General features: G+C 57.2%; 117 protein-coding genes and 4 tRNA genes (2 of these 121 running past the window's edge). 41 read left to right on the forward strand and 80 right to left on the reverse strand.

Annotated features, from left to right (window positions below; all coding sequences use genetic code 11):
* Positions 1–897, forward strand: the 3' portion of a protein-coding gene (gene pepT / locus V6582_RS02770) for a peptidase T (RefSeq protein WP_156633469.1). It extends 339 nt beyond the left edge of the window; only the last 897 of its 1236 coding nucleotides appear in the window; its start codon lies beyond the left edge, outside the window; the stop codon is at positions 895–897.
* Positions 898–1214: 317 nt separating this feature from the next.
* On the opposite strand, the gene V6582_RS02775 is transcribed toward pepT, so the two are convergent.
* The 4 genes from V6582_RS02775 to V6582_RS02790 all read right to left on the reverse strand — a co-directional run bounded on the left by V6582_RS02775 (position 1215) and on the right by V6582_RS02790 (position 5664).
* A complete protein-coding gene (locus V6582_RS02775) occupies positions 1215–2177 on the reverse strand; it encodes an alpha/beta hydrolase (protein WP_156633470.1) in 963 nt (320 codons plus the stop codon).
* 76 nt (positions 2178–2253) lie between these two features.
* Entirely contained in the window at positions 2254–3768 is a 1515-nt protein-coding gene (locus tag V6582_RS02780; protein ID WP_337739348.1) for an ATP-binding protein, read from the reverse strand.
* Between the two features lie 141 nt (positions 3769–3909).
* The gene (locus V6582_RS02785; RefSeq protein WP_156633471.1) at positions 3910–5202 is read right to left on the reverse strand and encodes a hemolysin family protein; all 1293 of its coding nucleotides are present in this window, start codon (positions 5200–5202) and stop codon (positions 3910–3912) included.
* A 93-nt stretch (positions 5203–5295) separates the two neighbouring features.
* Entirely contained in the window at positions 5296–5664 is a 369-nt protein-coding gene (locus V6582_RS02790) for a hypothetical protein (RefSeq protein ID WP_156633472.1), read from the reverse strand.
* A 291-nt stretch (positions 5665–5955) separates the two neighbouring features.
* Here V6582_RS02790 and V6582_RS02795 point away from each other — a divergent pair, with 291 nt between their 5' ends.
* Entirely contained in the window at positions 5956–6417 is a 462-nt protein-coding gene (locus V6582_RS02795) for an SRPBCC family protein (protein ID WP_156633473.1), read from the forward strand.
* A gap of 179 nt (positions 6418–6596) precedes the next feature.
* On the opposite strand, the gene murI is transcribed toward V6582_RS02795, so the two are convergent.
* Together murI and V6582_RS02805 are read right to left on the reverse strand one after the other, a co-directional pair.
* Positions 6597–7418 (reverse strand): glutamate racemase, encoded by an 822-nt coding sequence (gene murI / locus V6582_RS02800; RefSeq protein ID WP_156633474.1) that lies wholly within the window; start codon positions 7416–7418, stop codon positions 6597–6599.
* Positions 7387–8247: an RNA methyltransferase gene (locus tag V6582_RS02805; RefSeq protein ID WP_156540509.1), complete on the reverse strand. Its 861-nt coding sequence runs from the start codon at positions 8245–8247 to the stop codon at positions 7387–7389. Before V6582_RS02805 ends, murI begins: the two co-directional genes overlap by 32 nt.
* Before the next feature lie 222 nt (positions 8248–8469).
* On the opposite strand from V6582_RS02805, the gene V6582_RS02810 reads away from it, so the two are divergent.
* On the forward strand, positions 8470–9684 hold the full coding sequence (locus V6582_RS02810) for an NADP-dependent isocitrate dehydrogenase (RefSeq protein ID WP_156633475.1): 1215 nt from the start codon (positions 8470–8472) through the stop codon (positions 9682–9684).
* Positions 9685–9933: 249 nt separating this feature from the next.
* Positions 9934–10557 (forward strand): glutathione S-transferase family protein, encoded by a 624-nt coding sequence (locus V6582_RS02815; protein ID WP_156633476.1) that lies wholly within the window; start codon positions 9934–9936, stop codon positions 10555–10557.
* Between the two features lie 166 nt (positions 10558–10723).
* On the opposite strand, the gene V6582_RS02820 is transcribed toward V6582_RS02815, so the two are convergent.
* Together V6582_RS02820 and V6582_RS02825 are read right to left on the reverse strand one after the other, a co-directional pair.
* The gene (locus V6582_RS02820; RefSeq protein ID WP_197434451.1) at positions 10724–11806 is read right to left on the reverse strand and encodes a GGDEF domain-containing protein; all 1083 of its coding nucleotides are present in this window, start codon (positions 11804–11806) and stop codon (positions 10724–10726) included.
* Between the two features lie 640 nt (positions 11807–12446).
* Positions 12447–14117, reverse strand: a complete 1671-nt coding sequence (locus tag V6582_RS02825; protein ID WP_156633478.1) for a tannase/feruloyl esterase family alpha/beta hydrolase — start codon at positions 14115–14117, stop codon at positions 12447–12449.
* A 76-nt stretch (positions 14118–14193) separates the two neighbouring features.
* Here V6582_RS02825 and V6582_RS02830 point away from each other — a divergent pair, with 76 nt between their 5' ends.
* The 6 genes from V6582_RS02830 (at position 14194) to V6582_RS02855 (ending at position 18279) form a co-directional block, all read left to right on the forward strand.
* Positions 14194–14820 (forward strand): RBBP9/YdeN family alpha/beta hydrolase, encoded by a 627-nt coding sequence (locus tag V6582_RS02830; RefSeq protein ID WP_337739352.1) that lies wholly within the window; start codon positions 14194–14196, stop codon positions 14818–14820.
* A gap of 295 nt (positions 14821–15115) precedes the next feature.
* The gene (gene purC, locus V6582_RS02835; protein ID WP_015915788.1) at positions 15116–15880 is read left to right on the forward strand and encodes a phosphoribosylaminoimidazolesuccinocarboxamide synthase; all 765 of its coding nucleotides are present in this window, start codon (positions 15116–15118) and stop codon (positions 15878–15880) included.
* Between the two features lie 135 nt (positions 15881–16015).
* Entirely contained in the window at positions 16016–16258 is a 243-nt protein-coding gene (gene purS, locus V6582_RS02840; RefSeq protein ID WP_337739349.1) for a phosphoribosylformylglycinamidine synthase subunit PurS, read from the forward strand.
* Positions 16259–16464: 206 nt separating this feature from the next.
* Entirely contained in the window at positions 16465–17139 is a 675-nt protein-coding gene (purQ, locus tag V6582_RS02845; RefSeq protein ID WP_156633480.1) for a phosphoribosylformylglycinamidine synthase subunit PurQ, read from the forward strand.
* A gap of 44 nt (positions 17140–17183) precedes the next feature.
* The gene (locus V6582_RS02850; RefSeq protein ID WP_234889794.1) at positions 17184–17570 is read left to right on the forward strand and encodes a hypothetical protein; all 387 of its coding nucleotides are present in this window, start codon (positions 17184–17186) and stop codon (positions 17568–17570) included.
* Between the two features lie 151 nt (positions 17571–17721).
* On the forward strand, positions 17722–18279 hold the full coding sequence (locus V6582_RS02855; RefSeq protein WP_156633481.1) for an acyloxyacyl hydrolase: 558 nt from the start codon (positions 17722–17724) through the stop codon (positions 18277–18279).
* Between the two features lie 25 nt (positions 18280–18304).
* Here V6582_RS02855 and V6582_RS02860 read toward each other — a convergent pair whose 3' ends face one another.
* Positions 18305–18646, reverse strand: a complete 342-nt coding sequence (locus V6582_RS02860; RefSeq protein ID WP_197434452.1) for a DUF1127 domain-containing protein — start codon at positions 18644–18646, stop codon at positions 18305–18307.
* Positions 18647–18742: 96 nt separating this feature from the next.
* On the opposite strand from V6582_RS02860, the gene V6582_RS02865 reads away from it, so the two are divergent.
* The gene (locus tag V6582_RS02865) at positions 18743–20167 is read left to right on the forward strand and encodes a PLP-dependent aminotransferase family protein (RefSeq protein WP_156633482.1); all 1425 of its coding nucleotides are present in this window, start codon (positions 18743–18745) and stop codon (positions 20165–20167) included.
* Between the two features lie 18 nt (positions 20168–20185).
* Here the strand turns inward: V6582_RS02865 and V6582_RS02870 are convergent, their stop codons facing one another.
* From V6582_RS02870 to V6582_RS02890, 5 genes are all read right to left on the reverse strand, one after another.
* Positions 20186–20800, reverse strand: a complete 615-nt coding sequence (locus V6582_RS02870) for an ABC-type transport auxiliary lipoprotein family protein (RefSeq protein WP_197434454.1) — start codon at positions 20798–20800, stop codon at positions 20186–20188.
* Positions 20801–20829: 29 nt separating this feature from the next.
* Positions 20830–22197, reverse strand: coding sequence for an MlaD family protein (locus V6582_RS02875; RefSeq protein WP_156633483.1), 1368 nt, complete (start codon positions 22195–22197; stop codon positions 20830–20832).
* A 6-nt stretch (positions 22198–22203) separates the two neighbouring features.
* Positions 22204–23025 (reverse strand): ABC transporter ATP-binding protein, encoded by an 822-nt coding sequence (locus V6582_RS02880; RefSeq protein ID WP_337739353.1) that lies wholly within the window; start codon positions 23023–23025, stop codon positions 22204–22206.
* A 63-nt stretch (positions 23026–23088) separates the two neighbouring features.
* On the reverse strand, positions 23089–24219 hold the full coding sequence (locus V6582_RS02885; RefSeq protein WP_156633484.1) for an ABC transporter permease: 1131 nt from the start codon (positions 24217–24219) through the stop codon (positions 23089–23091).
* Between the two features lie 187 nt (positions 24220–24406).
* A complete protein-coding gene (locus V6582_RS02890) occupies positions 24407–25267 on the reverse strand; it encodes a UDP-2,3-diacylglucosamine diphosphatase (protein ID WP_337739350.1) in 861 nt (286 codons plus the stop codon).
* A 181-nt stretch (positions 25268–25448) separates the two neighbouring features.
* On the opposite strand from V6582_RS02890, the gene V6582_RS02895 reads away from it, so the two are divergent.
* From V6582_RS02895 to V6582_RS02910, 4 genes are all read left to right on the forward strand, one after another.
* Entirely contained in the window at positions 25449–27755 is a 2307-nt protein-coding gene (locus V6582_RS02895; RefSeq protein ID WP_156633510.1) for an NADP-dependent malic enzyme, read from the forward strand.
* Between the two features lie 362 nt (positions 27756–28117).
* Positions 28118–28858: a helix-turn-helix transcriptional regulator gene (locus tag V6582_RS02900; RefSeq protein ID WP_156633485.1), complete on the forward strand. Its 741-nt coding sequence runs from the start codon at positions 28118–28120 to the stop codon at positions 28856–28858.
* A 299-nt stretch (positions 28859–29157) separates the two neighbouring features.
* Complete coding sequence (locus V6582_RS02905; RefSeq protein ID WP_156633486.1) at positions 29158–29802, forward strand: acyl-homoserine-lactone synthase; 645 nt, start codon at positions 29158–29160, stop codon at positions 29800–29802.
* Between the two features lie 231 nt (positions 29803–30033).
* A complete protein-coding gene (locus V6582_RS02910) occupies positions 30034–31206 on the forward strand; it encodes a DUF2865 domain-containing protein (RefSeq protein WP_156633487.1) in 1173 nt (390 codons plus the stop codon).
* Positions 31207–31370: 164 nt separating this feature from the next.
* On the opposite strand, the gene V6582_RS02915 is transcribed toward V6582_RS02910, so the two are convergent.
* Positions 31371–34796 (reverse strand): DUF3971 domain-containing protein, encoded by a 3426-nt coding sequence (locus tag V6582_RS02915; protein WP_197434453.1) that lies wholly within the window; start codon positions 34794–34796, stop codon positions 31371–31373.
* Positions 34797–35016: 220 nt separating this feature from the next.
* Between V6582_RS02915 and bcp the strand changes: the two genes are divergently transcribed.
* The 9 genes from bcp to V6582_RS02960 all read left to right on the forward strand — a co-directional run bounded on the left by bcp (position 35017) and on the right by V6582_RS02960 (position 44081).
* The gene (bcp, locus tag V6582_RS02920) at positions 35017–35490 is read left to right on the forward strand and encodes a thioredoxin-dependent thiol peroxidase (RefSeq protein ID WP_156633489.1); all 474 of its coding nucleotides are present in this window, start codon (positions 35017–35019) and stop codon (positions 35488–35490) included.
* A gap of 147 nt (positions 35491–35637) precedes the next feature.
* On the forward strand, positions 35638–36420 hold the full coding sequence (locus tag V6582_RS02925; protein WP_420360218.1) for a ferritin-like domain-containing protein: 783 nt from the start codon (positions 35638–35640) through the stop codon (positions 36418–36420).
* A 143-nt stretch (positions 36421–36563) separates the two neighbouring features.
* On the forward strand, positions 36564–37853 hold the full coding sequence (locus V6582_RS02930; protein ID WP_420360219.1) for a M23 family metallopeptidase: 1290 nt from the start codon (positions 36564–36566) through the stop codon (positions 37851–37853).
* Between the two features lie 167 nt (positions 37854–38020).
* The gene (locus V6582_RS02935) at positions 38021–38245 is read left to right on the forward strand and encodes a hypothetical protein (RefSeq protein ID WP_156633492.1); all 225 of its coding nucleotides are present in this window, start codon (positions 38021–38023) and stop codon (positions 38243–38245) included.
* 118 nt (positions 38246–38363) lie between these two features.
* Positions 38364–39815, forward strand: a complete 1452-nt coding sequence (locus V6582_RS02940; protein WP_156633493.1) for a cryptochrome/photolyase family protein — start codon at positions 38364–38366, stop codon at positions 39813–39815.
* A 144-nt stretch (positions 39816–39959) separates the two neighbouring features.
* The gene (locus tag V6582_RS02945) at positions 39960–40997 is read left to right on the forward strand and encodes a cysteine synthase A (protein WP_156633494.1); all 1038 of its coding nucleotides are present in this window, start codon (positions 39960–39962) and stop codon (positions 40995–40997) included.
* Between the two features lie 6 nt (positions 40998–41003).
* A complete protein-coding gene (locus tag V6582_RS02950) occupies positions 41004–41741 on the forward strand; it encodes an alanyl-tRNA editing protein (RefSeq protein WP_156633495.1) in 738 nt (245 codons plus the stop codon).
* A gap of 17 nt (positions 41742–41758) precedes the next feature.
* Entirely contained in the window at positions 41759–43195 is a 1437-nt protein-coding gene (gene sseA / locus V6582_RS02955) for a 3-mercaptopyruvate sulfurtransferase (protein WP_156633496.1), read from the forward strand.
* 256 nt (positions 43196–43451) lie between these two features.
* The gene (locus V6582_RS02960; protein WP_272950798.1) at positions 43452–44081 is read left to right on the forward strand and encodes a calcium-binding protein; all 630 of its coding nucleotides are present in this window, start codon (positions 43452–43454) and stop codon (positions 44079–44081) included.
* 58 nt (positions 44082–44139) lie between these two features.
* Here the strand turns inward: V6582_RS02960 and V6582_RS02965 are convergent, their stop codons facing one another.
* From V6582_RS02965 to rpsL, 32 genes are all read right to left on the reverse strand, one after another.
* Positions 44140–45198 carry a purine-nucleoside phosphorylase gene (locus V6582_RS02965; protein ID WP_234889795.1) on the reverse strand — a complete coding sequence of 353 codons (1059 nt, stop codon included), beginning with the start codon at positions 45196–45198 and terminating at the stop codon, positions 44140–44142.
* A 248-nt stretch (positions 45199–45446) separates the two neighbouring features.
* Positions 45447–45872 (reverse strand): 50S ribosomal protein L17, encoded by a 426-nt coding sequence (rplQ, locus tag V6582_RS02970; RefSeq protein WP_060715698.1) that lies wholly within the window; start codon positions 45870–45872, stop codon positions 45447–45449.
* Positions 45873–45991: 119 nt separating this feature from the next.
* Complete coding sequence (locus V6582_RS02975) at positions 45992–47002, reverse strand: DNA-directed RNA polymerase subunit alpha (protein WP_060715699.1); 1011 nt, start codon at positions 47000–47002, stop codon at positions 45992–45994.
* 99 nt (positions 47003–47101) lie between these two features.
* Complete coding sequence (rpsK, locus tag V6582_RS02980; protein ID WP_015915761.1) at positions 47102–47491, reverse strand: 30S ribosomal protein S11; 390 nt, start codon at positions 47489–47491, stop codon at positions 47102–47104.
* 132 nt (positions 47492–47623) lie between these two features.
* A complete protein-coding gene (gene rpsM, locus V6582_RS02985; RefSeq protein ID WP_060715700.1) occupies positions 47624–47992 on the reverse strand; it encodes a 30S ribosomal protein S13 in 369 nt (122 codons plus the stop codon).
* Positions 47993–48221: 229 nt separating this feature from the next.
* Positions 48222–48872 (reverse strand): adenylate kinase, encoded by a 651-nt coding sequence (locus tag V6582_RS02990; RefSeq protein ID WP_156633499.1) that lies wholly within the window; start codon positions 48870–48872, stop codon positions 48222–48224.
* Complete coding sequence (secY, locus tag V6582_RS02995; protein ID WP_015915758.1) at positions 48869–50209, reverse strand: preprotein translocase subunit SecY; 1341 nt, start codon at positions 50207–50209, stop codon at positions 48869–48871. The genes V6582_RS02990 and secY overlap by 4 nt, the downstream gene beginning before the upstream one ends.
* A 341-nt stretch (positions 50210–50550) precedes the next feature.
* Positions 50551–51030 (reverse strand): 50S ribosomal protein L15, encoded by a 480-nt coding sequence (gene rplO / locus V6582_RS03000; protein ID WP_070167170.1) that lies wholly within the window; start codon positions 51028–51030, stop codon positions 50551–50553.
* Positions 51031–51046: 16 nt separating this feature from the next.
* A complete protein-coding gene (gene rpmD / locus V6582_RS03005) occupies positions 51047–51250 on the reverse strand; it encodes a 50S ribosomal protein L30 (protein ID WP_015915756.1) in 204 nt (67 codons plus the stop codon).
* Positions 51251–51261: 11 nt separating this feature from the next.
* Positions 51262–51831, reverse strand: a complete 570-nt coding sequence (rpsE, locus tag V6582_RS03010) for a 30S ribosomal protein S5 (RefSeq protein ID WP_015915755.1) — start codon at positions 51829–51831, stop codon at positions 51262–51264.
* 145 nt (positions 51832–51976) lie between these two features.
* Positions 51977–52339 (reverse strand): 50S ribosomal protein L18, encoded by a 363-nt coding sequence (rplR, locus tag V6582_RS03015; protein WP_015915754.1) that lies wholly within the window; start codon positions 52337–52339, stop codon positions 51977–51979.
* 12 nt (positions 52340–52351) lie between these two features.
* Positions 52352–52885 (reverse strand): 50S ribosomal protein L6, encoded by a 534-nt coding sequence (gene rplF / locus V6582_RS03020; protein WP_015915753.1) that lies wholly within the window; start codon positions 52883–52885, stop codon positions 52352–52354.
* Between the two features lie 42 nt (positions 52886–52927).
* Positions 52928–53326, reverse strand: a complete 399-nt coding sequence (rpsH, locus tag V6582_RS03025; protein ID WP_015915752.1) for a 30S ribosomal protein S8 — start codon at positions 53324–53326, stop codon at positions 52928–52930.
* A 12-nt stretch (positions 53327–53338) separates the two neighbouring features.
* Positions 53339–53644 (reverse strand): 30S ribosomal protein S14, encoded by a 306-nt coding sequence (gene rpsN, locus V6582_RS03030; RefSeq protein WP_060715702.1) that lies wholly within the window; start codon positions 53642–53644, stop codon positions 53339–53341.
* A 33-nt stretch (positions 53645–53677) separates the two neighbouring features.
* On the reverse strand, positions 53678–54235 hold the full coding sequence (gene rplE / locus V6582_RS03035) for a 50S ribosomal protein L5 (RefSeq protein WP_156633500.1): 558 nt from the start codon (positions 54233–54235) through the stop codon (positions 53678–53680).
* Positions 54228–54536: a 50S ribosomal protein L24 gene (gene rplX, locus V6582_RS03040; RefSeq protein WP_156633501.1), complete on the reverse strand. Its 309-nt coding sequence runs from the start codon at positions 54534–54536 to the stop codon at positions 54228–54230. Before rplX ends, rplE begins: the two co-directional genes overlap by 8 nt.
* Positions 54537–54551: 15 nt before the next feature.
* Positions 54552–54920, reverse strand: a complete 369-nt coding sequence (gene rplN / locus V6582_RS03045; RefSeq protein WP_015915748.1) for a 50S ribosomal protein L14 — start codon at positions 54918–54920, stop codon at positions 54552–54554.
* A gap of 233 nt (positions 54921–55153) precedes the next feature.
* Complete coding sequence (rpsQ, locus tag V6582_RS03050) at positions 55154–55390, reverse strand: 30S ribosomal protein S17 (RefSeq protein ID WP_015915747.1); 237 nt, start codon at positions 55388–55390, stop codon at positions 55154–55156.
* Positions 55391–55405: 15 nt separating this feature from the next.
* Complete coding sequence (gene rpmC / locus V6582_RS03055; RefSeq protein ID WP_015915746.1) at positions 55406–55606, reverse strand: 50S ribosomal protein L29; 201 nt, start codon at positions 55604–55606, stop codon at positions 55406–55408.
* Positions 55607–55616: 10 nt separating this feature from the next.
* On the reverse strand, positions 55617–56030 hold the full coding sequence (gene rplP, locus V6582_RS03060; RefSeq protein ID WP_015915745.1) for a 50S ribosomal protein L16: 414 nt from the start codon (positions 56028–56030) through the stop codon (positions 55617–55619).
* A gap of 37 nt (positions 56031–56067) precedes the next feature.
* Entirely contained in the window at positions 56068–56781 is a 714-nt protein-coding gene (rpsC, locus tag V6582_RS03065) for a 30S ribosomal protein S3 (protein WP_041696471.1), read from the reverse strand.
* Positions 56781–57170: a 50S ribosomal protein L22 gene (gene rplV / locus V6582_RS03070; protein WP_015915743.1), complete on the reverse strand. Its 390-nt coding sequence runs from the start codon at positions 57168–57170 to the stop codon at positions 56781–56783. Before rplV ends, rpsC begins: the two co-directional genes overlap by 1 nt.
* Positions 57171–57172: 2 nt before the next feature.
* Positions 57173–57451: a 30S ribosomal protein S19 gene (gene rpsS / locus V6582_RS03075; RefSeq protein ID WP_015915742.1), complete on the reverse strand. Its 279-nt coding sequence runs from the start codon at positions 57449–57451 to the stop codon at positions 57173–57175.
* A gap of 15 nt (positions 57452–57466) precedes the next feature.
* Entirely contained in the window at positions 57467–58303 is an 837-nt protein-coding gene (rplB, locus tag V6582_RS03080; protein ID WP_015915741.1) for a 50S ribosomal protein L2, read from the reverse strand.
* A gap of 11 nt (positions 58304–58314) precedes the next feature.
* A complete protein-coding gene (locus V6582_RS03085) occupies positions 58315–58608 on the reverse strand; it encodes a 50S ribosomal protein L23 (RefSeq protein WP_015915740.1) in 294 nt (97 codons plus the stop codon).
* A complete protein-coding gene (gene rplD / locus V6582_RS03090; RefSeq protein ID WP_060715703.1) occupies positions 58605–59225 on the reverse strand; it encodes a 50S ribosomal protein L4 in 621 nt (206 codons plus the stop codon). The genes V6582_RS03085 and rplD overlap by 4 nt, the downstream gene beginning before the upstream one ends.
* A 12-nt stretch (positions 59226–59237) precedes the next feature.
* A complete protein-coding gene (gene rplC, locus V6582_RS03095; RefSeq protein ID WP_070167171.1) occupies positions 59238–59879 on the reverse strand; it encodes a 50S ribosomal protein L3 in 642 nt (213 codons plus the stop codon).
* A 171-nt stretch (positions 59880–60050) separates the two neighbouring features.
* Positions 60051–60359, reverse strand: a complete 309-nt coding sequence (gene rpsJ, locus V6582_RS03100; protein ID WP_006728688.1) for a 30S ribosomal protein S10 — start codon at positions 60357–60359, stop codon at positions 60051–60053.
* A gap of 321 nt (positions 60360–60680) precedes the next feature.
* Entirely contained in the window at positions 60681–61856 is a 1176-nt protein-coding gene (tuf, locus tag V6582_RS03105) for an elongation factor Tu (RefSeq protein ID WP_060715705.1), read from the reverse strand.
* Between the two features lie 71 nt (positions 61857–61927).
* Positions 61928–64027 (reverse strand): elongation factor G, encoded by a 2100-nt coding sequence (gene fusA, locus V6582_RS03110; protein WP_156634711.1) that lies wholly within the window; start codon positions 64025–64027, stop codon positions 61928–61930.
* A gap of 34 nt (positions 64028–64061) precedes the next feature.
* Positions 64062–64532 carry a 30S ribosomal protein S7 gene (rpsG, locus tag V6582_RS03115; RefSeq protein WP_015915736.1) on the reverse strand — a complete coding sequence of 157 codons (471 nt, stop codon included), beginning with the start codon at positions 64530–64532 and terminating at the stop codon, positions 64062–64064.
* Positions 64533–64614: 82 nt separating this feature from the next.
* Positions 64615–64986, reverse strand: a complete 372-nt coding sequence (gene rpsL / locus V6582_RS03120; RefSeq protein ID WP_003507760.1) for a 30S ribosomal protein S12 — start codon at positions 64984–64986, stop codon at positions 64615–64617.
* Positions 64987–65666: 680 nt separating this feature from the next.
* Between rpsL and V6582_RS03125 the strand changes: the two genes are divergently transcribed.
* The gene (locus tag V6582_RS03125) at positions 65667–65960 is read left to right on the forward strand and encodes a hypothetical protein (RefSeq protein WP_015915734.1); all 294 of its coding nucleotides are present in this window, start codon (positions 65667–65669) and stop codon (positions 65958–65960) included.
* 11 nt (positions 65961–65971) lie between these two features.
* Positions 65972–66406 (forward strand): NUDIX hydrolase, encoded by a 435-nt coding sequence (locus tag V6582_RS03130; protein ID WP_156634712.1) that lies wholly within the window; start codon positions 65972–65974, stop codon positions 66404–66406.
* A gap of 251 nt (positions 66407–66657) precedes the next feature.
* Here the strand turns inward: V6582_RS03130 and rpoC are convergent, their stop codons facing one another.
* The 15 genes from rpoC to V6582_RS03205 all read right to left on the reverse strand — a co-directional run bounded on the left by rpoC (position 66658) and on the right by V6582_RS03205 (position 83458).
* Positions 66658–70869 (reverse strand): DNA-directed RNA polymerase subunit beta', encoded by a 4212-nt coding sequence (gene rpoC, locus V6582_RS03135; protein WP_156634713.1) that lies wholly within the window; start codon positions 70867–70869, stop codon positions 66658–66660.
* Positions 70870–71053: 184 nt separating this feature from the next.
* Positions 71054–75193 (reverse strand): DNA-directed RNA polymerase subunit beta, encoded by a 4140-nt coding sequence (gene rpoB / locus V6582_RS03140; RefSeq protein ID WP_156634714.1) that lies wholly within the window; start codon positions 75191–75193, stop codon positions 71054–71056.
* A gap of 253 nt (positions 75194–75446) precedes the next feature.
* Complete coding sequence (gene rplL / locus V6582_RS03145; RefSeq protein WP_070150352.1) at positions 75447–75821, reverse strand: 50S ribosomal protein L7/L12; 375 nt, start codon at positions 75819–75821, stop codon at positions 75447–75449.
* 69 nt (positions 75822–75890) lie between these two features.
* Complete coding sequence (rplJ, locus tag V6582_RS03150) at positions 75891–76409, reverse strand: 50S ribosomal protein L10 (RefSeq protein ID WP_015915729.1); 519 nt, start codon at positions 76407–76409, stop codon at positions 75891–75893.
* A 344-nt stretch (positions 76410–76753) separates the two neighbouring features.
* Complete coding sequence (rplA, locus tag V6582_RS03155) at positions 76754–77449, reverse strand: 50S ribosomal protein L1 (protein WP_015915728.1); 696 nt, start codon at positions 77447–77449, stop codon at positions 76754–76756.
* A 2-nt stretch (positions 77450–77451) separates the two neighbouring features.
* Entirely contained in the window at positions 77452–77883 is a 432-nt protein-coding gene (gene rplK, locus V6582_RS03160; RefSeq protein ID WP_070167176.1) for a 50S ribosomal protein L11, read from the reverse strand.
* A gap of 146 nt (positions 77884–78029) precedes the next feature.
* On the reverse strand, positions 78030–78560 hold the full coding sequence (nusG, locus tag V6582_RS03165) for a transcription termination/antitermination protein NusG (RefSeq protein WP_060715712.1): 531 nt from the start codon (positions 78558–78560) through the stop codon (positions 78030–78032).
* 16 nt (positions 78561–78576) lie between these two features.
* Positions 78577–78777: a preprotein translocase subunit SecE gene (gene secE / locus V6582_RS03170; protein WP_015915725.1), complete on the reverse strand. Its 201-nt coding sequence runs from the start codon at positions 78775–78777 to the stop codon at positions 78577–78579.
* Between the two features lie 182 nt (positions 78778–78959).
* Positions 78960–79035 (reverse strand) — tRNA-Trp (locus V6582_RS03175).
* A 121-nt stretch (positions 79036–79156) separates the two neighbouring features.
* Positions 79157–79810 carry a hypothetical protein gene (locus V6582_RS03180; protein ID WP_156634715.1) on the reverse strand — a complete coding sequence of 218 codons (654 nt, stop codon included), beginning with the start codon at positions 79808–79810 and terminating at the stop codon, positions 79157–79159.
* A 137-nt stretch (positions 79811–79947) separates the two neighbouring features.
* Positions 79948–80805, reverse strand: a complete 858-nt coding sequence (locus V6582_RS03185; RefSeq protein ID WP_234889884.1) for a 3-deoxy-manno-octulosonate cytidylyltransferase — start codon at positions 80803–80805, stop codon at positions 79948–79950.
* Positions 80806–80807: 2 nt separating this feature from the next.
* Entirely contained in the window at positions 80808–81497 is a 690-nt protein-coding gene (locus V6582_RS03190; protein ID WP_337739406.1) for a glycosyltransferase, read from the reverse strand.
* Positions 81498–81875: 378 nt separating this feature from the next.
* Complete coding sequence (gene tuf, locus V6582_RS03195; protein WP_060715705.1) at positions 81876–83051, reverse strand: elongation factor Tu; 1176 nt, start codon at positions 83049–83051, stop codon at positions 81876–81878.
* A 222-nt stretch (positions 83052–83273) separates the two neighbouring features.
* A tRNA-Gly gene (locus tag V6582_RS03200) sits at positions 83274–83347 on the reverse strand.
* A gap of 26 nt (positions 83348–83373) precedes the next feature.
* Positions 83374–83458 (reverse strand) — tRNA-Tyr (locus V6582_RS03205).
* 218 nt (positions 83459–83676) lie between these two features.
* Here V6582_RS03205 and V6582_RS03210 point away from each other — a divergent pair.
* The 3 genes from V6582_RS03210 (at position 83677) to V6582_RS03220 (ending at position 85365) form a co-directional block, all read left to right on the forward strand.
* Positions 83677–84558, forward strand: coding sequence for a TrmH family RNA methyltransferase (locus V6582_RS03210; RefSeq protein ID WP_156633455.1), 882 nt, complete (start codon positions 83677–83679; stop codon positions 84556–84558).
* Positions 84559–84797: 239 nt separating this feature from the next.
* Complete coding sequence (locus V6582_RS03215) at positions 84798–84989, forward strand: hypothetical protein (RefSeq protein ID WP_060715716.1); 192 nt, start codon at positions 84798–84800, stop codon at positions 84987–84989.
* Between the two features lie 226 nt (positions 84990–85215).
* Positions 85216–85365: a hypothetical protein gene (locus V6582_RS03220; protein WP_197434450.1), complete on the forward strand. Its 150-nt coding sequence runs from the start codon at positions 85216–85218 to the stop codon at positions 85363–85365.
* 63 nt (positions 85366–85428) lie between these two features.
* On the opposite strand, the gene V6582_RS03225 is transcribed toward V6582_RS03220, so the two are convergent.
* Positions 85429–85504: transfer RNA gene (locus V6582_RS03225), tRNA-Thr, on the reverse strand.
* 229 nt (positions 85505–85733) lie between these two features.
* Between V6582_RS03225 and V6582_RS03230 the strand changes: the two genes are divergently transcribed.
* Positions 85734–86507, forward strand: a complete 774-nt coding sequence (locus V6582_RS03230) for an NAD kinase (protein ID WP_156633454.1) — start codon at positions 85734–85736, stop codon at positions 86505–86507.
* 42 nt (positions 86508–86549) lie between these two features.
* Positions 86550–87095 (forward strand): hypothetical protein, encoded by a 546-nt coding sequence (locus tag V6582_RS03235; RefSeq protein WP_234889790.1) that lies wholly within the window; start codon positions 86550–86552, stop codon positions 87093–87095.
* Positions 87096–87101: 6 nt separating this feature from the next.
* Here the strand turns inward: V6582_RS03235 and pyrF are convergent, their stop codons facing one another.
* The 5 genes from pyrF to V6582_RS03260 form a co-directional block, all read right to left on the reverse strand.
* Positions 87102–88001 carry an orotidine-5'-phosphate decarboxylase gene (pyrF, locus tag V6582_RS03240; protein WP_156633453.1) on the reverse strand — a complete coding sequence of 300 codons (900 nt, stop codon included), beginning with the start codon at positions 87999–88001 and terminating at the stop codon, positions 87102–87104.
* Positions 88002–88132: 131 nt separating this feature from the next.
* Positions 88133–89261, reverse strand: a protein-coding gene (gene prfB, locus V6582_RS03245) for a peptide chain release factor 2 (RefSeq protein ID WP_156633452.1) whose coding sequence is annotated in 2 segments (ribosomal slippage) — positions 88133–89191 and positions 89193–89261 — 1128 coding nt in all. Because the reading frame shifts where the segments join, the coding sequence is not laid out codon by codon here.
* A 104-nt stretch (positions 89262–89365) separates the two neighbouring features.
* Entirely contained in the window at positions 89366–91822 is a 2457-nt protein-coding gene (locus tag V6582_RS03250) for a penicillin-binding protein 1A (protein ID WP_156633451.1), read from the reverse strand.
* A gap of 325 nt (positions 91823–92147) precedes the next feature.
* Positions 92148–93428 carry an N-acetylmuramoyl-L-alanine amidase gene (locus V6582_RS03255; RefSeq protein WP_420360217.1) on the reverse strand — a complete coding sequence of 427 codons (1281 nt, stop codon included), beginning with the start codon at positions 93426–93428 and terminating at the stop codon, positions 92148–92150.
* A 187-nt stretch (positions 93429–93615) separates the two neighbouring features.
* Positions 93616–93918, reverse strand: a complete 303-nt coding sequence (locus V6582_RS03260) for a hypothetical protein (protein ID WP_156633449.1) — start codon at positions 93916–93918, stop codon at positions 93616–93618.
* 250 nt (positions 93919–94168) lie between these two features.
* Here V6582_RS03260 and V6582_RS03265 point away from each other — a divergent pair, with 250 nt between their 5' ends.
* Entirely contained in the window at positions 94169–97258 is a 3090-nt protein-coding gene (locus tag V6582_RS03265) for a ribonuclease E/G (protein WP_156633448.1), read from the forward strand.
* A 114-nt stretch (positions 97259–97372) separates the two neighbouring features.
* Here V6582_RS03265 and V6582_RS03270 read toward each other — a convergent pair whose 3' ends face one another.
* On the reverse strand, positions 97373–97945 hold the full coding sequence (locus tag V6582_RS03270; protein WP_156633447.1) for a GNAT family N-acetyltransferase: 573 nt from the start codon (positions 97943–97945) through the stop codon (positions 97373–97375).
* 122 nt (positions 97946–98067) lie between these two features.
* On the reverse strand, positions 98068–99225 hold the full coding sequence (locus V6582_RS03275; RefSeq protein WP_156633446.1) for a pyridoxal phosphate-dependent aminotransferase: 1158 nt from the start codon (positions 99223–99225) through the stop codon (positions 98068–98070).
* Between the two features lie 306 nt (positions 99226–99531).
* Here V6582_RS03275 and V6582_RS03280 point away from each other — a divergent pair, with 306 nt between their 5' ends.
* The 5 genes from V6582_RS03280 to aat all read left to right on the forward strand — a co-directional run bounded on the left by V6582_RS03280 (position 99532) and on the right by aat (position 103375).
* On the forward strand, positions 99532–100293 hold the full coding sequence (locus V6582_RS03280; protein ID WP_156633445.1) for a DsbA family protein: 762 nt from the start codon (positions 99532–99534) through the stop codon (positions 100291–100293).
* Positions 100294–100418: 125 nt separating this feature from the next.
* Positions 100419–100856 (forward strand): type II 3-dehydroquinate dehydratase, encoded by a 438-nt coding sequence (gene aroQ / locus V6582_RS03285; RefSeq protein WP_156633444.1) that lies wholly within the window; start codon positions 100419–100421, stop codon positions 100854–100856.
* 25 nt (positions 100857–100881) lie between these two features.
* The gene (gene accB, locus V6582_RS03290; RefSeq protein WP_015915707.1) at positions 100882–101370 is read left to right on the forward strand and encodes an acetyl-CoA carboxylase biotin carboxyl carrier protein; all 489 of its coding nucleotides are present in this window, start codon (positions 100882–100884) and stop codon (positions 101368–101370) included.
* Positions 101371–101374: 4 nt separating this feature from the next.
* Positions 101375–102727, forward strand: a complete 1353-nt coding sequence (gene accC, locus V6582_RS03295; protein WP_015915706.1) for an acetyl-CoA carboxylase biotin carboxylase subunit — start codon at positions 101375–101377, stop codon at positions 102725–102727.
* A 9-nt stretch (positions 102728–102736) separates the two neighbouring features.
* Positions 102737–103375, forward strand: a complete 639-nt coding sequence (gene aat / locus V6582_RS03300) for a leucyl/phenylalanyl-tRNA--protein transferase (protein WP_156633443.1) — start codon at positions 102737–102739, stop codon at positions 103373–103375.
* A gap of 27 nt (positions 103376–103402) precedes the next feature.
* Here the strand turns inward: aat and V6582_RS03305 are convergent, their stop codons facing one another.
* From V6582_RS03305 to gatB, 5 genes are all read right to left on the reverse strand, one after another.
* Positions 103403–103795: a DUF2155 domain-containing protein gene (locus V6582_RS03305; RefSeq protein WP_234889792.1), complete on the reverse strand. Its 393-nt coding sequence runs from the start codon at positions 103793–103795 to the stop codon at positions 103403–103405.
* A 251-nt stretch (positions 103796–104046) separates the two neighbouring features.
* Positions 104047–104445 carry an NADH:ubiquinone oxidoreductase subunit NDUFA12 gene (locus tag V6582_RS03310; protein ID WP_156633442.1) on the reverse strand — a complete coding sequence of 133 codons (399 nt, stop codon included), beginning with the start codon at positions 104443–104445 and terminating at the stop codon, positions 104047–104049.
* A 100-nt stretch (positions 104446–104545) separates the two neighbouring features.
* Positions 104546–105007, reverse strand: a complete 462-nt coding sequence (locus tag V6582_RS03315; protein WP_156633441.1) for a GNAT family N-acetyltransferase — start codon at positions 105005–105007, stop codon at positions 104546–104548.
* Between the two features lie 39 nt (positions 105008–105046).
* Positions 105047–105565: a GNAT family N-acetyltransferase gene (locus V6582_RS03320; RefSeq protein ID WP_156633440.1), complete on the reverse strand. Its 519-nt coding sequence runs from the start codon at positions 105563–105565 to the stop codon at positions 105047–105049.
* Positions 105566–105571: 6 nt separating this feature from the next.
* Positions 105572–107074, reverse strand: coding sequence for an Asp-tRNA(Asn)/Glu-tRNA(Gln) amidotransferase subunit GatB (gene gatB, locus V6582_RS03325; protein ID WP_015915700.1), 1503 nt, complete (start codon positions 107072–107074; stop codon positions 105572–105574).
* Between the two features lie 3 nt (positions 107075–107077).
* Between gatB and V6582_RS03330 the strand changes: the two genes are divergently transcribed.
* The 4 genes from V6582_RS03330 to V6582_RS03345 all read left to right on the forward strand — a co-directional run bounded on the left by V6582_RS03330 (position 107078) and on the right by V6582_RS03345 (position 109946).
* A complete protein-coding gene (locus tag V6582_RS03330; protein WP_156633439.1) occupies positions 107078–107299 on the forward strand; it encodes a hypothetical protein in 222 nt (73 codons plus the stop codon).
* Between the two features lie 125 nt (positions 107300–107424).
* On the forward strand, positions 107425–108174 hold the full coding sequence (locus V6582_RS03335) for a glycosyltransferase family 2 protein (RefSeq protein ID WP_156633438.1): 750 nt from the start codon (positions 107425–107427) through the stop codon (positions 108172–108174).
* Positions 108167–108490, forward strand: a complete 324-nt coding sequence (locus tag V6582_RS03340; protein ID WP_060715729.1) for a lipid-A-disaccharide synthase N-terminal domain-containing protein — start codon at positions 108167–108169, stop codon at positions 108488–108490. The genes V6582_RS03335 and V6582_RS03340 overlap by 8 nt, the downstream gene beginning before the upstream one ends.
* Before the next feature lie 13 nt (positions 108491–108503).
* Positions 108504–109946 carry an ArnT family glycosyltransferase gene (locus V6582_RS03345; protein ID WP_156633437.1) on the forward strand — a complete coding sequence of 481 codons (1443 nt, stop codon included), beginning with the start codon at positions 108504–108506 and terminating at the stop codon, positions 109944–109946.
* A gap of 11 nt (positions 109947–109957) precedes the next feature.
* On the opposite strand, the gene V6582_RS03350 is transcribed toward V6582_RS03345, so the two are convergent.
* From V6582_RS03350 to V6582_RS03370, 5 genes are all read right to left on the reverse strand, one after another.
* Complete coding sequence (locus V6582_RS03350; protein ID WP_015915696.1) at positions 109958–110476, reverse strand: GNAT family N-acetyltransferase; 519 nt, start codon at positions 110474–110476, stop codon at positions 109958–109960.
* A gap of 96 nt (positions 110477–110572) precedes the next feature.
* Positions 110573–111106 (reverse strand): GNAT family N-acetyltransferase, encoded by a 534-nt coding sequence (locus V6582_RS03355; RefSeq protein WP_156633436.1) that lies wholly within the window; start codon positions 111104–111106, stop codon positions 110573–110575.
* A complete protein-coding gene (gene gatA / locus V6582_RS03360; protein WP_156633435.1) occupies positions 111057–112538 on the reverse strand; it encodes an Asp-tRNA(Asn)/Glu-tRNA(Gln) amidotransferase subunit GatA in 1482 nt (493 codons plus the stop codon). The genes V6582_RS03355 and gatA overlap by 50 nt, the downstream gene beginning before the upstream one ends.
* Positions 112539–112609: 71 nt before the next feature.
* Complete coding sequence (gene gatC / locus V6582_RS03365) at positions 112610–112897, reverse strand: Asp-tRNA(Asn)/Glu-tRNA(Gln) amidotransferase subunit GatC (protein WP_060715734.1); 288 nt, start codon at positions 112895–112897, stop codon at positions 112610–112612.
* A 161-nt stretch (positions 112898–113058) separates the two neighbouring features.
* Positions 113059–113184, reverse strand: partial view of a metal-dependent hydrolase gene (locus tag V6582_RS03370; protein ID WP_156633434.1) — the final stretch only. 579 nt of this gene lie beyond the right edge of the window; 126 of the gene's 705 nt are visible here — the last part of the coding sequence; the start codon falls outside the window, past its right edge; it ends in the stop codon at positions 113059–113061.

A 113184-nucleotide genomic window follows, 5' to 3' on the forward strand; every position in this document is an offset into this window, starting at 1 on the left:
ATCCGGGTCAGCGACAATCCGCAACTCACCACGCAAATCGGCCATGACATTGTCACCACCGACGGCACCACGCTGCTGGGTGCCGACGACAAGGCCGGTATTGCCGAAATCATGACGGCGGCGCAGTTCATCATCGACAATCCGCATATCCGGCATGGCGCCATCAAGATCCTCTTCACCACCGACGAAGAGATTGGCCGTGGGGCCGACAAGGTGGATCTGAAAAAACTGGGCGCAGCCTTTGGCTACACCATGGATGGCAGCACGGTCGGCGAGATCGAGAACGAGACATTTTCGGCGGACGGCGTGGATATCACCATTACCGGCGTTGCCATCCATCCCGGCACGGCCAAGGGCCGGATGGAAAACGCCATCAAGATCGCCAGCGCCATCATTGCCCGCCTGCCGAAGGACCAGACCCCCGAAACCACCGAGGGCCGCCAGGGCTTCATTCACCCCACCGACATCAGCGGCTCCATGGATGAAGCTCATCTGAAATTCATCATCCGCGATTTTGTGGATGAAGGCTTAGCTCAGAAAGAAGCGCTACTGGAAGAGATTACCCGCGATGTGATGCGCGACTACCCCGGATCGACCTACACATTCGAGGTCAAGCAGCAGTATCGCAATATGAAAGTGGTGCTAGACCAAGTTCCGATGGTGATGGACAATCTTGAGGAAGCGGTGCGCCGCGTTGGCCTCACCCCCGTGCTGCATAGCATTCGCGGCGGAACCGATGGCTCGCGCCTGTCCTTCATGGGTCTACCCTGCCCCAATATCTATACTGGTGGTCACGCCTATCACTCGCCACTTGAGTGGATAAGCGTTCAGGACATGGAAGTCGCAGTGAAAACCATTGTGGAACTGACAAAGGTCTGGGAAGAGCGGGCAGACTGACGCGCTATCGCGTCGTGCCGAAAACCGGTTTCCAGAGTACACGACGCAGACGCTTCCATCCGAGGCTACCCCCTCTGCCTTGCCAGGCATCTCCCCCTCAAGGGGGGGAGATCGATATGTGGAAACCATTCAACCGATCGAAACCTTTTCGTTTTCGACATCGTATGAGGTTCAATGACGTATACGTTGCTGACCTCTTGTCGATCTCCCCCCTTGAGGGGGAGGTGTCCGGCAGGACAGAGGGGGGGTAAACGGCACATTAAAACGTTTGCGTCGTTTACTCGAAATCGGTCTCCACTTTTCGGTACGATGCTGGATCAAACCAGATTGCGGCCCCGCATCCATGCTTCAAGCGCCGGTGTCCAGAGCACCGGCGGGTTTGGCGTTTTCGCCATGCTCCCCTCGCCCATGGCAAAGCCGTGACCGCCCTGCTCAAGTTCGACCAGATCGGCGGAAACACCGGCTTTGCGGCAAGCCGCCTGCATCAGTCGGGAGTGTTCAATATTGGCAACCGGATCGTCCTTGGCATGGGCCAGAAAGACCGGCGGGCAAGTGGAACTGACATGCGTTTCCACCGACCAGGCAGCAACATCGGCATCGCTTGGATGTTTGCCGACCATCTCGACCCGGGTCCAGGTATGGTTATAGGGAGCCTTCAAGGTGATGACCGGATAGGCCAGCAGGGTGAAATCCGGCCTTGCCGATAGCGTATCGGCAGCATCCACCGGCGAGTAGACCGGCTCGGCAAACCGGGTCGATAGCATGCCCATCAAATGCCCACCGGCGGAAAATCCCATGCTGCCAATTTTCTGAGGGTCGAGGCCAAGCGCATCACCCTGCGCCCGGATCAGCCGCAAGGCACGCTGGGCATCCTGCAATGGCGCACGCGGGCCGACAAACCAGCCTTCGCCCGGAAGACGGTAGGTGAGAATGAAAGCGGTAACGCCACGGGCGGCCAGCCATTGCGCAGCGGCCTCGCCCTCCTTGCGTTCCTCAACGAAATGATAGCCGCCGCCGGGTGCAATCAGTACGGCTGTACCATTAGGGGTTTGCGGACGGACCATCCGCAGGGTTGGCGTGGCGATCCGCAGCAATGCCGCCTTGTGAATGGTCCGCCTGCCAAGCCGAGGACCGCCACCGCCCGGAGCCCGGCCCGGCCAAAGCGGCACCTCACCGGGCGCCAGGGATGCGGCTTGCCCTGATGTCACGAGACCCAGGAAACTGAAAGAAGCAAGGCTCAGGACATGCCTGCGTCGGAGGGCTAAGGGACACTTGGTCATCAGCCATCATGGGCAGCCATTGCGGCACAACTTGGCCAGTCAGCAAGGCTCCAGGTTCAAAACCGTGGCATAAGCTCTATTCCGCAGCAGTGCGGCTATCCGGCATATCGGCCGCATTCGGATCACCCGGCTTGGTTTCTGATTCCAGATCGGGGAAGGCAACGATGCGCTTTCCGGAGAAGTCCGTATGCACCACGACCATGCCCTGCTCCTCGAAATAGCCAAGCAACCGACGGGCACGGCGGGCGGAATGCGTGCCATAGGCTCGGGCGATCCGCAAATCGGACGGGCAAGGCTCGGACCGGATGGCTGCCTTGGCAATCAGCAGGAAAACGCCCTGCAAGTCATCTGAAACCCGCGTTGATAAAGATAGCGCCTCCTGCCAGCGATCAGAGGATGCGGTTTCTTCATCGACATCAGCCCGTGCCACGGCGACACGGCGACGAAATTCACCCATCGCCATCGGTGGGCCGCCGACGCGGCGCATGCGGGCTCGAACCAGGAATTCCTGATAGAGAACGGAATCGGTGCGATAGGCAGCCTGTGGATCGTCGAGAATTTCTGCCAGCACCGCCGCCATCCGCTCCTCGCGTTCCTCGGCGGTGATTTCCGGCTGTGAGGATCTTTGTGGGGTGACATCCTCGACGCTCACCGGCGTTGCACGGGCCAGTTCGGCCAGAATATCGGTGGTCGGACGCGGGGCTGGCGGCGCACGGCGAACGAGCGGGCGGGTAAATTCTTCAGGATCCGGCGTGAAGATCAGATCTTCCACATCCTGCGGCGCATCGGGCAAGGGCATCAGCTTCGGACTGGAGGAGCGCGCCGATGTCTCCACATCACCGATGACGATCGGCAAGGGACGGCGTGACAGCGCCGGGCCAAGCGCGACGAAATTACCGCGCTTCAGGTCGCGGAACATTTCCGCCTGGCGGCGATCCATACCGAGAAGATCGGCGGCACGCGCCATATCGATATCGAGAAAGGTACGACCCATCAGAAAGTTGGAGGCTTCAGCCGCGACATTCTTGGCAAGCTTTGCCAGACGCTGCGTAGCGATCACACCGGCCAGGCCACGCTTTCGGCCACGGCACATCAGATTGGTCATCGCGCCCAGCGACAGTTTGCGGGCGTCTTCGGAGACATCGCCGCCAACCGAGGGTGCAAACATCTGCGCCTCGTCGACCACGACCAGCACCGGATACCAATACTCGCGCTCGGCATCGAACAAGCCGTTCAGGAACACACCGGCTGCGCGCATCTGCTGCTCGATATCCAACCCTTCCAGCGTCAGTACGCAGGAAACGCGGTGCTGGCGGATGCGGTTGGCAATCCCGATCAATTCGGCGTCACTGCGCTCCCCGTCTACGACCAGATGGCCGTATTTTTCCGAGAGCGTCACGAAATCCCCTTCGGGATCGATGATGACCTGCTGCACCCACTGGGCGGATTGTTCAAGCAGACGCCGCAGAAGATGCGATTTGCCGGAGCCGGAATTGCCCTGAACAAGAAGACGGGTTGCCAACAGCTCCTCGATATCGAGCCTGGCAGGTTGGCCACCCGCCACTGTTCCCATATCGATCCCGACCTGCACCTTTATAAACCCTCATGATGGAATGGTGGCGCATTCCTGGACCAGGAAGCAGCCACGTTGTTCAATCCGTGTTTCCTAACAGAAAGTAAAAGAAGATGCCTGTGTCTTCTCGTTGAAACCCACAGGCAATCGCGGATGAAATCAATCTGGATCGTCTGCCAGGACCGGCGAGACCAGCAGCTTGTCGATGCGCCGGCCATCCAGGTCGACGACTTCGAATTTCCAGCCATTCTTGACGAAGCTTTCGCCCAGCGCCGGAATGCGTTTCAACTCATCCAGCACATAGCCAGCGACGGTGGTGAAATCCGGATCGTCATCCACAGGCACACGGATATGCTCGATAAACTCGTCGATCGGTGTCCAGCCGGCCACCAGATAGGAACCGTCCTCACGCATCAGCAGGGCAGGCTCTTCCTCGCCCTCTTCCTGATAGGCACCGGTTATCGCCTCCAGAATATCGCCTGACGTGATAATGCCTTCGAAATGGCCGTATTCGTCATAGACCAGCACCATGTGCAGGACCGTCTTGCGGATTGACTGGATGATGTCGATGGCGCCGGCCAGATCGGATACGATCGGCACGTCGCTGATAATCGAGCGGATATCGACGGTGCCGCCATTGGCCAAGGCATCGTAAAAGTTTTTCACCAGCATGACCCCGACGATTTCGTCGGAATTGCCGTTGCGCACCGGCAACCGGGAATGCTGGCTTTTGCGCAATGTCTCGCGAATTTCTTCGATCGTGTCATCGACGCTGATCAGTTCGACATCGCGGCGCGGTGTCATCAGGCCACGGGCCGTGCGATCCGCCAGACGCATGACGCCGGAAATCATCTGTGATTCTTCCGATTCGATGACGCCGGCACTTTGTGCTTCGGCCAGAACCGTCTTGATTTCCTCATCGGTTACCGTGCCTGAGGATGCGCCCTTCTGGCCGAGCAGCGACAGCACAGCCCGCCCCGAGCCATCCAGCAGCCAGACCAGCGGCAGCGAGACCTTGGACAGGATCAGCATGGCGCCCGCCATGCGTGAGGCGATCAATTCGGGATTGCGCAACGCGATCTGCTTGGGCACCAATTCACCGACGATCAGCGACAGATAGGTGATGCCAACCACGACGCAGCCGACGCCAAGCGTACTGGCAAGTGCCTCAGACATCCCTTGCAGCAGGAGCCACTGGGTCAATCGAGCACCGAGAGTAGCCCCTGAAAACGCGCCGGATAGAACGCCGACAAGGGTAATACCGATCTGCACGGTCGACAAAAATCGGCCAGGATTTTCGGCCAACCGGATGGCGACGGCAGAACCGCGATGGCCGGCTTCGGCCAGAACTCTCAGACGCGCCGGACGGGCGGAGACGACCGCCAGTTCGGACATTGCCAATACGCCGTTCAAGATGGTGAGCAGGACAACAATGACGATTTCGGCAAACAAGCTGTTTCAAATCTCTTAGGAGCCGCATGGATGGCGGCGGGATAAAATCTGTAGCACAAGTCGCCGCCGCATTCCAAATGGCTCGCAACAATTTCAATGGATGGAACGTGGTTGTGAATATGCGGCCGCAAGTTTTGCTGAAAAAGCCAGATCACGCGAGAAGACAGAGCATATCGAGGCCTGAAAATGTTGACCCCTCAAGGGTTTGAGGGATTTTGTGCCATCAAAAGCCAATCTCCGCAGACATTCATAGCGGGTTTGCGTGCACAACTGACATTTATCAAGAAAAACAACCGCCGGGCGACCCCCGTAAAGACCATATTGACCAAGACTGCTTGAAAAACGATCAAGCATTTTTGGTATTTTTCCCCACCATGCCACGGCGCTTTCCGTATTATTGTAGGGCTGTTTATTTTCCAGATAATGGTGTTCTTCAAGCAGGCCAGATTTTATCGAATCCACAACAACACGTTGAATGTTCGGTAGTTTTTATCTGGAGCATTAAAATCCACTTCCGACCAATTCTACTTTAGCGACTTGGTCGCGGCATCACATTTCGGGTGAAGCGAAATAACAAAAAAAGATAGTTTGAAATCTTTAGATAGTTGACCCCCGCATGGCGTCCTATAAATATCGCCTCAATACAGGACGGGTACGGTTTAAAGTGTATCCACTTCTAAAATGATGAAACAACCTTGAATATCTACTGTTTTTACGAACACCTATAGCCCTTTGGGCGAGAAAGGTCTCGGAATGGCATTTTCCATTCGCGTTGATAAACTCATCCAGGCTCCGATCAGTCGCGTCTATAAAGCGTTTCTTGACGAGCAGGCTGTCGTGCAATGGATGCAAAGGAAGGACTTTACCTGCCAGCCGCTTCATTTCGATGCACGTGAGGGTGGCAGTTACAAGATTCGTTTTAGCAGCACCGCGTCAGATTTAAGCTACGTGATGATCGCCGAATTCGACGAATTGGTCCTCAACGAGCGCATCCGCTACACGGAAAGAATGGACGATCCGTTCTGGACTGCGCGAGTCGAGACCATCATCCAGCTGAAACCGGCTACAATCGGAACCGACCTGACAATCACCCAGTCCGGCATCCCGGACACGGTATCGCAAGAAGGCGTAAAACAGGCTTGGGACGAATGTCTGGGGCAGCTTGCCAGCCTGGTCGAACGGCTGGCTGAGAGCCTGCAAGCGCGAACGCGCTAGAGTCTTCCAGGCTCAGATTGAACCACAGTACACGCCGCAAAGGTTTTGATCCGGGTTCACCCCCTCTGTCCTGCCGGACAGAGGGGGGTAAGCGGCACATAAAAACCTTTGCGTCGTGTACTGTGATATTAAAAAAGCAGGATCTAAAATATTCATCTGGCCACTGGCAGTGACAAATGTCAGGCTGCCGCGACACGCAGGCCAAAACCCTGCATCAGCCGGTGGGTGGAAAAGACCGGTTGGCCGGAGGTAAAGACCGCGAAATCGTAGTCGTCCGAATGCGCACCCTCGTCCACATCAGGCACCAGACGCCGCGCCTGGCGGGCGATGGCTTCCGCAGGATCAAGCCAATCTACCGGCCAGGGAGCCAGCTTGCGGAAGACATTGGCAAGAAACGGATAATGGGTACAGGCGAGCACGACGATATCGGTCTTCGCGCCTTGTTTTTCGATGAAGCAGGGCGCGATCTCAGCATTCAGCGCCGCGTCTTCTACCGGCTCACCGCGAATATAGGCTTCAGCCAGCCGGGCCAGATGTTGAGAGCCAACGAGGTTGACCTCGCACTGGCTGGCAAAGGACTGGATCAGATCGCGGGTATAGGCGCGCTTGACGGTGCCGGGCGTGGCCAGCACGGAAATCAGCCCGGAACGGCTGCGCTCTGCGGCTGGCTTAATGGCGGGCACCGTGCCAATGAAGCGCATGCCGGGAAAGGCTTCGCGCAACGCGGCACCGGCCAGCGTGAAGGCCGTATTACAGGCAACGATCACCGCCTCGGGATCATATTGCGCCAGAAGCGATGCAAACAAGGAGACGATCCGCGTTTTGAGCGGCTCCTCCTCCCAATTGCCATAGGGAAAACCAGCATCGTCGGCGATATAGATAAAGCCGCGCTCCGGCATCAGCACCCGCGCTTCACGCAGGACGGTCAAGCCGCCAATACCGGAATCAAAGACCAGGATCGGTTTTAGTTTAGTCCTGGTCTCGTTCATGCCCGCTACCATCCGCTTCGTCCCTCTCAATGCCATCCACTGCGTCGCCCTCCAAAGGCGCTCCAGCGCCGCGCGGATTGCGGCGGGAGAAGCGGTCGAGTGACGAGACCACGCCACGCATGACATTGATTTCTGGCGAGGTGAAACCACGTCGCGTCAGCACGGCGCGCAGATTGTCGATCATTCGTGCCTTTTTGTGGATTGGGCGGAAATATCCCCTGGCATCGAGCGCATCCTCCATATGCTCGAACAGACCGATGACCTCCTCCTTGCTGGCAGGCAATTGGTCGACCCCCTGAAACGGCGTCTGGGTAACGTCCTCCATGGTGGATTTCATCCACTCATAAGACATCAGCAGCACGGCCTGAGCGATGTTCAGCGACGCGAAAGCGGGATTGACCGGAAACGTGACGATTTCATCGGCCAGAGCCACATCCTCATTCTTCAGACCGGATTTTTCACGTCCGAAAAGAATTCCGGTTTTTTCACCGGCCAGAAACCGGGTTCGCAAGGTTGCGGCCGCGGTCACCGGCGAGGCCACGGGTTTGAAATTGTCCCGTTGGCGCGCCGTGGTCGCATAGACGAAATTCAGATCGGCCAGTGCTTCTTCCAGCGTATCGTAAAGCTTGGCGCCATCGATGACATGATCGGCCTTGGATGCGGCGGACCGGGCTTTTTCCGAGGGCCAGCCGTCACGCGGATTGACCAGACGCAGCTCCGCCAGCCCGAAATTCGCCATGGCACGGGCCACCATGCCGATATTCTCACCCAATTGCGGTTCCACCAGAATAATCGCCGGTCCCTCGGCGATAAGCTCACGCTCGCTGTTCGTGCCTGCCATAGCGCCTTTCCTGCAATAATTCACTTAACCCTGCAAATTTACGCCTGCATGGGCATAAACAGCCCAAAATGCAAGAGGCGGAGGGCAACGCACGCTCAAGCTAAAATGAAGTCCACACGCGGCTTCCTGTTTGCCTTGGCTTGCGAGAATGCTATAGGCAACTCCGGTCATATGGACAGAGACGCGGTCGAATTGAAGCCGCCCTATCGATGAGGAAGACTTATGCAAAAGATCAAGGTTGCCAACCCGGTCGTCGATCTCGACGGCGATGAAATGCCCCGTATCATCTGGCAGTTCATCAAGGAAAAGCTGATCCTTCCCTATCTCGATCTCGAGATTGAATACTACGACCTCTCGGTAGAAAACCGCGATGCAACCAATGACCAGGTAACGATCGATTCCGCCCACGCCATCAAGAAGCACGGCGTCGGCATCAAATGCGCCACCATCACGCCCGACGAAGCCCGCGTGAAGGAATTCAACCTGAAGGAAATGTGGAAAAGCCCGAACGGCACGATCCGCAACATCCTCGGCGGCGTTATTTTCCGCGAGCCAATCATCTGCAAGAACGTGCCGCGCCTCGTTCCCGGCTGGACCCAGCCGATCGTTGTCGGCCGTCATGCCTTCGGCGACCAGTATAAGGCAACCGATTTCAAATTCCCCGGCAAGGGCAAGCTGACCATCAAGTTCGTCGGCGAAGACGGCCAGGTCATCGAGAAGGACGTGTTCGATGCACCGTCCGCCGGTGTGGCCATGGCCATGTACAACCTGGATGATTCGATCCGCGATTTTGCCCGCGCTTCGATGAACTACGGCCTGATGCGCAAATGGCCCGTGTACCTGTCCACCAAGAACACCATTTTGAAGGCCTATGACGGTCGCTTCAAGGATATTTTCGAGGAAGTCTACCAGGCCGAATTCAAGGCTCAGTTCGACGCCGCCGGCATTACCTACGAGCATCGCCTGATCGACGACATGGTTGCCTCCGCGCTGAAATGGTCCGGCGGCTATATCTGGGCCTGCAAGAACTATGACGGCGACGTCCAGTCGGATACGGTTGCCCAGGGCTTCGGCTCGCTCGGTCTGATGACCTCGGTTCTGCTGTCGCCGGATGGCCGCACGGTGGAAGCCGAAGCCGCCCACGGCACCGTGACCCGTCACTATCGCCAGCATCAGAAGGGCCAGGAAACCTCGACCAATTCCATCGCCTCGATCTTTGCCTGGACACGTGGCCTCGCGCACCGCGCCAAGCTGGATGACAATGCAGAACTGGCCAAGTTCGCCCTCACCCTTGAAAAGGTTTGCGTGGACACGGTTGAAGCCGGCTACATGACCAAGGATCTGGCGCTCTTGATCGGTCCCGACCAGCCGTGGCTGTCGACCACCGCCTTCCTCGACAAGGTGGATGAAAACCTTCGGGCTGCAATGGCTGCCTGAGCCATCTCACGTTTTGCAAAACCCGGCCATCGCGCCGGGTTTTCGCGTTATTGGGAGAGCCACTGAAAATGGCCGTCCGTCTGCTGCATAATTCCATAAATCGGAGTCGCTTTAAGGATAAAATTATGCAGCGGATTTAAAGTGTTACAGGGCCGTGCGTTTTATAAAGCGCACGGCCCTGTAATGTCAGGCGATGCCTGCGCATCGCCAAACCTTCGTATTCTATGCATTTTTGGGGAAGAGAACACCATGACCGAGCAAGTCGTTTTATACACCAATCCCATGTCCAGAGGGCGCATCGTTCGCTGGATGCTGGAGGAGATCGGCCAACCCTATCAGACCGAATTCGTCGCCTATGGTCCCGCGATGAAGGCGGCGGATTATACTGCCATCAACCCGCTGGGCAAAGTCCCGGCTATCCGCCACGGCAAAACTGTTGTGACAGAAACGCCCGCCATTCTCGCCTATCTGGCCGATGCCGTTCCTGAGGCGGGCCTTGCTCCTGCCCTTGACAAGCGCGGCAGCTATTATCGCTGGCTGTTCTTCACCGCCGGTCCGGTGGAAGCCGCCGTCATTGGCCAGGCCTGTGGCTTTGCCGTCCCCGATGAGCGCCGCGGCATGGTCGGCTATGGCAATATTGACACCATGATGGATGTGGTTGCTTCTGCAATTTCCGCAAGCCCGTATATCGCTGGCGAAAGCTTTAGCGCCGCCGATCTCTATCTGGCCTCGCATCTGTCGTTCTCATTGAGAGTCAACAGCGTGCCATCCCGTCCGGTGTTTACCGATTACATCGCCCGGATGACTGACCGCGATGCCTACCGCCGTGCAAACGAAATCGACGCCGAAGCCCAGGCCGCAGCGACCGCATGACCTTGAGTTTCATATCCGATTGAACACATCGGGCCTCTGATTAAACACAACGTGCCAAGCGCCATCCAAGATGACGCTTGGCATTTTCCTTATCAATACGAGCCATCGATCATCAGCAGATGAATTTTAGCGCCTTACGATTCTCAATCGCGCATTTTTCAACCCGTCACGATAGTTCAGCTGCCGCCGCTGGTTTTGGACCGACAAGCGCGATGACAGCCGCCATCCCCTCCTCCGGTCTCTGCGCCACGACATCCTCCGCAGCGCTTAAAACACATCGATCCCGTCCCTGACCTTTTGCCAGGTAAAGCGCAGCATCCGCCCGAAGAGACACGGCATCGAGATCCGCGCCAGCTTTGGCCGCCTCATGCATGCCGATACTGATGGTCATGGTGATCGTTGTGTCACGCCAGGGAGTGGTGAGCCGGGCAACGGATTGCCGCAGCCCATCGCAAAAGGCCAGCGCTTCATCACCTGTCATTTGCGGCATGAACAAAGCAAACTCTTCCCCGCCAAGCCGGCCAAACACCATGTTCGCATCGAGTTGCTCGATCATCGTTTTTCCAAAGGCACACAAGGCTGCGTCGCCACCGGCATGTCCATGGGCATCGTTGATGTATTTGAAATGATCGAGATCGATCAGCGCCAGCACACCGGCGCTCTTGAGCATGTGTGACTGGGCGCGCTCATAGAAAGCGCGGCGATTGAGAACGCCGGTCAGCATGTCGATTTCGGAGGCGCGCTTATACTGCATGAGGCTTCGATGGCTGCTGAGCGCGAAGATGCCGATCCCCAGCCCAAGGCTGTTGACGTATAAAATAAAGGTAACAACCGACACCCATGGTGTTTGGGCTACGCCACCAATCTCAGTGACCGGCCAGATCATCACCAGCGGAATACGCATCAACATGACGAAGCAGTAGGACAGCAGCATGAAGATAAGGACAAGGCGGACTGGAAAATGATCACTCTTCCAGCCGGACCAAATCGAGGCGGCCAAAGCGCCAATCTGCGTCACGGTCAAAATTGTGTAGAGGACGATTCTGCTATCCGGATTGGTGGAAAAGATATTCACCCCAAAATAGCAGAGGAGCCAAATCGCGGTTATCGCGACCACAAACCAACCACAACGGGAAAATCCATCGAAGATCCGAAACCCAACCCACACCAGTCCGGACCCCAGAAGCACCAGTGCTCCACCAATGCCGATACCGAGGGATTCAGGAACGATCCCGCGCAAAGCCTGCAAGCATGTACCGATTGAAATACACCAAAAACCAATACTCCAAATGCCCAACTGGTTGGATTTACGGTCAAAAAACCAACTGATGCTCATCAGGACAGAATTCAAAGTCCATCCGACCAGAAGGCAAATCATCAGCGTTGGAATATTGAACAGTAAAACCAAGAGATGTTAATCCAAAATACGGTTGCCTTGTCACGCCCAACCCCTGCGGAGAAGAAATATTTCTGCACCCAGCGATCTTAAATAATATTTACAATTATCGCCTGTCGCTCACTAAAAATCCATCGGCAAATGATACTCGGTCCATTTTCTCCGAAAGAGGAAAAGGCGGCCTGAAAATCGGAAATACAATCATAAAATAACAAACTAATGCATGCATCATGCATTCTATTTATTAGTTTATTCCATCATTTATCAATCATAGGTTTATTTTCATTACTCAGTAGACGGCATAAATCACACCAAGAAGAACCACTCATACGTGTGAATACAGCCACGCAAAGCATCGGCCAGAGCGGACGACTGCATGGCTTAAAAGCATGAAGGCATCGCGCATTTGGAAATGCGCGATGCCTTCATGACAAAACCACTATCGGCCAGAAAAGGGAAAAACTGGCTCCTGGTCCGATGCTGCCAATTTATCTTAGCGGCATTTGAAGTGGGGGGAATCCGAGCCAGCAGCGGCTTTATCGTAATCCGCAACCAGGGGATAAGGGCAATAAAGATAGCGCCCGGGCGTAAGTGCTGCCCCCTCCTTATTATCCTTGGTGATCCCTGCTGACACCGGACCGGGCGCCGCACCCTTTTCTACCCAGGCGACGAGCGGTGTGAAGAAATCGAAATCGTCATACGAGGGACCACCCGCCCCGTGCGGCATCCCAGGGATACGGTAGAATTTGACGAAATCACCCGCCTTGCGACCGTTATTGCTGTCGAGTTTGCGGTACCACTTGACCGTATCGAGTACTGAAAATACCGGATCGGCATTGCCATGAAAAACAATCATCTTATGGCCAGCGGCTTTAAATGCCTTCAAATGCGGATTAGCGCTATCGGGCGGGATCATGAAATCCGCGGCGGATTCCGTGAATGGCCCTGATTTTGCAAAAATCTTCGGCGCGTCCCGGTCGAAATCGAAGCCGAGCAAAAACTTTTGCAGGTCCTCCGGCGTTCCGTTGACCGGCACGGGCGGCGTGGTGAAGATTTGAGCCAGCGAACCCGCCCCCATGACAGCAATGATCGGTTTTCCGCCCCAGGCTGCAACAGGGCTCTGCAATTTCCACAGTCGCCAATTGGCAGACCCCATGCCTGGGTCCCAATCCCAATTGCTGTACAGCGCATGGCCCTTGCTGTTTCTCGGGCCGGCGTGACTGGCGCGAAGGGCAGCAATCTGGTCCTGGCGAAGACAATCCGGCTGCTTTTCTGCTTTACAGGCCAGGGAGGCGATATTGAACCGGCTCTGGCAGGCATCCGCATTGCCGACAATGCCATCGACCCGGCCGTCCAAGGCATCGCAGGCGGAAAGAATGCCCTTGGCCAGAACCGCCATATCGGCAGGAGAAAAGGCTTTGGCGATATCCTGATCGACCTTGGCCCAGGATTGTACGTCCCAGGCATGTTGAAGAGCAGCCTTCGGCAGATTGAAGCCGGGATAGCCGACCAGCAGACCATCGAATTGCTCCGGCAACCGCGTGGCGGCCATCAACGCATGGCGACCACCATTCGAGCCACCGATGCCATAGCGAAAGGCAATCTTTTGTCCGTAATACTGCTCCACCAGCCGCATGGCCAACGGGTTGAGCTTGGCAACGGCACTGTAGCCATAATCCTGGCGAGCGACCGGGTCTAAGCCAAAGGCAGCTGAACCGGCAAGCCCCTTGTCGGAAAATGCCGCCTCGTCATGGCCGGCATCGCTGGAGACCACCGCATAGCCACGGCTGAGCGCATTGTCCGCCTTGTTGCCGCCAAGCAACGGGCCGGTGGCAGCCAGGACCTTGCCGTCATTGCCTCCGTTGAACTGATGTACGAAACGGCCATTCCAATCGTCCGGAAGCCGCATTTCGAAGTGGATGGCATAGGCTCTGCCGTCAATGCCCTGATGAGCCGCCAACTCCCCCTGGATCAGGCAATGGCTGCGCGGCATCTCGGCATTACCAGGGATGGATTTTGCCTCAGCTATCGTCAATTCGGGCGGATGCCCGCCGCTATTGCTGATATCGCCGCATGTGCCGGCGGCGTAAGCGCTAGATACATACATAAATGACGGAAACAGCAGAGCCGTAACCACGGCACTCCGCAAAGCAAATATTGACATGAATTCCTCCCAGAATATGCCGGGCAAGGTAATCCCGTCAGCGGCCCGTCGTCAATATTGGTAGGCAAGACAAACCATTTTCTTTTATCCTTGCCGCGCTCACACTCTTGACGCAAGGCACTACGGATCGCAGATAAGCGGCATGAAGGCATCGCAAGCAGAAATTTTGATCGTTCCCGGCTATACCAATTCCGGGCCGGACCATTGGCAAAGCCGTTGGGAGGGCAAATTGTCGACCGCGCGCCGCGTTGAGCAGGCGGAATGGGCAAAGCCTGTCCGGGAGGATTGGGTGAAGCGGCTGGTGGAAGAGGTCAACCGCGCCGAAAAACCGGTCGTGCTGGTGGGCCACTCGCTGGGTGTGCCAACAATCGTTCACGCCGTGCCGCATTTTCAGCGTAAGGTGGCTGGCGCCTTCCTGGTGGCGCCCCCGGACGTGGCAAATTCGGCAATCCGGCCCCGCCACCTGATGACCTTCGGGCCTTACCCCCGCATGCCCCTGCCGTTTCCCACGTTGATGGTCGCGAGCCGCAACGATCCGTTCGGCACCTATGATCACGCCGAGGACATTGCAAAGGCCTGGGGCGCGCTTCTCGTCGACGCGGGCGAAGCTGGCCATCTCAATGCCGAATCCGGCCATGGTCCCTGGCCGGAAGGCACCATGGTTTTTGCCCAGTTTCTCAGCAAGCTTTCCGCCGAGGACTGACTTATCCATGGCTTTCTCTGGCCATGGATTTCGTGGTTCGGCACCGCTGTGCTAAAGGTAATATCCTGGGCTGCTGTGACGGATCGCGATTCTCCCTGGTCGATAATGTCTGCGTTAGGGATTGTTCGGGAGGAAGCAGGCAGCCTGTAGGGACGCACCCGAACAAGGGCGCGACCAGAAAAACAAGGAAGGGGCAAGAGCCGGATTGTGAAAAGCCGCGTTTTCCTTTATGGACCGCCTCAACCAGTGACACAGAGCGTCCCTTGTGCGACGCCAACAATAGAGACAAACCGTCATGAACCGTCGCCGCCGTATTTACGAAGGCAAGGCCAAGATCCTGTATGAGGGTCCTGAGCCGGGCACGCTGATCCAGTTTTTCAAGGATGATGCAACAGCCTTCAACAAGAAAAAGCATGATGTCATCGACGGCAAAGGCGTGTTGAACAATCGCATCTGCGAATATGTCTACACGCACCTGAACAAGATCGGCATTCCCACCCACTTCATCCGCCGCCTCAACATGCGTGAGCAGTTGATCAAGGAAGTGGAAATCATCCCGCTGGAAATCGTCGTGCGCAATGTCGCCGCCGGTTCCCTGTCCAAGCGCCTTGGCATCGAGGAAGGCGTGGTTCTGCCGCGCTCCATCATCGAATTCTATTATAAATCCGATGCGCTGGAAGATCCGATCGTCTCGGAAGAGCATATCACCGCGTTTGGCTGGGCCAATCCGGCTGAGCTGGACGATATCATGGCGCTGGCTATTCGCGTCAATGACTTCCTCTCGGGGCTTTTCCTCGGCATCGGCATTCAACTGGTCGATTTTAAGATCGAATGCGGTCGCCTCTACGAAGGTGACATGATGCGCATCGTGTTGGCCGACGAGATTTCGCCCGACAGCTGCCGTCTTTGGGACGTCGAAACCCACGAAAAACTGGACAAGGACCGCTTCCGCCACGATATGGGCGGGCTGCTGGAAGCCTATCAGGAAGTGGCACGCCGTCTCGGCATCATCAATGAAAATGAACCCGTTCGCGGCACCGGCCCGGTTCTGGTCAAGTAATTCCGGTCTGGTGCACGGACGCATTCACGTCGTTCATGCTTTCGTGCACTGGTCTTTTGTTTACGCATCGATTTTTCCAAACCCGGCTGGGGCCTCCGTTTGGATCGATGCCCTAGCAGTTCTGGAGACACCATCGTGATTAAGGCTCGCGTCACCGTAACATTGAAAAACGGCGTTCTGGACCCGCAAGGCAAGGCTATCGAAGGAGCGCTTGGTGCGCTCGGCTTCGATGGCGTCAACCATGTCCGCCAGGGCAAGGTTTTCGACCTGTCGCTCGATACCGCCGACAAGGCCGCAGCAGAAGCGGAATTGAAAGCCATGTGCGAAAAGCTGCTGGCCAATACCGTGATCGAAAATTACGCGATCTCGATCGATTAAGCGGACTGTTCCCGGTGACGGGGACGGCAAAGCCGGAATGCGTTTGATCAAACGCCCCGAGCTTTAGAGACCGTGTTTTAGAGTTTGTCAGGGAAACGTGGAACCCGGTTTTCCCGACCAAACGACACCAAGAAGATCTGGAAGCCGCTAGGTTGAACATCAACCCGGCAATGTCTGGAACAGACAGTCAAGTGGGAGCCGACGCCATGAAATCCGCCGTTGTTCAACTGCCCGGCCTGAACCGTGACCGCGATATGATCGCGGCTCTGACCAAGATTTCCGGCACACCACCCGTGACCATCTGGCAGACGGAAACCGAAATCCCGGATGTCGACCTGATCGTCATTCCCGGCGGTTTTTCCTATGGCGACTACCTGCGCTGCGGCGCCATTGCCGCGCGCATGCCCGTCATGCAGGCCATCAAGACCAAGGCGGATCAGGGCGTCAAGGTTCTCGGCGTGTGCAACGGTTTCCAGATTCTGCTGGAAGCCGGCATGTTGCCGGGCGCGCTGATGCGCAATGCATCGTTGAAATTTGTCTGCCGCGAAGTGAAGCTGGAAGTCGCCAATGACGAAACGGATTTCACCCGCGCCTATGGCAAGGGCCAGATCATCCGCTGCCCGGTCGCCCATCACGACGGCAACTATTTTGCTGACGCCGACACGCTGCAATCCATCGAAGGCAATGGCCAGGTGGTGTTTCGCTACGCCGAAGGCACCAATCCGAACGGCTCTCTCAACAATATTGCTGGCCTTATCAACGCCAAGGGCAATGTGCTGGGCATGATGCCGCATCCGGAAAACCTGATCGAAGCCGCCCATGGCGGCAATGATGGGCGGGGTCTGTTTGCGTCCGCTCTCGACGTCGTCGCCGCAGCCTGAGACCGGTTGTTGACCTGAATTACAAATCGGACTCGGATTCACTGATGCGCAAGCCACTTATTATGATCGCCCTTGCGGGTCTCGCCATGCTGAGTGCTTGCAAGCCGACGCCGCCTGCTGCCGTAAAGCCGCAAAGCGCCCTCGACGTGATGGAGCGGGTGATGGTTAGCGCCTCCTCCTGCTGGTTCAAATCCGGGGATCCGGCTTTCAAATCCTATCGCATGGATGCCGAGCTGACCTCCTATTCGGGCCAGCCTCGCATTCTCTTGGTGCGCAAGGGCAGTGGCGATATCCGTCCCCTGCTGGTGGTCATGGCGCAAGGCACGCCCGCCAGGCTTCAGGCCTTCGGCCCTGTCATGAATGAGCCCCTGTCCGGTCGTATTTCCGCCGACGTCAAGCGCTGGGCAAACGGATCTTCAGCCTGCCATTAATGTTTCGATGGAAACACTGAATGCGCTACAGCGCCTTGCCACGCTGCGATAAATGCCCAGCGTGGCGATTTTGACACTGCGTTTGCTTGGAAAAATTGGCAAATTGAACCTCGGCGAATCATCGGGATTCGAACGAGGAATTTGAATAACAATGATAGCGCTGTCTTCGATAAAAACATCGGCCTTGGCCGGCCTTTTACTATTTACCATCACCACCCAATCCGCATTTGCTGACGACACTATTTTTGACGAGTTGCGTTTCGGGGCCGTCACCTCAATCCAGGGCCATGAACATGGCGGTGCCGGTGAAGTCACCATGTTGTTCGACCCATTCTCCCGCGATTCTGCCTCTGGTTTCCTGGACAGCCTTGCGCGGCCAAGGGTGCATGTCGGCGGAGAAATCGGTGGCGATAGCCTCAACAATCAAATCTATGCCGGCTTCAGCTGGACGACCGACATCTTCTCCTCCAAAGCCTTTATCGAAGCAGGCTTTGGCGGCGTCATCCATGATGGTGCCATTGACGAGCAGCACCGCAACGGCCCGGATCTCGGCTGCCGCGTGCTGTTTCGTGAATATGCGGCGCTCGGCTACCGCATCAACAAGACCTGGAGCGTCATGGGGCAGATCGAGCACGCTTCCAATGCCGATCTCTGCGATCCGAATGATGGCATGACCCGGGCGGGCGTGATGGTGGGTTATAAATTCTGACGACTGCGCTCAACGATCCCTTGGACTACAGCAATGGGAATTTGATAGGCGCATAATGCTGGTGTGCCGAATGTGATGGCAATAGCTCAGCCGTCCAGTGCGGGTAAATGGACTTGCGCATTTCCACGCGGACTTCATCACGCGATATGCCGATATCGCGCAACAGACGCGCATCCAGATCCGTTAGGTCCCTTCGGGTCCGGCGCGTCACCTGCCACCGCTTCAGCCGTGCCCTTACCGTCCCGATGCCTATCAGAAGCCGCCATGCGGGACCGCGTAAAACACTGCCGTAATCATCGTTTGGCTGGGCACTGCCAGCAGCCTCTGTTTCCCGCGGGATAATTGTATCTATTGTCACCATCACCATCGTTCTGAAATCCAGTAATCTTCGATTGCATCACTTGTTATCTGTATATTTATAGATACAATCGCGCCAACGAAGGTGACAATAAGGATAATTGTCATGGTAACACATTGGCTCCCCGACCTCTCGGCAGCAGAGGGCCCGCTTTATATCAGGATTGCGGACCGGGCAGAGGCGGACATCAAGACCGGCAGGTTGTCGTCCGGCGCCAAGCTGCCGCCGCAGCGGGATCTTGCTTTTGATTTGAAGGTAACAATCGGGACAATTACCCGTGCCTATGCACTATTGCGGGAACGTGGACTGGTGACGGGAGAAGTCGGACGCGGCACTTACGTCCAGGCAAGCCTGGCCGAGAGCGAAATCGATATTCATCGCGACCCGGTTACCCTCACCTATGGCGGCACCCGAACCCTGTCGCCACCGCCAGGCAAGCTGCGCTTTGACACCACCGCCGCCATCGATGTAGGCCAGGCGGATATTATCGGCCGGCTGATGACCGACATCGCCCGCGATCAGCCGGACGAGATCGCCAGCTACACGCGGACCCTGCTGCCGGATTGGCTGGAGGCAGGCCGCCGCTGGCTGTCGAATGGCGACTGGAGCCCGGAGGCTGCCAATATCGTGCCGCAGATGGGCGTACATGCCGGGGTCAATGCGGTGATCGCCGCCATCAGCGGCACCGGAGACCGGATCGTTTGCGAACACCTGACCTATTCGCAGATTGCCCGCAGCGCCTCGCTGATGGGCCGCCAGATTGCGTTGGTGGATTCCGACCATGACGGCATCATGCCTGAGGACTTTGAACGGGTCTGCGCACGCGAGCACCCAAAGGCAGCCTTCATCATGTCGTCAGGCCAGAACCCGACGCTGTCTTGCCTGCCCCTGTCACGGAGGCTGGAGATCGTAGACATCGCCCGCCGTTATAATGTCTGGCTGATCGAGGATTACATTTATGGGGCGCTGGTCGGCGATGGCATTCCGCTGCTGGCCCAACTGGCGCCAGACCGGACATTTCTGCTCAACAGCCTGTCTAAATCCGTCGCAGCCGGAGTGCGCGGCGGCTGGGTCGCCTGCCCCGATCATATGAGCCAGCGCGTCCGCGTCACCCAGAAAATGGTCTGCGGCGGCCTGCCCTTCCTGCTGGCGGAGCTGTCGGCGCGCCTGGTTCTGTCGGGGGCTGCGGATGATATTCGCGGGCGGGTGCTGGAAGAGCTTTCGGCCCGGGAACAGATCGTCCGACAGCTGTTTGAGGGCTACGAATTCCGCTCGCATCCACGCCTGCCGTATTTCTGGCTGAAACTGCCGGAACCATGGCTGTCCGGCACATTCAAGCAGGCCGCGCTGGACCAGGGCGTATTGATCGATGATGAAGACGAGTTCAAACCGGCCCGTTCATCCCGGGTGTTTCACCATATCCGCGCTGGTTTCAGCGAAGGGCGGGATAGAAGCATCGCAGAAGGTGGCCTGATCACGCTCAGGCGGATTCTCGACCAGATTCCGGTCGGCAGCAACGCCGTCATGTGACGGCGTTGCCTCCAAGGATCAGATCGTCGTCAGCGTCCAGTTGACGATATCGCCGCTCACCTGTGCGAAAGCCTGCGACAGAGCGTTGACAAGCGCCTGATTGTCGCCGCCACGGGCGGGAACGCTGGCAGAAAACACCTTCTGGGAAATCACACTGCCATTGCGATCATTGAGCAGCTTGACGGAAATCTCGACATTGGCCCGGCGAATACCGCCAGCCTCAACTTCGAACGTCCTGATATCGGACAGCAATTGATAATCGATTGCCAGGCCCTGCCCCGGCTTGCCGACGCCGCCGAGCTTACCGGTATTTTCGAAAGCCTCGACCAGTTTCGACTGCACCATACGTGGCAGCTTGTCGCTCCATTGCGACTTGGCCAGATATTGCATTTCCGTGCCGGAAACCCGCACCACGATCATGTCGCTGTCGAGCACTTTCAGCGCGGTCGGATCGGCAACCAGAACCTGCCGCTTCTGGGCCGATTGGGTCGTGGTGGCGGCACGGATACTGGCCAGATCGTATGTGTCGTTTGGCGTTGTGCCGCAGCCCGCCAGCATCACGCCGAGAATGGACAGGGTACAAGCGGCGCGCAACACCGCCTTTGGACGCAGAACCGCTAAAGAATACCCCATCATCTGTCCCTTTTTCACGGAAAAACCTGTCACCGTCTTGTCCGCCCATCATATTGCTTGACGTTGTCGCCACCGAAGATCAGCCGTTGGGGATCACGATCAAAATTGCTGATCGTGTCATCCAGGTTCTTCACGGTGCTGCGCGTATCGTTGACCAGCGTCTGAATGTCCTTCAGGCCGGAAGACGAGAACTTCGACAGATTGTCGGCAATCGGGCCGATCTTCTGGTTGAGATTATCAGCCACGGCGCGAATGGACTGGAGGGTACGCTTGGCCTCGGCCGAGAGCGAATTGGTATCGTCGGAACCCAGCAACGCATCGACCTTGGCCAGAATGCCATCCACCCTTGTCGAAGCATTGTTCAGCCGGTTGGAAAGCTGGGTAAAGTCGCTGATTGCCTGGTCGATATCCGGTTTACGATCCTTGAAGGTCTCGGTGACCGATTGGACATTGGCTGCTGCACTGCGGGCGTCGGTCACGGCCACGGAAACGTCATCCACGACACGCGAGACCTTCTGCGTATCGATCGCGGCGATCAGCGCGTTGACCTGCCCAAGCGTTCCCTCGGCCTTCACGCCGAAATCATTGAAGGTTTTGGCGGTTGCCGAAAAATTGTCGACGGCAACGCCGACCTTGTCGGAGGCATCGGCAATCTTGCCGGTGAAGGTTTCGGCATTGGTGAGGATCTGGTTGACCTTGTTGCGGTCTACCGCTTTCAGCAGGTCTTCGGCTGCGGCAAGCGTTGAATCAAGCCGTCCGGATAGGCCGGTGATCGTATCGGAAAGCGCGCTGACGCTCTTCAGGAAGGTGTCGATGCCATCGGCATTGTCGGCCAGAGCCTTGGAAAAGGTTTCAGCGTTGCGCATCGTATTGGTCAACGGTCCGCGCGCATCGGCGACGAAACCCTGGACATTGGCGATCGCGTCATCGGCGCGCTTCATGATCTTGTCAGCGGTCGCCAGAAGATTGGTCAGGCTGGACTGATCGGCCACCAGAACCGCCGTCTTGCCGGTGTCCTGGGCTTTCTTCAGCAAATCGTCGCCACCGACGCCACCCGACATTTCGACATAGGCCGCACCGGTCAGGCCCTGGACCTCAAGTGCCGCCTTGGTATTGGAGCGAATGGGCGCATCCTGCTGGACCTGCGTCTCCGCGATGGAAAAGGCCGGATCGTCACGGTCAATGCTCAAGGAAACGACCGAGCCGATCTGGATGCCATTGAAGCGCACCGGCGAGCCGACGCTCAAACCATTGGCGGAGCCAGGAATGCGGATGGTCAGCGGTGACATGGGACCGCCCCGGCCATATTCGGCCATCCAGTAGACAAAACCAAATGCCGCAAGGATCACAAGAAGCGTGAACAGGCCGACGATGGTGTAATTCGCTTTGGTTTCCATAGGATCTCAATCAATCGTGCGGGCAATCGCGCGGGAGCTGCGCATTTCCTGATGTTTGGGAATGGAGCGCGCCCGCTTGCCCCGGAAATAGGATTTTACCCAGTCATCGTCGCAGGCGAGCATATCCGTTAACGGTCCCTCAACCAAGACTCGTTTCTGTCCGAGCACGGCGATGCGGTCGCAGACGGAAAACAGGCTGTCGAGATCGTGTGTGACCATATACACCGTCAGCCCCAGCGTATCGCGCAGGCGGGCAATCAAATCGTCAAACTCGGCAGCGCCAATCGGATCGAGGCCGGAGGTCGGTTCATCGAGAAACACCAGGTCCGGATCGAGCGCCAGCGCACGCGCCAAAGCCGCCCGCTTGATCATGCCGCCGGACAATTCGGAAGGGTATTTGTCCCCGGCATCCGCAGACAGGCCGACCATCTGGATTTTCAGATAGGCCAGCTCATCCATCAACACTTGCGGAAGCTTCAGATATTCCCGCATCGGCAATTGGATGTTTTCCTTGACCGTCAGCGCCGAAAACAAGGCGCCGTGCTGGAAAAGCACGCCGAGGCGTGTATCGAGATTGGAGCGTTCGGCAGCGCTGACCGAATCGTAGTCTGCGCCCAGAATGTGGATCTGACCGGCCTGACGCGGCAAAAGCCGCAGCACTGTGCGCATCAGCACCGATTTGCCTGCACCCGAAGCCCCGACAAAACCAAGAATTTCGCCGCGATAGACATCGAGATCGAGATTGTCCAGCACCAGCTTGTCACCGAAACCGACCGTCAGACCACGAACGGACAGCACCGCTTCGCGCCCTTCCTGAAGCGGCGGCACCTCTTGTGTCGGATGATTGTCTCTGTCTTGATTGTTCAGGTCTTGCTGTTCCACGGCGGCCCCTTAAAAATTGATCGCTGCGTAGAAGACGGCAAACAGCCCATCCATGAGGATGACGACGAAGATCGACTTCACCACCGAGGCCGTGACGTGCTGGCCGAGCGATTCGGCGCTGCCACCAACCTTCATACCTTCCACCGCCGCGACGATGCCGATCACCACGGCCATGAACGGCGCCTTGATCAGTCCGGCAGCGAAGGTGGCGTAATCCACGGCGTCATGCAGACGGGTAACAAAGACCTGAAAGGTAATGCCGGAATAGGCAAAAGAAACGACCGCAGCACCGTAAAGTGCCGCAAAATTGGCGATAACCGTCAGAAGCGGTAGCGCAATGACCAGCGCGACGATACGCGGGAGCACGAGAACGCCGATCGGATTGAGACCGATAACCTTCAGCGCATCCACTTCCTCGCGCATCTTCATCGAGCCGATTTCAGCGGTGATGGCGCTGCCCGAACGGCCAGCGATCATGATGGCGGTCAAGAGAACGCCGATCTCGCGCAATTGCAGAATGCCGACCAGGTCGACCACAAAGACTTCGGCGCCAAAATAGCGCAGCTGGAAAGCGCCCTGCTGGGCGATAATTGCCCCGATCAGAAAGGACATCAGCAGGATGATCGGTACCGCCCGCAGACCCATATGGTCCAGCTGATTGACGATGGAAGCGATGGACGCCCGCCCGCCACGTCTTTCCTTGGATTGCGTGCCACGCACCGCCGAGCCGAGCACATAGCTCATGGCCAGGACGTCTTCGAACAGGCTGACGCTCATCTTGCCAACCGGCTCTAACACCCGCTGGTAGAAGGGACGGTGATCCACGACCTTTTCTGGCAAAGGCGGCTGCTCCGGCAGCGCGGAAATCAGCTCCCGCATCGCGTCGCTGCCACCGACAATCTGCACATCGCCCTGCCTGGCGGCGGCCAGTTCCATGCGGCGGATAATCCATGCGCCCGATGTATCGAGACTTGAAATGCCGGTAATGTCGATCTCGACATGGCCGTTCAGCGTTTCGCGCATTTCCAGCAGTTTTGGAATCACGGTATCGACCGTGGTATTGCGCCACGGACCGCTCAGGCGAAGCCGCTGCCCGGCCTCCCCTTCCAGCTGTTCGGCATCGACCGTGGCATTGTCCATCTGACCGGAACTCAAAACGTATACACTTTCAAAGCCATCACTCAGAGAGTGGGCAAGCCGCCATCGGCTTGATGCTGGCGACTATATATCGTTCCCTCGCGACAATTCCACTGATCTTTACGTGAAAAGTGTCGATCAACCCATGGGTAACACTTCGGTCCACAGGCTTTTGTCACCTATAACCATTTTATGCGTTGCAGCGCGCCGCCTGTGTTTCTGTTCCAGCGGGGTTTTCCACCGGAAAGATGCGAATCGGCTCCGGTGGCCCCAGCAGATGCGGTTGCGTGGCGGCGTTATAGCGCGTGCCCCATTCGATCAGTTCGAAATGCCCATCGAAATGTTCGGCCACCGCGGTGCAGCTTTCCACCCAATCGCCGGTATTGATGTAATGGATGCCGCCGACATCCTCCATCACGGCGTGATGGATGTGGCCACAGATCACCCCATGCACGTCGTTGCGGCGCGCTTCGTCGGCGACGACTTTCTGGAATTCGCCAATAAAATTGACTGCATGCTTGACCTGTAGCTTGGCCCAGGCGGAAAAGGACCAATAGGGCATGCCCATCCGGCGGCGGACGGCCGCAAGAACCACGTTGATGGCAATCGCCATATCGTAAGCCCAGTCCCCCATATAGGCGAGCAGGCGCGCATTGCGCACCACCACATCGAACTGGTCGCCATGCAGAACCAGATAGCGCTTGTTATCCGCCGTCTCATGAATCATCTGGTCCAGCACTTCGATTCCACCGAAATGGGTACCGGGAAAACCCCGGAGGAACTCGTCGTGATTTCCGGGGATATAGACAATTCTTGTGCCCTTGCGCGCCTTGCGCAGCAATTTCTGCACCACATCATTACAGCCCTGCGGCCAGTACCAGCTGCGTTTCAACCGCCAGCCATCGACGATATCGCCAACCAGAACGATCGTGTCGGCATCGTAAACACGCAGGAAATCCAGCAAAAAATCAGTTTTTGCGGCCTTGGAGCCGAGATGCACATCCGAAATGAAGAGGGTTCTCACATGCCGCGTTTCGGTTTCGTCGCTCACGGGAATGGTCCTTTACGATCAGCTTTGGCATGCTCTCAAAATCAGACTCGTGTTTCAGGATGATGACACGGGCGGTACACCGATGGGCTGCAATTGCCATGCCCACGAGAAATATGTTCTGGTCCGTGGAACGATTTGTTGTATGAGGGGGGAAGAGATGAACGATGAACCGGCAAGAAGCATGACCGACGACAAAACAAAGACAAATGCGCCCGCATCTGGTGATCTGGACGAACAGGCGCTGTTTTACCATCTGCATCCCCGTCCCGGCAAACTGGAGATCCAGGCCACCAAGCCGCTGGGCAACCAGCGCGATCTGGCGCTGGCCTACTCTCCCGGCGTTGCGGCTCCCTGCCTTGCCATTCGCGACAATCCACAGGCCGCTGACGATTACACGGCGCGCGCCAATCTGGTCGCGGTGATTTCCAACGGCACCGCCGTGCTCGGCCTCGGCAATATCGGCCCGCTGGCCTCCAAGCCTGTCATGGAAGGCAAGGCCGTCCTGTTCAAGAAATTCGCCGGCATCGATGTATTTGACATCGAAGTCGACGCCATGACCGTCGATGCCATGGTCTCCACCGTCGCCTCGCTGGAGCCGACCTTCGGCGGCATTAACCTTGAAGATATCAAGGCGCCGGAATGCTTCGAGATCGAGCAGCAATTGCGTGACCGGATGAATATTCCGGTGTTTCACGATGACCAGCACGGCACCGCGATCATCGTCGCCGCCGCTATTCTGAACGGCCTGGAACTGGCCGGTAAAACCATTGGCGACGTCAAGATCGTCGCGTCAGGCGCAGGAGCTGCGGCTCTGGCCTGCCTCAACCTTCTGGTTGCGCTCGGCGCGAAACGCGAAAATATCTGGGTTCACGACATTGAGGGCCTGGTCTACAAGGGCCGCAACGAGCTGATGGACCCCTGGAAAGAGGTCTATGCCCAGGAGAGCGACAAGCGGGTGCTTGCCGAAAGCATTGGCGGCGCCGATGTATTCCTCGGCCTGTCCGCCGCGGGCGTCCTGAAGCCGGAACTGCTGGAACAGATGGCGCCAAGCCCGCTGATCATGGCTCTGGCCAATCCAAAGCCGGAAATCATGCCGGAACTGGCGCGCACCGCCCGTCCCGACGCAATGATCTGCACCGGTCGTTCGGACTATCCCAACCAGGTCAATAACGTTCTCTGCTTCCCTTATATCTTCCGGGGTGCGCTGGATTGCGGCGCGACCACGATCAACGAAGAGATGAAGATGGCCGCCGTCAAGGCCATCGCCGCGCTGGCGCGCGAAGAAGTCTCAGAAGTGGCAGCCAGGGCCTATACCGGCGACTCGCCGACTTTCGGACCTGAATACCTGATCCCCTCGCCCTTCGACCCACGCCTTATCCTGCGCATCGCGCCCGCCGTGGCAAAAGCCGCTGAAGAGAGTGGCGTCGCCCGCAGGCCGATTGCCGATTACGACAGCTATCTCGATACCCTGAGCCGTTTCGTCTTCCGCTCCGGCTTCATCATGAAGCCGATCTTTGCCAATGCAAAAACGGCTGTGAAAAAGCGGGTGATCTTTGCCGAAGGCGAGGATGAACGCGTGCTGCGTGCCGCCCAGGTGCTGCTGGAAGACGGGATCGGCGAGCCGATCCTGATCGGTCGTCCGCAGATCATCGAAACGCGTCTGAAACGCTTCGGCCTTCGTATCCGGCCCGGCACCGATTTCGCCATCGTCAATCCAGAGGACGATCCGCGCTACCGTGACTATGTCGACGATTACGTGGCGCTGGTTGGACGGTCGGGCATCAATCCCGAAGCGGCAAGAACCATCGTGCGCACCAATACGACCGTGATTGGCGCACTGTCGCTGAAGCGCGGCGAAGCCGATGCGCTGATCTGCGGCGTCGAAGGCCGGTTTGACAGACATGTCCACGATGTCAGCCAGATTCTCGGCAAGAAGCCGAATGTCCGGGACTTTTCCGGTCTCAGCCTGCTGATTTCCCAACGCGGTGCGGTTTTCATGACCGATACATTCGTAACGGAAAATCCAACGGCGGAAGAAGTGGCGGAAATGACCATTCTGGCCGCCCAGACAATTCGCCAATTCGGCATCACGCCGAAAGCAGCGCTTCTGTCTCACTCCAATTTCGGCTCGCGCAATTGCGAAAGCGCCCGCAAGATGCGCGCAGCACTTGAGATCCTGCGCAAGGAAGCGCCTGACCTGGAAGTTGATGGCGAAATGCAGGGCGGTTCGGCCCTGTCGGAAACCTTGCGTCGGCGCGCCATGCCCAACAGCACGCTGTCGGGCGATGCAAACCTGCTGGTCTTCCCCAATCTGGATTCCGCCAACATCTCGCTGGGTATCGTTCGTACCTTGACCGATGCGCTGCATGTTGGCCCGATCCTTCTGGGAGCGGCCCAGCCAGCGCACGTTCTGTCGACGTCCGTCACCTCACGTGGCGTTGTCAATATGGCCGCTCTTGCCGTGGTGGAAGCCAACCAGCAGGACTGACCCCCACTTTCGATCTTTCGCATTCTGTCATCACTCAGGTTCATTCCGAACCTGAGTGATTTTTTTTGCCTGCTTGCGTTTCCGTTCAGAAAAACGGGGTCCGCTTTTCCTGGCAAATGCGACGCCGGGCCCGATGAGGATGCCGGTCTCGGGCACCATCTATTTATGATGCTCTCAATTGCTCTGGTTCTCTTACGCTCTGTTTCCCTTGCTCTGTTTCTTCCAGAAACGGAGCTTTCGGTGTTCGAGCCGGGCACCGTCGTCTTCGCAAGACATAAAATCGCAGACCTGAAACCTTATTCGACACATGGACATTTGCCCTCAAAGGTAGAAAATAAACCCTTAAAAATTGCGGGGCTTTCATGTTTGACGATGACATTTATTTCAATTTGCTCGATTGGCTGGAGACCGCCACCAGCGCGAAATGGACCGATTTCCTGAAGCGTCTGCAAACCAGCTACAACCTGTCGGGCTGTCTCTACATGGACGCTTCCATCACCTCGGCAGGCGCCCAGGTATATCGATACGGGCATACATTCGATCAGCAGGCAAAAGACCCTATCCTCATGCTCGATGCGCCTGTTTTGCGTAACGTCTTGTCACAGCTCAGCCGGGCCATGGAACCGGTGGATATGCATGACCTGGCGCAATTGAGCGAAGAGGGCCTGCTGTTGCGCAGCAAGCTGCGCGATCTGCCCTTGCCGAGGCAGGCGGTCAGTTATCCGCTGCTTTCGGTCGATGGGCGCGGCGCAATTCTCGCTATTGCAAGCAATGCGTGTGAGGAAGAGTGGCGACGCTTTCGCCGCTGCCATGACCGCGACGTTCATCTTCTGGCAGGAAAATTTCACGCAGGCCTGATCAAACGCTGCGATGGTGCCCGGATTGAAGCGTTGCCCACCCTCACCCGACGGGAACAGGAAACCCTGCGCTGGACGGCTGCTGGCAAAAGCTACTGGGAAACTGCGGTTATCCTTGGAATCTCGGAACGGACCGTGCGGTATTTCATGGCCAATGCCCGCATCAAGCTCGACGCCGTCTCCAACACTCAAGCGGTGGCAAAAGCACTGCAACGCGGCCTGATTCCACCTGAAGCGCCATTATAACGGGCCGCCACCCTCCACAACTTATCTTAACCAAACATCTCCGCAGTTGAGTGATACGAACTATCATTGACGATGGCAGTGCGTATTGTTTTTACAAAAATTTCAGGCCGGTGATGTGTTTTAGATATCTGCAAGGCCTTCAAGACCGGATGTGGGTCACATCTTCGATGCCTTGGTATGAAATGGTGAATCGGAACAGTTTAACGGTCAATTCTTGTCATTTAAACTGTCACTACCGTCAGTTTTATTGGAATTTTTTTACACCCATATTGTGTCACCTTCCAATCAAGGAGACACGCATGCTCAAAATTCTGAACAGCCGACATAAGCAGACCCAACAGGCGGCATTGGCAGATATGTTTCGCCTGCGAAAAAAAGTATTTCATGATCTTTTGAAATGGGATGTCGTTGTACAAGGCGATTTCGAGATGGATCATTATGACGATGCCAATCCGATTTACGTTTTATCTTATGACGACCGGACAGGCCGGTTGCGCGGCTCGCTCCGGCTGCTGCCGACGCTTGGCCCGAATATGCTGGATGATACTTTTCCCGTTCTATTGGACGGAAAACCGGCCATTCGTGACATTGCCATGTGGGAATCGAGCCGGTTCTGCATCGACCCGGACATTTCCCTGGATCGCTCCTCCAACCAGGTCAGCATTGCCGCAGCCGAGCTGATGTGTGGTGTTGGTGAACTGGGCCTTGCATCGGGGCTTACGCATATCGTCACCGTGACAGATGTGTTTTTGGAGCGGATGTTTCGCCGCATGGGCTGCCCCGGCGAACGGATCGGTGCGCCGCATAAGATCGGCTCGGTTCATGCCGTGGCAATTGCCTGGGAGATCAATGGCGGCATGCTCGATGCCATGAAAAACACTGCCGCCATCACCGGACGCCTGCTCGACACTCCCATGTCACTGGAACAGGCACGCGCCGCCTGACGCGGGATCTCTTATACGAAGAGATCCCACAATGGCTCTTCGTATTGTCAGCCTCTTGGGCCCGGCAGAGGGGATTGCTAAAACAGGATTACGGGTTGGCGTTTGCGACGCCCTGCCCTATGTTCCCTATCACTTGGCTTTATGTCGCATGACTTAAAGTCACTTGGCTTGTTTAGTTTCCCGTCAACCGGCCCAATAGCATGGCCCCAATAGCATGGCTTATGGATCCGCATGCGCGCTATCGCTCTCATCGTTGTCGCGTCCTGTTGTTTCATTGCCCTCGGGCCAGCCGGTTCGGCATGGGCCGCCCCAAGCTGCGAGGCCATTCGGGCCGAGCTTGCCCAGACACCTGTCGTGATTGGCAATTCTCAGGACGTACGCGCCTATTCGGGAGCTGTGACCCGACAGGATTTTGAGATCCGCAAATTGCAACGCACCATGCAACAGGCCGGATGTTCCTCCAGTATCGCCGTTCTCGACGGCCATGGACAGGATCTCTGCGCACCGATGCAGGAGAGCCTTGCCGTCATGCAGGAAAACAAGCGTCAGCTTCTGATCGAACGCAACGCAGCGGGCATGAAGGGCGGCGTCAATCCCCGTCACGAGGAGCTGACGGCTGCCTTGCAATCGAATGGCTGCGATGTCACCGAACCGGGCTCGGCACTCCAGGACGCGGATGACAGCCAGGACACGGTCAGGCCCTATGAGGCCCCTGTTTATCCCGATTATCCATTGCGCAACGAGGCGCAGATCTCATCATCGAGCGATGGACTTATGCTGCCTTCGGGACAGGGCGGATACAGAACTCTTTGCGTCCGCACCTGCGATGGTAGCTTTTTCCCGATCTCTCCCAGCACGCCCGCCCGTGATTTCGGCCGCGATGCCGAAACATGCAACCGGCTTTGTCCTGGGACAGAAGCCGAACTCTATTATTCCCGGCTCACCGACGAGGCCAAGGATATGGTTTCAACCGTGACCGGCCAGCCTTATCGCGATATGCCCCATGCCTTCGCCTATCTCAGCCGCGCGCCCGGACAGCCTGGACAATGCAGTTGCAACAGAAGCGGTTCTGACGGCTTGCAGACCAATGCTCCAAAGCCTGGTTTAGGGACTGATTCTGGCGGGTCCTCAGTCATTTCCATCACATCCAATGGATCGGCCGCCGGGACGAGACAGTTGGAGGCTCCATCTGGAGCGCAGGACAAACCATCGAAAGATCAAAAGGCGACAAATGGCATGGAAGCCACGAATAAGCCGCTGCCTGAGCCAGAGGCGGTGAGCCGACCCTATGATCCCGGACGGCAATCCGTGCGCCGCGTCGGCCCGACCTTCCTGCCGTCCAATACCAGCCAGATCGACCTCATCCATCCAGCGCTTCCGGGCGCTCAACCGGTTCAGGAATAGGCACTGCTTGAAGCATCATGCCCATTCCGGTTTTCTGCCCGATCTATGGAGCGGATAACAGGGCTAGAGTTTGTCAGGGAAAGTGGAACCCAATTTTCCCGAACAGACAAACGAAAACAAAAGAAAATAGAGTCTTGTCTGGTTCAATCTGAACCTGACAGACTCTATTGGAATTCGAAGATCTGGCGGAACATGCCGGGGGCGATGATCGATAGCGGGTTCACCACCAGATGCGGGGCATCAACCGGGCCTTTCAGCTTGAAGGTAATGCCCAAAAGGCCACGGTCCCGGCCATTGCCAAGAATGGCGCCGATAATCGGAACTTCCGCGAACAGACGATTGAGACCATAGGCGGGCATGAATGTGCCGGTCATCTCCATCTGGCCCCTGGTATCCTTGATGGTACCCTGGAACGATGCGCCGACCTGTTCGCCACGGACGATGCCATTATCGGTCCTGAGCACGCCGTCCTGATAGACCAGCCGGGCGAAGGCCCGCTGGAATTTTTCCGAACTCACATCCAGATCACGCTTGACCGCCGTATTCAGGCTACGGCCATCATCGGTTGCCGGCGTCGTGACAATTTTCTGCAACCGATCCTCATTCTCGACCCGGAAATTGCGCAGATCAACATTGCCCATCCAGTTCTTGTTCAGATCACCACGGATTTTCACGTCCAGCATGCCACCGCGCATATGGCTGTAGAGATCGACAAACCGCACCAAAGTGCCTGCATCGCTGGAAATCAACGATATGTCATTGCCATTTCCAGCCTTGGCCGACTGAACGACAACCGCCTGGCCGGTATCGGTCACGGCACTCATTTTCAGCGCGGTTATTGCACCCGACCGGGAACCATAAACCAGCCTGACGCCGGAAAGGGATTCGTCATTGAAACCAATCAGTTTGTCGATATCGACATTTATATCGACATCGGTCGAATTGCTTGACGAGCGACCGTCGCCAGTCGCGCCATTAGAAGAGCTACCGGATTTCAGCTTTTTCAGGAAAGCACGGCCATCAACGCTGCTGCCGCTGACCTTTGCGTTGATGACACCCTTGTTGACCTGAACCGAAAGGCCGAAATCATCGGCGGATGCCAGTTTGACATGGTCGAGATCCGCACCAACCAGTCCATTGGATTTGGATACCACAAGCTTGCCGGTCGCCCCGAACCCGTCGCCATCGAGATTGAACTTGTCGAGCATCAGCATGCCGGACTTGTCCTGCAACTCCATCGACACCCTGGCGGGAATACCGGAGCCCTTGGTCCAGCCGATAACCGGGATGTTCAAAGTCGCGCGCGACAGGTCGCTTTTCACCAACTGGCGGTTATCATCGAGGCGCGACACTTCCAGATCGATCGTACCACCGACAATGTCGCCAAGGCCTGGAACGAGCTTGGCGCGCTGGCTGTCATTCAGCTGTCCTTTCACCGTCCAGCTTGGCGCTCTATTGGAACCGCGGTCGACCGGCTGGGAGAAGTCGATCTCAACCGGCACGCCATCGATCTGTGCGCCCCCCTGCAAGACGGCATTTTGCGGATCGACTACCAGCGTGCCATCGAAGCCCGTGATCTTCTTGTCCATATAGGGCCGCTTGAGATCGACTCCCTTCAAATCCAGCGATGCCTTCCACACTTCCGGCGGAGGTTTCTGATCGGCAATAATGCCACCATAGAGCTGGACATCGGCCTTGATCTCGCCGGCAAAATCCTCTGGCACGAATTCCGTGCGTTGCAGGGCTTGCATGGGCTTGAAGGTTGCAAGTTCCGCCATGGCATCAGCCGGGCCGCTGACGGAAACGGCGATATTGGCCATCAGAGGCTTCTTGTAGGTATTGGCGATGGCAAATGTGCCTTTGTCCAACTTGACCTTGCGCCCTGAGGGAAAATAGGAGGTGCCGCCATCGATACGCACCTGCAAATCCGGCCCCGTCAGGTCGAAATGCCCGGCAAGATCACGAATCGGCGGCAAGTCACCGGTGACGTTCATCCGCGCACCGCTGATATCGAAAGCGATTTTCAGCTCGTCAGGCCCCAGATCCAGAGGCTGCGGTATAGGCTTCATTCGTCCGGCAGGAATGAGCACATCGATAGAGGCATTGCTGATTGTACCGCCGAACAGATTGGCCTGCACCCAGGTCCGTGGCTTCATGGCCATCCAATAAGGCCAGAGCTGCTTGACCATGGCGGTGCGCATCTCAAACAGTTTACCGCTGAAACGGATTTCCGGCGACGCACTGCCGAACTGCACATTCAGCGTGGATTGCATGCTGCCATGCGGCGTCGACACCGCCAACTCGCTGAATGTCAAATGACGCTGGCTGGGAATGAATTGTCCAAAGGCCTTCAAAGAAAACGGAAACGGTTGCTCTCCCGATGATTCCACCGAGGCCGTGCCCTGATCGACCAGCAGATCGATACCGATACCCTGGGCATCACCCGGTACGGATTGCAACCGGTCGAGATCGATGAAGCCGCCGGAAAACGGCACATGGGTCGGGCCGAAATCCACCTCAGAGGGTCGGATTTCCGCCGTCAGCTTATCGAAATCATAGGCGAGATTGATGTCGGCCCGCGTCAGGTCCTGCTTGTCGCCATCGACATAGAGTATGCCGTTTTCTGTCCGCAACCGCGCCGATAGCGCCGGTCTCTGGCTTTGTGACTGCCGCAAGGCGTAGAAATCGATATTGATGCTGGTATCGGCCCCGTCCCGCCAGACCCCGGTAGGGGTGCGCTTGATCAGGAAGGGCGTGGCGATCAGATCCGTCACCGTGGCTGTCAGAGAGGTGGTGCGGGTTCCGTCAGTCACCGCCTCGGCGGAGATCATGCTGACCTTGCCGTTGATGGATGCCTCGCCCTCGATGGCGAGCGAATCGTTCTTCCTGCGGGTCAATGTCAGGTCTTCGACCTGCACATCCACCGGCTGGCCAATTCCGTTCTTGGCAGGCAAGGTGATGCCACCCAGGCGCAACCGGTCCAGACCGCCCCGAACGATAAAGCCACGCACATTGTCCAGATTGCCGAACATCGTTTCCATGAACGCCGGAAACTTGTCGATCCGCAGCGTGGCAAGATCCAGATCGCCGCCCTGAAACAGCCGTGAACTGTCGAAATCGATGCCGGTCACGTCGATTTCGGTCACGGAAACCCGCCCCATCAGCAGCGAGATCGGATCGATGACCAGTTTGACGTCGCCGGCTTTGGAGACCACCTGCTGGGTTTTCGGATCGGTCAGGGTGACATTCTGCGCGGCGACCGCCAGATGCAAATTCTTGGAAAGACGAATGGAGGTCTGGTCGATATCGGCTTTCAGGTCGTCGCCAATCGCGGATTGAAAAGCGGCGCGTGCACCGGTCGACAGGGCCTGGTCCAGCGTGCCGGTTTCAATCGCGATTGCCGCCGCCCCCAGCATGGCCATCAGCGACAGGACGATATAGGCGCCAAACCGCATCAATCTGGTAAGTGGCCCACGCCGGCGCGGGCAATGCACGATCAAGGGATCATCGACCTGCGCCGACGGCAAGGTCTCGAGGGCAACAATGTCGCCTTTGCGAAAACGGATTTTCTCGCCCCGGATTTCTCCCATGCCCTGGCCTGTATCTCCGATATTTCCTGAAGTTCGACGGGCTGTTAGCGCACCGGCAACCTTATGATTCCAATGAATGACCGAATTCGACATGTGCCTTGACTGCGCGCAGCAAACAGAATTCTGATGGCAAATTCATTACACTGGACGCGCGTCATCTGCGCTATATATCCGTCCCGGCCTTATATTTCCACAAACCGGGCAAAAGAAAGGTATCAGCATGGCGGAATTGTCGATTGGGGACATGGCTCCGGATTTTACGCTACCACGCGATGGCGGCGGCACCGTGAACCTCTCCTCCTTCAAGGGCAAGCAAGTGGTCGTCTATTTCTATCCCAAGGACGATACCAGCGGCTGCACCGTAGAAGCTACATCCTTCACTTCCCTGATACCGGAATTCGAGAGTTCCGGTGCTGTTATCATCGGCATTTCCCCAGACACGGTGAAAAGCCACGATAAATTCGTCGCCAAACACGGCCTTGCCGTCATGCTCGGCTCGGACGAAGAGAAGACCACGCTGGAAGCCTACGGCGTGTGGAAGGAAAAAAGCATGTATGGCAAGACCTATATGGGGGTCGAGCGCAGCACCTTCCTGATCGATGCCGATGGCCGGATCGCAGGCGTCTGGCGCAAGGTGAAAGTGCCTGGTCACGCTGAGGCGGTGCTGCAAGCCGTAAAAGACAAGGCCACTTAGAGCATCGTACTGAAAACCGGTTCCCACTTTTCGGTCCGATGCTCTAGCTGGATATTTCGCCTGGAATCGATGGCGATTTCGGGAATTATGCAGTAAATGCCATGCATGTCTCATAGCATGATAAAATCCCTGAGAGCGGGTGCGACGATGGCAATCGCCGCAACCGACCTTGATGAAAAGACCGGCCTTGCGCAGGAAACCGCCCGCCGCTGGCATGGCCGGACCCTGTCGCTGCGCTCGCCGCTCGACCCACCGCTGCCGGACCGTCCGGGGCGTCCGGCCAATCCGGTTCTGGTACCGCCAAAGGCGACGGAAAAACGGTCGCTGCACACGCTGAAGGGCCGGATCGCCATGCTGCATTCGCTGGCCCATATCGAGTTGAATGCCGTGGATCTGGCGCTGGATATCGTTGCCCGCTTTGCCAGCGAACCTGTGCCACATTCGTTTTTCGACGGCTGGATGCAGGTGGCCTTTGAAGAGGCCAAGCATTTCGGCCTGGTGCGCGACCGGCTCCGGGCGCTCGGGGCTGATTACGGCGACATGCCAGCCCATGACGGCCTTTGGCAGGCCGCCCATAGCACCCGCACCGACCTGACAGCCCGACTTGCCGTCGTGCCGCTGATTCTTGAGGCGCGCGGCCTGGACGTAACCCCGTCCCTTCAGGAAAAGATGCGCGAGACCGGCGACATCGACAGCGCCGATGTGTTGAAGATCATCTATGACGACGAAAAAGGCCATGTGGCTGTTGGCGCCAAATGGTTTCGCTTTCTTTGCGCCCGCGAAAAACGCGACCCGGCCAAAACCTTCCAGCAATTGGTTCGCGCCAACTTTCGTGGGACGCTGAAAGCACCGTTCAACGACATTGCCAGGGCCGAAGCCGGGCTGACACCTTCCTTTTACCGGGTGCTCTCCTCCATCAGCCACGCCTGAAGCATCTCGGGCACAAGCAACATTTTGTTAACCTTAACAGGATGTAATCACCTCGACAGAATCGGGTCTGCAATCTGGATCAGAAGTTACGGATTGGCCATGCGTCACGCGCAGCGGCTGTAACGATGCGCGAGGTCGGCATGATGAAGACACGCAGCCGCAAAGGCTTCAGCAAGCGTCAGCGCCAACAGCATGTGCTTATCCTCGCGTCCGGGGAAACCATTCGCCATATGACCCTGCGCCCGTGGATGGCAGGTGCAGGTCTTTGCCTGGTGGTGGCCGGTGTGGTCGGCTATCTCGGTGCGACCTCCTATCTCATCATGCGCGACAATCTGATCGGAGCCTCCATGGCCCGCCAGGCGCATTTGCAGCACGATTACGAAGACCGGATTTCCGCCTTGCGCGCCCAGGTCGATCGAGTCACGTCCCGGCAATTGCTGGACCAGCAGGTGGTGGAGGAAAAGCTTCAAACCCTGCTCGAAAAGCAGATGGCGCTTTCTGCGCGATCCGGCAAGCTTGGATCGCTTCTGGACCGTGCCGAGGAATCCGGCCTGACGCCGAATGAGCCTTCAGCGCCTGTGACGCCGGATAAATCCGCGTCTGTCGCACCTGTGGCCAAGGGCAATGCACTGGCCGCCCTCAATCGGATGCTCCATACCGACCCCACAGACACACAGGAAAGCGATGGTCCGGCACTGGGCTTTATGCCCGCCCGTGAAAGCGGCGCCGACCGGGCCGACCGGGTTTTCCGCAACGTGACCCTGTCGCTGAAATCCATCGAACAACAGCAGAAATCAAGCATCCATGCACTGACCGCCGAGGCAAGCGACAAGGCCGGTGCTATAGAGCAGGTCTTGACCGACAACGGCATCCACATCGACAAGCCTGAGGCTGGCAAGGATGGAATGGGTGGCCCCCTGGTCGATGCCGACCCGAAACTCGGGATCGATACCAGTCTCGATGGGTTGGACAGCGCCCTCAATCGCCTGGATGCCGCACGCGATACGGCAAAGGACATGCCTTTTTCCAACCCTGCCGCTACCCGCGAAATCACCAGCCCGTTCGGCAACCGCCCTGACCCGCTGCTTGGACGGCTAGCCATGCATACCGGCATAGATTTCCGCGCAACGAATGGCTCTCCTGTCAAAAGTGCCGGTGCTGGAACGGTGGTCACGGCTGGGCCGACGGGCGGCTATGGAAATATGGTGGAAATCGACCATGGTCAGGGACTTTCCACCCGTTACGGCCATATGTCGAAAATCCTGGTTCGTCCGGGCGAAAAGATCGAGGTCGGTCAGTTGATCGGCCTTTCCGGGTCAACCGGGCGTTCCACCGGGCCGCATCTGCATTATGAAATTCGCAAGAACGGCAACCCGATCAATCCGATGAGCTTTCTGGCATCAGGAATGACATTGAAGCCCTTTATTCAGTAGGCGCTCCCATCGGGAGAAATCGCTCGGTTGGAGATGAGATTGGCGGCACTTACCAACGCAACCCGTTATTCATAAATGTCTGTTAATGCATATCCGCAGATACAAGGATATGTCAGGGGACCTGAGTTGCAAACAAAGCAGCTCAACACACAAAGCGGAACGGTACTATGTGGCTTGAACTGCATGACGGCGACGGGTTTCCCTTCTTCGTCAATATGGACAATGTCGTTGATTTTCGTTGGTATGAACGAGAAAAATATACCAGCTTGCTGACCACGGCGCCGGTCGCGGAAAAACTGCATATGCTTTACGTGCGCGAAAGCGCGACCCAGATCATGCAGATGATCCGCCAGGAGCAAAACCGCCAGGCTGGTAAAGTGGGCGGCGCCTAAAGCATCGGCCCGGATGTGGAACCGGGTTTCTGCACGATGCTCTAAGCACGGCAGAGATTGATCCAACCCCTTTCGCCTCGCGTAATGGTATAGGTTACTCCTGAATCAGCGAGCCGCCATGCCAAATGCCAGCCCTAGTCCGACCATCCTTTGGTTCCGCAAGGATCTGCGTCTCGACGACAACAGAGCACTGCACGCGGCCTTCGAGACCGGAAGCCCGGTCATCCCCCTCTATATCCTTGAGCCCGAAGAGATGGGAACCGGCCCGCTCGGCCCGGCGCAGGCCTGGTGGCTGCATCACTCCCTCGTCAGCCTCGGCCAGTCGCTTCAATCCTACGGCAGCCGATTGGTTCTTCGCCACGGCCCACCGAGTGACGTCCTGCGCCATCTGATCGAGCAGACCGGCGCCAAAGCCGTGCATTGGAATCGCCGTTACGATCCGTCCGGCATGGCCACGGATACGGAGCTGAAAGCTGCTCTGCGCAGCGACGGCCTTGAAGCCACCAGCCATGCTGGCTTCCTGCTGCATGAACCGTCGAAGGTGAAAACCGGGAGCGGCGGGCCTTTCCGTGTCTACACACCCTTCTGGCGCGCTCTTGAAAAGCAGGGCGATCCACCAGCGCCCATCGAGAAACCCAAGACCCTGCATAACCCTGCCGATTGGCCGGATAGCGACCGGTTGGAAGACTGGCAACTGCTGCCGACCGCGCCGGATTGGGCAAAGGAGTTTTCGGAAGTTTGGACCCCGGGAGAAACCGGCGCTCAGGACAAACTGAGCCTGTTTATCGATCACGGCCTAAAGGGTTACCGCACCCAGCGGGATTTTCCCGCCCTGCCCCATACATCCGGCCTGTCACCGCATCTGGCATTGGGGGAAATTTCTCCGGCGCGAATCTGGCACGCAACCATCGGCCTCAGCGATAATGTTTCCAGCGAAGACTATGTGCATTTTCGAAAAGAGTTGGTCTGGCGGGAATTTTCTTACCACCTGCTGTTCCACTTTGCCGATCTGGCCAGCCAGAACTGGAACGACCGCTTCAATGACTTCCCCTGGGAAAAGAACGCGGCATTTCTATCCGCCTGGCAACGGGGCCAGACCGGCTATCCGATTGTCGATGCAGGCATGCGCCAACTCTGGCGGCACGGTGTCATGCACAATCGTGTGCGGATGATCGTCGCTTCCTTCCTGATCAAGGATCTGATGATCGACTGGCGCGAAGGCGAAGCCTGGTTTCGTTACACATTGGTTGATGCCGACCCGGCTTCCAACGCCGCCAGCTGGCAATGGGTGGCTGGCTCCGGAGCCGATGCCTCACCATTTTTCCGGATTTTCAACCCGGTCACCCAAAGTGAGAAATTCGACCCTGACGGCGACTATATCCGCCAATTCGTTCCAGAGCTGGCAAAGCTGCCCAACAACCTGATCCATCGCCCATTCGAAGCCCCCGCAGCCCTGTTGGAAAAGGCCGGTGTTACGCTTGGCAAAACCTATCCGGCGCCTTTGGTGGATCACAAAAAGGCACGAGCTGTGGCACTTGAGGCTTATAAATCAACCGGCGCGCCGGAATGAATAACAGCCTCGAGGGCATTTTCTCCACATGCTGAGGCAAGGTTTTCCGGGTTGGTGCCACAGCAAGAAATTGCATTTCTTGTCATGCAGGGCTTGTAGACCGAAAACACACTTTCTATTGTTCGGAAAACAGAAAGTGCGCTCATGGCATTCCACCCCTCCGTTCTAGAAGCCATCGGCAACACGCCGCTGATCCGGCTGAAAGCCGCTTCGCAGGCAACCGGCTGCACCATTCTGGGCAAGGCCGAGTTTCTCAATCCCGGTCAGTCCGTCAAGGACCGAGCCGCGCTCTACATTATCCGCGATGCCGAACGGCGCGGATTGCTGCGGCCTGGCGGCGTGATCGTTGAGGGTACAGCCGGTAATACCGGCATAGGCCTGACCCTGGTCGCAAAGGCTCTTGGCTACCGCACCGTGATCGTCATTCCGGAAACCCAGAGCCAGGAAAAGAAGGACGCGCTGCGGCTGCTTGGCGCCGAACTGGTCGAGGTTCCCGCTGTTCCCTACAAGAATCCGAATAATTACGTGAAGCTTTCGGGACGGCTTGCGGCCCAGCTGGCGAAAACCGAACCGAACGGCGCGATCTGGGCCAATCAATTTGATAATACCGCCAATCGCGACGCTCATATCGAGACAACGGCCCGAGAGATTTTCGAGGATACCGGCGGTGCTGTCGATGGTTTCATCTGCGCGGTTGGCTCCGGTGGTACGCTGGCCGGCACGGGGATCGGACTTCGAAATCTGAAGCCCGGCGTCAAGATCGGCCTTGCCGATCCCGAAGGAGCCGCGCTCTATGAATTCTATCAGAATGGCGAATTGAAATCCTCTGGTTCCTCAATCAGCGAAGGCATCGGCCAAGGCCGGATTACCGCCAATCTGGAAGGATTTACGCCCGATTTCTCTTACCTGATCCCCGACAGCGAAGCCCTGCCGATCATTTTCGATCTGGTCGAACAGGAAGGCCTTTGCCTTGGCGGCTCTTCCGGCATCAATATTGCCGGTGCCATCCGGCTGGCGCGTGAGCTTGGGCCGGGTCATACCATCGTGACCATCCTGTGCGATTATGGCAATCGCTACCAGTCAAAGCTCTATAATCCGGCCTTCCTCAAAGAAAAGGGCCTGCCGCAGCCGACATGGCTGGGCGGCAAAACTGACATTTCCATTCCCTTCGAACCTGTCTGAGCCCCCATGCCAACATTGCCTCTGTTTCGTGACGACTTTTACCTTTCGACGGCAGAGGCGGTGGTGACAGCCGTGCATGAAGACGGCTCAATCGAGCTTGACCAGACCTGCTTCTACGCCACATCCGGCGGCCAGCCAGGCGATACGGGCTTTCTCGAACGCGCCGATGGCTCGACCATCCAGCTCGGGGCAACCCGCCACGGGGCAGACAAGAGCATCATTCTGCACCAGCCGCTGGAGGGCCAGCCAAGTCCCGATCTTGGCGAAAAACTGGTGCTGCATGTCGATTGGCAGCGGCGCTACAAATTGATGCGGATGCATACCGCTTGTCATCTGCTGTCGGTGGTCTGCCCGTTTCCCATTACCGGTGCCGCCGTGGGCGAGGATGAAAGCCGGGTGGATTTCGACATGAGCGAAGCCATCGACCGCGAAACGGTGACCGCCGATCTGATGCGACTGGTGGAGGAAAACCATCCGGTTTACCTGGAATGGATCACCGACGCGCAACTGGCAGCCAATCCGGATATCGTCAAATCCAAGAATGTGCGTCCGCCGGTGGGTTTGGGGCGCGTTAGCCTTGTTTGCATCGGAGAGAATTCATCCGTTGACAGCCAGCCCTGCGGCGGCACACATGTTTCCGAGACCCAGGAGGTCGGCGCGATTCATATCGCCAAGATCGAGAAAAAGGGCAAGGAGAACCGGCGCTTCCGTATTCGCTTCGGTACGCTGGAACCCTCTGCCTGACAAGCATGGAGAGAAGCATGTCTGCGGAGAAAAGCCGTTTCGTCGTATCGGCCGAGTGGGTACAGAAGCAACTGGGCGCACCTCAATTCAAGGTGGTCGATGCATCCTGGTATTTGCCGGCTCATAACCGCAATGGCGCGGAAGAATATGCTGCCGGTCACATTTCCGGTGCAGTGTTTTTCGATCAAGACCAGATCGCCGACCGCTCCACCTCTTTGCCCCACACAGTACCCTCCCCGGAATCCTTTGCCGAAGCAGTCGGCAAGCTTGGCATTTCAGACACCGACACGATTGTCGTATATGATGGCCCCGGCCTGTTTTCCGCGCCGCGTGTCTGGTGGATGTTCCGGGTAATGGGCGCGCCGAATGTGTTCCTGCTGGATGGCGGGTTGGACGGTTGGAAACAGGAAGGACGGTCGCTTGAGACCGACCTGCCTGAACCGGCGCCTGCGACTTTTTCCACCAATTTCAAGGAAAGCCTGATCACCCCGTTCCAGGATATGCAGGACATTGTCGAGAGCGCCAGTCGCCAGATCGCCGATGCGCGCCCTGTCGGCCGCTTCACGGGTGAAGAACAGGAGCCTCGGGCTGGAATGCGCTCCGGCCATATGCCCGGTGCTCGTTCTGTTCCTGCCTCTATCCTTGGCGAGAATGGCCGGTTGAAAGACCTCTCGACATTGCGAAAGATTTTCACCGAGGCGGGCATCGACCTGACCCGTCCGATCGTTACCAGCTGCGGCTCCGGCGTTACAGCTGCGGCGGTGACGCTGGCGCTGCAATCGCTCGGCCATCACGATAATACGCTCTATGACGGCTCCTGGTCTGAATGGGGCTCCCGCAAGGACACTCCTGTCGTGACCGGACCGGCAGACGCGATTGAGGGCAAGTTACCTACACTTCTGACCGCCCATGTCACCAAGCTGGAAATGACCGCGCCCCCGAAGTCCAGCTTGCCAGTGCCGATCAATATCCAGACGGCGATCATCCGCGCCACTGAAATGCCCCTGCCCTATTACCGCTTCCTCTATCGCCAGGTCGGCTCCCGCTGGCACTGGTACAAGCGCCTGCAGATGACCGATACCGAGCTGAAGGCGGCCATCCATAGCCCGGATGTGTCAATCTGTGTGCTCTATGTCAACGGCGCGCCAGCGGGCTTTTTCGAGCTGACCCAGCAACAGGACAATACCGTCGAGCTTTCCTATTTCGGCCTGTTTGAACATGCACTGGGACTTGGTATCGGCAAATGGTTCCTGCTCCAGGCGCTCTATGCCGCCTGGTCGACCGCACCAACCAAAATTTCGGTGATGACAAATACACTCGACCATCCCCGTGCCCTGCAACTCTACCAGCAGTTTGGCTTTTCCCCGGTTGAGACCTGGCAGGAATTGGTGGAGCCTCTATCCGAACAAGACCACATAGAATTGATAGGTCGAGATTACGGAATAGGAAGGTAATTTCCGTTTTTATCTAAAATAATTATACAGAATAGCAGGAATACTTATGCCGCGCTTTATCTCTAAAGCGCGGTTTTTTATAAAACAATTTTTTAGCGCATTTGTTTTTATTACAATTTAAAGTTATTCCGAGGAATTATCAGCACGCCAAAGACGCGACTGTTGAGATCAACACACTTTTCAGGGTGTTCCCATTCCAATGGGGCGGCTTTGTCAAAACTGTCATTTCCAAATGGATATTAAGGAGGAAACTACTATGGCTGTTAAAGATGGCACAGAGGCAAACGACGTTATCGACCTGCGTGGCTGGTCGGCGCCCGTCTTACCGGAAACGGCGCACGGCTCCTCAGGACTGGGCGGCAATGATACGATTTATGGCAGCGCCTATTATGACCTCCTCCAAGGCGGGAACGGAGACGACTTCCTATACGGATTTAATGGCGATGACGGCTTGATCGGCCAGAATGGGAATGACACCCTATACGGCGGAAACGGGGAGGACTTCCTTAGCGGAGGGGCTGGGAACGACCGCCTTTATGGCAACGCGGGGGATGACACTTTATGGGGCAAAGACGGTAATGATCATTATTATCACGGCTCAGGAGACGGTGTAGACACAATCAACGATGATCTAAGCGAAGCGGGAAATTCCGGCTACGGAGGCGGAAACGACGCCGTTCACCTCACCGCTTTCAAACTGGCCGACCTCGTATACTACAACATCGACAATGATCTCTATCTCTTGACCGCTGCCGATGCCGCCGACAACTACATCAATGATGGTATCGTCATCGAGGATTTCTTCCTGGGCGGCAACAATATTGTCGAAACACTGTATACGAATAACGATACAGAAATCTTCAATCTCACCAGCCTCTTGGCATAAATTCATGGCGGCGGACTGGAAACCGGTTTCCGGTTCTCAGTCCCCCCACTTGACTACGTTATCTCGTCCCTTCCCAACCCTTCCATGTCTTCCAGTCCGCTATAATCGCATCGGCAAAACGATTCCCCACGCGATAGGCATTGGTCACGGACGGCATGAAGCCACCAGACTTCGAAGTCAGCGATTCAATAGCGGTACGGCCAAACGGCTCGCGGTCGAAATTGGACGCTGTGCGCAATACCAGAATACGGTTGAAATCGAGGCGCCCGGCCTCCGAGGCCCGCTTCAAAGCTGTCAGCGTCGCATTATCCTCCATTTGGGTGGTGCAGTAACGGGCCTTTCCATCGGTAACCAAGGCCGCAAATCGTTCCGTGGCTTCAGCGTCCTTGACCCCGTGCCAGTAAGTATCGCCAGAAACCGTATCGCAAATCTTCACTGAAGGAGACGCCTTGGCTGCCGGCGCGGCATAGGCGGCGCGATAGGTCTTGGCGGCATCGCTGTCCATCAGTTCAACGGAGCCGGTCAGCGCCATGGCCTTCTGGACCAGCGCCTCGTTCAGCGCGTAAACCTCCGTCCCCGCCGCCCAGGTCGGTTTGGCGGTCGGACTTGGCGCACCCAGCGGCACCTGCCCGTCTGGCCAGTCCTTGTCGATCTGGCGGGCATCGATATCATGGCGCAATCCGCCATCCACCACATATCTAGCCCAGAGTGCGGACCCCAGAGTTGCTTCCTTCGGATTGACGCCGGCAATGCCTGCGATCAACACATAGGTGTTGCGCAGGTCGAACCGACGGTCGAACGCGACCGCCATGGTCGAGCTCGCCGCATTGGCATAGCCCATTGCCGTGGTCATCACGCAGAGGCCCTGACGATCGCAAGCGACCTCTGGATACTCTCTCGACAGGCCTGGCACTTTAACCTTCGTCGTCAGTTTGCGCCCTGCCAGCCACGGCTTGGTCTCTTCGCCAAACATGGTGATAACGAGAACCTTCGGAGCAATTGTTTTCACTCCCCGGCTGGAAGCCGAGGACGCGGCATGACTGACAATGGCGCTCGACGCCACCGTCAACGCAGTGACAATCATCGCTGTAGCGAATGCAGGCAAACTTGGCATCATGGGATAGGTCTCTTTGTCGAAGGGCAATGGCAGCATTGCAGGGAGGAGATCTCCTTCTTAGCTTGAACAGAATTTCAGGTCAAAACCATAGACCAGCGGCATAGGCGATCCTGAAGATTAACCAACAACGGCGCGACGCCTGAACACAACTCTCCCGGCAAGACTTGGAGCAGCGAGCCAGAAAAAGGAAAAGGGCCGGATGGTTTCCCATCCGGCCCTGAAACAAACGACATAACGTCGCTTATGGCTTATGCTGCTTCAGCGGTTTCTGCTTCAGCGGCAACGCGAGCCTTGTCAGCTGCACCCTTGGCGTCGACATCGCGTTCAACGAACTCGATAACGGCCAGAGGAGCATTGTCGCCCTGACGGAAGCCAGCCTTCATGATGCGGAGGTAGCCGCCGTTACGGCTGGCGTAACGGGTAGCAATCGCATCGAACAGCTTGCGAACAGCATCCTGATCCTTGATCTGCGAAATGGCCTGACGACGAGCGTGCAGGTCGCCACGCTTGCCGAGTGTGACAAGCCGTTCGACGATCGGGCGAATTTCCTTCGCCTTGGGCAGGGTGGTGACAATTTGCTCATGGGTGATGAGCGAAGCCGCCATATTGGCAAACATTGCCTTACGGTGGCTTGCGGTACGGTTCAGCTTGCGGCCGGCTTTCTGATGGCGCATGGCTATTCTCCTTCAATGCAGGTTCCCGCGCTTGTTGCGGCCCTGCCGTTTCCTGACACATACGGATCAAGATCCGCAGTTTGACTGGAAAGGCAGAGTTCAACCTGCCTTATCTAAGATTAATATTGGTCTTCGTAGCGCTTGGCGAGATCTTCGATGTTTTCCGGCGGCCAGGCAGGAACTTCCATACCCAGATGCAGGCCCATAGAAGCCAAAACTTCCTTGATCTCGTTCAGCGACTTGCGACCAAAGTTCGGCGTGCGCAGCATTTCGGCTTCGGTCTTCTGGATCAGATCGCCAATATATACGATATTGTCGTTCTTCAGGCAGTTGGCCGAACGGACCGAAAGCTCGAGTTCGTCGACCTTCTTCAACAGAGCCGGGTTGAAAGCCAGTTCGGTAACGGCTTCTTCTTCAGCTTCACGCTGCGGCTCATCGAAGTTGACGAAGACAGACAGCTGGTCCTGGAGAATACGGGCAGCGAAAGCCACCGCATCTTCACCTGAAACAGACCCATCGGTCTCGATCGTCATGGTCAGCTTGTCGTAGTCAAGAACCTGGCCTTCGCGGGTGTTTTCCACCTTGTAGGACACTTTCTTGACCGGCGAATAGAGGCTGTCGACTGGGATAAGCCCAATCGGTGCATCTTCTGCGCGGTTACGATCGGCGGGGACATAGCCCTTGCCGTTGTTGACCGTGAATTCCATCCGGATTTCCGCACCTTCATCCAGCGTGCAGATGACGTGGTTCGGATTGAGGATCTCGATATCGCCAACCGTCTGGATATCTCCAGCGGTCACGACGCCTGGACCCTGCTTGCGGACGACCATGCGCTTGGCATCGTCGCCGTCCATCTTGATGGCAATTTCCTTGATGTTCAAAACGATGTCGGTGACATCTTCGCGAACACCCGGGATCGACGAGAATTCATGCAGAACACCGTCGATCTGGACAGCCGTAACGGCAGCACCGCGCAGCGACGACAGCAGAACGCGACGAAGCGCGTTGCCGAGCGTCAGACCGAAGCCCCGCTCAAGCGGTTCGGCAACCAGGGTTGCCTTGGTGCGACCGCTGGAGGAGAACTCAACCTTGTTCGGCTTGATCAGTTCCTGCCAATTCTTCTGAATCATATGTTTACCTTCCGTTCGTCGCCACTATTCAATCGTGACGACCGAGCATGAGAAGAACCGGGACCGCATCTGCGCATATCCCGGCCGGACGAAGAATGATCAGACGCGGCGCTTCTTGCGAGGACGGCAGCCATTGTGCGGGATCGGGGTCACATCGCGGATCGAGGTGATCATGAAGCCCGCAGCCTGCAAAGCGCGCAGAGCCGATTCACGGCCAGAACCCGGACCGCAAACTTCGACTTCAAGCGACTTCATGCCGTGTTCCTGAGCCTTCTTGGCGCAATCTTCAGCAGCGATCTGAGCGGCAAACGGGGTCGACTTACGCGAACCCTTGAAGCCCTTGGCACCAGCCGACGACCAGGCAATTGCATTGCCCTGCGCATCGGTGATGGTGATCATCGTGTTGTTGAATGTCGAGTTGACATGCGCAACACCCGACGAAATATTTTTGCGCTCTCTACGGCGAACGCGTGTGGCTTCCTTGGCCATTCAATTCCCTTTCATTGATCTCGACACCGCCGTAACACCAGCGGCTCCACCGGAAAGGACAACGTGCCCTTTCCAAAACTGCAACAAGGCCGGCACTGACGTGCCAGCCTCAAGCTCGCCATACAGCGAAACTTACTTCTTCTTACCAGCGATAGCCTTTGCCGGACCCTTGCGAGTACGAGCATTGGTATGGGTACGCTGACCGCGAACAGGCAGACCGCGACGATGGCGCAGACCGCGGTAGCAGCCCAGATCCATCAAGCGCTTGATGTTCATTGCGGTGTCGCGACGCAGGTCACCTTCGACCTGGTAATCGCGGTCGATGGTTTCACGGATAGCCAGAACTTCAGCATCTGTCAGCTGATGAACGCGGCGGTCGGCGGCAAGACCAACCTTTTCCATGATTTCCTGTGCGAACTTCGGACCAATCCCATGAATATAGGTCAGCGCGATAACTACGCGCTTTGCCGTTGGGATGTTGACGCCAGCGATACGTGCCACGCCTATTCTCCTTGCGTTCCAGTTGCCATCCGGCAAGTGGTGTGTCGTTTGACAGCCGTGACAAGGCCGCCGATTGATTTTTGGGTTCTCAACAAGTCAAAACGACCGAACCCGTCTTCCTCCGTAGGAAGAACGCGCCGACCGTTGATCTTTAGCGAGTTGGCGCGCTATCTAGCGGAATCAGTAACGAAAAGCAACTGTTCCGCTAAAGAAATTCATGGATATCCGGTCAGAGACCGGACAACACAGCCTCGATTTCCGCCGTAACCTGGTCGATTTCGGCCATACCGTCGACAGAATGGAGTTTTCCCTTGGCATAGTAATAGCCGATCAAGGGAGAAGTCTCCTTATAATAGGCCTGTAGACGGGTTTTTACCGTATCGCGATTGTCATCGGGACGGCGCTTGAAGTGAGTCGATCCGCATTTATCGCAGACCCCCTCCACTTTCGGCTTGAGATTCTCGTCGTGATAGCCCGTCCCGCAATTGGCACAGGTATAACGACCAGCGATTCGATCCGCCAGAATTTCATCCTCGACCCTGATTTCAACCACCGCGGACAGATCAAGCCCCTTAACTGCAAGCATCTTTTCCGTAGCATCCGCCTGGATCAACGTCCGCGGAAACCCATCGAGAATAAAGCCATTGCTGCAATCATCCTGATCGATCCGCTCGGAAACGATGGCGATGACGATATCGTCCGAAACCAGTTTTCCGGCATCCATCACCGCCTTGGCGCGCTTACCGACCTCAGTCTGCGCCGACACAGCGGCCCGCAGCATATCCCCCGTCGACAATTGCGGAATACCGTACTTGTCGACGATCCTCTGGGCCTGAGTGCCTTTACCCGCACCCGGAGGCCCCAATAGAATTAACCTCATCGTCCCCTCTTTCCTCCACGCAACTTCGATTTCTTGATCAGCCCCTCATATTGCTGAGCAATCAGGTGACCCTGTACCTGTGCTACCGTATCCAGGGTAACGCTGACAACAATCAAAAGCGACGTACCACCAAGGGATAAGGGCACCCCGGTCTGAGAAACCAAAATTTCGGGAAGGATACAGACGAAGACAAGGTAGATGGCGCCAACGACTGTGATTCGCGTCAGCACATAATCGATATATTCAGCGGTTCGCTCACCGGGACGAATCCCTGGAATGAAGCCGCCATGCTTTTTCAGATTGTCGGCCGTGTCCTTGGGATTGAAAACGATGGCCGTATAGAAGAATGCAAAGAAGCCGATCAGCAGAGCATAGAGCACCATATACGCCGGTTGACCATGGCCAAGCGCGCTGATGATGGTGGTCGCCCAGGCGGGCAGCGTTGAGCCACCAGTGAAGCCAGCAGCTGTCGCTGGAAGCAGCAAGAGCGACGATGCGAAAATCGCGGGGATAACACCTGAGGTGTTCAGCTTTAGCGGCAGATGCGAGGTATCACCCTGGAACATCCGGTTGCCGACCTGGCGCTTCGGATACTGGATCAGCAAGCGGCGCTGGGCGCGCTCAAAGAACACGATCAGCGCAATCACGCCGATTGCCACCAGGATCACCGTCAGGATCAAGGCTGTGGACAAAGCCCCTGTGCGGCCTAGCTCCAAAGTACCGGCAAGTGCAGTCGGGAGACCTGCGGCAATACCCGCGAAGATAATCAGCGAAATACCGTTACCAATACCGCGCGACGTAATCTGCTCGCCAAGCCACATCAGGAACATCGTACCGCCAAGCAGCGTCACGACGGTCGACAGCCGGAAGAACAAGCCAGGATCGGTCACCAAGCCGTTGCCGTGCTCCAGACCCACCGCAATACCATAGGCTTGCAGCGTCCCGAGCAGAACCGTGCCGTAGCGCGTATATTGATTGATGATCTTGCGCCCCTGCTCGCCTTCCTTCTTGAGGTTCTCAAGCGATGGAACGACCGAGGTCATCAGCTGGACGATAATCGAAGCGGAAATATAGGGCATGATGCCGAGGGCGAAAATCGCCATGCGCTGAACCGCGCCACCGGAAAACATGTTGAATAGCCCGAGAATACCACCGGACTGGCCTTTAAAGGCAGCCGCATAGGCCTCGGGGTTGAGGCCAGGCAGCGGAATGTGGGTACCTAGACGATAGACAAGAAGGGCGGCCAGCGTGAACCAGATGCGCTTTTTCAGATCCTCTGCCTTTGCAAAGGTTGAAAAGTTCAGGTTCGAGGCCAATTGTTCCGCTGCAGAAGCCATAAAATTCTCCGCGTCACCATATACGGCGGCTTGATGATGGTCAGCCTGCCGAAGGTAAAGTTCGTTCTCTCTCGCAGAAAACCGGGGGCGGAGCGATTGCATTGCAACCAGATGCCTCTCCCTCTGTTTCCGAAATTCCCGGAAGACGGAACATAAAGCGCCGTGCATTTTTTCAAACACACGAAAGCTGCTTTATCACTCAAAAAGTGCCATGTCGTTTTCTCCTCAAACCAAGATGATTTGGAGAGAAAACGACACAGGGGCCGCCCATGGGTCGCGAGGCACACATATGGTAGAAAAATCGCCCGGTGTGAAGCACCCCGGGCGATAATATTAATCGATTATTCCGACTTTTCCGCAGCTGCTGAGAGCTGCTTGATCGAGCCACCCGCCTTTTCGATCTTTTCGACCGCAGGCTTGGAAGCACCGGCAACTTCAATCGTCACCTTCGTCGTCAATTCACCGTCACCGAGGACGCGAACGCCGTCTTTGAGGCGGCGAATCACGCCAGCAGCCTTGAGAGCTGCTGCATCGATCGTGGCGGAAGCGTCGAGCTTGCCAGCATCAATCGCTGTCTGAATCCGGCCGAGCGAAACGGTCGTGAATTCGGAAGCGAAGATGTTGTTGAAGCCACGCTTCGGCAGGCGACGATAGATCGGCATCTGGCCGCCTTCGAAGCCATTGACGGCTACGCCGGAACGAGCCTTCTGACCCTTGACGCCACGGCCACCGGTCTTGCCTTTGCCGGAACCAATACCGCGACCTACGCGGATACGGTCCTTGCTGGAGCCTTCGTTGTCTTTGATTTCATTCAGTTTCATGACAGTTTCCTCCGTCTCACTTCTCGTCGACGACGCGAACGAGATGCTGGACAGCACGGATCATGCCACGAACCGAAGGCGTATCTTCCAACGTGCGGACCCGATGCATCTTGTTGAGACCCAGGCCGATAAGCGTCTGGCGCTGTACAGCCGGGCGGCGAATAGGCGAACCGATCTGCTCGACCGTGATCGTCTTCTGGGCTTCAGTGTTCTTGGCCATTGTCCAGCTCCTTATTCTTCAGAACCGTTGCCGGACGCGGCACGACGAGCCTGCAAGGTCGCATACTTCAGACCACGCTGTGCAGCAACGTCCTTCGGATGAACCTGGTGCTTCAGCGCGTCAAACGTTGCACGAACCATGTTGTAAGGGTTCGACGAACCGGTCGACTTGGCAACAACGTCATGCATGCCGAGCGTTTCGAAAACGGCGCGCATTGGACCACCGGCAATGATACCAGTACCAGCCTTGGCAGACCGCAGCAGCACCTTGCCGGCGCCGTGACGGCCATGAACGTCATGATGCAGCGTACGGCCATCACGCAGCGGTACGAAAATCAGGTCGCGCTTGGCGGATTCGGTTGCCTTGCGGATGGCTTCCGGCACTTCACGTGCCTTGCCATGACCGAAGCCAACGCGACCCTTCTGGTCGCCGACGACGACGAGAGCAGCGAAACCAAAACGACGGCCGCCCTTGACGACCTTAGCGACGCGATTGATGGCGACCAGCTTGTCGACAAATTCGCTATCGCGCTCTTCACGGTTCTGACGGTCGTCCCGCGAACCACGCTTTTCTTGTGCCATTGTCCTTTTCCTTTTTTCTTTTCCGGGTGCAATCGGCAGATTACAATCTTGAATTCGGCCCTCCCCTTATAGGTTTGGGCTCCTCCGGCATATGCGGCAAAGCCGCGAAACCGCCCGGATACACGCGCATCCGGGCGGCTATTCCTTAGAAGGACAGACCACCTTCGCGGGCGGCTTCTGCCAGTGCCTTGATGCGGCCATGATAGATGAAGGCGCCGCGATCGAACACGACTTCCTTCACACCGGCGGCAACAGCACGCTCGGCGACCAGCTTGCCAACAGCAGCTGCTGCTGCTGTGTCGGCGCCGGTCTTCAGCGAAGAGCGCAGGCTGCCGTCGAGGGTCGATGCAGCAGCCAGCGTGCGGCCGGCCACGTCGTCGATAACCTGGACGTAGATGTTCTTCGAAGAGCGATGTACCGACAGACGCGGACGGCCATTGGCCACCGCCTTGATCTGACGCCGTACGCGGTTGGCACGACGTACAAGTGCTTCTTTTCTGCTTGCCATTTCGCGCGTTCCTTACTTCTTCTTGCCTTCTTTGCGGACGATCCGCTCTTCGGCATACTTGACGCCCTTGCCCTTGTAGGGCTCGGGGCCGCGATATTCGCGGATCTCGGCAGCGACCTGACCGACCTGCTGCTTGTTGATCCCGGAAACCACGATTTCCGTCGGCTTCGGAACGGCGATAGTGATGCCCTGCGGCGGCTCATACACAACGTCGTGGCTGAAACCGAGCGCCAGTTGCAGGTTCTTGCCCTGCAGAGATGCGCGGTAACCAACGCCGTTGATTTCGAGCTTGCGCTCGTAGCCGTCCTTGACACCCTTCAGGATGTTTTCGATCATCGTGCGGGACATGCCCCACTTTGAGCGTGCATCCTTGGAGTCGTTGACTGGCTTGACGACAATTGCATTGTCTTCAAGCGCAACCGAAATTTCGTCATTTGCGACGAAGAAGAGTTCGCCCTTCGGGCCCTTGGCAGTTACTTTCTGGCCATCAACCGAGGCCGTGATCCCTGCAGGAACCTGAACGGGCTTTTTACCGATACGAGACATGTGATTATCCTGTCTGTTCGCTAGGGAGATCTCTGCGCTGTCTTAGAAGACAGAGCAGAGAACCTCGCCACCAACATTCTGTTCGCGAGCCTGGTGATCGGCCATTACGCCCTTCGGAGTCGAAAGGATGGTAATGCCGAGGCCGTTCGCGACCTGCGGAATGGACTTAACCGAGACATAGACTCGGCGGCCCGGCTTGGACACGCGGCCGATCTCACGGATCACCGACGCGCCTTCATAATATTTCAGTTCGATCGTGATCTCGGCCTTGCCGTTACCATGGTCGATTTCAGAATAGCCACGAATGTAGCCTTCAGCCTGAAGAACATCCAGAACGCGCGCACGCAGCTTGGAAGCCGGAGTAACCACCGAAGCCTTGCGGCGGGCAGCACCATTCCGGATACGGGTGAGCATATCGCCCAACGGATCAGTCATCGTCATTTGCCCGTCTCCTTACCAGCTCGACTTTACAATACCCGGCACCTTGCCGGAATTGCCAAGCTCACGAAGTGCGATACGCGACATCTTGAGCTTGCGATAAAATGCACGCGGACGACCGGTGACTTCGCAACGGTTACGGATGCGGGTCTTGGAGCCATCACGCGGCATTTCTGCCAGCTTCAGGGTTGCCTTGAAACGGTCCTCGATCGACAGGGACTGGTTCATGATGATTGCCTTCAGCTCGGCGCGCTTGCCGGATTGCTGGGCAACTGTCTTGCGGCGGCGCTTGTTCTTTTCAACTGCGCTTGTCTTCGCCATATTGAAGTTCCTCTTCTACGCTCGTCGTTACGGTTATTGACGGAAGGGGAAGTTGAACTCTTTTAGAAGAGCCCGTGCTTCGTCATCCGTGGGAGCCGTCGTGCAAACGATGATGTCCATGCCCCACATCTGATCAACCTTATCGTAGTTGATCTCTGGGAACACAATGTGTTCCTTGATGCCCATGGCGAAGTTGCCACGGCCGTCAAAGCTCTTCGGGTTCAAACCCCGGAAGTCGCGAACGCGCGGGAGCGCGATGTTGATCAGACGGTCCATGAACTCATACATGCGAGCGCCGCGCAGGGTAACCTTTGCGCCAATCGGCATGTCTTCGCGGACCTTGAAACCAGCGATAGAGTTACGGGCCCGAGTAATGACCGGCTTCTGACCAGCAATAGCCGCCAGATCCGCAGCAGCAACCGTGGGCTTCTTGGAATCGGCAGTTGCCTCACCCACGCCCATGTTGATGACGATCTTGTCAAGCTTCGGGATCTGCATTTCGTTGGCGTAGGAGAACTGCTCCCGAAGTGCCTGACGAATGCGGCTTACATATTCTGTCTTGAGCCGTGGCTCATACTTGGTCTCAGCCATCGATCACTTCCCCCGAACGCTTGGCAACGCGAACCTTCTTGCCATCAACAACGGAGAAACCAACGCGAGTCGGCCTGCCGTCCTTGTCTGCAATAGCAAGGTTGGAAAGGTGCACAGAGGCTTCCTTGTTGATGATACCGGCTTCCTGGGTCTGCGTCTGGCGCTGGTGGCGCTTTACGACGTTGATCCCCTGAACGACCGCACGGTCTTCCTTCGGCATCACTTGAATGACTTCACCAGAACGACCCTTGTCCTTGCCGGTGAGTACGACGACTTTGTCGCCCTTACGAATCTTTTGCATCGTCAATGGCTCCCCTTAAAGAACTTCAGGAGCCAGCGAGATGATCTTCATGTGGTTCTTGGCGCGAAGTTCGCGCGGAACCGGTCCGAAGATACGGCTGCCGATTGGCTCTTTCTTGTTGTCGATAAGAACGGCTGCGTTGTTATCGAAGCGGATGACGCTGCCGTCGGCGCGACGGATGTCCTTGGCGGTGCGAACCACCACGGCTTTCATCACATCACCCTTTTTCACGCGGCCGCGCGGAATAGCTTCCTTGATCGAAACGACGATAATATCGCCGACCGAAGCGTATTTGCGCTTAGAACCGCCCAGCACTTTGATGCACATGACACGACGCGCGCCGGAATTATCGGCAACGTCGAGGTTAGTCTGCATCTGAATCATGTCAGGTCGCCTTCTCGTTATACCGGAACGGTTGGGCGATGCCCCCTATTCCGGCTTATGGATCTTTATGTCTTTTCGAGCGGAGGAGGATCTTGCCAAGGTGGTTTCCTTAAAAAGGACCTTCCCTGCGCTCAAAGCAAAAGAACGCTCTCGATGGAGCGTTCTTGCGCCGTTGCGGTGCTTCTACAGATTTTTGGGAAAGGCGCAAGTGGCCTCCCCCATTTCTCTGCAAATTAAGCCTGGGCGGAAACGACCGTCCAGCACTTGTCCTTGGAAATCGGTGCGCATTCCTCGATGGAAACCACGTCACCAATCTTATACTGATTGCTCTCGTCGTGAGCCTTGTATTTCTTCGAGCGACGAACGGTTTTCTGAAGCAGTGGGTGAGCGAATCGACGCTCAACCCGGACTACAACGGTCTTCTCGTTCTTGTCGCTGACCACGACGCCCTGCAGAATGCGTTTCGGCATTGTTCTTCTGGTCCTTTAGGCCTTGGCTTCTGCCGCCTTCTGGCGGGCAATGGTTTTCACGCGGGCGATGTCCTTACGGACCTCGTTGATGCGCGAGGACTTTTCAAGCTGGCCAGTTGCCTTCTGGAAGCGCAGGTTGAACTGCTCCTTCTTCAGGTTGCCCAACTCATCCTTCAACTGATCAGCGCTCATGGCGCGTGCGTCTGCGGCTTTCATGGCTTGATCCTTACTCTGCAATGCGCTGTACGAAGCGCGTTTTCACCGAGAGCTTGGCCGAACCGAGACGCAGCGCCTCGCGGGCGATTTCCTCGGACACACCGTCGATCTCGAACATCATACGGCCGGGCTTGACCTTGCATGCCCAGTATTCGACAGAGCCCTTACCCTTACCCATACGGACTTCGGTAGGCTTTGCCGTGACTGGCACATCGGGGAACACCCGGATCCACACGCGACCTGCGCGCTTCATGTAACGCGTGATCGCGCGGCGAGCCGCTTCGATCTCGCGTGCATTGACGCGGTTAGGCTCAAGAGCCTTCAGGCCGAATTCACCGAACGCCAGGTCGAAACCGCCCTTGGCAACGCCCTTGATGCGTCCCTTGAACTGCTTGCGGTACTTGGTACGCTTTGGCTGCAACATTTATCTATTCTCCGAACTTTTCTCCGGGCGCGCCTAATCAGGCGTTCTCGCGACGACGGTTGTTGTTGTTGCCGCCTTGGGCGTCGCTTTCCAGCGCCCGGCGCTCGGAGGCCATTGGATCGTGCTCAAGGATTTCGCCCTTGAAGATCCAGACCTTGATGCCGCAAATACCATAAGCGGTCGTAGCTTCAGCTACACCGTAATCGATATCGGCACGCAGCGTATGAAGCGGCACGCGACCTTCGCGGTACCATTCCGTACGAGCGATTTCGGCACCACCGAGACGGCCAGCGCAAGTGATCTTGATGCCTTCGGCACCCAGACGCATGGCGGACTGTACGGCGCGCTTCATGGCACGACGGAACGCGATACGGCGCTCGAGCTGCTGGGCGATCGACTGAGCGACCAGCGTTGCATCGACTTCCGGCTTGCGCACTTCAACAATGTTGAGGTGCGTTTCGGAATTGGTCATTTCGGAAAGCTTCTTGCGAAGCTTTTCGATGTCTGCACCCTTCTTGCCGATGATCAAACCCGGACGAGCCGAGTGGATCGTAACGCGGCACTTCTTGTGCGGACGCTCGATAACCACCTTGGCGATACCGGCCTGCTTCAGCTCATCCATCAAATAGGCGCGGATCTTCAGGTCTTCATGAAGAAGTTTGCCATATTCGGCGTTGTCGGCGAACCAACGGCTATCCCAGGTCCTGTTAATGCCCAGGCGGAAACCGATTGGATTGATTTTCTGACCCATTATGCGGCCTCCCCTTTGGCTTCGACTTCGCGCACGACAATCGTCAGATGCGAGAATGGCTTTTCAATGCGCGATGCGCGGCCACGGCCACGAGCGTGGAAACGCTTCATGGTGATCGATTTACCAACATAGGCTTCGGCGACGATCAACTGATCGACGTCGAGGTCGTGGTTGTTCTCGGCGTTTGCAATGGCCGATTCCAGTGTCTTCTTCACTGTATCTGCAATGCGCTTGCGCGAGAATGTCAGGTCGGCCAGAGCGCGGTCGACCTTCTTGCCACGGATCAAAGCTGCAACCAGGTTGAGCTTCTGAGGGCTTACGCGGAGCGTGCGCGCAACGGCCTGCGCCTCGTTATCCTTCAGCCGGCGTTCGGCTTTTGCCTTGCCCATCGTTACTTCCTCTTCGCTTTCTTGTCCGCACCGTGACCGTAATAGGTCCGGGTCGGAGCGAATTCACCGAATTTATGGCCAACCATGTCTTCGTTGACGCTGACCGGGATATGCTTGCTGCCGTTATAGACGCCGAACGTCAAACCGACAAACTGGGGCAAGATCGTAGACCGACGGGTCCACATCTTGATCACTTCGCTACGACCGCTCTCGCGAACTTTTTCAGCCTTCTTAAGAAGGTAGCCGTCAACGAAGGGGCCTTTCCATACTGAACGAGCCATCTCTGACTACCTCTCTTACTTCTTCTTCTGGTGGCGGGAACGCATGATGAACTTGTCCGTTGACTTGTTCGACCGCGTACGCTTGCCCTTGGTCGGCTTGCCCCAAGGGGAAACCGGATGACGGCCACCGGAGGTGCGGCCTTCACCACCGCCGTGCGGGTGGTCGACTGGGTTCATGACGACGCCGCGAACGTGCGGACGCTTGCCGCGCCAACGCGAACGACCAGCCTTGCCGTCATTGATGTTGCCGTGGTCGGAGTTCGACACGGCGCCGACCGTTGCAAGGCAAGTGCCATGCACCAGGCGCTGTTCGCCAGAGCTGAGGCGCAGGATAGCCATGCCGGCATCGCGGCCAACCAACTGAACGTACGCACCAGCAGAACGGGCAACCTGACCGCCCTTGCCGGGCTTCAGTTCGACATTGTGAACGATGGAGCCGACCGGGACGTATTGCAGCGGCATAGCGTTGCCGGGCTTTACGTCGACAGCCTTGTCCGATGCGATCACCTTGTCACCGGCTGCCAAACGCTGCGGAGCCAGGATATAGGCCTGCTCGCCATCGGCATAGGTGATAAGCGCAATGAACGCCGTACGGTTGGGGTCGTATTCCAGACGCTCGACAGTGCCTTCTACGTCGAACTTACGACGCTTGAAATCCACCAGACGATAGGTGCGCTTGTGACCGCCGCCCTGAAAGCGAACGGTGATGCGACCGAGATTGTTGCGACCGCCCTTCGAAGACAGACCCTCGGTCAGCGACTTGACAGGCTTGCCCTTGTAAAGGCCCGACCGGTCAACGATGACCAGCTGACGCTGGCTCGGGGTTGTCGGATTGAAATTTTTCAATGCCATTTTTCTGTTCCTCAGAGACCGGTGGAGACGTCGATGGACTGACCCTCGGCGAGCGTAACGATCGCCTTCTTCACATCCTTCTGCTTACCGGCGAAGCCGCGGAAACGCTTAGTCTTGCCCTTGCGGAGCAGCGTATTCACAGCTGTGACCTTGACACCGAACAGTGCTTCGACGGCAGCCTTGATTTCAGGCTTGGAAGCAGTCCGGGCGACGTTGAAGACCACCTGGTTAAAATCGGAAACCAGCGTGGACTTTTCAGTGATCGATGGAGATACGATCACGTCGTAGTGGCGAAGATCAGTCATTTGAACCGCTCCTCCAGAGCTTCAACCGCAGCCTTGGAAAGCACGAGCTTACCGCGACGCAGAATGTCATAAACGTTGATGCCCTGAACCGGCAGAACATCGATATTCGGGATGTTCGCGGCAGCGAGCTTGAAATTGACGTCGAGTTCGACGCCGCCAATCACCAGTGCGTTCTTCAGCCCGAGAGCCTCGAACACGCCAACGGCGGCCTTGGTCTTGGCATCGGCAGCAACCAGCTGATCGACGATGATCAGTTCATCAGCCTTGAACTTGGCAGACAGAGCGTGACGCAGGGCGAGAGCGCGAACCTTCTTGGGAAGATCATGCTCGTGGCTGCGAACGACCGGGCCGTGGGCCTTGCCGCCGCCGCGGAACTGCGGAGCGCGAGCAGAATGGTGACGAGCGCGGCCCGTACCCTTCTGCTTGTACATCTTGGCACCGGTGCGCGATACTTCGGCACGGGTCTTGGTCTTGTGCGTGCCCTGCTGCTTCTTGGCAAGCTGCCAACGCACCATGCGCGCAATGATATCTTCACGGGGTTCGAGGCCGAAAATGGCGTCGGACAGGGAAACCGTACCGGCATCCTTCCCCTCGAGGGTCTTGACGTTGAGTTCCATGGTTTGGCTCCCTTACTTCGCTGCCGACTTGACGGCGTCGCGCACGATGATCCAGGAACCCTTGGAACCGGGCACAGCGCCCTTCACAAGGATAAGACCGCGATCTTCATCGGTCGAAACGACTTCCAGATTCTGGGTGGTGACGCGGGTCTGACCCATGTGACCGGCCATACGCTTGCCCTTCCAGACCTTGCCCGGATCCTGATTGGAACCAGTCGAGCCATGCGAACGGTGCGAAACGGACACGCCGTGGGTTGCACGAAGACCGCCGAAATTGTGGCGCTTCATCGCACCGGCAAAACCCTTACCGATCGTGGTGCCGGTAACGTCAACCAGCTGGCCAGCAGCAAAGTGACCAGCCTTCAACTCAGCACCGATCTCGATGAGGTTGTCTTCGGAAACGCGAAATTCGACGAGCTTGGCCTTCGGCTCGACGTTTGCAGCGGCAAAATTGCCGCGCATTGCCTTGGATGTATTCTTGACCTTGGCCTGACCGGCGCCGAGTTGAACGGCAGTGTAGCCGTGCTTATCGACAGTCCGCTGAGCCAGGACCTGGCAGTTATCCAAGCGTAGTACTGTTACCGGGACATGCTCGCCGGCGTCATTATAGACCCGGGTCATTCCCACTTTCTGTGCAATCACACCTGAACGCATCGGTTCATTCCTCTTGAGAGTAAAACAAGCGCCTTACGGCTCTTGCCCGCCTCTTTGTTTAAGGATTCCATTCCAGTCCTTCCAGACTTTCAGGTTTCCCGTTTCGAGAAGTCGTTGGCAGGTCTTGCCACGTACCTTCCTTGTTATTTCGGCTCTCGCCGGAATTGGTTTTTAAAGCTTGATTTCGACGTCTACGCCGGCAGCCAGGTCGAGCTTCATCAAAGCGTCGACGGTCTGCGGAGTCGGATCAACAATGTCCAGCAGACGCTTATGCGTGCGCATTTCAAACTGTTCGCGGCTCTTCTTGTCGACGTGGGGCGAACGGTTGACGGTGAATTTTTCAATACGGGTCGGAAGCGGAACCGGGCCGCGGACGCTTGCACCGGTGCGCTTGGCGGTAGAAACGATCTCCCGCGTAGAGGCATCGAGAACCCGGTGATCAAACGCCTTCAGGCGGATACGGATATTCTGGCCGTTCATTCGACGTGTCCTTATTCGTTTTTCTTAAACGTCTCCGCTCACGCAAAGACAGTGAATTACCAATTTCTGGCCGGCCCCGTATTGTCAAAAATCACAAGGACGGTTCGACGTCCATGTCACCTTACTGCATCAGGGACCCTACCAGTGCAACCCAAGACCGGGTCGCGAAACTTAGCAGAGCCAGAGGAAAGAGGAGCGATACGCCGCTCTTCCTTGTTCGTGGCGGGGGCATACAACGTCCCCGTCAATTCGTCAACTGATTCCCGGAAATAAAGAAGCGCGGCATTGAATGCCGCGCTTCTTCGTCTGTATTAAGACGACTTATTCGATGATCGAAGCGACGATGCCGGCGCCGACGGTACGGCCGCCTTCGCGGATCGCGAAGCGCAGCTTTTCTTCCATCGCGATCGGAACGATCAGTTCAACCTGAACCGTCACGTTGTCACCAGGCATAACCATTTCCGTGCCTTCAGGCAGAGAAACAATACCGGTCACATCCGTCGTGCGGAAGTAGAACTGCGGACGGTAGTTGGTGAAGAACGGTGTATGACGACCGCCTTCTTCCTTCGTCAGGATGTAGGCTTCTGCCATGAACTTCTTGTGCGGCTTGACCGAACCGGGCTTGCACAGGATCTGACCACGCTCAACGCCGTCACGGTTCACACCGCGAACCAAGGCGCCGATGTTGTCGCCAGCCTGGCCCTGATCGAGCAGCTTGCGGAACATTTCAACGCCGGTAACCGTCGTCTTCGAGGTCGCGCGGATGCCGACGATTTCGACTTCTTCGCCAACCTTGACGATACCACGCTCAACGCGGCCCGTCACAACCGTACCACGGCCAGAGATCGAGAACACGTCTTCGATTGGCATCAGGAACGGCTGGTCGATCGGACGCTCAGGCGTCGGGATGTAGGCATCAACAGCCGCCATCAGTTCGCGGATCGCGTCTTCGCCGATCTTCTTGTCCGAATCTTCAAGAGCGGCCAAAGCCGAACCCTTGACAACCGGAATGTCGTCGCCCGGGAAGTCGTAGGACGACAGAAGTTCGCGCACTTCCAGTTCGACCAGTTCCAGAAGCTCGGCGTCGTCAACCTGGTCAACCTTGTTCAGGAACACGACGATCGCGGGAACGCCAACCTGACGGGCCAGCAGGATGTGCTCGCGGGTCTGCGGCATCGGGCCATCGGCAGCCGAGCAAACCAGGATCGCGCCGTCCATCTGCGCTGCACCGGTGATCATGTTCTTGACGTAGTCGGCGTGGCCGGGGCAGTCAACGTGAGCGTAGTGACGAGCAGGTGTTTCATATTCAACGTGGGCCGTCGAAATGGTGATACCACGTGCCTTTTCTTCCGGAGCGGCGTCGATTTGGTCATACGCCTTGAACTCGCCGAAATACTTCGTGATTGCTGCCGTCAGCGATGTCTTGCCGTGGTCAACGTGGCCGATCGTGCCGATGTTAACGTGCGGCTTGTTGCGCTCAAACTTACTCTTTGCCATTTTCGGCTCTCCATTATCTCATCCCCATGAAGGGGGAAATTCCTGTTATCTGTTCCGGCTGACTACCCCGATCATTTCTGACCGGAGTACTTTGCCTGAATTTCGGCAGCGACATTGCTCGGAACGGGCGAATAGTGATCGAACACCATCGAGTACTGAGCGCGACCCTGGCTCATGGAGCGCAGGTTGTCGACATATTTGAACATGTTGGCCAGCGGCACATGCGCGTTGATGACAACGGCGATACCACGGCTTTCCTGACCTTGGATCTGACCACGGCGGGAGTTCAGGTCGCCGATCACGTCACCGACGTAATCTTCCGGCGTCACGACTTCCACCTTCATCATCGGCTCGAGCAACTGAGCGCCAGCCTTCTTGGCTGCTTCACGGAAGCAGGCACGCGAGGCGATTTCGAAGGCCAGAACCGACGAGTCGACATCGTGGTATGCACCGTCGACCAGCGTCGCCTTGACGCCGAGCATCGGGAAGCCAGCCAGCGGACCAGAAGACAGAACGCTTTCGATGCCCTTTTGAACGCCGGGGATGTATTCCTTGGGAACCGAACCACCGACGATCTTCGAATCAAACTTGAAGTCATCGCCTTCAGGATTGGGTTCGAAGATGATCTTGACGCGGGCGAACTGACCCGTACCACCAGACTGCTTCTTGTGGGTGTAGTCTTCTTCATGCTGACGCGTAATGGTTTCGCGATAGGCAACCTGCGGCGCACCTACGGTTGCTTCTACCTTGAACTCACGACGCATACGGTCGACGATGATGTCCAGGTGAAGTTCACCCATGCCGGCGATGATCGTCTGGCCGGATTCCTGGTCGGTCTTGACGCGGAAGGACGGATCCTCAGCAGCCAGACGATTGAGCGCAAGGCCCATCTTTTCCTGGTCGCCCTTGGTCTTCGGCTCAATGGCGATCTGAATGACCGGCTCGGGGAATTCCATGCGCTCCAGAATAACCTGGTTCAGGGGATCGCAGAGCGTATCGCCCGTGGTGCTTTCCTTCAGGCCAGCCAGAGCAACGATGTCGCCTGCAAAGGCTTCTTCGATGTCTTCACGGCTGTTGGAATGCATCTGAAGCATACGGCCAACGCGTTCGCGCTTTTCCTTCACCGTGTTCATGACCGACGCGCCCTTTTCGAGCTTGCCAGAATAGATACGGCAGAATGTCAGCGAACCAACAAAGGGGTCGTTCATGATCTTGAACGCCAGCATCGACAAAGGCTCTGCATCATCAGGATGACGTTCGATTTCAGCGTCGGTCTTGACGTCGATACCCTTGATGGCAGGGATATCGAGCGGCGAAGGCAGATATTCGCAAACAGCGTCGAGCAAAGGCTGAACGCCCTTGTTCTTAAAGGCCGTACCGCAGAACATCGGATGGAACTTGACTTCAATCGTGCCCTGACGAACGAGAGCGCGAATCTTGTCATTATCAGGCATGATGCCGTTCAGGTAGTCTTCCATCGCCTGTTCGTCGATCTCGACAACGGTCTCGATCAGCTTTTCGCGATATTCAACGGCCTTTTCCTTCAGGTCGTCGGGGATTTCCACAACGTCCCAGGCAGCACCCAGCGATTCATCACGCCAGACGAGAGCGTTCATCTCAATCAGGTCAACAACGCCCTTGAACTCTGTTTCAGCGCCGATTGGCAGCTGCATGACAACAGCGGTGGCGCCGAGACGGGTCTTGATCATTTCTACCGAACGGTAGAAGTCAGCACCGGTCTTGTCCATCTTGTTGCAGAAGATCATCCGCGGAACGTTGTACTTCTCAGCCTGACGCCAGACGGTTTCGGTCTGCGGTTCAACACCAGCGTTGGCATCGAGAAGTGCGATAGCACCGTCGAGCACGCGGAGCGAACGTTCGACTTCAATCGTGAAATCGACGTGGCCGGGGGTGTCGATGATGTTGAAACGGCGCATCTTGCCATCGCGACCCTTCCAGTAGGTCGTGGTCGCAGCAGAGGTGATGGTGATACCACGCTCCTGCTCCTGCTCCATCCAGTCCATCGTGGCTGCGCCATCATGAACTTCGCCGATCTTGTGCGACTTGCCGGTGTAGTAGAGAATCCGCTCAGTCGTCGTGGTCTTGCCGGCGTCGATATGCGCCATGATCCCGAAATTGCGGTAGTCTTCGATTTTATATTCGCGAGCCATAGTGGACTGCCTTTCGATATTCGATCGTCTAAGATTACCAGCGGTAATGCGAGAAGGCGCGGTTGGCGTCGGCCATCTTATGCGTGTCTTCACGCTTCTTGACAGCGCTGCCGCGATTGTTGGAAGCGTCAAGCAATTCGCCGGACAGGCGATCGACCATGGTGGTCTCGTTGCGCTTGCGGGCGGCGATGATCAGCCAGCGAATGGCGAGCGCCTGGCGGCGCTCCGGACGGACGTCGACGGGAACCTGGTATGTTGCACCACCAACGCGGCGCGAACGAACTTCAACATGCGGGGCGACATTTTCAAGCGCCTGATGGAAGATTGCGATCGGCTCTGCCTTGGACTTTGCTTCAACGACATCGAAGGCACCGTAGACGATGCTTTCAGCAACGGACTTCTTGCCGTGCAACATGATGGCGTTCATGAACTTGGTGACGACCAGATCGCCGAACTTTGGGTCCGGGTTGATCTCACGCTTTTCGGCTTTATGGCGACGGGACATTTTACTTCGTCTCTCAACGGTTAGAACGCTTTATCACGCGGAGAACCTCGCGCAGCGCTGAATTTCAAAGAAGGCTTCCGACTTACTTCGGACGCTTTGCACCATACTTGGAACGGCGCTGCTTACGGTTCTTGACACCCTGGGTATCGAGAACACCACGGATGATGTGGTAACGAACGCCCGGCAAGTCCTTTACGCGGCCGCCACGGATCATGACGACAGAGTGTTCCTGCAGGTTGTGGCCTTCACCCGGAATGTAGCCGATGACTTCGAAGCCATTGGTCAAACGGATCTTGGCAACCTTACGCAGAGCCGAGTTCGGCTTCTTCGGGGTCGTGGTATAAACGCGGGTGCAAACGCCGCGCTTCTGTGGATTTTCCTGCAAGGCAGGAACCTTGTTGCGCTTTACCTGCGCCTGACGCGGCTTGCGGATCAGCTGATTTACGGTAGGCATAGAACCATCCCTTATAATTCTTGTCACTTGAGCCTTTTCAGGCCCGTTTGTGCCGTTTCCGGCGGCGCTCGCACAATTTTCGCCATGCGCGAAATGTGGCCCGATCCGGGCTTCCGGATGGACCACAAAAAGCAGAGGACGCATGCGAATGCGTCATGCGTGCAGCATTCATGTCTTCAAAGTGCGTTTGGATCCTAAGCCTGGGGCAAACTTCAGAACAATATGTCCTGAAAATCATAACCGTGCATTGGCTCCGATGCGGGGCGTACTACTGTTTTCACCCCGTTCCGTCAAGCCATGGCGCAAAATTAATAGCTCTCCAAAGCCCTGTGGCCGCTTTGGTCCCGGCCTATTTGCCTTTATGACGGGTTTCGATGGATTATGCAATTGTCATCGGCCAATTCCGACCTTGCTCATACCGATTTTCAGCCTGCGATAGAAGAATCGTTTTCATGCCTGCCAAACGGAGGGTTTTGCACATGAAGCTGAGCGATTTGGAATTTGCAACCAGCCTTCAGCTTGACGACGGCGGATGGCTCTATAACGATGAAATTATCGATTAGGTTATTGTGCCGAGGCGATTCCCGTCTACAAGACTTTCTAACCGTTGCTATCGCGGTCACCTGGCGGCTCGCTTGTCTCGAGCTATAAGAAAGGCGACCCGTCATAAGGACCGACTGATGATTTCGACCCCTGACAATGACAATAATTCGGACGGACCAATGGTCTTCATCATCATTGCCAAGGCCTATGAAGAAACGGGTACAGAAGGGATCGACCTGCATATTTTGCTGAGTGCGCCCGATGACGACTCCGCCGTGCGCGAGGCTTTGAATGCACTGGCCGAGGAAGGTTTCCTGGAAGCCGACCTGGACCAGATCGGCATGGTGACCGAACCACCTTCCGACGAGCCGCATGCCTCAGCTTATCAGGGCGCACTCGAAGGTGAAGTGGCGATCATCCGATTCAACTGAGCGAGCCATGAATGACAGGACATGTCATTGAAAAGGTCCTTGTCTATGCTACGCACCGCGACCGGCTCCTGGTTTTCGATGAGCCGGATTTTCCGCACATTCTACCGCAGGTGCCTGGCGGCACTGTTGAGCACGGTGAAAGCCCCGGCGCTGCGGCTTGTCGGGAATTTGAAGAGGAGACGGGCATTGCCTGTCCCTCGTCTCCCCGCGTTCTGACGTGTGTCTGTTATCGAGATGTTAGAGATGGAGTTTCCATCCACCACAGGCGTCACTTCTTCCACCTACCTTTACGTCACACTCTCTATCCGCAGGGCTGGATTCACAGCGAAACAAAACCCCACGGCGGAGGTGCTCCAGTGCGTTTTTCCTTCTTCTGGATAACCCTGGATGAGGCAAGCCAGCGGCTAGGCTACGAGCATGGCGCCGCCCTGCCCCTCCTCCCTTAGATATCCGTCAGGTTGTTACTGAGCCAAGCACCGGAATGCGTATTCCACGGATCACCTCGAAAAACTCCGACCTTCGTTGTTGCATATTCTTTAAACCGAAATCAGCTTAAAGAATTATGCAACAGATATAGAGAGCTGTAGCGAAGCTTTGTGCGCCGCATATGGCGCACAGCGCTGCAGGCAACATCATAAAACGGAAAAGCCGCCCGGATCGCTCCGGACGGCTTTTTATTTCGATTGCTCTGCACCGATTACTCGGCGGCAGGAGCACCCTCGCCTGCCATGTCGCGCAGCATCGGGGTTGCGAGATCCGCACCGGTTCCCTTGCGGCGTTCCTCGAGAATGAGGTCGTCGCGCGAGGTGGCGATACGGCGGATCTGCGTCATCGTACCACCGGTACCGGCCGGGATCAGACGACCGACGATGACGTTTTCCTTCAGGCCTTGCAGTGTATCGGTCTTGCCGGCAATTGCCGCTTCCGTGAGAACCTTGGTGGTTTCCTGGAAGGACGCAGCCGAGATGAAGGACGGCGTCTGCAGCGAGGCCTTGGTGATACCGAGCAATACCGGATCGCCAAAGGCAGGCTTCTTGCCTTCTTCAACCAGACGTTCGTTGGCTTCATCCAGCTCGATACGGTCGACATTGTCGCCAACGATATACTGGCTGTCGCCGCTGTCGGTGATCTCAACCTTCTGCAGCATCTGGCGAACGATCACCTCGATGTGCTTGTCGTTGATCACAACGCCCTGCAAGCGATAGACTTCCTGGATTTCGTTGACCAGGTAGCTTGCCAGCGCTTCGACACCCTTGATCGCCAGAATATCGTGCGGAGCCGGATTACCGTCGAGGATATAGTCACCCTTTTCGATATAGTCGCCTTCCTGAAGATGGAAGGGCTTGCCCTTCGGGATCAGGTATTCGACAGGCTCGACACCGTCTTCCGCCGGCTCGATGATAACGCGACGCTTGTTCTTGTAGTCGCGGCCCAGCCGGATCGTACCATCGATTTCAGCGATGATGGCGTGATCCTTCGGACGACGGGCTTCGAACAATTCGGCAACACGCGGCAGACCACCGGTGATGTCCTTGGTCTTGGCGCTTTCCATTGGCGAACGAGCAAGAACGTCACCCTGGGAGACGCGCTGGCCGGGTTCAACCGACAGGATCGCATCGACCGACAGCTGGAACCGGGCTTCACCACCACGCGGAACCTTGAGCACATTGCCCTGGGTGTCCTTGATGACGATTGCCGGCTTCAGATCGGCACCACGTGGCGTGGAACGCCAGTCGATAACCTGACGCTTGGTGATACCGGTGGACTCGTCGGTGGCTTCCAGAACAGAGATGCCGTCGACCAGATCCTCGAAATGGACGATACCTTCCACTTCAGTCATCATTGGGCGTGTGTATGGGTCCCACTCAGCCAAACGCTGACCGCGCTTGACCTTGTCGCCGTCGTCAACGAACAGCTTCGAACCATAAGCGACACGTTGCGAGGAGCGCTCGACACCGCGTTCGTCCAAAATCGTCAACGCGATGCTACGGCCCATGGCGACATAAATGCCGTCCGAGTTGCGCAACATGTTGCGGTTCTTGATCAGGATCGTGCCTTCATACGATGCTTCCAGGAACGATTGGTCAACCACGTTGGCCGTACCGCCCAAGTGGAACGTACGCATGGTCAGCTGGGTACCAGGCTCACCGATGGACTGGGCTGCGATAACACCCACTGCTTCACCCATGTTCACAGGTGTACCCCGGGCAAGGTCACGACCGTAGCAGATCGAGCAGACACCGGTCTGAACTTCGCAGGTCAGAGCCGAACGAATCCGGATCGACTGAATGCCAGCCTTTTCGATTTCGATGACATCGGCTTCAAGGATCATCCGGCCTGCATCAACGATGCGCTCACCCGTGACCGGATGATCGATGTCGTCGAGAGCCGTACGACCGAGAACCCGTACACCAATCGAAGCCACAACCTGACCGGCGTCAACAATCGCCGTCATGGTCAGGCCCTTGTCGGTACCGCAATCGACCAGATTGACGATGCAATCCTGCGCAACGTCAACCAGACGACGGGTCAGGTAACCGGAGTTCGCGGTCTTCAAGGCCGTGTCTGCCAGACCCTTACGGGCACCGTGGGTCGAGTTGAAGTACTCGTTAACGGTCAGACCTTCCTTAAAGTTCGAAATGATCGGCGTTTCAATGATTTCGCCCGATGGCTTGGCCATAAGACCACGCATACCACCCAGCTGACGCATCTGGTTCGGAGAACCACGCGCACCGGAGTGAGACATCATGTAAATCGCGTTCATCGGCTTTTGACGGCCAGTTTCCGGATCGAACTCAACAGCCTTAATACGGGCCATCATGTCTTCCGCAACCTTGTCAGTCGCCTTGCCCCAAGCGTCAACGACCTTGTTATACTTCTCACCCTGGGTGATCAGACCGTCGTTATACTGCTGTTCGTATTCCTTCACCAAGGATTCGGTGTCGCCGACGATCTTTACCTTGGAGTCCGGAATGACCATGTCATCCTTACCGAAGGAAATACCTGCCTTACATGCATGGCGGAAACCAAGCTGCATGATCCGGTCGCAGAAAATCACCGTGTCCTTCTGGCCGCAATGACGGTAGACCGTGTCGATCATCTTGGAGATGTTCTTCTTGGTCATTTCCTGGTTGCAGATGTCGAAGGGAACATTGACATTCTTCGGCAACAGTTCGCCGATCAGCATACGGCCAGGAGTGGTTTCGAAAATCTTCGAAACAGGCTTGCCTTCAGCATCCACGGTCTTGAACCGGCCACGGATCTTCGAATGCAGCGTCACGACCTTGTTTTCAAGCGCGTGATGCAGTTCGCCGATGTCCGAGAACACCATGCCTTCACCAGGCTCGTTCTGGTTCATGATCGACAGATAGTACAGTCCGAGAACCATGTCCTGTGACGGAACGATGATTGGTGCGCCGTTTGCCGGATGCAGGATGTTGTTGGTCGACATCATCAGCACGCGGGCTTCAAGCTGGGCTTCAAGCGACAGCGGCACGTGCACAGCCATCTGGTCGCCGTCAAAGTCGGCGTTGAAGGCGGTGCAGACCAGCGGATGCAGCTGGATAGCCTTGCCTTCGACCAGGATAGGCTCAAACGCCTGAATGCCAAGGCGGTGAAGCGTCGGAGCGCGGTTCAGAAGAACCGGATGCTCGCGGATAACCTCGTCCAGGATATCCCAGACTTCCGGCTTTTCCTTTTCAACCAGCTTCTTGGCCTGCTTGACGGTCGAGGAATATCCCTTGGCGTCGAGACGGGCATAGATGAACGGCTTGAAAAGCTCGAGCGCCATCTTCTTCGGCAGACCGCACTGGTGCAGCTTCAGTTCCGGGCCAGTCACGATAACCGAACGACCGGAATAGTCGACGCGCTTGCCGAGCAGGTTTTGACGGAAACGGCCCTGCTTGCCCTTGAGCATGTCGGACAGCGACTTCAGCGGACGCTTGTTGGCACCGGTGATGACGCGGCCACGGCGACCGTTGTCGAACAGCGCATCGACAGATTCCTGCAACATGCGCTTTTCGTTACGGATGATGATGCCCGGCGCGCGCAGCTCGATCAACCGCTTCAAACGGTTGTTACGGTTGATCACGCGGCGGTACAGATCGTTCAGGTCGGAGGTCGCAAAGCGGCCACCATCCAGCGGCACCAGCGGACGCAGGTCCGGCGGGATCACGGGAACAACCTTCATGATCATCCATTCAGGACGATTGCCGGATTCCATGAAGTTCTCAACGATCTTCAGGCGCTTCATCAGCTTCTTCTGCTTCAGGTCCGACGTGGTGTCGGCAAGATCCTGACGCAATTCGCCAGCGATGCGCTCGAGATTCATCGAGGCCAGCATTTCAAAGATGGCTTCCGCGCCGATCATGGCGGTGAACTGGTCTTCACCATATTCATCAACCGCCATCATGTATTCTTCTTCGGACAGAAGCTGGTTCTGCTTCAGGGCGGTGAGGCCCGGCTCCGTGACAATGTAGTTTTCGAAGTAGAGAACGCGCTCTACATCCTTCAACGTCATGTCGAGCAGGGTAGAAATGCGCGACGGCAGCGACTTCAGGAACCAGATATGGGCAACGGGAGCGGCCAGCTCGATATGGCCCATGCGCTCACGGCGAACACGCGACAGCGTCACTTCGACGCCGCACTTTTCGCAGATGATGCCCTTGTACTTCATGCGCTTGTACTTGCCGCACAGGCATTCGTAATCTTTGATCGGGCCAAAGATACGGGCGCAGAACAGACCGTCGCGCTCCGGCTTGAAAGTGCGGTAGTTGATGGTTTCAGGCTTTTTGATTTCGCCATACGACCAGGACAGGATCTTCTCCGGCGAGGCAATCGAAATCCGGATGGAATCGAAATGCTGCGCAGGGACCTGCGGGTTGAAAAGGTTCATGACCTCTTGGTTCATGCCTATCTCCTTGTGGGGCCTGAGGCCCTCAGCTTGGCGACGAATGTGGCCCTTCCCGGGAAGCCACACCGCGCCTTAAAACGACAATAACCGCTGAATGCGGCAAAAGTCCCCGCGCCGGTTGAAGTTTACAACTGGCAGAGGACGGCGCGCGCATCGAAACGCGCGCGCCCCACTGTCACTGTTATTCCGCAGCGTCCGGCAATGGGTTGACGGTATCGGTCGTTTCGAGCTTGGAATTCTCCAGCTCGACCGACAGACCAAGCGACCGCATTTCCTTGACGAGAACGTTGAAGCTTTCCGGAATACCGGCTTCGAACGTATCGTCGCCACGCACGATCGCCTCGTAGACCTTGGTACGACCGGCCACGTCGTCCGACTTCACCGTCAGCATTTCCTGCAGGGTATAGGCGGCGCCGTAAGCTTCCAGAGCCCAGACTTCCATTTCCCCGAAGCGCTGACCGCCGAACTGGGCCTTGCCGCCCAAAGGCTGCTGGGTGACGAGCGAGTAAGGGCCGATGGAGCGTGCATGGATCTTGTCGTCAACCAAGTGGTTGAGCTTGATCATGTACATGTAACCAACGGTGACCTTACGGTCGAAGGTTTCACCCGTACGTCCGTCATAGAGAACCGACTGGCCAGACGTGTGCAGACCGGCGCGGGTCAACATTTCCGAAACGTCGCTTTCATGCGCACCGTCGAAAACCGGCGTTGCGATGGAAAGTCCGCTCTTTGCCTGATCGGCCAACCGCAGAAGCGATTCGTCATCGAATCTGGCCACTTCGTCATGCGACTCGCTGGCGTAGAGATCGACCAGTTCGGTCCTGAGCTCGGTAATGTCGAGATGCTTCTGGTAATCCTCAAGCATCTGCCCGATCTTGCGACCCATGCCGGCGCAAGCCCAGGCAAGGTGGGTTTCAAGAATCTGGCCGACATTCATACGCGATGGCACGCCCAGCGGGTTCAGAACGATATCGACATGCGTACCGTCTTCCAGGAACGGCATGTCTTCGACCGGAACGATCCGCGACACGACACCCTTGTTACCGTGACGGCCAGCCATCTTGTCGCCTGGCTGGATCTTGCGCTTCACAGCGACAAAGACCTTGACCATCTTCATGACGCCCGGAGGCATTTCATCGCCGCGCTGGACCTTTTCGACCTTGTCCATGAAGCGCTGTTCAAGGCGCGACTTGGATTCGTCGTACTGGCCGCGAAGCGCTTCCAGCTCGCTTTGGACCTTCTCGTCTTCGACGGCAAACATCCACCATTGCGAACGCGGATATTCAGAAATGACGGCGTTGTTCAGCTCGACGCCCTTCTTGAAGCCCTTCGGACCGGCAATAGAAACCTGACCGCGCAGCGTGTCGAGCAAACGACCATAGACGTTGCGGTCCAGAATTGCCTGCTCATCGTCACGGTCCTTGGCGAGACGTTCGATTTCTTCGCGCTCGATGGCCATGGCGCGCTCGTCCTTTTCAACGCCGTGGCGGTTGAAAACACGAACTTCGACAATGGTCCCGAACGTGCCCGGAGGCATGCGCATCGAGGTATCGCGGACGTCAGAAGCCTTTTCACCGAAGATGGCGCGCAGAAGCTTTTCTTCCGGCGTCATCGGGCTTTCGCCCTTCGGAGTGATCTTGCCGACCAGGATATCGCCCGGCTGCACTTCCGCACCGATGTAGACGATACCGGCTTCATCGAGGTTACGCAGCGCTTCTTCCGAAACGTTCGGAATATCGCGGGTGATTTCTTCGGGTCCAAGCTTGGTGTCACGGGCCATGACTTCAAATTCCTCGATATGGATCGAGGTGAAGACGTCTTCCGAAACGATACGCTCCGACATGAGGATCGAGTCCTCATAGTTATAGCCGTTCCAGGGCATGAACGCGACAAGCGCGTTGCGGCCAAGCGCCAGGTCGCCGAGGTCGGTCGACGGACCGTCCGCGATGATATCGCCCTTGTTCAGAATATCGCCGACGGCGACCAGCGGGCGCTGGTTGACGCAGGTGTTCTGGTTGGAACGCTGGAACTTCTGCAGACGGTAGATATCAACACCGGACTTGCCGGCATCGAGATCTTCCGTGGCACGGATAACGATACGGGTCGCATCCACCTGGTCGACCACGCCGCCACGGCGAGCGCCGATCGCCGCACCGGAGTCACGCGCCACGATCGGCTCCATGCCGGTCCCAACGAACGGAGCTTCGGCTCGCAGCAACGGAACAGCCTGACGCTGCATGTTGGAGCCCATCAGCGCGCGGTTGGCGTCGTCGTTTTCCAGGAACGGAATAAGAGCGGCGGCAACGGACACGAGCTGCTTCGGCGAAACGTCCATCAGGTTGATGGTGTCGCGCGGCGACAGCATCACTTCCCCAGCGTGACGGCAAACGACGAATTCTTCGACGAATTGGCCTTCCGCGTTCAGCTCGGCATTGGCCTGCGCGACGTAATACTTGGCCTCTTCCATGGCGGAGAGGTAGATTACGTCCTTGGTCACAACACCGTCGATGATCTTACGATACGGGCTTTCGATGAAGCCGTATTTGTTGACCCGTGCGAAGGTGGCAAGCGAGTTGATCAGACCGATATTCGGGCCTTCAGGCGTCTCAATCGGGCAGATACGGCCGTAATGGGTGGGATGCACGTCGCGCACTTCAAAGCCGGCGCGCTCGCGGGTCAGACCACCCGGTCCAAGAGCCGAAAGACGGCGCTTGTGGGTGATTTCCGACAGCGGATTGACCTGGTCCATGAACTGGCTGAGCTGGGACGAACCGAAGAATTCGCGCACAGCAGCAGCAGCAGGCTTGGCATTGATCAGATCCTGCGGCATGACCGTGTCGATTTCGATCGACGACATGCGTTCCTTGATGGCGCGCTCCATGCGCAGCAGACCCAGACGATACTGGTTCTCCATCAATTCACCGACGGAACGAACACGGCGGTTGCCGAGGTTGTCGATGTCGTCGATTTCGCCCTTGCCGTCGCGCAGTTCGACCAGCATCTTGACCACGGCCAGGATGTCTTCCTTGCGCAGAACGCGCACGGTGTCGGCTACATCGAGGTCGAGGCGCATGTTCATCTTGACGCGGCCAACGGCCGACAGATCATAGCGCTCGCTGTCGAAGAACAGCGAGTTGAACATGGCTTCAGCCGAATCCATGGTTGGCGGTTCACCCGGACGCATGACGCGGTAGATATCGAACAGCGCGTCCTGACGGTTTTCGTTTTTATCGGCAGCCAGCGTGTTGCGGATATAGGCGCCGACATTGATATGGTCGATGCCCAGAACCGGGATTTCTTCGAAGCCTGCGTCCAGAATGATCGGCAGGGTCTTTTCGTCGATTTCGTCACCAGCTTCGAGATAGATCTCGCCGGTTGCGAAATTGACGATGTCTTCGGCCAGATAATTACCGTAGAGGTCTTCGTCGGTCGCCTTAAGGGCCTTCAGACCCTTGTCCTGCAACTGGCGCAGAAGACGCGGGGTGAGCTTCTTGCCGGCTTCGACAACGACTTCGCCGCTATCGGCGTCGACCATGTCGACGAGCGTCTTGGAGCCCTTCAGCGTTTCCGCCTGGAACGGCACGCGCCAGCCCTTGCCATCGCGCTTGTAGTCGGACTTCGAATAGAAGGTCGACAGGATCTCTTCGCCGTCCATGCCAAGCGCCATCAGCAGCGAGGTCACGGGGATCTTGCGGCGGCGGTCGATACGGGCGTGGACGATGTCCTTCGCGTCGAATTCGATATCGAGCCAGGAACCGCGATAAGGAATGACGCGGGCTGCAAACAGCAGCTTGCCCGAGGAATGGCTCTTGCCCTTGTCGTGGTCGAAGAACACGCCCGGCGAACGATGCATCTGCGAGACGATAACGCGCTCGGTGCCGTTGACGATAAACGTGCCGTTATTGGTCATCAGGGGCATGTCGCCCATGTAGACCGACTGTTCCTTGATGTCCTTGATCGAGCGGGCGCCCGTATCTTCATCAATATCGAACACGATCAGGCGCAACGTAACCTTCAGCGGTGCTGCATAGGTCAGATCGCGCTGGCGGCATTCATCAACATCGAACTTCGGCGGCTCGAATTCGTAGGACACGAATTCCAGCATCGAGGCACCGGAAAAATCGGTGATCGGGAAGACGGACTTGAAAACGGTTTGAAGTCCCTCGTCGGGACGACCGCCTTCAGGCTCGTCAACCATGAGGAACTGATCGTAAGATGCCTTCTGAACCTCGATGAGGTTCGGCATTTCTGCGACTTCTGGAATTTTTCCGAAAAACTTGCGTACGCGCCTGCGACCGTTAAAGGAAAGGGTCTGAGCCATCGTCGCTCCTTGTCAGTTTGCACCCGGGCCTGCAACAGACGAACACCGCTGGCCAGGCGGCTCCGTCAATCATGGATTATCAATCTCGTTCCAGTTCAGACGGAAAGGCCGGTTTGCCTTGAACGCCTGATCGGAACCATCCTCTTGAGAACCCATTACCCAAAAGCCGTTTTACCGGCTTTTGGGTAATAATTTCCGTCAGGAGAACGGCTCCGGAGAGAGTTTGCACCCTCGCCGGAGCCGAAAGTTTGAATTACTTGACGTCAACCTTGGCGCCAGCGTCTTCAAGCTTCTTCTTCAGGTCTGCAGCTTCAGCCTTGGAAACGGCTTCCTTGACAGCCTTAGGAGCGCCTTCAACGAGGTCCTTGGCTTCCTTCAGGCCGAGGCCTGTGATCGCGCGAACTTCCTTGATGACGTTGATCTTGTTTGCGCCGGCATCCGTCAGGATAACGTCGAATTCGGTCTTTTCTTCTTCAACAACTGCAGCAGCAGCGCCACCAGCAGCAGCAACAGCCACAGGAGCAGCTGCAGATACGCCCCACTTTTCTTCGAGCAGCTTGGAAAGCTCAGCAGCTTCCAGAACGGTCAAAGAGGAGAGGTCTTCTACGATCTTAGCGAGATCAGCCATTTTACTAGTCCTTTGTCAGTGTTCGGTTCGAAACGAACTGGTTTTGGGTATGAACAGCGAAAAACCGCCTTACGCGGCTTCGTCCTTCTTGGCATAAGCCGCAAACACGCGAGCAAGCTGAGCTGCCGGTGCCTGAACAACGCCTGCGATGCGAGTAGCCGGGGTCTGAATCATGCCGACCAGCTTTGCACGCAGCTCGTCCAGCGAAGGCAGGGTCGCAAGCGACTTGACTGCATCCACGGAGAGCGTGGTTGTTCCCATGGAACCACCGAGAACAACGAGCTTGTCGTTGGTCTTGGCAAAATCCATGACGACTTTCGGAGCCGTGATCGGGTCGACGCTGTAAGCAATCAGCGTCTGGCCCTTGAAGAGATCTGTCATCCCTTCCGACTCCGTGCCCTGAAGAGCGATCTTGGCCAGACGGTTCTTCGCGACTTTGACGGTGCCGCCAGCAGCACGCATTTTTGAACGGAAGTCGTTCATCTGCGCAACCGTGACACCAGCATAGTGGGCCACAACAACCGAACCAGAAGCCTTGAAGACTTCGTTCAGTTCTGTGACGAATTCGCGTTTTTCCGCTCTTTCCACTGTCTGTCTCCAGTAGACGGGACCGCAATCCTGCAGGCCCCATCGGGTTTGCCTTTGCCTCAAGGGATCTAAACTCGTCAGATCCCAAGCGACGCTTGAGGATCCTGTCCCCCCGCACTGTCACCCGAAGGCGTCAGGCACAAGGCACACAAGGCTCGAACCGACACTTCCGTAACGCCTTGGCGTCCGTGAAGAATTTCGGGTCTTACCCGTCTCATGCAGGCAGATATTAAGGCCGCAAGGCCGCCCACAATCTCGGACAGGAAATCCGGTGATAAAACCGGACATTCCCGGTCCCGAAGGACCGGGAATTCTTGGATACGGGGCAAAACGCCCCGAGAAATTTAAGCTGTGACCGACGAAGGGTCGATCTTGACGCCAGGACCCATGGTCGAGGAGATCGCTACGCGCTTGACGTAGTTACCCTTGGCGCCAGCTGGCTTTGCCTTGATGACGGCGTCAGCGAAAGCCTTGATGTTTTCTTCAAGAGCCTTGGCTTCAAACGAGGCCTTGCCGATACCGGCATGGATAATACCAGCCTTTTCGACGCGGAACTCAACGGCGCCACCCTTGGATGCCTTGACAGCGCCTGCGACGTCCATGGTCACAGTGCCAACCTTCGGGTTCGGCATCATGCCACGCGGGCCGAGAACCTTACCGAGGCGTCCGACCAGCGGCATCATGTCAGGCGTTGCGATGCAACGGTCGAAGTCGATCTTGCCGCCCTGGACGATTTCGACCAGGTCTTCAGCGCCAACGACTTCTGCGCCAGCTGCACGGGCTTCATCAGCCTTGGCGCCACGAGCGAAGACGGCAACGCGAACGTCGCGGCCGGTCCCGTTAGGCAGGTTGACAACGCCACGGACCATCTGATCGGCGTGACGTGGGTCAACGCCAAGGTTCATGGCGATTTCGATGGTTTCATCGAACTTGGCAACGGCACGTTCCTTGACCATCGAAATGGCGTCGGACAGAGCAACCAGCTTGGTAGGATCAACGCCTTCGCGGATCTTCTGAATACGCTTTGCAAGCTTTGCCATGATTAACCTACCACTTCCAGGCCCATGGAGCGGGCAGAACCCTCAACCATTGCCATAGCGCCGTCAACGTCGGCAGCATTCAGATCCTTCATCTTGGCTTCAGCGATCGTACGAACCTGAGCCTTGGTGATGGTACCAACCTTTGCGCCCTTGCCCGGAGTCTTCGAGCCGGACTGGATCTTCGCTTCCTTCTTCAGCCAGTAGGTAACCGGCGGCTGCTTCATGATGAAGGTGAAGGACTTGTCCTGGTAATAGGTGATGACGACCGGAATCGGCATGCCCTTTTCCATTTCCTGCGTGGCGGCATTAAACGCCTTGCAGAATTCCATGATATTTACGCCACGCTGACCAAGCGCAGGACCGATTGGCGGGGACGGGTTAGCCGATCCTGCCTTGACCTGAAGCTTGAGCTGGCCTGCAACTTTTTTAGCCATTTCTCTCTGCCTTTCTATCAGACCGGTTGCCCGGCCCACTCATGCCGGACATGCCGGCGGCTGCGGTTGCGTGGTGCGTATGAACGGTCCGGCTTAAGAGACCGCCGCACTCCCACGCGAAACGGGAGGTTACCCTCCCGCAGCAATCAGACCTTTTCGACCTGACTGTATTCAAGCTCGACCGGTGTAGCACGACCAAAGATCGACACTTCGACCTTAAGGCGCGACCGCTCTTCATCGACATCCTGAACAACACCGTTGAAGGATGCAAAAGGACCATCGGAAACGCGAACCTGCTCACCGATCTCGAAGGACAGCGACGACTTGGGACGCTCGACACCTTCCTGAACCTGACCAAGAATACGATCAGCTTCATAATCAGGAATCGGAACCGGCTTATTGTCGGAACCAAGGAAGCCCGTAACCTTCGGGGTATTCTTGATCAGGTGATACACCTCATCCGTCAAATTCGCCCGCACCAGCACATAGCCGGGGAAGAACTTGCGTTCACTGTCCACCTTGCGGCCGCGACGAACCTCGACGACTTTTTCAGTCGGAACGAGGATTTTCTCAAAGAGATGCTCAAGACCCTTTTGGCGAGCCTTCTCTTCAATCGATTCCGCGACTTTCTTTTCAAAATTAGAATATGCGTGGACGATATACCAACGTGCAGCCATGTTCGTTCCCGTCCTGTTAATTGCCGAGATTCAGGACAAGGCTCAAAACCCAGCCAATAACCTGATCCGCCGCAAAGAAAAACAGCGAGGCAAAAATCACCATGGCCAACACCATCAGCGTCGAGATCACAGTCTCGCGGCGCGACGGCCAGGTGACTTTGGACGTTTCGGAGCGAACCTGCTGCAAAAACGCAAATGGATTAGTCTTCGATGCCATCTAATGCCCACGCATTTACGGCACGTAAAGCTGAAAAGATCAGCCCCACGCACCGCGTGTCTGTTTGAGTGTTACATAAACGCCGATTCTCACTTTAACAAGGGCAAAACCGACATTTAAACAAATTCTACAACGCCAAAACCCACAAGCCGAAAAAATCAATTCCAACAGTGTGTGAAAAATGGCAGGGGCAGTAAGGCTCGAACTTACGACCTGCGGTTTTGGAGACCGCCGCTCTACCAACTGAGCTATACCCCTATCTGCAAGTCCGAGTGATGTGCCGATGGCCATCCCGTCCGTTGCTTGGCGCTCCGTTTAAGACGGTCGGTGACGATTGGCAAGAGGGTTTTTTGCACATTCAAAACAAAATACCGTTTTCCTACCAGTGACGGCTATAGCTCGCCCGGAAGGTCGTCGAAGGCGCATCGAGCAGATTGGTCATAGCGGCGGAAAGACCGACATCGCCGAAAACCTTTTTCTCAATACCGACAGATCCCGTGGTCGTCGCATCCAGTTGATCGATACCCGCTTCGCTATAGAGCGACGCCGACCAATCCGGCATGGACAAATCCAGCCGCTGGCTTGCCGACAGCCCCGCGCCATCACCACTGACCCGGCGCACCTGGATAATGCGCGTCGAGCCAAGCGTGAAGTCAGGCGTCAACGTCCAGTTCCACGCACGCTCCATCGACAGGCTGGAGGCACCCGTTGCGGGTGTGAAACTGGTGTTGAGATAGGTCGCAGGCCCATTCGTTTTGTCATTGCCTTCCAGCCGCACCCGTCCCCAGAGCCGCACCGGCAGCGTGGATTGATCCACCTGCCCGCTCTTGGTGGCGATGATGGAAGTATCGACACCTATTTTCGGTTCAAAAGCATTGCGCAACTGAACGCCGGTTTGAATGGCAACGCCGCTCGTGCCGTTGCGTGAGACGTTCCAGATCAGCGGGCGGCCAAAGTCGGCAGCGTGACCAACCCAGAAAAATGGTAGAATCAAGAAAGGCGCAATCGCAACCGCGCACATCAGACGAATCATAGATGCATCTTTATGTGTTCAGGGTGGGCTCGGCCCCAGGCAAAACGGGACGGCGTAGATAGTTATATCGCTATATTAACGAGCAGCTCTCTCGACCGCAAATCACATTTTTGCATTGCAGCATGACGAGACTTTGATCAGTTGTTCGCCTTCTTGGCGTTCAATCGCTGTTTTCTGGTTTTCGGCTTCAGCTTTTTGGAGAGCTGATAGAACCAGCGCAGGACCTTGGTCACGGAAATCAGCTTATCGATTTCCTTGTTCGACCCTTCAAGGCGGCTGGCCAGCACGTCGGCGGCAGACAACGCCACCGCCCCCTCGCTCAAATCAGGAAATCGCTGCAGCAGCGCAGCGTAAGCATTTTTCTCAGCAGCCCCTGGGGCGACCAGTTTTCCGGAATGGATGAACAATCGCAGCACGACTTGTTCGAATGTCCAGTCATGCAGATGAAAGACTTTCCATTTCTCACTGCGCCGAGCTGAAAATCCATCCAACAGGATGGTCTTTTCGGGCAGGTGCTCGCTCAGCCACAAGGCCAGGGCAAACCCGCTGGTCGGAATATGATCGTCGGGGTAAAAACTGGAAAAATGGCTGGAGAGATCCAGATGGCCGACCGGAGCCCCTTCGAATTTTGTGGCATCACTGAACAATTCGCCAGGATGGGCCCTGACATTCATCACGCCCAGAAATGCATCGCCCGGAAAATAGCCAAGCACGTTCTTGACTTCCTTGCGGTAAACGATGTTGGCGCCAACCGAGCCACTGCGCGCCACCAGTAGAGACGGGCGATCGAACGGCTCATCGAGGATCTTGTAGACCTTGTTAAAAAACACGAACAAGGCAGTTTGCGGCAGTTCGCGCCGCAGCCTGTCCACATTGGCCTCCTCGCTGTTGGCGACGAGGACAATGTGGGTGAAACGGCCGAGCAACGCCTGCCAGTCCGTAAAGGCCTGGATGCTAGCGGTCGTGGGGCGCGCGCTGCCGTTCTGGACTGTCATGATCAAAGGCTCTGCGTGACGTGCAGCATGCGTTCGCGAGCCGCAAACCACTCTTCAGCGTAATCGTCATTCTTGTACTGTTCGAAATAAGGGCCGCCATCGGTGAAATGGACGATCTTGGCTGCCGGATCATGGTCATATTCATTGACCAGATAATTCCACTGCAGCGGCAGGCCGCCGATCTGATCATCACTTTCAAGCCATTTGAATTGATGCAGTTGCAGACCGGTTGCGGTGTTGACGTAATCCTTGGTCAATGCCGTGCATTTGGCGTTGTTGAACAGCATCACGCTCGACCAGTTCTTCTTTTCGTATTTGGTCTGAGTCTGACCGAGAAACTTGGTTTCCACTTTCGGCTGGTAGTCATGTTTGACGCACATTACGGCGTAGCGGTCGTCGCGCAGCGCCCAGAGTTCGGCCAGATCGGCACGCGCCAGCATGTCGCAATCCATGAACATGCTCCAGCCCTGGTAATCGCTCAAATAAGGCACGAGAAACCGGGAGAAGGAAAACTCCGTCGATTGCAGCGGATTGCGCTCGCGCGTGAAAATCCCAGCCAGATTGTCGAGGACGATTGGTGTGAAGGCGACGGGAATGGACGAGTGTTCAAGAATGCTCTGGGCGAGCACATGATAGGCCACGACTTCCTTTGTATCGAAGCCAATGAAGATCTGAAGCTTGTTGTCCAACACCGCAACTCCTGAAATTGTACGTCTGTTTTCTATTAAAGGATAGGGGCCGGTGCGGACAAGAGAACCAAGCTCTTAACTGCATTAGCCACCAAGAATTTGCAGTACGGCTGGCCGCTTTGCAGATTTTCTCATGGTCTCCATCGCAATAGCGTCCAATTTGAGGAAGACCGCTCCCCAGAAACATAAACAGTTCAATCGTCACATCCTAAATGCAAAAACCCCGCTGTTGCCAGCGGGGTTCCATCTCATCCCCCTAAGGGAAGAAATTATTATTCGATGATCGAAGCGACGATGCCGGCGCCGCGTTCGAACCGCGCTGGCGCGCCGTTCGAACATCTTAGCCTGCGTCGGCAGCTTTCACCATCGACCCGTCGATCATTACTCGATGATCGAAGCGACGATGCCGGCGCCGACGGTACGGCCGCCTTCGCGGATCGCGAAGCGCAGCTTTTCTTCCATCGCGATCGGAACGATCAGTTCAACCTGAACCGTCACGTTGTCACCAGGCATAACCATTTCCGTGCCTTCAGGCAGAGAAACAATACCGGTCACATCCGTCGTGCGGAAGTAGAACTGCGGACGGTAGTTGGTGAAGAACGGTGTATGACGACCGCCTTCTTCCTTCGTCAGGATGTAGGCTTCTGCCATGAACTTCTTGTGCGGCTTGACCGAACCGGGCTTGCACAGGATCTGACCACGCTCAACGCCGTCACGGTTCACACCGCGAACCAGGGCGCCGATGTTGTCGCCAGCCTGGCCCTGATCGAGCAGCTTGCGGAACATTTCAACGCCGGTAACCGTCGTCTTCGAGGTCGCGCGGATGCCGACGATTTCGACTTCTTCGCCAACCTTGACGATACCACGCTCAACGCGGCCCGTCACAACCGTACCACGGCCAGAGATCGAGAACACGTCTTCGATTGGCATCAGGAACGGCTGGTCGATCGGACGCTCAGGCGTCGGGATGTAGGCATCAACAGCCGCCATCAGTTCGCGGATCGCGTCTTCGCCGATCTTCTTGTCCGAATCTTCAAGAGCGGCCAAAGCCGAACCCTTGACAACCGGAATGTCGTCGCCCGGGAAGTCGTAGGACGACAGAAGTTCGCGCACTTCCAGTTCGACCAGTTCCAGAAGCTCGGCGTCGTCAACCTGGTCAACCTTGTTCAGGAACACGACGATCGCGGGAACGCCAACCTGACGGGCCAGCAGGATGTGCTCGCGGGTCTGCGGCATCGGGCCATCGGCAGCCGAGCAAACCAGGATCGCGCCGTCCATCTGCGCTGCACCGGTGATCATGTTCTTGACGTAGTCGGCGTGGCCGGGGCAGTCAACGTGAGCGTAGTGACGAGCAGGTGTTTCATATTCAACGTGGGCCGTCGAAATGGTGATACCACGTGCCTTTTCTTCCGGAGCGGCGTCGATTTGGTCATACGCCTTGAACTCGCCGAAATACTTCGTGATTGCTGCCGTCAGCGATGTCTTGCCGTGGTCAACGTGGCCGATCGTGCCGATGTTAACGTGCGGCTTGTTGCGCTCAAACTTACTCTTTGCCATTTGAATGCTTCCTGTGAACGTAAAAGGTTGACGCGGCGAACCGGTTTAGTGCCGCCGTTTAAGGCTTTCGGTCCGATTGCGCAAGCCATAAATGCGCATGGCCCAAAGCGGGTGCTTTGCGAGGGTGTCCAGCAGCGCAATTCCTGCAAATGCGCGTGAAAACGGCACAGATCGCACATCGGAAAGCGGCTGAAAGATAAACTGAAAGAGACTATGAAAAGCTGGAGCGGGTAGCGGGAATCGAACCCGCGTATTCAGCTTGGAAGGCTGCTGCTCTACCATTGAGCTATACCCGCGGCGGTTTTAGATCCAGGTGTCGAAATGGTGGAGGGAGTTGGATTTGAACCAACGTAGGCTGAGCCAACGGATTTACAGTCCGTCCCCTTTAACCACTCGGGCATCCCTCCAGTATTTCGACCGGATCAAGCAACCAAGCTTACTATCCCGGTGCGTTGAACTTCGCTTTCAAGCTTGGCTCACCGCGTTCCGTGGCGGCTATATGACGGCCCGAAACGGAGATGTCAACACGCCTTAGAAGGAAAATTTTCATGTTTTTTCCTCGTTCGGGCCTCCCGGCAAACCGGGGGTCTCTATCCCCTGGCACACAAGCCCGCTATAAGGTGCCATGAGCAAAGATAACCCAAACGACACGTCCGACCGCGATAGCCACTATGCAACTTTGCGCCGTCAGGTGCGGGATGCAAAGCGTGAGCGCGGCGAGATTCCCACTCCGCAACCGCAAAAGCGGCGCAAGTCCAACGCCGATTGGACACCGCCGCCAATCGCCCCCGACCAGGTATTTTTATATGGCCTGCATACGGTGCGTGCTGCCCTCAACAATCCCGAACGCAAGCCGATCAAGCTGTCGCTGACCCAGAATGCGCTGGTACGGCTGGAAATCGGCCCGGTCGATGCCCTGCCCTTTCCTGTGGAAATCGTCACGCCGCAGGATCTCGACAAGCATCTGGGACCGGAAGCCATTCACCAGGGCGTCATGCTGGAAACCCGGCCGCTGCCGCCTCGCCGTCTTGAAGCGCTGAAGGAAAGCCCGCTTTTGCTGGTGCTGGACCAGGTGACCGATCCGCATAACGTTGGGGCGATCATGCGTACCGCCGTCGCGTTCGGCGCTGGCGCGGTGATCACCACCATGCGCCACAGCCCGACCGAATCAGGCGTACTCGCGAAATCTGCCTCCGGTGCGCTGGAATTCATTCCCTATATTCAGATCACCAATCTCGCTGATGCGCTGGGCGAATTGCACAAACTTGGTTTCGTTTCCATCGGGCTCGATTCGGAAGGGCCAAGCCCGCTGGAAGAGACATTCAGTGGCGACAAGCTGGCGTTGGTGCTGGGCTCCGAAGGCAAGGGCCTGCGCCAGAAAACCCGCGATACGGTCAATTCACTGGCCCGACTCGACATGCCCGGCGAGATCAAATCACTGAACGTGTCGAATGCGGCGGCTATCGCCTTGTATGCTTCACGCCAATTCCTGCTGCGCAAAAGCTGACATCAGAGCGTCGGTTCCGATGTCCCCGACCTCGGAACCGACGATCTCCCAAGCCTTCCAGGAATGCAACGCAGAGAATAGTGCCTCTGAGGCATCGCTTACCATTCCCGCCCGGTCCTACGCCAATACTGCTTGCTGATAGCGTCGCGGTAGGGTCCACATTCGGCGAGACGTAAAAATCTTCGGAACCAATGCCCAGCCCTATGGTTGTCCTTCTGAACAGAAGAAGGAGGATAACCATGCCAACCACAATTCCCGAGAGACCAGAAGGCGCACCGCGCGGCCCGCAGGGCACGCCCGGTATTCCCGATCGCAAGCAGGATGGCGCGGTAAAACCGCCAATTCAGGATCAGGGCGACACCAAAAATCCGAATGATCCGGTGCCGAGCCCGCCTTTGCTGCCAATCGGCGACCCTGCCGGAATGGCCTGACAATTGTCTTGGAATACTCTCCCCGGCGCATCGTGAAGCGGCGGGGATATTTTTTTGTATCGGTGGCGAGGCAATGCCATCCCGTTCATGGCAGTCGCCGACTTTGCATCCACCGATTCCTGGTCCGCTGATTTTCTGGCTTATCGTAACCATGCCGCAAGCTTTGCGTGAAATAAATGCCGCCGATCATGCATGGCTTTATCATAGCCCATGAGAGGAGGCACCCATGAGCGACAATGTCATAAAATTCAGAAAACCCGTACCGCCGAAACAACCGCGCCCGGGAGTGCGCAAACTGGTGGTCGTACTCTGTGTTGTCGCGGCTTTCGCGCTCGCCTGGGCATATTTCGCGTTTATCGCCCCCGGCGGGCTTTGAAGAAAGCCGATGATGCGCCGACCATGGGATCGGCGGGAAAAGCGATAAACCTTTGTGAAAAAATGGTGCCCCCGGCAGGATTCGAACCCGCGACCCCCTGATTACAAATCAGGTGCTCTACCAACTGAGCTACAAGGGCATTGGCGTCTGACTACCAGATTTTCGTTCGCTGTAAAGAGGCAATTGTCAAAAAGCTTTGGGCGACAGTGGCCAAAATTCATTTGTTCTGCATAGGTCTTGATTGACGGGAGAACGATGGCTTTGTCCAGACACAGCGGGATATCCGAAGCTTTCGGCAACAGGAAAACCCTTGGCACGGGCCGGACTTATCATGTACGAAGAAGGCCCTTTCCAACAGGTTTTTTCGCATGGCGCGTTCCTTCCGGTCGCTTTCTTTCGTCGCAACGAACACCCCGGAGGCGCTTGCATCCCGTGAAGAGCTGATTCGAACCTATGGCTACACACCACCCGAAGAGGCCGATGTGCTGGTTGTACTGGGCGGCGATGGCTTCATGCTGCAAAACCTGCATGACACGATGAATTCCGGGCGACTGATCTATGGCATGAACCGGGGCAGCGTCGGCTTTCTTATGAATGATTACCGGGTGGACGATCTGCCGGAGCGAATCGCAATCGCCACCGAGAATGATTTTCATCCTCTGAAAATGACTGCCCTCAGCGAAGACGGCACGCAAACCGTCGCGCTTGCCATCAACGAGGTGTCATTGCTGCGGCAATCCTATCAGGCGGCAAAACTGAGGGTATTGATCGACGGTCAGGAGCGCCTGGATGAGCTGATCTGTGATGGGTTGATGGTCGCGACCCCGGTCGGCTCCACCGCCTATAATCTTTCCGCCCATGGGCCGATTTTGCCGCTCGATGCGCCTCTTCTGGCGCTTACCCCCGTCTGCCCGTTTCGGCCCCGGCGCTGGCGTGGCGCCTTGCTTCCCGACCGGGTCACGGTGATGATCGAGATTCTCGAGGAACGAAAGCGCCCGGTGAATGCCGTCGCCGACAATATCGAGGTCAAGTCGGTTCTCACCGTCCAGATCGAACAGGCCAAGGACATTACGGCGCGGATATTGTCGGACCCCGATCATTCCTGGTCGGAACGAATCCTCGCCGAGCAATTTGCCAATTGAAACATTTTGTGCAGCAAAACGGGCGTAAGCCGGAGTGAACCTATGCAGATGAAGGGACGCCTGGATTTTTCAGCATCCGCCACCGCTTTTGCCGTGGCACTGATGGTCTGCACCCTCACCTTTTCGTTCACGAACCGCATTGCTTTGGCACAGGAAGCCGAAACGGTGCCGCCCGCCGTGACATTCCTGATCAGCGGCGGCTATTGGGAGGATCCCGGCACGGTAAACAGCACCGGCATCGTCAAAAGCCCCGCGGTCATCGACGCAAGCAAGGACGGGACGCGGCGCGGCTATTATCGGCTCTACGCCCTGCGCCAGCCGGATCGCACCGCCAAGGTTTTCCTCAGCCAGATGTCCGTGGCCGATCAAGGGTCACAGATTGTCGACACCGTTGAATTGCAGGAAATCACCGATCTGCATGCCTATGTCACCGATATTCGCAGCGAAGACCCCTCCGGGGTCAATCGCGGTTTCGGCCTTTCGGCGACCGTCTATCTAAAGCAAGACGCCCGCTCGAATGATCCGGAAAGCTGGACGGTGGTGGTCGATGAATTCGGCGAAATCCAGGTCGAGCGTGAAAGCCACTGAGCGCAATCAGACCGCTCTGCTCCTTGGCCGGCTGTAGTCATAGGCAATGGACTGCTTGAAGCCTTGCAGCCTGCCGAGGATCAACTCGGCATACGCGCCCAGGGAAAGGCTTCTGTCTTCAACCTTCGTCAGGCCGCGGGATACGGGCACCAGCAAGTCACCGGGCACGGTTCCACGCAGAGAGTGGATGGCCTGCGGATCAGCGCCTTGCGCACCCAATCCCGGTGCAAGAATAATCGAATGGGGCATAAATTGTCTGAGGCGGCGGCCTTCCGCAGGAACCGTCGCGCCGATGACCGCCCCAATGGCACTGAGATCACCGTCCTTAATCGTGTCAGGCATAAAACCGCCGATCAACCCCGCCAGCCGGTCCGAGATAAGCTGGTTGCCCGTCATCTTGTCCTGTAGCCAGCCTGCGCCCGGATTGGAGGTGCGGCAGAGGACGAACAGGCCTTTGCCATGCGCCTGCGCTGCCTCGACAAAGGGGGCAAGCGTATCGGGCCCCATCAGCGGATTGACGGTCAGGCAATCCGCCTCGAAGTCACCGCTTCCCCCTTCAGCGCTGGGAACCAGATAGGCTTTGGCATAGGCTGACGCCGTTGCGCCGATATCGCCGCGCTTTGCATCGAGGATAACGCCAATGCCCGACGCCCGCGCTCGTGCCATGTCCATAGACAGAGCCTTCAAGCCTTTGATGCCGCAAGCCTCGAAATAAGCCGATTGGAACTTGACGAAGCCGACATGCCCCTCGATCGTATCGAGAAGAAACTCCACATAGTCTTCGATCCAGCAGCCATCGCCATTCTCGAAGAGTGCGGGAACATCGCCAAGCGATGGGTCAATTCCAGCGACCAGATCGCTATAGTGCTCGACATTGGCTTTGACGATTTCAGTCCATGTCGGCATGAGGTGCTTCCCCTTTTGCTCAAGATCCGACAATCATTATACAAAAAAACCGCCTGAACAGAAGCTCAGACGGTTTGCATTTCACTGCATGCAAGAGGCGCGGTACAAAATCCGCCAAACCTGGCCCGACATCAGTCGATATCGGAAACCGAATCAGCACTACCGCTGATGCGATGGGCGAGAGCGGCCTCCATGAAGGGGCTGATATCGCCGTTCAGGACATCGTCAGGCGCCGTGCTTTCAACACCGGTGCGCAGATCCTTGACCAGCTGATAGGGCTGCAACACATAGGAACGAATCTGATGGCCCCAGCCGATATCCGTTTTGGAGGCAGCCTCGGCATTCGCGGCTTCCTCGCGCTTCTTCAGCTCGACTTCGTAGAGACGGGCGCGCAACATGTCCCAGGCCTTGGCCTTGTTCTTATGCTGCGACCGTTCCTGCTGGCACGAGACCGCGATCCCGCTTGGGATATGGGTGATACGCACTGCCGAGTCGGTGGTGTTGACGTGCTGGCCGCCCGCACCGGAGGAGCGATAGGTATCGATGCGGCAATCGCTTTCGTTGATGTCGATCTGGATCGAATCATCCACCACCGGGTAGACCCAGATGGAGGAAAACGAGGTATGGCGTCGCGCATTGCTGTCGTAGGGGGAAATGCGCACCAGGCGATGCACGCCCGATTCGGTCTTCATCCAGCCATAGGCATTATGCCCCTTGACCAGGATGGTTGCCGACTTGATGCCGGCTTCTTCGCCGTCATGCACTTCCAGCAATTCCACCTTGAAACCATTGCGCTCAGCCCAGCGGGTATACATGCGCAACAGCATGTTGGCCCAGTCCTGGCTTTCCGTGCCGCCAGCACCCGAATGCACTTCGACATAGGTGTCGTTGCCATCGGCTTCACCCGAAAGCATCGCTTCGACCTGCAATTTACCGGATTCGGCCTTGAGGGCTTTCAGGCCTTCCTCGGCCTCCTTGACGATGCTTTCGTCGCCCTCTTCCTCACCCATCTCGATCAGCTCGATATTATCCTTCATCTGCTGTTCAAGACGGCGTACGCCGGCAATGCTGTCTTCCAACTGCTGGCGTTCGCGCATCAGCTTCTGGGCCTCAGCCGCGTCGTTCCAGAGGTTGGGGTCCTCTGCCTTGTTATTCAACCAGTCCAGTCGTCTTACCGCCTGATCCCAGTCAAAGATGCCTCCTCAGCAGGCTTATGGCCTGCTTGATTTCGTCGACGACATTTTCGATTTCGTTACGCATGGGTCCTTTTCTCGGAATCTGGTTTTTCGATATCGTGCCCGGTCCATAATTGCCGATGCCCCGGAAGTAAAGTCCGGGGCATCACTACAAGCTTGATCGTTCTGTTAAAACAGGCCGGGCGTTCCGGACTGAACAGCCTGATTGACCTGCGGCGAGCTTTTCATGATCTCATCCGGCTGCATATTGCTGTCCATGCCGATGACCGAGAGGCTGTCGGCCGGGCCGGTGCCGGGCTTGAACGCCTCGACAATCGTATCCGGATCGCCCTCAACCGCCGCCATGCCAGTCTTGCGGTTGACGGCAATCATCTGCATGCCATCAGGCACTTTGAACTTGCTGGGCGGTGTGCCCTTCACTGCGGTCTGCATGAATTCATTGAACACCGGTGCCGACATCGAACCACCCGTAGCACCCCGGCCCATCGGGGTGGGATTGTCGTAACCGATATAAACACCGGCGACGATATTCGGGGTGAAGCCGACGAACCAGGTATCCTTGGCGTCATTAGTGGTCCCGGTCTTGCCTGCCACGTCGCGGTCCAGCTTGATCTTGCCATAGGCGGTGCCGCGCTGAATGACGCCCTGCATCATCGAGGTGATCTGATAGGAAGTCATCGGATCAAGCACCTGCAACCGGTTATCGGCCAGAACCGGCTCATCCTGATTGTGCCATTCGTCGGCATTGCAGCCTTCGCAGATCCGCTCTTCATGCTTGAAGATCGTCTTGCCGTAGCGGTCCTGGATCCGGTCGATCAGGGTCGGCTTGATCTGCTTGCCACCATTGGCAATCACCGCATAGGCGGAGACCATGCGCATGACAGTGGTTTCCCCTGCCCCGAGCGACATGGACAGCACGGGCTGCATGTGATCGTAAATGCCAAAGCGTTCGGCATATTCGGCCACCAGATTCATGCCCATGTCATTGGCCAGGCGCACCGTCATCAGATTGCGCGAATGCTCGATGGCAAAGCGCAGCGTTGCCGGACCGATGGAGCCACCGCCATCGTTCTGCGGCCGCCAGACCTCGCCACCGGACACGAATTCCACCGGTGCATCGAGCACGACGGAGGCTGGCGTATAGCCGCTATCGAGCGCCGCCGCATAAACGAACGGCTTGAAGGACGAACCCGGCTGACGCATGGCCTGTGTCGCGCGGTTGAATTCCGACTGGGCGTAGGAGAAGCCGCCAACCAGCGCCAGAACGCGGCCCGTATGCGGGTCCATGGCAACGAAACCACCCTGTACTTTCGGCGGCTGCCGCAAGCGATAATTGGTGGAGGTATCGGCGCCGATCTTTTCAGCATAGACAACGTCACCGGGCTGCAAGACACCGTCAGGCGATTTGGCCGTCTTGCGGTCGCCACGTCCCGACCGATAGGCCCAGTCCATGGCATCGGCCTTGATCGTGCCGGTCAACCGCTCCTGCACGACTTTGCCAGCGCCGTCACGATCCGGTTTCAAGCCGATCTGAACCTCGGTCTTGGAAGTAGAGAGCACGACCGCGACTTCCCATTCCGGCACGTCCGCAAGGCTTGCCACATCGGCCAGCGGCACACCCCAGTCGGAACCCATTTCAATATGGGTGATCGGGCCGCGATAGCCGCGCCGCTCGTCATAGCTCAGCAAACCATCCTGCAACGCCTTACGGGCAGCCACCTGAAGCTCTGGATCGAGCGAGGTGCGCACGGAAAGCCCGCCTTCATACAGGGACTTGGTGCCGTATTTATCGATAATCTGACGGCGCACTTCTTCGGAAAAATAATCCGAGGCAAACACATTGCCGCCACCGCGCCTCAGGTTGACGCCCAGGTCTTCCTTCTTGGCGGTGTCGCCATCGGCCTGGCTGACGAACCCGTTTTCCACCAACCGGTCGATAACCCAATTGCGGCGCTCGATAGCAGCCTGGGTATGGCGGTAGGGGTGGTAATTGGCCGGCCCCTTGGGCAGCGAGGCGAGATAAGCGGTTTCGGCAATAGTCAGCTCGGTGACCGGCTTGTCGAAATAGGTCAGTGCAGCCGCAGCGATACCATAGGAATTCAGACCGAAGAAAATCTCGTTCAGATAAAGCTCGAGGATCTTGTCCTTGGAATAGGCTTGCTCGATGCGGAAGGAGAGAATGGCCTCCTTGATCTTGCGGTCCATGGTCTGGTCGGAGGACAGAAGAAAGTTCTTGGCAACCTGCTGGGTGATGGTCGAAGCGCCGACGGGACGGCGACCGGAGCCAAAATTCTGCAAGTTCACCAGAATGGCGCGGCCAAGACCCCAGATATCGACACCGGGGTGGGTGTAGAAATTCTTGTCTTCCGCCGACAGGAAAGCCGCCTTCACACGATCCGGAATGGCCTGGATCGGCATGAACAGCCGCCGTTCATGGGCATATTCGGCAATCAGCGCGCCGTTACCGGCATGGACGCGGGTCATCACGGGCGGCGCATACCGGCTCAATACCTCATAATCAGGCAGATCCTTGGTAATGGTCGTCAGATAGATGGCAGCAGCGGCCGCCGCGGCAAGCGCGGCAACGGAAGCCAATCCGAAGAGATATCCAATCAGTCTTATCATCGTGAAGCTACCGGCAATCGCTTTCGGTTCGCATACGCCTGTATGTCAAGCATCGCTTATATCGTGGCGTTTTGCATACGACGCCACCAATTACAAGTCGGGAGGCGCATTGAACACCACCACCCAGGTGTTTCCTGGTGTTGTTGTGACAATGTGCGTAAAATAGGGCCTTGCCCCTGTTACACACAGCCATTGCGATCAACTTTCATGTTTCCGCATTATTCTTCGATAGATCGGCACGCGCAGAGGCATTCACAGTAAATACCGAGGCTTTGCCTTTAGAGCATTTCCAGGCAAAATGTATCGCGGTTTGGCGTCCCGAGCGTCAACCACCTTTGGCAACAAGCGGCTGGCGATATTTCTTCACTGCCTCGGCGATAAGTTTCACCACTTTGCCGCGCCATGCAGGATCGAGCAAGAGCTTCTCGTCATCCTTGTTGGACAGAAACCCCAATTCGAGCAGCACCGATGGCACATCCTGGGCCTGCAACACCCGGAAGCCGGCAAAGCGATGCGGATTGTTGATGAGGTTGATCTGTCCGTCGAACGACGTCACCACCGATTTGGCCATGGCGATGGAAAAGGCCTGGGTCTCGCGCCGGGTAAGATCGGCGAGGATGTCGGAGACCTCCTGCGGTTCGGCGCTCGCATCGACACCGCCAACCTCGTCCGACTGGTTTTCACGCGCCGCTGCCGCTTCGGCAAGATGGTCGGATGCCTTGTCGGAAATGGTATAAACGGTCGCGCCGCGAATATTGGCCTGGCCCAGCATATCGGCATGCAGCGAAATAAACAGGTTTGCGCCCTTCTGCCGTGCCAGCGTCACGCGCTGCGACAGAGACAGGAAAGTATCGCCATCGCGGGTCAGGAAGGCCTTGACGCCCTTTTGCCGGTTAAGCTCGGCAGCCAGCGCCCGGGCAAAACCCAGCGTCACGGTTTTTTCCGGCGTATTGGTGGTCTTGCCCGTGGCCCCGGTATCGATACCGCCATGACCGGCATCGACGGCAATCAGAAACTCGCCATCCGTCGCCGGCGCCGCCTGTTCTATGCGCGGACTCTTGCCAGTGCTGTAGGCATCGGCATCCCAGGCCTGGGAGGCGACCAGTTTGGAAAATGTGTCATTATCGGTCATCTCCGCATCGAGAATCAGCCGAAATCCCTGCCCCGCCTCGCTCCTGGGCTCCTCACCGTCCTTGCGCCCTTCGTCATTCTTGCGAATATCGGTCAGGACGAGTTTGGCAGGTCTCGCCGTGGTCAGCACGATGCGCGAATGGGTGGCGTCGATGGAGCCGAAACGGATATCCCGAAACAGGCCACGGGCCACCAGCGCCTCGGCTGGAAAGGCAAAGACCGTGGCTGGCAGATCAACGACGATGCGATCAGGATTGCCGATATAGCGCACGGTTGCTTCCGGCTTCTGGTCGAAATCCATGACGATACGGGTGCGGGCATCGTCACCGGCGATGCGGGCCGCAAAAGCCGCAAGACGCTCGGCAGAAAAGGCCGTTGCAGGCGCCAAGCCCGTGATAATACAGGCCAATAGCCATAGGATCACCACGGCAGGCCGCTTGCCTTGCCTCATGCTTTCCCTCGTTGAACGCACCATCCGTCCATGCCGCAACACCATCCCGCTCACGCTTTGAAAGTCCCGATCATTCACACCCATCCTTCAACCCTGCCCAAACGACCCTACCCGAGCCGACCGGACCGACTGGCAACCGGGCGACTGGAAATTGCAACCAGAGGAAGGCGTGTGGCGCGACCCTGGTTATAAACCAGAGCGCGCATGCCGGCTATTCATCATTCCTCATCGGCGCGCGCAAGTGCAATAATTCTAATCTATCGGTCTTATCAATATTATGGCCGGGCAGGCTTTGCCGCTTGCCAATGTGACACAGACGACATACAACAGAAATAAGGGTTAAAATTGTCGACGGGATAGAGTCATCCGACGGCTGCCAACCAAAACGGACCTGGCGCCATTTGTCTGATTTTTCATCCGCCGCCAAGGCATTTTTGTCCCGAAACTGAATCGTCCAGCCGGAATCTCCGGCAAAATAACAGGGCGGGAAACCGCCAAACGCTCTTTTGAGCATTCATTGGGCCTTATCAAGAGGCCTTTGTCATTGTCGCTTTTGTTTTGGTATTTGATGTCGTTGCAGCAGCCTTTGTCCAATGTTGTCCGCCTTGGGGCCTTTGATGCCCTGAACGCTGACGGACTGCTGCCAGGAAAAATACCGCAGACGAGAGCACCGATATCCGGCGCATCGCTCACGAGATCAGCCCCGCTTGGCACCAGGCCTGCGGCATTGCTCGCCACCGGTCGCGCCGAGGAGCAGAGCTTACATGGCAGACAAAATGCTAATCGATGCGTCTCACGAAGAAGAGACGCGCGTCGTTGTCGTTCGCGGTAACAGGATCGAAGAATTCGATTTTGAATCCCAGCATAAGAAACAGATCCGCGGCAACATCTATCTGGCCAAAGTCACCCGGGTCGAGCCTTCCTTGCAGGCCGCCTTCGTCGATTACGGCGGCAATCGCCACGGCTTCCTGGCTTTTGCAGAAATCCATCCCGATTATTACCAGATCCCGCTTGCCGACCGTCAGGCCCTGCTGAAGGCCGAAGCCGAAGAGCATGGCCGTCACGACGACGGCGATTTCGAGCCGGTGCGCAGCAGAGATCCCGGCGAACGCGACCAGCCGGTGATTGCCGATCCGGCCGAATTCGCCAATGAAGCCGAAGAAGTGGCCGGTCTCGCCGTCAACCAGGCCGATGACGATCACGCCCAAACCGCTGCCGAGCAACCGGCAGATGCGCCGCAAGCCGAGGCATCCCAGATCGAAGTGTCAAAGGCTGACGCAGTACCGGCCGAGCCGCAGGCGGACGAGGCAGCCCCTGAGGCCGCAGCCAAGCCTAAGGCCCGCCGTCCGCGCAAGCCCCGCAAGAAGGCAGGCGAGGTTGAAGCCAGCGCCGATGAAGCGTCCGCAGAACCCGTCCCAATCGAAAGCGACGAGACACCGGACGACGGATCGAGCAATGGCAGCATGGCCGCCATGGTCGACACGGACTCCATCTCGGAAGAAACCGATAGCCGCCATCGTCATGACGATGATGATGACGGCGAGAAGGAAGAGATCGAATCCGTTGGCGCCGAAGACGCCATGGAAGAGGTTCCCGACCGGGTGCGCCGCACGCCGCGCAAGCAATATCGCATCCAGGAAGTCATCAAGCGCCGCCAGATCCTGCTGGTGCAGGTCGCCAAGGAAGAACGTGGCAACAAGGGTGCTGCGCTGACCACCTACCTGTCTCTGGCAGGCCGCTATTCTGTTTTGATGCCGAATACCGCGCGCGGCGGCGGCATTTCCCGCAAGATCACCAACCCTGCCGACCGCAAGCGGTTGAAGGAAGTGGCCCGCGATCTGGAAGTGCCGCTGGGCATGGGCGTTATCCTGCGCACCGCAGGCGCCAATCGCACCAAGGTCGAGGTCAAGCGCGATTTCGAATATCTGATGCGCCTTTGGGAAAACGTTCGCACCCTGACGCTGAATTCCACCGCACCTTGCCTCGTCTATGAGGAAGGCTCACTGATCAAGCGCTCGATCCGCGACCTGTACAACAAGGACATCAGCGAGATCGTGGTGTCCGGCGAAGAAGGCTATCGTGAAGCGAAAGACTTCATGAAAATGCTGATGCCGAGCCATGCCAAGGTGGTTCAGCCCTACCGCGACATTCACCCGATCTTCTCGCGCTCCGGCATCGAGGCGCAACTGGACCGGATGTTGCAGCCGCAGGTGACGCTGAAGTCCGGTGGTTATATCATCATCAACCAGACCGAAGCGCTGGTTTCCATCGACGTGAACTCGGGTCGTTCGACGCGGGAATATTCGATCGAAGACACGGCCCTGCAAACCAATCTGGAAGCAGCAGAAGAAGTGGCCCGCCAGTTGCGCCTGCGCGACCTTGCCGGTCTGATCGTCATCGACTTCATCGACATGGAAGAGAAGCGCAACAATCGCTCCGTCGAGAAGAAGCTGAAGGATTGCCTGAAAAACGACCGCGCCCGTATTCAGGTCGGACGTATTTCGCATTTCGGCCTGCTGGAAATGTCGCGTCAGCGCATTCGCGCCAGCGTGCTGGAATCGACCACCCAAGTCTGCCAGCATTGCTCCGGCACGGGCCTGATCCGCTCGCAATCCTCCGTTGCCCTGCATGTATTGCGTGGCGTCGAGGAATATCTGCTGAAAAGCACCACGCACGACATTACCGTGCGCACCCTTCCGGAAACGGCACTGTACCTGCTCAACCACAAACGCGGCTCGATTGTCGATTATGAAAACCGCTTCGGCGTGTCGATCATCATCGACTCGGATGCCAGCGTCGGCCACCAGCATTTCGCCATCGACAAGGGTGAGCCGGTTGCCAATCCGGTCCGCATCGAAACCTTGCTGCCGCTGATCAGCGAGCCGGAAGAAGACGATCCGATCATCGAGATCGAGGAAGAGGATGACGAGGACGTCGTAGAGGCTCCTGTTCAGGCGCAGACCGCATCAAGTGGCAATGCCGCAGCAAGCGCCGCCGAAGACGGTAATCGCAAGCGCAAGCGCCGCCGCCGCCGCCGTGGCAAGAATGGCAATGGCCATGCCGATGGACAACAGAACGCTGCCGGCGGAGACGAAGGCGACGATGACAGCGAAGGCGAGGACGACGCCGAAGATACGGCAGAAGACCGCGATGATAGCGTCGAGGCCTCTGAAGCTTCTGAAGACGGCAATAGCGAAAGCCAGCGCCGCAAGCGCCGCCGTCGCGGCAAACGCGGTGGACGTCGCGGTCGCGATGAAAATGGCGTGAGCGCCGATGCCGAAGGCAATGACACTGCCGAAGATGACGATTCTGCTGAGGAGTCGGCGCAAGCCGATACCGATCAGGCTGTCGCCGTCGCTGTGGCTCCGTCCGAAGCCGTCGCAGACAGTGTTGAGGTAGATGCCGAGGCCAATGTCCCAGCGACAGAGACCGTGAAAGCCGATGAGCCAGTGGCTGCCAAGCCACGCCGGGCTCGCAAGCCGAAAGCGTCAGCCAAAACCGAAGCCGCCGAAAGCGTCGAAACGGTAGTGGAACCTGCTGCTGTGCCTGAGGCTGTGGTTGTCGAAGCACCGGCTGCTGCCGAGCCTGTCGCCGCCTCCCCCGTCTCGGAAGAGACGTCAGTACAGGCACCTGCTCAGGACGTCTCTGCTCCAGAGCCTGCGGTCGAAGCGCCTGCTTCTGAAGTGGCAAGTGAGCCAGAGGCCGTAAGTGATGCCAGTGCCGAAAAGCCGGTGCGCGCCAATCGGTCGTCCAATGTCAGCACATCCGAACCGGTCGTTACCTCGGTGACCAACGGCGACGAAGCTCCGAAACCCAAGAAGGGCGGATGGTGGCAGAAGCGCGGCTTCCTCTAGGAGGGACTTGCGTCTTAAACATTCAAAAACGGCCACGCTCCAGCGTGGCCGTTTTTGTTTTGGGGACGAGAACAGCAAGCGTTCGTTCGTCCTATGGTCTGTGAAACGGTGTGATCAACCGAAATCCGGCGCTGCCACCGATAATGGCCTCACGCGCTGCATGACCAGCGTCGGTCTGCCCATATAGGTCGCCTCGCCCTTACGACTATAGCCGCTTTTCTCCGCAACCCGGATCGATGCCTGGTGCTGTGGGTCGAAAAGGCAGACTGTTTCTGCATGGGCAAAATGCCGATCGGCCCAGCCAAGCGCGGCGGTGACGGCTTCGGTGGCAATGCCCCGACCATGGGCGTCCGCAATCAGCACCCAGCCAATTTCCGGCACCTCGTCCAAGGGTGGGGTGATATCGCGCTTGTACTTGGCAAAGCCGACTTCGCCGAGAAAGTCGCCGCTGATCCGGTCTTCGACAACCCAATAGCCGAAGGATAGCGCCTGCCAATGGCCGATATAGCGCAGCAGCCGCGACCAGCTGTCGGATCGGTTCGATGGCTTCCCGCTGATATAGCGCACCACTCTCTCATCCGCCCACATCCGGGCCGATGCCTCGAAATCCTCGAGGCGATGACCGCGCAACCGCAGCCTTTCGGTTTCAAGAACAGGCACGCGCGGCAACATTGGCTCATCCTGCATTTGGCACCCCTGCTGCGTCTTGAGCGATCCTGACAAACAGAATCAACCCTTTCACAGATTGATTCAAGAGCTTGCCACATTGAATCTGGATGCGACTCTAAGCACTTGATCCTTATTGAAAATCAGCCAACCCAATTGGCAATGCGGTCGGTGGCATCGGTCAATTCGGCCAGTGTCCCCGCATAGGAAATCCGCAGGGCCCGGTGGCCTTCCAGCGGATCGAAATCCAGGCCAGGCGTTGCCGCCACATGAGTTTGTGCCAGCAATCTGCGGGCAAATTCCATACTATCATTGGTGAAGCGACTGACATCAACATAGGCATAGAAGGCGCCGTCCATGGGAGACAGTAGTGGCATGCCCAGCGCCGGCAGCCGAGCCTGGAGAAAATCGCGATTGGCGCGGCAACCGGCCCGGTACGCTTCCAGCGCATCGCCTGCTTCAAGCGCAGCCATGGCGGCAATCTGCGATAACTCGGGCGCCGAAATATAGAGGCTCTGGGCCACGCATTCCACGCCACGCACCAATGCTGGAGGCAGGACCATCCAGCCGATCCGCCAGCCGGTCATCCGATAATATTTGGAGAAGGAATTGATGACGACGGCATTCGGCGCGAACTCCACCGCGCTCGCTTCCTCCACGCCATAGGTCAGTCCGTGATAGATCTCGTCGGAGATGAAGCTGACACCATTGTCGTCGCACCACAACGCCAGACGCTGTAACGCAGCCCGGCCGGTGACCGTGCCGGTGGGATTGGCGGGGCTGGCCAAAAGCACGCCTTTCAGCCGCACACCCGCTGCCTTCGCCGCACGCTCCAGACTGTCCGGCGTCAGGGTGAAATCAGTCTCGGGGCCAACCGGCACTTCAATCACCACCAATCCCAGCGCCTTCAGGATGTTGCGATAGGCCGGATAGCCAGGCCGGGCGATGGCCACCGCGTCGCCTGCCTCAAACAGCGCCAGGAATGCCAGGTTGAAACCCGCCGACGAGCCCGTCGTCACCATGATCCGCTCCGCCGCGACCTCCGTGCCGTGACGACGGCGGTAATAATCGGCAAGCCCCTGGCGCAGGTCGGCGCGGCCAAGGGCGTCGGTATAACCGATCTGTCCCGCTCGCAAGGCCAGTTCCGCCGCACGGATCGCCCGCTCAGGCGCTGGTGCGCCAGGCTGGCCAACGGCAAGCGAAATCACCGGATGGCCAGCGGCCTTCAACCGGTTGGCCTCGGCCAGAATGTCCATGGCGTGAAACGGTTCGACGGCACTGCGGGTGGAAAGCATAACCAAAACGGATCTCTTTCTATTCGATAGGACGGTCCAATAGGAGGCTTAAACAGAAATGCGCCCGACATTTGCCGCATTGCGCACCGTATCACAATGGCGAGAGCCATGCCGGAATGCGTTTTCCCGCTTTTCCCGGCCAGTGAATGCGTTACGGTCGAATTTTCAATTCGAGGTGGATTCACCGCGAAAATAACCGGATAGACTGGACCGCCGGCGCTGCGGCTGGCACAACGCCCTAAGACCGGCAGGGCGGATATCCATACCGCCGAAAATCATGGCCGAAGATAATGGCCAGAGACGAGGATTGACATGAAGACACGATTTTTTCGCACCGCCGTTCTGGCAACGCTCATTGCCACGACCGGCCTCGGCGCACCAGCCTACGCGCTGGATGACAAGCAGAAGCAAGAAATCGGCGCCTTCATCAAGGAATATCTGATCGCCCATCCGGAAATCATGCTCGACGTGCAGGACGCCCTGCAAAAGAAACAGGAAGCGGCCCGCGCCAGCCAGGCCTCCAGCGGTATCGAACGCAACAAGGCGGAAATCTTCAATTCGAAGGACGATATCGTCCTTGGCAATCCGAAGGGCGATGTGACCATCGTCGAGTTCTTCGACTATAATTGCGGCTATTGCCGCCATGCGCTGGCGGACATGGACACCATTCTGAAGACTGACAAGAATGTACGGTTCGTCCTGAAGGAATTCCCGATTCTTGGGCCGGATTCGATGGCAGCACACCGGGTTGCAGACGCTTTTCGCAAGCTGGCGCCGGAAAAATACAGCGACTTCCACCATGCCCTGCTGGGCAGTGAAGGCCGCGCCACGGAAGAAAGCGCCATTGACGCCGGTGTGACGCTGGGGGTTTCCGAAGCAGCCCTTCGCAAGGAAATGACCGACAGCCCCAATGACACATCCGTCAAAAAGGTCTATCAACTGGCCCAGGCCCTGGGCATTAACGGCACACCCGCCTATGTGATCGGCAACGAACTGGTTTCCGGTGCCATCGGTGCCGATGCTCTTCAGGAGAAGCTGGCGAATGTTCGCGCCTGCGGCAAATCAACCTGCTGAATCCACCAGATAGTCGCGATATCCAGCTGATTTTACAGTGAAGCCATAGGGAGAAAAGCGCAAAGGGCTTTTCCTTCAACGGATGCCGGTTTATAGGAGGCGGTCGAAAACGCGACGGAACAGCAATGAGCAGAACAATTTTCGTGCTGAACGGCCCCAATCTGAATGCGCTTGGCAAGCGGGAGCCCGGGATTTACGGCGGCAAGACACTGGCCGACATCGAAGCGGATTGCGTTCGATTGGGTGAGCAGCTCGGCATTGCCGTGGACTGCCGCCAGAGCAATCATGAGGGCGATCTGGTCGATTGGCTGCATGAAGCGGGCGATAAGGCTGTCGGTGTCGCGCTCAATGCCGGTGCCTATACGCATACATCGATCGCACTGCATGACGCCATGCGGGCGATTACTGTTCCGGTCATCGAAGTTCATATTTCGAATGTCCACGCGCGGGAAGAATTCCGCCATACCTCAATGATAGCGCCCGCCGCCAAGGGAGTTATTTGCGGCTTCGGACCGCATTCCTACCTCCTGGCGCTGCAAGCGCTTGATAACCTCACACGATAGAACAAGAAATTCAGGGACAACCTCCATGGCAGAGAAGAAAACCGGCATCGATCAGGCGCTTATCCGCGAGCTGGCGAATATCTTGAACGAGACCGATCTGAGCGAGATCGAAGTGGAACAGGATGCGCTGAGAATTCGCGTTTCCCGCGCCGCGCCGCAAATGGTGGCTCCGCAGATGATGGCAATGCCGCAGATGCAGTATGGCGCGCCTTATGGTGCCCCGGCACCTGCCGCAGCACCTGCTCCGGTCGCGGTCGCAGCTCCTGCTGCCCGCGATCTGTCCAAAGCCGTAACGGCTCCCATGGTCGGCACGGTCTATATGTCCCCCGCCCCCGGTTCCAAGCCCTTCATCGAAGTTGGCTCGACGGTCAAGGAAGGCCAGACGCTGCTGATCATCGAAGCCATGAAGACAATGAACCAGATCCCTTCGCCTCGTTCCGGCAAGGTCGTCGAAATCCTCATCGACGATGCAAGCCCGGTCGAATATGGCGAAGCCATGGTCATTATCGAGTAAGCCGATGCCAGTCATCTCAAAAATACTCATCGCCAATCGCGGCGAAATCGCCCTTCGCGTGCTGCGCGCCTGCAAGGAGCTTGGCATTGCCTCCGTTGCCGTGCATTCCACAGCGGATGCCGACGCCATGCATGTGCGCCTCGCCGACGAAAGCGTCTGCATCGGCCCGCCGCCCTCGCGTGACAGCTATCTGAACATCCACCAGATCGTTGCCGCCTGCGAAATCACCGGGGCGGATGCCGTCCATCCCGGCTATGGATTCCTCTCGGAAAATTCCAAGTTTGCCGATATTCTCGATGCCCACGGCATTACCTTCATCGGACCGACCGCCGACCATATCCGGCTTATGGGCGATAAGATTACCGCCAAGGAAACCGCAAAATCGCTCGGCATTCCCGTGGTTCCCGGTTCCGCTGGCGAAGTAAAGCCGGAAACTGCGCTGGAAATCGCCCGCGAAATCGGCTTTCCAGTGCTGATCAAGGCAACGGCTGGCGGCGGCGGACGCGGCATGAAAGTCGCGAACACCGAAGCGGAGCTGGAAGAAGCCGTTTCCACGGCCCGTTCGGAAGCCGCTGCTGCTTTCGGTAACGACGCCGTTTATATGGAAAAATACCTCGGTACGCCCCGGCATATCGAAATCCAGGTATTCGGCGATGGTGAAGGCAATGCCATTCACCTGGGCGAACGCGATTGCTCGCTTCAGCGCCGCCACCAGAAGGTCTGGGAAGAGGCCAATTCCCCTGCCCTGACCCAGGAACAGCGGATGAAGATCGGTCAGATCTGCGCCGACGCCATGAAGAAGCTGAAATATCGCGGCGCTGGTACGATCGAGTTCCTCTATGAAAACGGCGAGTTCTATTTCATCGAAATGAACACCCGTTTGCAGGTGGAGCATCCGGTGACGGAAGCCATTACCGGCATCGATCTGGTCTATGAACAGATCCGCGTTGCATCGGGCGCTGGTCTTTCCGTGACGCAGGAAGAAGTGGAATTCCGTGGCCATGCCATCGAATGCCGCATCAATGCCGAGGACCCGCGCACCTTCACGCCGTCGCCTGGCACCATCACCCATTTCCACGCTCCTGGTGGCCTTGGGGTGCGGGTGGATTCCGGCGCTTACGCCGGCTACAAGATCCCGCCTTACTATGATAGCCTGATCGGCAAGCTGATCGTGCATGGCCGCACCCGCGAAGAATGCATGATGCGTCTGCGCCGGGTTCTGGATGAATTCGTCATTGACGGGATCAAGACGACCCTGCCATTGTTCCAGGATCTGATCAACAATCCGGATATTGCCAAGGGCGATTACGACATCCATTGGCTGGAGCACTATCTGGCCAAGACGTCCACGAAATAAGGACATAGAATGGGTCGGCGCAGCAAGGATAGAAGCATCACACCCGACATCCTGTTGCGCGCCTATTCCATCGGCTTGTTTCCCATGGCCGAATCCAGTGACGACCCGGAGCTGTTCTGGGTCGAGCCTGACCTGCGGGGCATTATTCCCCTCGACAGTTTTCACTATTCCAAAAGCCTGGCCAAGATTATCCGGCAAAAGCCGTTTGATATCCGCTTCGATACGGCTTTTGCTGCGGTTCTGGACAAATGCGCCGAGCCCGCGCCGGACCGGCCCAGCACCTGGATCAACCAGACAATCCGCGATCTATACACTGCCCTGTTTCACATGGGCCACGCCCATAGCGTCGAAGCCTTTGAGGGTGATGAACTGGTCGGCGGCCTTTACGGCGTGTCTCTGGGGGCGGCGTTCTTCGGCGAAAGCATGTTTTCCCGCCGTTCCAATGCATCGAAAATCTGTCTTGTGCATCTGGTCGAAAGGCTGCGGGCACAGGGTTTCGTGCTGCTCGACACCCAGTTCACCACCGAGCATCTGAAGACCTTCGGGGCGATAGATGTGGCGAAAGACGAGTACGGCAAAATGCTGGAAGAGGCCGTCACTATGGCCAATGTGCCGTTTCTACTACCGGAAGAAATCAGTCCAGAATAGCTGGTTTTCGACATTCCGATTTTTGGCTTATTTTACCGGCTTCGGCACGTCGGAGGTCTGCTTGCAATCTTTCAGCCAGACATCGTAGATCGGGTGCTCGATGGCGTTCAGCGCCGGGCTATCGGCAAACATCCAGCCTGAAAAGATCTGGCGGATGCGGCGGTCCAGGGTGATTTCCTCGACCTGCACGAAGGCGTCGACATGCTGGGCCTCGGTTTCATCGCGGGAATAACAGGCCTTGGGTGTCACCTGCAAGGCGCCGAACTGGACTGTCTCATTGATATAGACGTCAAATTCGGTAATTCGCCCGGTGATCTTGTCCAATCCCGAAAAAACCGCGACGGCGTTGGAAATGCGGGCGGCATCGGCTGGAACAGTGGCCGTTATCGAGAACGCTGCCGTGAGGCTGGTTGCTGCCAGAACCGCTCTCAACACCCTTTTCGTCTGTTTCACAGATCGTATTCCTGTCGTTTCCGGCCGTCGTCGCTCAGATGGGCCAATTTTCAGATGCGTCAGCAATCGGACCGGCGATCCGAAGTGCAGACACGTCCGCCCTATGCGCAAAACAAATGTCAGCAGGAAAGCGCTGACAAACCCATGTACCGGAAATTTGTGGCCAAAACCGGAAGAGCGCACAACGTGTAACCCGTCATGCGCTCACAAAGTCTCTGTTAATTGCCGGGCGTCCAGGCGTCGTAGTCGCCGGTGACGCGCGGACGGGCACCGGTCGCGGCAAGAGAGCCCTGCGGACGATAGGCTTTTGCGGTGCCGGTCAGGTTTGCCTCATGCGGCTTTTCCCATTCCCGTGGCACGTAATTGTCCTTGGTGGGCGGTACGTCGGTGCGGTGATGCATCCAGCCATGCCAGCCGGGCGGAATGGCAGAGGCATCGGCATAGCCGTTGTAAATCACCCAGCGGCGTTGCAGGCCGAAGCTGCTCATGCCGCCTTCATAGTAGACATTGCCTGCCTCGTCTTCGCCAACGCGCTTGCCTTCACGCCAGGTGAAGAAACGGGTTCCGACGGTCTGGCCACTCCACCAGGTGAAAATCTGCAACAAAAGCTGCTTCATGTCTTTTCCTCGGCTCCGCCACGGTCTGGCGGCTTTCAATGATAATCTGCTTATGACGCCTTGACGGGCGCTTGTCCAGAGATTCGGGTCAAAGCCCTGTTCATTTCAGCTTGAACTTGAAGCCGAAATGGCTCTTCTTAAAGCCCAGCCACTCATAAAACCGATGCGCGTCGAGCCGCACCGCGTTTGACGTCAACTGCACCTGCCGCAAGCCCTGCTCCCGTGCCTGTTCAAGGCAAAATTCGATCATCTGCGCCCCGATCCCCTGCCCCCGGCAATCGGCCCGTGTCTGCACGGCCTCGACGATCATCGAAGACGACCCGCGCCCGGTCAATGTCGTGGTGACCATGGTCTGGAAGGTGCCAACCACCGTGCCATCACGCTCCGCCACATACAGGATCTCATTGCTCGATGCGGCAATGCGGCGAAAAGCAGCAAGGTAATCCGGCAGGGCATCGGGGTCTGTGGTATCGCCATGACCGCCGAGATCGTCAGCGGCAAACAGCGCCACCACCGCGACAATATCCGTTTCTTGTGCCGGGCGAATGGTCAACGGGGACATGATGATCCTGAAGGTTTCGGGCTGAGGGTTATAAACGCCCTAGAAAGGCCCGGATAAAACATTGGCCAGCGGCTTTTCCATGACCAAGCCTTCGATGCTGCTGCCCGCTGCACCGCAATTCTGGGTGCGATCGACCTCCACGAAGCCGTGGCTGGTGTAAAAAGCGACAGCACCGGTATTTTTGGGCTCCACGTCCAGCCGCAGGATCTCGGCGTCCGGGAAGCAGGTTTCCAGTTCGGCCAGAATGTCGGTGCCAATGCCCTGACGGTGAAAGCCGGGGTGGACGTAAAGCTGATGCAGAATGGCGGTCTTGACCATATTGTCCGCCATGGCGGCAAAACCCATGCCGCCGAGGCGCTTGCCATCGTCAGCCACCAGAAATTCACCGCCCTTTTTCGCCAGCCTGGCTTTCAACGCGGCAGCCGAATGCCAGGTATCGATAATCTTCTGCACCTTGGCCACGCCATAGAGACCGTCATAGGTGGCATGCCAGGTGTCCGACAGCAGCACTCGCACCTTTTCCAGATCCCGGTCATTGGCGGTGCGGATGAAGAACATCGGACTTTACTCCTCCAGGCCCAGCTTGGCCTTGACCAGCGCCTGCACCGCCTGCGGATTGGCCTTGCCACCGGTCGCCTTCATCACCTGACCAACAAACCAACCGGCCAGGGTCGGCTTGGCCAGCACCTTGGCGACCTGATCGGGATTGGCGGCGATGATTTCATCCACAGCCTTCTCGATGGCGCCTGTGTCAGTCACCTGTTTCATGCCCCGACTCTCAACGATATCGGCGGGGTCTCCGCCCTCGTTGAAGACGATTTCAAACAGGTCCTTGGCGATCTTGCCGGAAATGGTCTCCGCCTTGATCAGATCGATGATACCACCGAGCTGGGCAGGTGAAACCGGAGTCTCTTCAATGCCTTTACCGGCTTTGTTCAAGGCGCCCAGCAAGTCGTTGATCACCCAGTTGGCGGCAATTTTGCCATCGCGACCGGCGGCCACGGCTTCGTAATAGTCAGCAATCGCCTTTTCAGACACCAGCACCGAGGCATCGTAGACGGAAAGACCCAAGGAGGCGACAAAACGTGCCTTCTTGTCGTCGGGCAATTCCGGCAGATCCTTTTTCAAGGCCTGCACGAAGGCATCGTCGAATTCCAACGGCAGCAGGTCGGGATCGGGGAAATAGCGATAATCATGCGCGTCTTCCTTGGAGCGCATCGAGCGGGTCTCGCCCTTGCCCGGATCAAACAGCCGGGTTTCCTGATCAATCGAGCCGCCATCCTCCAGAATAGCGATCTGGCGACGAGCTTCATACTCAATGGCCTGACCGATGAAGCGAATGGAATTGACGTTCTTGATTTCGCAGCGCGTGCCGAATTCGCCGCCCGGCTTGCGCACCGAGACATTGACGTCGGCGCGCATCGAGCCTTCGTCCATATTGCCGTCGCAGGTGCCGAGATAGCGCACGATAGAGCGCAGCTTGGTCATATAGGCCTTGGCTTCGTCGGAAGAGCGCATGTCCGGCTTCGACACGATTTCCATCAGCGCAACACCGGAGCGGTTCAGGTCGACATAGGACATGGTCGGGTGCTGATCATGCATCGACTTGCCGGCATCCTGCTCCAGATGCAGCCGCTCGATACCGATTTCGATATCCTCGAAATTGCCCTGACGATCGGGCCCGAGCGAAATGATGATCTTGCCTTCGCCGACAATCGGGTCCTTGAACTGCGAGATCTGGTAGCCCTGCGGCAGGTCGGGATAGAAATAGTTCTTACGGTCAAAAATCGAACGCTTGTTGATTTTCGCCTTCAGGCCAAGACCGGTGCGCACCGCCTGGCGAACGCATTCCTCGTTGATAACAGGCAACATGCCGGGCATGGCCGCATCGACCAGCGACACATTGTCATTCGGTGCATTGCCAAATGTGGTCGAAGCCCCGGAAAACAGCTTCGACTGACTTAGCACCTGGGCATGAACTTCCATGCCGATAACGATTTCCCAATCGCCGGTGGCGCCGGGAATCAGGCGTTTCGGGTCGGGGGTGCGCGTATCGACAAGGGTCATGACATGCTCTTTTTCAGACCAATTCCGGCAAAAACACGAGAGATTTCGCCTGAGGAATTGCACAAACATAAAGAAGCCGGAGCGGGAGGCGATCTGGAAAAAACAGCAATGCTCCGACAGGTGATTTTCACCTTCCCGGTTAGAACAAATGCGCGGAACGCGCAAGACGGAGCAGCACCCTCGCCTGTCAAGGAACGGCCTGACGACACTGAAAAGAGCGGATGACGTGGCAAAATTAGCGGTCGCTCGCAAAATGCGGGGCAAAGCAGTCTCAACAGCCTTTCAAGGCGGATGACGCGCCTTGGAAAACAGGCTATGGGGGCGGCGGAGAACAGCCTTTGGAAACAGACATGAACGCCCAATTGCCCCGCTTTGCCGTTGTCGTCCCCATGAAGAATGAGGCGGATAACATCGACCTGCTGATCGGCGAGATCGAAACCGCCTGTCAGGGCGAGGAGTTCGAAGCAATCTTCGTGGATGACGGCTCAACCGATGCCACACTTGCCCGGCTGAAGCAGGCTGCGAGCGCCAAGCCATGGGTGCGCGTGCTGCATCATCCCACCTCCGGCGGTCAATCGGCAGCGATCCATTCGGGCGTCAATGCGGCGCGGGCGCCTGTCATCTGCACCATGGATGGCGATGGCCAGAACCCTCCCTCGGAAATTCCCCGTCTAGTCGCCCCGCTTCTCACGACAGGTGTCGATAGCGACCTTGGCCTTGTAGCCGGACAGCGGGCCAAGCGGCAGGACACTTTGTCGAAGAAGATCGCCTCGCGTCTTGCCAATGGCATCCGCCAGAGCATCTTGCAGGACAAGACCCGTGACACCGGCTGCGGGCTGAAAGCCTTTCGGCGCGATGCGTTTCTGGACCTGCCATTTTTCAACCACATGCACCGCTATCTGCCGGCCCTGTTTTCCGCCTATGGCTGGCGGGTGGCGCATGTGGATGTCGGCCACCGGCACCGCCATGCTGGTGTTTCGAATTACAACAATCTTCAGCGTGCGCTGGTCGGCATTCATGACCTGATCGGCGTCAGCTGGCTGATCAAACGCCGCAAGACCGTGCGCCCGCAGGATATCGGACCGTCATCTCATGAATGATCTTCTCGCCTATTTCAAAATCCACGACACCAACGATCTGATCTGGCTGGCGCTGGGGGTGATTGCCCAGTTGATGTTTTCGCTACGGTTCATCATCCAGTGGCTGGTGTCTGAAAAGCAGAAACGTTCGGTCATTCCCGCCGCCTTCTGGTGGTTTTCGGTGATCGGCGGTATCATGCTGCTGGCCTATGGCATACACCGAGGCGAGCCGATCATCATGCTTGGCCAAGGGCTTGGCATCATCGTCTATATCCGAAACCTGATGCTGCTGCATCAGGGCCGCAAGACCGATCTGCCCTCCGAATCCAAATCATAAACCGGCGGCCCCGATGCGCATCACTCTGACCACCAGCGTCTTCCTCATTCTTGCCATCACGCTCTACCGGGTCGTGATGCTGCATTTCGACGGCACAGACCTGTTTGTGGATGAGGCGCAATACTGGCTGTGGTCGACCCATCTCGACTTCGGCTATTACTCAAAGCCACCGATGATCGCCTGGGTGATCCATCTGTTCACGCTGATCGGTGGCAGCCAGGATATTCTCTGGATCCGTGTGGCAAGCCCGCTATTCCATATGGCAACGGCGCTGCTGCTGATTCCGGCGACATCTAGGTTGACCGGCTCTGAAAAGGCCGGGCTTTGGACAGGACTGAGCTATGCGACCCTGCCGGGCGTCGCATTGTCATCGGTGTTCATGTCCACCGACACGATCCTGTTTCCCTTCCTGGCGCTGACGCTGCTGTGTTATGCGCATCTGATCGAGCGCCGCTCGGCTGGCTATGCGGTTCTGATGGGCATCGCCATTGGCTGCGGCACCCTGTCGAAATACGCGATGCTGTATTTCGCCGCGACCGCGATCATTGCCGCCATCGCTCTGCCCAAGGCACGCATCGCGCTGCGAGACACCGTTCTTGCCATCTTCGCGGCCGCTGTGGTCATGGCTCCGAATATCTGGTGGAACAGCACCCATGGCGGCGCTACGCTGAAACACACCTCGGAAAATGCCGATTGGCATGGGCTGAATTTCAATATCGGCAAGGCGGCAGAGTTTCTCGGCAGTCAATTCGGCGTGGTCGGACCGGTGCTGTTTGCCGCGCTGCTGATCGTATTTTACCGGATGCTGCGGGGCCAAACCTCCAAAACCGAAAAACATCTGTTCATCCTCTCCTGGCCGATCATTCTCGCTATCGTTTTCCAGGCGTTGATGTCGCGCGCCTATGCCAATTGGGCAGCCACCGCTTACGCAGCCGGGACCATGCTGGCGGTGTGGTATCTGCTCCAGGCCTCACCTCGGGCGCTGAAAATCTCGCTGGCGATCAACGGCATCGTCGCCATCGCCTTTCCGCTGCTGGCAGTCTTTCCTCAGGATGTCACGACACCGAAGGGCCAACCGGTGCTGGCGCGTTATCTGGGACGGTCCGATTTGAGCTGGGCGATTGCCACGACAGCCGCGAGGAGCGGCACCGCCACCATCGTCGCTGATAACCGCGATATTCTTGCCGATCTGTTTCACACGCTGCGTGACGAACCTTTCGCCATCAAGGCCCGGACTGCCGGTGGTTTTCCGCGCAATTATTATGAGCAGGAATTTCCGCTGACCTCGGCGCTCGGCACGGAAACCGTACTTTATGTGACCGGAGCCAATGTCACTTGCCACGGCGCGGTGGTCGATCCGGTCGCGGATCTGACGCCGAAGGATGGCTATCTCATGGGACGCAAGCTGAAAGCCTACGCGATTTCCGCCAGCTGCCTGACCAACCAGTTGACATAAGCTGCCCGCCCCTACTCGAACCCGCCGCCGGGGCCATAAGTAAAGCTGCGTTTTTCAACGAGACGCTTCGACATGCCGACCGTTTCCACATCCCGGTCCAGCTTCGGATTATAGACCACCGACAGCCAGTGGACGCTATAACCATGGTGTTCGAAAAAACCGACGGCCTGACGGTTGCGGGCATGGGTTTCCAGATGTGCCTCCTCAAAACCCAAGTGAACGATATCTTCCTCGATCGAAGCGAGCAGCGCCTTGCTATAGCCGCGCCGCTGGTAATCGGGATCGATCCAGAAATCGGAAATCTTATCATCGAGATTTTCGCGCGCCGCCCAGCCGACGGGGTGACCTGCATGTTCGACCACGGACATGGTGATCAGGTTCGAGCGGGCAAAATTGGTGAATGCGCTGCGGGCAGTATCAACCATCGTCCGGGTTTCACCGACGGGAATCATCGCCTGCTCCCAGGCGCGAAAGCCGATATCGGCCAAAACCCCTGCTTCGTCGGAATGCGCGCTGCGAATCGTCGACATCGGCTCCTCACCTGGATGATCGGTTGAGTAGATCACCAGGAATGCAACAGCGCCAGTAGCGTTAAGGTTTTATGAACACTTTGCTGAGGACGCGGTTCAGTAAAGCCGCCGCCGCAGCCGGACCTTGGGAATTTCCAATTCCATGACCGCGTCGCGCTCCATGCCTTGCCAGACGGTCTCGAATCCGCAGCTTTTATAAAGGGCCTGGGCCGCAAAATTATTCTGATGGGTGGAAATTCGGGCCTGCTTCACGCCTTCGCGTCGCATCGTCTCGCAAAAATGCAGCACCAGCGACCGGCCAATGCCACGCCGCTGCCGGTCAGGCGAGATCCAGATATCGGAAATCACGTCCTGTTGCGCCTCACGCGCCCCCCAACCGGCAATCGCGCCTTCGATCTCGGCAACAATGACATCCAGTGCAGGCCCGAAGGGGAAGCGCAAAAACGCTTCCTTGACCTTTTGCGCAATAGCCGGATCGGTCATGGCGCGATCCAGCGGCCCGGTGGAGCGCCAGCTGTCCCAGCCGATGTGGCCGACCATCTGCCGGTCAGCCTCCTCCATCGGCCTCAGGATCAATGACTTACCACCATTGAGCGGGCGTGAACTTTCCGGCGGCCTGTTCGATGACATGAGCGGTCTTGAAAAGAGTTTCTTCCTCGAAGGGCTTGCCGATCAATTGCAGGCCGAGCGGCAGACCCTTGGCGTCGAGACCAGCGGGAACCGAAAGGCCCGGTAGACCCGCCATGTTCAGCGTCACCGAGAAGATATCGTTCAGATACATTTTCACCGGATCGGCGGCCAGATCCTTGTCGCCAATGGCAAAGGCCGAGGATGGGGTGATCGGCGTCAGGATCGCATCGACGCCAGCAGCAAACACCTGTTCGAAATCGCGCTTGATCAGCGTGCGGACCTTCTGGGCACGCAGGTAATAGGCATCGTAATAGCCAGCCGAAAGCACATAGGTGCCCATCAGGATACGGCGCTGCACTTCCTTGCCGAAGCCAGCCGCACGGCTCTTTTCATACATGTCGGCAATGTCCTTGCCGTCAACGCGCAAGCCGTAGCGCACGCCGTCATAGCGCGCCAGGTTGGAGGAGGCTTCGGCTGAGGCGACAATGTAATAGGCCGGCAATGCGTATTTGGTATGCGGCAGGGAAATGTCGACAATCTCGGCACCGGCCTCTTTCAACCAGGCCATGCCCTTCTGCCAGAGGGCCTCGATTTCCTCAGGCATGCCGTCGACGCGGTACTCCCGGGGAATGCCGATCTTCATGCCCTTGACGGACTGGCCGATGGCCGCCTCATAGTTGGGAGCGAGCAGATCGACCGAGGTCGTGTCCTTCTCGTCAATGCTGGCCATGGATTTGAGCAGGATCGCGGCATCGCGCACATCGCGGGCAATTGGCCCGGCCTGATCGAGCGACGAGGCATAGGCAACAATGCCCCAACGCGAGCAGCGGCCATAGGTGGGCTTGATGCCGACAGTGCCAGTGAAGGCAGCCGGCTGGCGGATGGAGCCGCCGGTATCGGAGGCAGTAGCACCCGCGCAGAGCCGTGCGGCGACAGCTGCCGCCGAGCCACCGGATGAGCCGCCCGGCACCAACTTTTCCTCAGATCCCGTGGCGCGCCATGGATTGACCACCGGGCCATAATGGGAATTTTCATTGGACGAGCCCATGGCGAATTCGTCCATGTTCAGCTTGCCCAACATCACAGCGCCCTCATTCCAGAGGTTCTGGGTAACGGTCGATTCGTATTTCGGCTTGAAGCCGTCGAGAATGTTCGAGCAGGCCTGGGTATGGACGTCGCGAGTGGCGAATAGGTCCTTGACGCCGAGCGGAATGCCTTCCAGCGCACCAGCCTTGCCGGTGGCCAGCCGCGCATCCGACGCCTTGGCCATGTCGCGGGCGATCTCGGGCGTCACCGTCACATAGGCATTGATGGCACCATTGGCAGCCTCGATGGCGCCCAGATAGGCATCGGTCAACTCGATGGCGGTGATATCCTTGGAAACCAGCTTTTCGCGGGCTTCGGCAATGGTGAGGCTGGTGAGTTCGCTCATGAATACGGTCACTTTATAGTTGGCGCGGCTGCGTCGAGGGCGTCGATGGCTCGGTGGAAAACCGGGCGGGCTTATTCGACAACCTTCGGCACCAGGAAGAAATGGCGGTCGGTTTCCGGCGCATTGGCAACGATGTCATCAGCCTTGCCGCCATCGGTAACGGCGTCCTTGCGCTTGCGCATCGCCATCGGCATGACAGAGGTCATCGGCTCGACGCCATCAACATTCACTTCCGACAATTGCTCAACAAAGCCCAGAATACCATTCAACTCCCCCATCACCCGTTCAGCCTCGTCTTCGGGCAGAGCAATACGGGCAAGCTTGGCGACACGCTTGACGGTGGTGAGATCAACGGACATCGGCATTCTCCAGATCGATTATCAGACCCGCTATAATCGCCGAACCGCGCCTGCGCAACGGGCAGGTTTTTACCACCCTCGAATTTTCGCCTCTGACCCGGATTTTCACCCCTGGAATACTGTTCCAGGGGCAAGACTGAAATTTTTAGCAGGGCATCATTTCAAAGCGACAGCGTTTCGCCCGGCCTGGGTGCCTTGACCTCGGTTTTCGAGCCTTCCATGCCGGCCACGAATTTCTCCGGGGTCTGGTCGATGATCGGGAAGGTGCCGTAATGGGCGGGGATAGC

The organism is Agrobacterium vitis, assembly GCF_037039395.1.
Lineage (GTDB): Bacteria > Pseudomonadota > Alphaproteobacteria > Rhizobiales > Rhizobiaceae > Allorhizobium > Allorhizobium vitis_E.

What these genes read in the sequence shown, in the direction of transcription:
- V6582_RS02775 (WP_156633470.1), bottom strand. Translation starts at nt 2,177, where the DNA reads ATGACCAAGTGTCCCTTAGCCCTCCGACGCAGGCATGTCCTGAGCCTT.
- V6582_RS02795 (WP_156633473.1), top strand. Translation starts at nt 5,956, where the DNA reads ATGGCATTTTCCATTCGCGTTGATAAACTCATCCAGGCTCCGATCAGT.
- murI (WP_156633474.1), bottom strand. Translation starts at nt 7,418, where the DNA reads ATGGTAGCGGGCATGAACGAGACCAGGACTAAACTAAAACCGATCCTG.
- V6582_RS02805 (WP_156540509.1), bottom strand. Translation starts at nt 8,247, where the DNA reads ATGGCAGGCACGAACAGCGAGCGTGAGCTTATCGCCGAGGGACCGGCG.
- V6582_RS02810 (WP_156633475.1), top strand. Translation starts at nt 8,470, where the DNA reads ATGCAAAAGATCAAGGTTGCCAACCCGGTCGTCGATCTCGACGGCGAT.
- V6582_RS02815 (WP_156633476.1), top strand. Translation starts at nt 9,934, where the DNA reads ATGACCGAGCAAGTCGTTTTATACACCAATCCCATGTCCAGAGGGCGC.
- V6582_RS02825 (WP_156633478.1), bottom strand. Translation starts at nt 14,117, where the DNA reads ATGTCAATATTTGCTTTGCGGAGTGCCGTGGTTACGGCTCTGCTGTTT.
- purC (WP_015915788.1), top strand. Translation starts at nt 15,116, where the DNA reads ATGAACCGTCGCCGCCGTATTTACGAAGGCAAGGCCAAGATCCTGTAT.
- purQ (WP_156633480.1), top strand. Translation starts at nt 16,465, where the DNA reads ATGAAATCCGCCGTTGTTCAACTGCCCGGCCTGAACCGTGACCGCGAT.
- V6582_RS02850 (WP_234889794.1), top strand. Translation starts at nt 17,184, where the DNA reads ATGCGCAAGCCACTTATTATGATCGCCCTTGCGGGTCTCGCCATGCTG.
- V6582_RS02855 (WP_156633481.1), top strand. Translation starts at nt 17,722, where the DNA reads ATGATAGCGCTGTCTTCGATAAAAACATCGGCCTTGGCCGGCCTTTTA.
- V6582_RS02860 (WP_197434452.1), bottom strand. Translation starts at nt 18,646, where the DNA reads ATGGTGATGGTGACAATAGATACAATTATCCCGCGGGAAACAGAGGCT.
- V6582_RS02865 (WP_156633482.1), top strand. Translation starts at nt 18,743, where the DNA reads ATGGTAACACATTGGCTCCCCGACCTCTCGGCAGCAGAGGGCCCGCTT.
- V6582_RS02870 (WP_197434454.1), bottom strand. Translation starts at nt 20,800, where the DNA reads ATGGGGTATTCTTTAGCGGTTCTGCGTCCAAAGGCGGTGTTGCGCGCC.
- V6582_RS02875 (WP_156633483.1), bottom strand. Translation starts at nt 22,197, where the DNA reads ATGGAAACCAAAGCGAATTACACCATCGTCGGCCTGTTCACGCTTCTT.
- V6582_RS02885 (WP_156633484.1), bottom strand. Translation starts at nt 24,219, where the DNA reads ATGGACAATGCCACGGTCGATGCCGAACAGCTGGAAGGGGAGGCCGGG.
- V6582_RS02895 (WP_156633510.1), top strand. Translation starts at nt 25,449, where the DNA reads ATGACCGACGACAAAACAAAGACAAATGCGCCCGCATCTGGTGATCTG.
- V6582_RS02900 (WP_156633485.1), top strand. Translation starts at nt 28,118, where the DNA reads ATGTTTGACGATGACATTTATTTCAATTTGCTCGATTGGCTGGAGACC.
- V6582_RS02905 (WP_156633486.1), top strand. Translation starts at nt 29,158, where the DNA reads ATGCTCAAAATTCTGAACAGCCGACATAAGCAGACCCAACAGGCGGCA.
- V6582_RS02910 (WP_156633487.1), top strand. Translation starts at nt 30,034, where the DNA reads ATGCGCGCTATCGCTCTCATCGTTGTCGCGTCCTGTTGTTTCATTGCC.
- V6582_RS02915 (WP_197434453.1), bottom strand. Translation starts at nt 34,796, where the DNA reads ATGGGAGAAATCCGGGGCGAGAAAATCCGTTTTCGCAAAGGCGACATT.
- bcp (WP_156633489.1), top strand. Translation starts at nt 35,017, where the DNA reads ATGGCGGAATTGTCGATTGGGGACATGGCTCCGGATTTTACGCTACCA.
- V6582_RS02925 (WP_420360218.1), top strand. Translation starts at nt 35,638, where the DNA reads ATGGCAATCGCCGCAACCGACCTTGATGAAAAGACCGGCCTTGCGCAG.
- V6582_RS02930 (WP_420360219.1), top strand. Translation starts at nt 36,564, where the DNA reads ATGAAGACACGCAGCCGCAAAGGCTTCAGCAAGCGTCAGCGCCAACAG.
- V6582_RS02935 (WP_156633492.1), top strand. Translation starts at nt 38,021, where the DNA reads ATGTGGCTTGAACTGCATGACGGCGACGGGTTTCCCTTCTTCGTCAAT.
- V6582_RS02940 (WP_156633493.1), top strand. Translation starts at nt 38,364, where the DNA reads ATGCCAAATGCCAGCCCTAGTCCGACCATCCTTTGGTTCCGCAAGGAT.
- V6582_RS02945 (WP_156633494.1), top strand. Translation starts at nt 39,960, where the DNA reads ATGGCATTCCACCCCTCCGTTCTAGAAGCCATCGGCAACACGCCGCTG.
- V6582_RS02950 (WP_156633495.1), top strand. Translation starts at nt 41,004, where the DNA reads ATGCCAACATTGCCTCTGTTTCGTGACGACTTTTACCTTTCGACGGCA.
- sseA (WP_156633496.1), top strand. Translation starts at nt 41,759, where the DNA reads ATGTCTGCGGAGAAAAGCCGTTTCGTCGTATCGGCCGAGTGGGTACAG.
- V6582_RS02960 (WP_272950798.1), top strand. Translation starts at nt 43,452, where the DNA reads ATGGCTGTTAAAGATGGCACAGAGGCAAACGACGTTATCGACCTGCGT.
- V6582_RS02965 (WP_234889795.1), bottom strand. Translation starts at nt 45,198, where the DNA reads ATGATGCCAAGTTTGCCTGCATTCGCTACAGCGATGATTGTCACTGCG.
- rplQ (WP_060715698.1), bottom strand. Translation starts at nt 45,872, where the DNA reads ATGCGCCATCAGAAAGCCGGCCGCAAGCTGAACCGTACCGCAAGCCAC.
- V6582_RS02975 (WP_060715699.1), bottom strand. Translation starts at nt 47,002, where the DNA reads ATGATTCAGAAGAATTGGCAGGAACTGATCAAGCCGAACAAGGTTGAG.
- rpsK (WP_015915761.1), bottom strand. Translation starts at nt 47,491, where the DNA reads ATGGCCAAGGAAGCCACACGCGTTCGCCGTAGAGAGCGCAAAAATATT.
- V6582_RS02990 (WP_156633499.1), bottom strand. Translation starts at nt 48,872, where the DNA reads ATGAGGTTAATTCTATTGGGGCCTCCGGGTGCGGGTAAAGGCACTCAG.
- secY (WP_015915758.1), bottom strand. Translation starts at nt 50,209, where the DNA reads ATGGCTTCTGCAGCGGAACAATTGGCCTCGAACCTGAACTTTTCAACC.
- rplO (WP_070167170.1), bottom strand. Translation starts at nt 51,030, where the DNA reads ATGAAACTGAATGAAATCAAAGACAACGAAGGCTCCAGCAAGGACCGT.
- rpmD (WP_015915756.1), bottom strand. Translation starts at nt 51,250, where the DNA reads ATGGCCAAGAACACTGAAGCCCAGAAGACGATCACGGTCGAGCAGATC.
- rpsE (WP_015915755.1), bottom strand. Translation starts at nt 51,831, where the DNA reads ATGGCACAAGAAAAGCGTGGTTCGCGGGACGACCGTCAGAACCGTGAA.
- rplR (WP_015915754.1), bottom strand. Translation starts at nt 52,339, where the DNA reads ATGGCAAGCAGAAAAGAAGCACTTGTACGTCGTGCCAACCGCGTACGG.
- rplF (WP_015915753.1), bottom strand. Translation starts at nt 52,885, where the DNA reads ATGTCTCGTATCGGTAAAAAGCCCGTTCAGGTTCCTGCAGGGATCACG.
- rpsH (WP_015915752.1), bottom strand. Translation starts at nt 53,326, where the DNA reads ATGACGATGACTGATCCGTTGGGCGATATGCTCACCCGTATCCGGAAT.
- rpsN (WP_060715702.1), bottom strand. Translation starts at nt 53,644, where the DNA reads ATGGCGAAGACAAGCGCAGTTGAAAAGAACAAGCGCCGCCGCAAGACA.
- rplE (WP_156633500.1), bottom strand. Translation starts at nt 54,235, where the DNA reads ATGGCTGAGACCAAGTATGAGCCACGGCTCAAGACAGAATATGTAAGC.
- rplX (WP_156633501.1), bottom strand. Translation starts at nt 54,536, where the DNA reads ATGCAAAAGATTCGTAAGGGCGACAAAGTCGTCGTACTCACCGGCAAG.
- rplN (WP_015915748.1), bottom strand. Translation starts at nt 54,920, where the DNA reads ATGATTCAGATGCAGACTAACCTCGACGTTGCCGATAATTCCGGCGCG.
- rpsQ (WP_015915747.1), bottom strand. Translation starts at nt 55,390, where the DNA reads ATGCCGAAACGCATTCTGCAGGGCGTCGTGGTCAGCGACAAGAACGAG.
- rpmC (WP_015915746.1), bottom strand. Translation starts at nt 55,606, where the DNA reads ATGAAAGCCGCAGACGCACGCGCCATGAGCGCTGATCAGTTGAAGGAT.
- rplP (WP_015915745.1), bottom strand. Translation starts at nt 56,030, where the DNA reads ATGTTGCAGCCAAAGCGTACCAAGTACCGCAAGCAGTTCAAGGGACGC.
- rpsC (WP_041696471.1), bottom strand. Translation starts at nt 56,781, where the DNA reads ATGGGTCAGAAAATCAATCCAATCGGTTTCCGCCTGGGCATTAACAGG.
- rplV (WP_015915743.1), bottom strand. Translation starts at nt 57,170, where the DNA reads ATGGGCAAGGCAAAAGCCGAACGCCGGCTGAAGGATAACGAGGCGCAG.
- rpsS (WP_015915742.1), bottom strand. Translation starts at nt 57,451, where the DNA reads ATGGCTCGTTCAGTATGGAAAGGCCCCTTCGTTGACGGCTACCTTCTT.
- rplB (WP_015915741.1), bottom strand. Translation starts at nt 58,303, where the DNA reads ATGGCATTGAAAAATTTCAATCCGACAACCCCGAGCCAGCGTCAGCTG.
- V6582_RS03085 (WP_015915740.1), bottom strand. Translation starts at nt 58,608, where the DNA reads ATGACTGATCTTCGCCACTACGACGTGATCGTATCTCCATCGATCACT.
- rplD (WP_060715703.1), bottom strand. Translation starts at nt 59,225, where the DNA reads ATGGAACTCAACGTCAAGACCCTCGAGGGGAAGGATGCCGGTACGGTT.
- rplC (WP_070167171.1), bottom strand. Translation starts at nt 59,879, where the DNA reads ATGCGTTCAGGTGTGATTGCACAGAAAGTGGGAATGACCCGGGTCTAT.
- rpsJ (WP_006728688.1), bottom strand. Translation starts at nt 60,359, where the DNA reads ATGAACGGCCAGAATATCCGTATCCGCCTGAAGGCGTTTGATCACCGG.
- tuf (WP_060715705.1), bottom strand. Translation starts at nt 61,856, where the DNA reads ATGGCAAAGAGTAAGTTTGAGCGCAACAAGCCGCACGTTAACATCGGC.
- fusA (WP_156634711.1), bottom strand. Translation starts at nt 64,027, where the DNA reads ATGGCTCGCGAATATAAAATCGAAGACTACCGCAATTTCGGGATCATG.
- rpsG (WP_015915736.1), bottom strand. Translation starts at nt 64,532, where the DNA reads ATGTCCCGTCGCCATAAAGCCGAAAAGCGTGAGATCAACCCGGACCCA.
- rpsL (WP_003507760.1), bottom strand. Translation starts at nt 64,986, where the DNA reads ATGCCTACCGTAAATCAGCTGATCCGCAAGCCGCGTCAGGCGCAGGTA.
- V6582_RS03125 (WP_015915734.1), top strand. Translation starts at nt 65,667, where the DNA reads ATGATTTCGACCCCTGACAATGACAATAATTCGGACGGACCAATGGTC.
- V6582_RS03130 (WP_156634712.1), top strand. Translation starts at nt 65,972, where the DNA reads ATGACAGGACATGTCATTGAAAAGGTCCTTGTCTATGCTACGCACCGC.
- rpoC (WP_156634713.1), bottom strand. Translation starts at nt 70,869, where the DNA reads ATGAACCAAGAGGTCATGAACCTTTTCAACCCGCAGGTCCCTGCGCAG.
- rpoB (WP_156634714.1), bottom strand. Translation starts at nt 75,193, where the DNA reads ATGGCTCAGACCCTTTCCTTTAACGGTCGCAGGCGCGTACGCAAGTTT.
- rplL (WP_070150352.1), bottom strand. Translation starts at nt 75,821, where the DNA reads ATGGCTGATCTCGCTAAGATCGTAGAAGACCTCTCCTCTTTGACCGTT.
- rplA (WP_015915728.1), bottom strand. Translation starts at nt 77,449, where the DNA reads ATGGCAAAGCTTGCAAAGCGTATTCAGAAGATCCGCGAAGGCGTTGAT.
- rplK (WP_070167176.1), bottom strand. Translation starts at nt 77,883, where the DNA reads ATGGCTAAAAAAGTTGCAGGCCAGCTCAAGCTTCAGGTCAAGGCAGGA.
- nusG (WP_060715712.1), bottom strand. Translation starts at nt 78,560, where the DNA reads ATGGCTGCACGTTGGTATATCGTCCACGCATATTCTAATTTTGAAAAG.
- secE (WP_015915725.1), bottom strand. Translation starts at nt 78,777, where the DNA reads ATGGCATCGAAGACTAATCCATTTGCGTTTTTGCAGCAGGTTCGCTCC.
- V6582_RS03180 (WP_156634715.1), bottom strand. Translation starts at nt 79,810, where the DNA reads ATGATTCGTCTGATGTGCGCGGTTGCGATTGCGCCTTTCTTGATTCTA.
- V6582_RS03185 (WP_234889884.1), bottom strand. Translation starts at nt 80,805, where the DNA reads ATGACAGTCCAGAACGGCAGCGCGCGCCCCACGACCGCTAGCATCCAG.
- tuf (WP_060715705.1), bottom strand. Translation starts at nt 83,051, where the DNA reads ATGGCAAAGAGTAAGTTTGAGCGCAACAAGCCGCACGTTAACATCGGC.
- V6582_RS03210 (WP_156633455.1), top strand. Translation starts at nt 83,677, where the DNA reads ATGAGCAAAGATAACCCAAACGACACGTCCGACCGCGATAGCCACTAT.
- V6582_RS03215 (WP_060715716.1), top strand. Translation starts at nt 84,798, where the DNA reads ATGCCAACCACAATTCCCGAGAGACCAGAAGGCGCACCGCGCGGCCCG.
- V6582_RS03220 (WP_197434450.1), top strand. Translation starts at nt 85,216, where the DNA reads ATGAGCGACAATGTCATAAAATTCAGAAAACCCGTACCGCCGAAACAA.
- V6582_RS03230 (WP_156633454.1), top strand. Translation starts at nt 85,734, where the DNA reads ATGGCGCGTTCCTTCCGGTCGCTTTCTTTCGTCGCAACGAACACCCCG.
- V6582_RS03235 (WP_234889790.1), top strand. Translation starts at nt 86,550, where the DNA reads ATGCAGATGAAGGGACGCCTGGATTTTTCAGCATCCGCCACCGCTTTT.
- pyrF (WP_156633453.1), bottom strand. Translation starts at nt 88,001, where the DNA reads ATGCCGACATGGACTGAAATCGTCAAAGCCAATGTCGAGCACTATAGC.
- V6582_RS03250 (WP_156633451.1), bottom strand. Translation starts at nt 91,822, where the DNA reads ATGATAAGACTGATTGGATATCTCTTCGGATTGGCTTCCGTTGCCGCG.
- V6582_RS03255 (WP_420360217.1), bottom strand. Translation starts at nt 93,428, where the DNA reads ATGGTGCGTTCAACGAGGGAAAGCATGAGGCAAGGCAAGCGGCCTGCC.
- V6582_RS03260 (WP_156633449.1), bottom strand. Translation starts at nt 93,918, where the DNA reads ATGCTCAAAAGAGCGTTTGGCGGTTTCCCGCCCTGTTATTTTGCCGGA.
- V6582_RS03265 (WP_156633448.1), top strand. Translation starts at nt 94,169, where the DNA reads ATGGCAGACAAAATGCTAATCGATGCGTCTCACGAAGAAGAGACGCGC.
- V6582_RS03270 (WP_156633447.1), bottom strand. Translation starts at nt 97,945, where the DNA reads ATGCAGGATGAGCCAATGTTGCCGCGCGTGCCTGTTCTTGAAACCGAA.
- V6582_RS03280 (WP_156633445.1), top strand. Translation starts at nt 99,532, where the DNA reads ATGAAGACACGATTTTTTCGCACCGCCGTTCTGGCAACGCTCATTGCC.
- aroQ (WP_156633444.1), top strand. Translation starts at nt 100,419, where the DNA reads ATGAGCAGAACAATTTTCGTGCTGAACGGCCCCAATCTGAATGCGCTT.
- accB (WP_015915707.1), top strand. Translation starts at nt 100,882, where the DNA reads ATGGCAGAGAAGAAAACCGGCATCGATCAGGCGCTTATCCGCGAGCTG.
- accC (WP_015915706.1), top strand. Translation starts at nt 101,375, where the DNA reads ATGCCAGTCATCTCAAAAATACTCATCGCCAATCGCGGCGAAATCGCC.
- aat (WP_156633443.1), top strand. Translation starts at nt 102,737, where the DNA reads ATGGGTCGGCGCAGCAAGGATAGAAGCATCACACCCGACATCCTGTTG.
- V6582_RS03310 (WP_156633442.1), bottom strand. Translation starts at nt 104,445, where the DNA reads ATGAAGCAGCTTTTGTTGCAGATTTTCACCTGGTGGAGTGGCCAGACC.
- V6582_RS03315 (WP_156633441.1), bottom strand. Translation starts at nt 105,007, where the DNA reads ATGTCCCCGTTGACCATTCGCCCGGCACAAGAAACGGATATTGTCGCG.
- V6582_RS03320 (WP_156633440.1), bottom strand. Translation starts at nt 105,565, where the DNA reads ATGTTCTTCATCCGCACCGCCAATGACCGGGATCTGGAAAAGGTGCGA.
- gatB (WP_015915700.1), bottom strand. Translation starts at nt 107,074, where the DNA reads ATGACCCTTGTCGATACGCGCACCCCCGACCCGAAACGCCTGATTCCC.
- V6582_RS03330 (WP_156633439.1), top strand. Translation starts at nt 107,078, where the DNA reads ATGCTCTTTTTCAGACCAATTCCGGCAAAAACACGAGAGATTTCGCCT.
- V6582_RS03335 (WP_156633438.1), top strand. Translation starts at nt 107,425, where the DNA reads ATGAACGCCCAATTGCCCCGCTTTGCCGTTGTCGTCCCCATGAAGAAT.
- V6582_RS03340 (WP_060715729.1), top strand. Translation starts at nt 108,167, where the DNA reads ATGAATGATCTTCTCGCCTATTTCAAAATCCACGACACCAACGATCTG.
- V6582_RS03345 (WP_156633437.1), top strand. Translation starts at nt 108,504, where the DNA reads ATGCGCATCACTCTGACCACCAGCGTCTTCCTCATTCTTGCCATCACG.
- V6582_RS03350 (WP_015915696.1), bottom strand. Translation starts at nt 110,476, where the DNA reads ATGTCGACGATTCGCAGCGCGCATTCCGACGAAGCAGGGGTTTTGGCC.
- V6582_RS03355 (WP_156633436.1), bottom strand. Translation starts at nt 111,106, where the DNA reads ATGTCATCGAACAGGCCGCCGGAAAGTTCACGCCCGCTCAATGGTGGT.
- gatA (WP_156633435.1), bottom strand. Translation starts at nt 112,538, where the DNA reads ATGAGCGAACTCACCAGCCTCACCATTGCCGAAGCCCGCGAAAAGCTG.
- gatC (WP_060715734.1), bottom strand. Translation starts at nt 112,897, where the DNA reads ATGTCCGTTGATCTCACCACCGTCAAGCGTGTCGCCAAGCTTGCCCGT.